Below are 115343 nucleotides of genomic sequence, written 5' to 3' on the forward strand. Positions count from 1 at the left end.
AAAAGGAACAGAGAAATTCGCCGAACGCTTCGTAAGGGCCGTTCACAAATTCTGAACAGAGAGTTCTGATGGGGTGAGGGCCAAGCGGTCCTCACCCATTCTTTTAAAATCGAATAAAAGGCTTTGCGACATTCCCGCTAATTACGCCATATTCGCCAAATCGGGCAGCCTAGTCCCTCAACAGGCCAACAAGGACCGCCCCCATATGCCGCCCAGATACGCCCCCTCAAACAGATCGGCAGGCAGAGCCTTGCCTGTAACAGCGGCTTCGTCCCGCCCCGAAGGGTCAGCGATCGTTTTTCAGAAGCTGACAGCAAAATTACAAGCACAAAAAAAGGTCAGACCTTTCGATCTGACCTTGAAGAGGCGGCTACCTACTCTCCCACGGGAAAACCGCAGTACCATCGGCGTAAGTGAGCTTAACTTCTCTGTTCGGAATGGGAAGAGGTGGGACCTCACTGCTATAACCACCTAAAAGAACGTTTTCGATAAGCGAGTACAAAGAGAATTTATTCACTTTGTCGAGCGAAGAAAACGAAGGACGAAGTCCAACGTTGCTTCAAACTCATCGAAGCCATGCGAGTGATACTTTTAGCTATCACAATCCGTCGCACTCGGTATGAGTTGACATATTAGGGAAATGAGATAAAGAAATCTGTAAGAAAGCCGTTCGGGTAATTAGTACTGCTCGGCTTTGACATTACTGTCTTTACACCTGCAGCCTATCAACGTAGTCGTCTCCTACGCCCCTCAAGGGAAGACTTATCTTGGGGATGGCTTCGCGCTTAGATGCTTTCAGCGCTTATCCAAACCGAACGCGGCTACTCGGCGGTACACTTGGCAGCATAACCGATACACCGGAGGTTCGTCCAACTCGGTCCTCTCGTACTAAAGTCAGGACCCCTCAATCTTCCAACGCCCGCAACAGATAGAGACCGAACTGTCTCACGACGTTCTGAACCCAGCTCGCGTGCCACTTTAATCGGCGAACAGCCGAACCCTTGGGACCTTCTCCAGCCCCAGGATGTGACGAGCCGACATCGAGGTGCCAAACCGCCGCGTCGATATGAGCTCTTGGCGGCGATCAGCCTGTTATCCCCGGAGTACCTTTTATCCTTTGAGCGATGGCCAGTCCACGCAGAACCACCGGATCACTATACCCTGCTTTCGCACCTGATCGACTTGTTGGTCTCACAGTCAAGCACCCTTATGCTATTGCACTCTACGCACGGTTACCATTCGTGCTGAGGGTACCTTGGGAAGCCTCCGTTACTCTTTTGGAGGCGACCACCCCAGTCAAACTACCCACCAAACGGTGTCCCCTCTTGAGGGTTAGAACTCAAATACACAAAGGGCAGTATTTCAACGTTGACTCCACGAATACTGGCGTACCCGCTTCATAGTCTCCTGCCTATCCTACACATTGTGTACCCAAATTCAGCGTTAAGCTATAGTAAAGGTTCACGGGGTCTTTTCGTCCCGTTGCGGGTACCCGGCATCATCACCGGGACTACAATTTCACCGAGCTCACGGTTGAGACAGTGTCCAGATCGTTACACCATTCGTGCAGGTCGGAACTTACCCGACAAGGAATTTCGCTACCTTAGGACCGTTATAGTTACGGCCGCCGTTTACTGGGGCTTCGATTCAATGCTTCTCTTGCGATGACATCCCCTCTTAACCTTCCAGCACCGGGCAGGTGTCAGGCCCTATACGTCTTCTTTCGAATTTGCAGAGCCCTGTGTTTTTGATAAACAGTCGCCTGGACCTCTTCGCTGCGCCCACCTCGCGGTGGGACCCCTTTTCCCGAAGTTACGGGGTTAATTTGCCTAGTTCCTTAACCGTGATTCACTCGAGCACCTTAGGATACTCTCCTCGACCACCTGTGTCGGTTTACGGTACGGGTGACATATACTATAACTTAGAAGATTTTCTCGGAAGTCGACTTGGGTGCACTATCAAATTGCCCGTAGGCTCTCTGTACTGTCGGGGTTCAGCAAGGACTAACTCTTAATCTGTCCCTATACCTACGCCCTTTAACCACCTATTCCGTCAGGCGGCGGCACTTACGTTCCTTCGTCTCTCCATCGAGGTATATGTCAGTATCGGAATATTAACCGATTATCCATCGAGATCACCGTTCGGCTTACCCTTAGGACCCGACTAACCCTGATCCGATTAGCGTTGATCAGGAAACCTTGGTCTTGCGGTGTGCGGGTTACTCTCCCGCATTATCGTTACTCATGCCTACATTTGCTTTTCCATACGCTCCACCAAATCTCACGATTCGGCTTCGACGCTGAATGGAATGCTCCCCTACCGCACTTTCGTGCCCAGAACTTCGGTGGTATACTTGATGCCCGTTTATTATCCACGCTTTGTCGCTCGACTAGTGAGCTGTTACGCACTCTTTGAATGAATAGCTGCTTCCAAGCTAACATCCTAGCTGTCTCTGCAACAAAACATCGTTAGATCAACTTAGTATACTCTTGGGGACCTTAGTTGCTGGTCTGAGTTGTTCCTCTTTTGTGACCGGACATTAGCACCCGGTCGCTCACTGCTGTAAATCATACTACTGGCATTCGGAGTTTGTCAGGATTTGGTAGGCGGTGAAGCCCCCGCATCCAATCAGTAGCTCTACCTCCAGTAGACTCTTTATTACAACGCTGCCCCTAAAGGCATTTCGGGGAGTACGAGCTATTTCCCAGCTTGATTAGCCTTTCACCCCTACCCTCAAGTCATCGAGAAGCTTTTCAACGCTTATTCGTTCGGTCCTCCAGTTGGTTTTACCCAACCTTCAACCTGCTCAAGGGTAGATCGCAAGGTTTCGCGTCTACAACCACTGACTAAACGCCCTATTAAGACTCGCTTTCGCTTCGGCTCCGTGCATCCGTGCACTTAACCTCGCCAGTGATTAGTAACTCGTAGGCTCATTATTCAATAGGCACGCCGTCACAGCACGAAGCTGCTCCGACAGGTTGTAAGCGTATGGTTTCAGGTTCTATTTCACTCCCCTGTTCGGGGTTCTTTTCACCTTTCCCTCACGGTACTGGTTCACTATCGGTCTCTTGGGAGTATTTAGCCTTACCGGGTGGTCCCGGCAGATTCAGACAGGATTCCTCGTGTCCCGCCCTACTCAGGATACTGCTATCGCATAACGTGCTTACCTGTACGAGTCTTTCACTCTCTGCGGATGAACTTTCCAGAACATTCCAGTTGACAGTCACTTGAATATTGCAGTCCTACAACCCCATAATTGCCGTAACAAGTATGGTTTAGGCTTCTTCCCGTTCGCTCGCCGCTACTTAGGAAATCGATGTTTCTTTCTTTTCCTCCTCCTACTAAGATGTTTCAGTTCAGAGGGTTGGCCCACTTTCGTGTGCTAGGCCTTCTGCCTAGCGGGTTGTCCCATTCAGAAATCCTCGGATCAATTCTCGTTTGCAAATCCCCGAGGCTTATCGCAGCTTACCACGTCTTTCGTCGCCTCCAAGAGCCTAGGCATCCCCCATACGCCCTTTATTACTTTCTTACATTCATCATAACCCCTATTGTAATTATGATGACCTTATCTCATCTCCTTAATTATGTCAATGAACGTTGCAAATTTTCATTTGCCGAGAACAGTACTCGGTTCGAACCTACGCCTAAAGCGGTACTGTTATAACGTTTCTTTGAAGTGAGCAGCTAAATTTACCTTTGAAACAAGGCTCCAGAAAGGAGGTGTTCCAGCCGCACCTTCCGGTACGGCTACCTTGTTACGACTTAGCCCCAGTCACCGGTTTTGCCCTAGGTCGCTCCTTGCGGTCACGAACTTCAGGCACCCCCAGCTTCCATGGCTTGACGGGCGGTGTGTACAAGGCCCGGGAACGTATTCACCGCGCCATGGCTGATGCGCGATTACTAGCGAATCCAACTTCACGGAGGCGGGTTTCAGCCTCCGATCCGAACTGAGATAGGCTTTCGAGATTGGCATCCCCTCGCGGGGTAGCGGCCCTCTGTACCTACCATTGTAACACGTGTGTAGCCCCGGACGTAAGGGCCGTGCTGATTTGACGTCATCCCCACCTTCCTCTCGGCTTACACCGGCAGTCCCGCCAGAGTGCCCAGCTTGACCTGATGGCAACTAACGGTAGGGGTTGCGCTCGTTATGGGACTTAACCCGACACCTCACGGCACGAGCTGACGACAACCATGCAGCACCTAGTTTCGTGCCCCGAAGGGAAATCCTGTTTCCAGAATCGTCACTAACTTTCAAGCCCGGGTAAGGTTCCTCGCGTATCATCGAATTAAACCACATGTTCCTCCGCTTGTGCGGGCCCCCGTCAATTCCTTTGAGTTTCATTCTTGCGAACGTACTCCCCAGGTGGATAACTTATCGCTTTCGCTTAGTCACCGACTGTGTATCGCCGACAACGAGTTATCATCGTTTACTGCGTGGACTACCAGGGTATCTAATCCTGTTTGCTCCCCACGCTTTCGTGCCTCAACGTCAGATATAGTTTGGTAAGCTGCCTTCGCAATCGGTGTTCTGTATGATCTCTAAGCATTTCACCGCTACACCATACATTCCGCCTACCGCAACTACTCTCTAGTTCAACAGTATTAGAGGCAGTTCCGGAGTTGAGCCCCGGTATTTCACCTCTAACTTATCAAACCGCCTACGCACCCTTTAAACCCAATAAATCCGGATAACGCTTGGATCCTCCGTATTACCGCGGCTGCTGGCACGGAGTTAGCCGATCCTTATTCGTACTATACTTTCAGGCTCCTACACGTAAGAGCGTTTACCCTAGTACAAAAGCAGTTTACAACTCATAGAGCCGTCTTCCTGCACGCGGCATGGCTGGTTCAGACTTGCGTCCATTGACCAATATTCCTCACTGCTGCCTCCCGTAGGAGTTTGGTCCGTGTCTCAGTACCAATGTGGGGGGTTAACCTCTCAGTCCCCCTATGTATCGTTGCCTTGGTGAGCCGTTACCTCACCAACTAGCTAATACAACGCATGCCCATCTTTAACCACCGGAGTTTTTAACCCAAGAAGATGCCTTCTCGAATGTTATGGGGAATTAGTACCAATTTCTCAGTGTTATGCCCCTGTTAAAGGTAGGTTGCATACGCGTTACGCACCCGTGCGCCGGTCGCCACCAAAGTATTGCTACCTCGTGCTGCCCCTCGACTTGCATGTGTTAAGCCTGCCGCTAGCGTTCATCCTGAGCCAGGATCAAACTCTCCATTGTATAAATAATGTTTTGTTTTAAATCTTTCGCTCTAATCTCAAAGGTATTGTTTGAAATCACTCTCTTGCAAGAGTGGAAAAAACTTTTAGCTGCTCAAATACTTCAAAGAACGCTGTTCGATTATATTGCTATAAAGAACAAATTCTCTCTTTTTGCCGGGTTTTGCCTTTCGGCTTTCCCCGTTGTTCTGACCGCGATTTTTCAGCGGAAAGTGGTGCAAAGATAAGTCATATTTTTTGAACCACCAAATCTTTTTGAAAGAATTTTTTCAGAAATTTTCAGAACCTTTTCTTTTATCGTTTCGAACCGTATTTCTTATTCGAAGCGGGTGCAAAGGTAAGTCATTTTTCTGAATCTCCAAAAGATTTCGGAACTTTTTTCAAAATTTTTCAGAACCTGTTTTTGTGTTTCGGAGTAGTGTTTCTCTCTCGAAGCGGGTGCAAAGATAAGGGCATTTAATCGCTATTTCCAAATATTTCGGAGACTTTTTTTCAACATTTTCGGAGCCATTTTCACACCCTGCTATGCGTCAGCGAGTTAGTTGTGAAAAATTTTTAATATATTTGTCCCCACAAGAGATCGGACAGAATGAAACGAAGCTTATTATATATAGGTATACTTTTTTCGGCTGTTTCATGCGGCCGGAACGACCATGCACTGCAATCGGGCGACCTGCTCTTTCAGGCCGGAGAAAGTTCGGATATGACCGGAGCGATCACCGCGGCGACGGGTGAAAACGGACGGTTGAATTTCTCGCACGTGGGAATCGCCGTGGTGAAAAACGGAGCGGATTCGGTACTCGAAGCCACGACGAACGGCGGGGTCCGGCTTACGGCACTGCCGGAATTCCTCGCCCGGTCGGCAAAAATCGGCGGACGTCCGGCGGTCGTCGCCATGCGATTGAAGGATACTGCGGGAGTTTGCGAAGCGGTCAGGCGGGCGCAAAATTACCTCGGACTCCCCTACGACTACTCCTTCCGGCCCGACAACGGGAAATTCTATTGCAGTGAACTGGTCTGGGAATGTTACCGGACAAGCGACGGTTCGCCGATCTTCACGGCCCGTCCGATGAACTTCCGGGCGGAAGACGGCACGCTGCCGCAATTCTGGACCGAGCTTTTCGCCCGCCGGAGCGAATCCGTCCCGGAAGGCGTTCCGGGCACCAACCCCAACGACATGTCGCAGGAGAGAACGCTCCGCGAAGTATACCGCTGGTTCTAAACGATCCGCTCGACGGTCACATCGGGATTCTCACGCAGCAGATCGACATAGCGTTCTTCGTCGGCATTCCCCTTTGCCCGGATAACCAGCGTCGCACGGTATACGACGCCGTCGGGACTGCGCTGCGCCTCGACCTCATAGGAGATCACGGCGTATTCACTGCTTTGCAGCTCGTTGAACATGGCGTCGATCGCCTTGCGGTCGGCGGCCGAAAAGACGACCATGATCCGGCGGCGCCCCAGCCTGCCGAAAAAGAGCGTCAGCACCTCCAGCGCAAAGAGCGTAAGCAGCGTGGCCGCTCCGGCCACGACATACATATGTCCTCCGGCCGCAAGTCCGATTCCCGCCGTGGCCCACAAACTGGCCGCCGTCGTAAGTCCCCGCACCAGCTGCCGGTGAATGATGATCGTGCCGGCGCCGATGAAGCCGATGCCGCTCACCACCTGCGCCGCGATACGGCTGGGATCAAGCCGCAGTCCGTCGTGCGTGGCCAAAAAGCCCTCGAACCCATACTGCGACACGATCATCATCAGGGCGCTGCCCAGCGCGACCAGAAAATGGGTGCGGAATCCCGCATCCTTGACCCGGTACTCGCGGTCAAGTCCGATCACCGTGCCGCAAAGGCCCGCCACACACAATCTCAATATCAAATCCCACTCCATCTCCATAGTTCCGCGGTTTTATTCCCTATCAAATATAGTACAAATTATCGGGACGGACAAACCGGATGCCTGCGTGCATATGTGCCGGAACAGGCGGACGGAACGACAGGCCGACACGAAGAAGCCCTCCGCACGGAGCGGACACCCCTTGCGCCGGAAAACGTTTTCCGGTGAAAAAGAGGAGAATTTTCCGTCTCAAGGTTGCAGAGTGCCGAAATTTTCGTATCTTTGCAGGCTATGTTTAACTAATTAACTATTTACGACAATGCCGAAAATGAAAACCAATGCCGCTGCGAAGAAGCGTTTTACCTTCACCGGCACAGGAAAGATCAAGCGCAAACACGCTTATCACAGTCACATCCTGACCAAAAAGACGACGAAACAGAAACGCAACCTCTGCTATTCGGGTACCGTTTCTGCGGCTGACGAAGCCAAAATCAAGAACCTGCTCGTCAAGTAATTTCCGGGCGGACATTTTATTAATCGGAGCGAAACAGCCCCAAAGAATGCGGGAGAACCGCATCGCTGACAGCTCTTCAAAAACTTTACAGTATGCCACGTTCAGTCAACGTTGTTGCGTCACGCGCAAGAAGAAAGAAAGTTTTGAAACTTGCCAAAGGTAACTTTGGTTCAAGGGGAAACGTTTGGACCGTTGCGAAAAACACGGTCGAAAAAGGTCTGTGCTATGCTTATGCACACCGTCAACTCAAGAAGCGGACGTTCCGTTCGCTGTGGATCACGCGTATCAACGCCGCAGTCCGCGCGCAGGGAATGACCTATTCGCAATTTATCGGCAAAGTCAACGCCAAGGGCATCGCCCTCAACCGCAAGGTTATGGCCGATCTGGCGATGAACGAGCCGAAAGCATTCGAGGCAATAGTTAAAGCAGTTAAATAACCTCTCTGCGGAAAGGTTTATAGCGGCGGATACCTCGGTATCCGCCTTTTTTAATTCCGATATATAACCGGACGATGCGGTTTTCGATAAAATCGGCAGTAATTTCCGGATTTTATCGTACATTTATACACTTATATCTAAAACAAACCATATGCGACACTTTTTCCTTTCGCTTGCCGCCGCGTCCGCAGCGCTGCTCTGCGGTATCGGAACTGCGCACGCCGTTCCCGCCAAACCGGGTCTCATCCAAGTAACCCAGAGCGACGGCACGCAACTCACCGTCCGTCTCGTCGGAGACGAGCGCCGCCACTACATGCTCTCCTCAGACGGCTACACGCTGACCGGAGGTCCCGACGGCGACCTCTACTACGCCGAGCTTTCGGCTTCGGGAAAACTGATCCCGACAAAAGTCAAGGCCCGACCGGTAAACGCACTCACCGCCGATGAGAAAGCCGTCGTCTCACGACTGGGGAAGGAGCTCAAACCGACCTACGTCAAACCGATGGTCATGCCGGCGCCGCAGCAAACGCAGGCCCCCGTGCTTCCCGCAGCCGGAAAGCCCGCCCCTCCGCGGCGCATCACTTCAGCCCAAACCACAGGCCGGCTCAAATCGCTGATTATCTTGGTGGAGTCCTCCGACAAGAAATTCGCCTCGGCATCGGCGCAGCAGGATTTCCGCAACCTGCTCATGCAGGACGGCTACAGCGTCAACGGCGCGACGGGCAGCGCATGGAATTACTATCAGGACAACTCCAACAGACTGTTCGATCCCGAATTCGTCGTGGTGGGTCCCTACAAAGCCTCGAAAACATCGGCGTACTATGCCGGAAGCGACGGCAGCGAAAATGTAGCGGAACTGATCGTCGAAGCATGCCGGCTGGCCGATAACGACGTCAACTTCACCGATTTCGCCGACAACGGAGTCATACGCGACGTCTTCGTCTTCTACGCCGGGCGCGGACAGGCAGACTCAGGCGATACGCAAAGCATCTGGCCGCACCGGTGGGACGTACGGGTTAATTCGAAGTATCTAGATGTCCGATTCGACGGTGTACAACTGCAGGGATACGCCTGCGGCGCAGAGCTGAACGGCGGTTACCAGATGACCGCCATCGGCACGTTCTGCCACGAATTCGGCCATGTGCTGGGCTGGCCCGACTTCTACGACACCGACTACTCGGCATCGGGCGGCACCGCTCCGGCGCTGGAGAGTTTCTCGCTGATGTGTTCGGGCAGCTATAACAACAACAGCCGCACGCCGCCGTCGGTCAACATACTGGAACGCTGGATGGTCGGCTGGGCCGAACCCGAAGAGGTCACGGAAAACGGGCTTTACACGCTTGCTCCGGTCTCGGAGAACAAAGGCTATCTGGTGCAGACGCCGACGACGAACGACTATTTCCTGCTGGAGAACCGCGACACCCGGAACAACAAGTGGGATCAGCCCCTCAACAGCGCAGCAGCGTGCCGCGGCCTGCTGGTATATCATGTCGATTACACCAGCAGATACGTCCCGCAGTGGTCCTACAATACGCTCAACAACAATCCGGCCCACGAATGTATGAAACTCGTGCGGTCGGTTCCGGGCCGGTCGTCCTACGACGTTCCCCAGAAGACGTTCTTCCCCGGCGCGAACAACATCACATCGCTCTCGCCCGAAACCAACGCGGACTATATTTCATGGAACAGCGGCAAACCTTCCGTTTCGTTCAGCGATATAAAACTCGACGGTTCGCAGGTCCGACTGTCGGTCAAGACCAAGGCCAATCTCAAGGCCGAGGTCAGCGCCAGACAGTACGACGCCCTGCTGACATGGGAGGGCGATCCGGCCGCCGAGTGGGAGATCACATGGAAATCGGCAGGCATACAGCGTTCGGAGACCGTAACGGGATGCAATGCCTTCCACATAACGGGTCTGTCGCCCGCCACCGAATATGCACTCTCCATCGCACAGGTGTCCGACACGGTGGACAGCAGCAAAGACCTGATCTTCAATACGGAGCCGACCTACACCTATAAAAGCGTACGCATCTGCGTCCCGGATGAGGGATACACGCACGACACGCCGGTCATGCTGAGTCTGCTCGACTACCGCGGCAAGATCGGCCGGATCGACTGGTACATCGACAACCGGAAGACCGAAAACACCTACACGACTCTCGCGGCAGGCGAACACACCATCATGGCCGTCGTCACCGACGCCGAAGAGGAGTCGCAGCAGTATATCGTCAAATACATCACCGTCAAATAGCATCCGCCATGAAACACCTCAAATATCTTCTGCTGATCTGTCTCGCGGCCGCAGCCGCCTGCTCGAAAGACAAAACCGAAGACCCGACGCTCAAGGCCCAGCGCACGGCGCTGCAGGAGACCCAAACCGTAGGAATCTACCGCAGCGGAGAAGCGCTGCGGCTCTTCGACAAGGCGAAGCAGCAGCTGTTCGTCGATCCGACGACGCTTACGTTCCGCATTCAGGACGACGCGGGCCTGAAATTTGTCAGTCTCCAGCTGGAGTCGATGCCCTCCGAGGGACAGAAGGTCCGCGGCACCTTCACCGACAACACGGGACTCAACATCGGCGGCATCGAAGATTTCGTGCTGCTCAAATCGGACAAACAGCACTATTGGTTCTGGTCCGATCAAACGCGTGTAGGCTTCGTCTTCCCGCGAATCGGCATGTAACCGCAAAAACGCAGCGTGGAAAACTGGAAAAAGACATTCGCCGTCATCTGGAGCGGACAGCTGGCCTCGATCCTGAGCAGTTCGGTCGTCGCCTTCGCCATCATCTTCTGGGTGAGCCTCGAAACAGGCTCGGCGCAGGTGCTGGCGCTGGCCGCCATTGCCGGCATGCTTCCCCAGTCGCTGCTGGGTCCGCTGGTCGGCGTCTATGTGGACCGCTGGGACCGTAAATGGACGATGATTCTGGCGGACAGTTTCATCGCGTTGTGCACCCTGCTCCTCGCCGTACTTTTCTGGCTCGGCGTCGCCCGCATGTGGCATATCTACGTGCTGCTGGCATGCCGTTCCATCGGGTCGGCTTTCCACACCCCCGCCATGCAGGCTTCGGTGCCGCTGCTCGCGCCCAAGCAGCAGCTGACGCGCATCGCCGGCATCAACCAGATCATCAGTTCGCTGTCGAACATCATCGGGCCCGCGTTCGGCGCCCTGCTGATCAACCTGACGGGCATCGGCAACATCCTGCTGCTGGACGTCGCGGGGGCCTTTATCGCCTGCACCACCCTGCTGCTGGTCCGCATTCCCAATCCCGAACGCAGCACGGCGCAGACGCCCAGTCTCTGGCGCGAGTTCCGCGAAGGGTTCGGCGCCATGCACGCCGTTCCGGGCATGGGCTGGTTTTTCACGCTGGCCGTCCTCGTGTGGTTCTTCATCATGCCCGTCGGCGTGATGTTTCCGCTGATGACGCTGCAGCACTTCGGCGGAGGGGCCTACGAAATGAGCCTGATCGAGATCGTGTGGGGCGGCGGCGCGCTGATCGGCGGCGCCGTCATGGGCGCCCGAACCTACCGCGTCAACCGCATCGTGCTGATAAACCTGATGTACCTGACCATAGGACTGCTGTTCGCCGCTTCGGGCATGCTGCCGCCCACGGCATTCGCGCTATTCGCCGCCCTTTCCCTGATCGAAGGCGTCACGAGCAGCGTCTTCAACTCGTCGTTCGTCTCCGTCATCCAGAGCCGCATCGACGCGGGAGTGCTGGGGCGCGTCATGTCGCTGTACTACAGTTTCGGACTGCTCCCCTCGGCGATCGGACTGCTCGGCACGGGCTTCCTCGCCGAGCATGTCGGCCTGACGACGACCTTCGTCATCGCCGGCACGGTCATCTGCGGCATCGGACTCATCGCATTCTGCATCCCTTCGGTCATGCGGCTCGACCGACAATCTTCCTGACGACGGAAATACATTACGACAAAAAAAGAGCGAGGCCGACAAGCCCCGCTCTTTTTCATTCGGATAGAATTCCCTAAACCGTCACGACGTGACCGGCATAGGTGATCGTCTGACGAAGCCGCGTACCTTCCAAGGTGATCTCCACGATGACATCCTTCGACGGATAGAGACTCGGATTGTAGCCGTCGCCCAGCGACGCTTCGATCTTGCCGCCGTAGAGGGCCGACGAAGAGTAATACTCGCCGTTGGTCATCCTGAGACTCATCGTCGTCGCCGAAATGCCGTCATAGGTGTTGAACGTGCGGCCCGTAGCCGTGCCGTTCAGCATGAACTTCTTGCCGGCGCAGTCCGTATAAGTGAAATTCACGTTCTCAGGCTTCACCGTAAATTTGCCGTTCCAGTTTGAGGTCAGCTCCTCGGTCTTGCCGACATAGGACTGCTGAGCCTCCAGCCCGATTCCGTAAGCGCCCGACGACTCGACGAAATAGAGTTTCGTCAGACCGCCCGTCAGCGTGATGGCCTGCATGTCGCCGCCCGAATAGCCCATCGTCAGTTTATCCTCGAAAGTAACGGTCCACGGCTTGCTTTCCGTAGCATCTTTCAGCAGCGCCGTCTCGTTGGTGTTGATCAGCAGCGTGCCCTTGCGGACATAAGTGTCGAGGTCGGCATAATCGGCATCGAACGTGATCTTGTAACCGTTCGCCGTAGTCTCGACTTTGGCATTGCCCAGCAACTGCCTTTTCAGCAGTGTATTGCTGCTGCCGACCGTCACTTCGTCGATCGTTTTCTGCTGTTTGTCGGCCTCGGCCACCAGCATCGCAAGCCGCAAGCCGAAGTTGGCCTGCTGCATCGACACGATATTCTGGTTCATGGCACCGGTGTAGATGTTAAGCCCCGGTTGTACGGGCTTCAATTTCTTGTAGGTGTCGTCTTCCTTCATACACCCGCTAAAAACCAGCGACATAGCCACGGCCGCTACAAATAAAACTTTTTTCATCATAAGAATTTCAATACTAAATTATGCGATATAAACGTACAAATTCGAAAAATACTGCGCCCCGGCGCAAAAAAATGCACATTTATTCGATTTTTTGCCAATAGACCGAACGGCTGAACCCCAGCAGCGATCCTTTGACGCGCAGCGTCCGGTCGTCCTCGAACGACACCTCGACCTTTTCGAATGCAGGCCAAAGGTACGAATATTTCACTTTTTTTCACTATATTGCCCTTGTTATGTACAATATTTGAGGAATGAACCCAAAACTCTTGTTACTTATGTCCCTCCTTTCACTGCTCGGCTGCGGAAAGAAAGCAGCGCCCGAATACCCCGCCGACACGCTGACCACACGCGACGGCACGCAAATCACGATCACCTTCTTCCGGCACGCCTCGCTTTCGATCGAGGTCGGCGGCAAATACGTCTATGTCGATCCCGTCAGCGGCTACGCCCGATACGCGGCGTTGCCGAAGGCCGACGTGATCCTGATCACCCATTCGCATTACGACCATCTGGACGTTGCGGCCGTCGAAGCGATCCAGACGCCGCAAACCGAAATCCTCTGCGACCGCACCTCGGCCGAAGCGTTCGAAATGAACTGCTACACGATGCGGCCGGGCAGCGTCGCCGCACCGCGCGACTACCTCAAGGTCGAGGCCGTAGCCGCCTACAACACCACCGACGGGCACCTGCAATTCCACCCCAAAGACCGCGAGGACTGCGGCTATATCCTTACCGTCGGCGGCACGCGCATCTACATCGCAGGCGATACGGAGCCTACGCCCGAAATGAAAGCCCTCAAGAATATCGACATCGCGTTCCTTCCGGTCAATCAGCCCTACACGATGACCGTGGATCAGGCCGTCGAAGCGGTCAAGGCGATCCGTCCGGCGGTCTTCTATCCCTACCACTACGGCGAGGTCGAAGAGAAAACCGACACCGCCCGTCTCGCCCGCGAGCTGGAAGGCGTCACCGAAGTCCGTATACGGCCGATGGAATAGGCCGCGCAATCACACGAACGGCTGACAAAAAAGGGAGGACCGCAAGTCCTCCCTTTTCAATAACAAAACCCGGCCGCCGCTATTTCTTCGCGTCGGCTTTCTTCGGCTCGGCCTTCACCTTGAGCGAAGCGAAGCCCTTGACGATATTCTCGTCGTTGTTCTTCGTGCCGTCGTATACCACGGTCACCTCTTTTTTCGGCAGATCGACCTGCACGTCCTTCACGCCCTTGCCCAGCGACGGAACGTTGTTCATGATCTTCTTGACGCAGTGCTCGCAGTCGATGTCGGTCGTAAACACCGTCGTCACCGTTTTCTTGTTGGCAGGCTTCTCGGCCGCGCACATGCCGACACCCATCACAAGGGCGAGGCAAAGCATTAAAATCTTTTTCATCTTCGTGTTATTTTAAGGTTTGAATCTCTTTTTTCCGCAGAGCGCATCAATAGAGGTTGAAGCGCAGACCCGCGTAAAACTTACGTCCCATGAGCGGTCCCCAGACGTTCATCGAGTTGAATCCCGTCGAAAAGGGATTGTCCGCATTCAGAATCGGGTCGTGCTGACGGTAGTCGGCGATATTCTCGCAGCCGACATAAATATCGAACTTGCCGACCTTGCGGCTCACCTGCGCGAAGAACATCGGGTAACGGGGCGAATATTTGTCGTCGGCCAGATCTCCGGTCTGCGTCGGGATGCGCGCGGGACCGTTCAGCTGCGCCGTGGCGTCGAACACCCAGCGGCGGAACTTCGTGGCATACTGGATATTGAGCAGCGTCTTGTACTTGCTCACCAGCGGACGCTCCACGCGGGCCGTCGTTCCGTCGGGACGGTCGATCGTCATTTCACTGTTCGTATAGCGGAACGTCGCGAAAATATCGAGCCGCTCGACCGGCGTCCACGAAAAGTCGATCTGGTAGGTATCCGTATAGGAGCGTTTGTCCGAGTTGTAGAGAAGTATCTGGTCGGCGTTATACTCCTGATCCGCGATCACCGAGTTGTAGAACTGCGTGCGGAAATAGTCGAAGCTCAGCGTCGCGTCGTCGGCGCTCACCAGCCCGAAGGTCTGCGTCAGGCTTCCGCCCACGGTCAGGGCCTTTTCCAGCCGGTTGAACTTCGAGAAGTCGCTGTCTTTGAAAACGATCGCGCGACCCGTCGCCAAAATACCGATATTGTCAGTGATGACATTGGTCGAACGGTACCCCAGTCCGGCCGAGCCGCGCAAGGTCGTCGAAGGGGTGATGTTCCAGCGGATATGGCCGCGGGGCGTTACGAAAAACTTGTCGTAGAAGGCGTTATAATCTCCGCGGATACCGGCCACGATGGAGAACTTATCCTTGACGGCATAGGTGTACTCGGCATAGGCGCCCACCTCCTGCTCACTGCGGTCGAAGTCGTAGAAACGCGACTTCGCGGCCTCGATCCACGGCGTGTTGTTGGCCAGACTCTCGCGGTAATACTGCAGCTGCGCCTGCGCGCCGACGATCAGCGACGAACGGTAGGTGAAGTAGTGATTATACATCAGGTTCATCGCCAGCGCATTCTCGTTGCCCTTGTAGTCGTTCAGACCGAAGTAGGCGTTTTCGTTGAAATGGTCGAAATCGGCCACGAACGCGAGGTTCGAACGCATCTCGTCCTTCTCGTCGGGATCGTATACCGAAGGACCGACGGGCGTACCTATTTTAAAATAGCCGTTCGCGCCGCGGTTGCGGATCTTCGATCCGTAAAGCGTACCCGGCTGGTCCCATTTCTCGCGCATCTGGTCGCGCATCGAATTCTTATAGTCGAGCATGCCGCCCAGCCGGTTCTCCTGCACGAACTTCCAGCCCCAGCGAATCTGCGTGCCGTTGTCGGCGGCATAGAGCCACTTGTTGGCGATGTTGAGCTGGTCGGCCAGCGGCAGGTCGCGGAACCCGTCGTCGTTGTGGTCCATCTTGCGCACGTCGGTGTCCATCGAACCGTGCAGCAGGATCACGCTCGACAGTTTCTTGTTCTTGGAAACGGGAAACGCCGTCGAGATATTGGCTTCGGGACGCAGCTCGTCGTCGAGGTAGAGATTCACGAACAGACGCTCGTCGTCGGTAGGCTTGCGGTGTTCGAGGTTGATCTGGCCCGTGATGGCTTCATGGCCGGCCGTAACCGAGGCCACGCCTTTGGATACCTGAATCGAATTGAGCCACATGCCCGGCGTGTAGCTCAGGCCGTAGGGGGCGCTCAGGCCGCGCATGATCGGACGGTTCTCGTCGAGAATCTGCGTATAGGTGCCCGCAAGGCCCAGCATCTTGATCTGACGCGCGCCCGAAATGGCGTCGCTGTACCCCACGGTCACCGAAGCCGAATTCTCGAAGCTCTCGGCGAGGTTGCAGCAGGCCATCTTGCAGAGACCCGCGAACGAAATCATCTCGTTCTTGACGATGCCGTCGCGCTTGACGAAGTTGCCGCTGAGGTTGCCCTCGACCACGACGTCCTCCAGCTCCACGCCGTCCGCCCTAAGTGCGAATTCGATCCGCTCCGCGCCGTTCGCGACGTGCAGCGTGTCGTTCACGAAGCCCAGATACGAAGCCACCAAATTATCGTAACCTTTCACGCGGTGGAGCAGAAAAGCTCCCTCGGCGTCGGTGCTGGCGCCGATCGTGGTACCCTCCCAGTAGACCGAAGCGCCCACCAGCGGCTGGTTGTCGGCATCGCGGACCACGCCCCGCAAATCCTGCGCGCTGAGGGTGCCGCACACAGCGAGGGCTGAAACAGATAAAACTAAAATTTTGTTGATTTTCATTACGTTCCGTTATTGGTTAAAACTGATTCCGGACGGATGCACGCAGCATCCGCCCCAAAAGGGTTTCAAGCCAATACGGGAGGGGCGCGGAGTCCCGCGCAGCGGACATGGCCCCGTTCGACGAAGGGGGCGCAGCGTCCGACGGTTTTCTCCCCGCCGAGCGAGATGTCGGCAGGCTCCGGAGCCTCGGCCACCAGCGCGGGCGGCAGGTCGGTAACCGTACAGCGGGTCGATTTTTCGCTGTCCTGCGAGAATGTATAGAGATTGATCTCCGTCGAATGGTGATTGCCGCAGCAGGTGGCCTTCAGCGACGCGGTTCCGTCGGAAGTATCCGCACCGTGCTGGCAGTGATGACAGCATACGTGCGCGGCACGGGCCTTCATCGCGACGCACTTGCACGAAAGCGACACATACGCGGGTCCGCCCGTCGCCAGCAGGTAGACGGAAAGCAGCAACAGCGATATGAGTCTTTTCAGTTTCATGCAATAATATTAGGTTCCGGCTACTCCAGCACGCCGCATTCGGCGAGCTTCCCCGCCCACGCCTGCGCGTCGCGCAGGGCGGTAGCCTCGTCCACCTCGTAACGTTCGGTAAGCAGGCCGGCGGCCTCTTCGGTGGTGAAATCGCGGCCGCGGAGCGTCTCCCAAAGATAGAGCGACGAGTCGTTGAGCGCAAGAATCCGGGTCATATCGGCACCGACGCGGCCCGGCATGATAATCACATGCTCCCCCGCCATCTCGCGCACTTTGAACTTTTCGCTTATCTTCATTTGTCGAACGTTTAACCGAATGCAAAAGTATGAAAAATTCCTCAAACCGCCTAATTTTTCCTACCTTTGTGTGCATGGAAGGGTCCGCAGACAAGATTTTCGAGGTGCTGAAGCGCTACTGGGGCTTCACCGAATTCCGTCCCGTACAGGAGCGGATCATCCGCTCGGCGATGGCCGGGCGCGATACGCTGGCCCTCATGCCCACGGGCGGCGGCAAGTCGCTGACCTATCAGGTTCCGGGACTCGCGCAGCCGGGACTGTGCATCGTCGTCACGCCCCTGATCGCCCTGATGAAGGATCAGGTGGACCGCCTGCGGGCGCGGCGCATTCCGGCCGTCGCCATCCATTCGGGACTCTCGCCGCGGCAGATCGACATCGCACTGGACAACTGCGTCTACGGCGACGTCAAATTCCTCTATGTGGCTCCCGAACGGCTCGCCACCGAAGCCTTCCGTCTGCGCGTGGAGCGCATGAAGGTCTCGCTGCTGGCCGTGGACGAAGCCCACTGCATCTCGCAGTGGGGCTACGACTTCCGCCCCTCGTACCTGCGCATCGCCGAACTGCGCGAAAAACTGCCGGGCGTTCCCGTGCTGGCGCTCACGGCCTCGGCGACCAAGCTCGTGGCCGAGGACATCATGCGCCACCTGCGCTTCGCCGAGCCGCATATCCTGCGCAGCAGTTTCGCGCGCCCCAACCTCTCGTACAGCGTCCGCCGCACCGACGACAAAAACGGGCAGCTGCTCCGGCTGGTCCAGAACGTTCCCGGTTCGGGCATCGTCTACGTCCGCACGCGCGAAGGCACCGAGCAGGTCGCCGACATGCTGCGCCGGCAGGGCGTGACGGCTGCGGCCTACCACGGCGGGATGGGACACGCCGAGCGTTCGCTGCGGCAGGAGGAGTGGGTCGCGGGCAGGACGCGCGTCATGGTCGCCACCAACGCCTTCGGCATGGGCATCGACAAACCCGACGTGCGGTTCGTCGCCCACTACGCCATGTGCGATTCGCTCGAAAGCTACTATCAGGAGGCCGGCCGCGCAGGCCGCGACGGCGTGCGCAGCTACGCCCTGCTGCTGACCTCCCCCGACGACGGAGGGCGCATCATAAAGCGTTTCGAGCAGGAATTTCCGCCGCTCGAAAAGATCAAGGACATCTACGAAAAGGTCTGCTCCTACCTGCAGATCGGCATCGGCGACGGCGCCGAAGCTTCGTTTCTGTTCAACATCCACGACTTCTGCGCCCGCGAGCACCTCTACTCCGGCACGGTGCAGAGCGCGCTCAAACTCCTGCAGCAGAACGGCTACATGACGCTGACCGACGCGCAGGAGAATCCGGCGCGAATCATGTTCTGCGTAAGCCGCGACGATCTCTACCGCATCCGCGTCCAGCGTGACGAACTCGACCACTTCATCCGCACGCTGCTGCGCCTTTACAACGGCGTCTTCACCGAATTCCGCCAGATCGACGAGGGCGAGATCGCCACGTGGAGCGGCTACACCGTCGAGCGGGTCAAGGAGCTGCTCAAACGGCTCTGGCAGCTGCGCGTGATCCGCTACGTCCCCTCCAACCGCTCGCCGATCCTCTTCATGAACGAGGAGCGGCTTCCCCGCGCCGACCTCTACATCTCTCCCGACACCTACAAACGGCGTCAGGAGCTGATGCGCGAACGTTTCGAACACATGCTCGACTACGCCGCCAACGAAACCCGCTGCCGGAGCGCCGTGCTGGAAGCCTACTTCGGCGAGGGCGATCCCGCGCCGTGCGGCGTCTGCGACATCTGTCTGGCCCGCCGGCGCGCCGCAAAACAAAAATCCGCGGACGCCGCCGGCAATGCGGCGGAAAGCCTGCGCAAAGAGGTGCTCGAACGGCTGGCCCAAGGCCCCGCCGACCCGCGCGAACTGGCCGACGGATTTCCGGGCGGCGTGCAGCGGACCGGCGAAGTGATCCGGCAACTGCTCGACGAGGGTCTGCTCGCCACCGGCAAGGACGGGAAAATCAGGCTGAAATAACCCGGCGCCCCGACGCCTGATCGCAAAAAGGTCTGCGAACATGTCGTTTTCCGGAAATAATTCCGTAATTTTGTGGGAACGTTCCATCGCATGACTACGACAAATAATTTTACCGATAAAATAAGCAACGAGGAGACCGCCGCGCTTCCCGCCATCGAATTCAAGGGCGAAATCCGCATCATCGAGCATGAGCGCGACATCGTGCCGGCCTGCAAGTTTCTGATGAAACAGGCCGTCGTGGGCTTCGACACCGAGACGCGCCCCTCGTTCCGTCCGGGCATAAGCTACCGGGTTTCGCTGCTTCAGCTCTCGACTCCGCAACTCTGCTTTCTGTTCCGGCTGAACAAGATTCCGCTGGCCAAGCCGATCCTTCAGGTGCTCGAAACCGACTCCATCCTCAAAATCGGCGCCGACGTGGCGGGCGACCTCCGCTCGCTGCGCCAGATCCGCCACTTCCGCGACGGCGGATTCGTGGACCTGCAGTCCATCGCCCCCGAATGGGGCATCGAGGACAAGAGCCTGCGTAAACTCTCGGCCATCGTCCTCCGGCAGCGCGTCTCCAAAGCCCAGCGTCTGAGCAACTGGGAGGCCGCGACGCTCACCGACAAACAGAAACTCTACGCCGCGACCGATGCGTGGGTCTGCACGGCGATCTACGACAAACTGCTGCACACACCCAAAATAAAACGTCCCAAAGCATGACACCTCAAATCTACCTGCGCAAAGGCAAGGAAGAGTCTCTTATGCGCCGCCACCCGTGGATTTTTTCGGGGGCCATCGACTACATCAAGGCCGAAGACGAATCGGAAATCGCCGAAGGCGCTCTGGTCGAAGTATACACCCGTTCGGGCGAATTCATCGCGCAGGGACACTACCAGATCGGTTCGATCGCCGTGCGCGTGCTGTCGTTCTGCCGGGAGACGATCGATCAGGAGTGGTGGAACCGCCGCATCGCCGTGGCGCACGACGTTCGCCGCACGCTGGGACTTACGGACAATCCCGACACGAACTGCTACCGGCTGGTGCACGGCGAGGGCGACGCCCTGCCGGGACTGGTCGTGGACATCTACGGCACGGCGGCCGTGGTCCAGTGCCACTCGGTCGGCATGTACCACGCCCGCATGGAGATCGCCAAGGCGATACGGGCGACTTACGGCGACAAAATCACGGCCATCTACGACAAAAGTTCGCAGACGGTGCCGTTCAACGCCCGGCTGGGCGCCGTGGACGGTTATCTGTGGGGCAGCTCCGACCACGAATCGCACATCGTGACGGAAAACGGCGAGAAATTCCTCGTAAACTGGGAGAAAGGCCAGAAGACGGGCTTTTTCCTCGACCAGCGCGAAAACCGCGAACTGGTGAAACGCTACGCCAAAGGCCGCACGGTGCTCAACACCTTCTGTTACACGGGCGGATTCTCGGTCTACGCCATGGCGGGCGGCGCCCGAAAGGTCTGCTCGGTGGACTCCTCCGAACGCGCCGTGACACTCGCCACCGAAAACATGGTGCTCAACTTCGGCCGGGAGGCCGATTTCTGCGAGATTGCGGCCGACGCCGTGGAGTATCTCAAGGACATCGGCGACAAATACGACCTGATCATCCTCGACCCTCCGGCCTTCGCCAAACACCACAAGGTGCTGGGCAACGCCCTGCAAGGCTACAAGCGGCTCAACGCCCGCGCCATTTCGCAGATCAAACCCGGCGGCATCCTCTTCACGTTCTCCTGCTCGCAGGCCGTATCGAAGGAACTGTTCCGCACGACGGTCTTCTCGGCCGCAGCCATCGCAGGCCGCAACGTACGCATCCTGCACCAGATGACGCAGCCCGCCGACCACCCGATCAGCATTTACCACCCTGAAGGCGAATACCTCAAAGGCCTCGTGCTCTACGTCGAATAAGATGGCGAAAACCGCAACCGATCCGGGGTACGCCGCCTGCCCCATCCGCAATATCGTGGACCGCTTCGGCGACAAATGGTCCCTGCTGGTGCTCTACAACCTGCACACGGGCGGGCGTCTGCGCTTTTCGGAGATACACCGCCGGATGACCGACATCTCGCAGAAGATGCTCGCCTCGACCCTGCGGCGGCTCGAACAGGACGGCCTGCTTTCGCGCACGGTCTACCCCGAAGTGCCGCCGCGCGTCGAATACGCCCTCACGCCCCGCGGCGAATCGCTCATGCCCCATCTCGTCTCGCTCATCGGCTGGGCACTGGAAAATTTCGACGCGATCGTCAGCGACCGCAACTCCCTGCAAGCAACCGGACCGGATCTATAAATCACGCACCCGAAACCGCCAAGCAGCAGGCTTCGGACCATCGCGGTCCCCGCAACCCAGCCCGCCCCATCGTCCGCCCTCTCAGATGCCACGGCAATCGGTTCCTGCAACCGTTCCGGAGAGGGTTCCGTCCCGGCCCCGCCAAACACGCCCGACAAATGCACCCGGCGGCGCCATGTCCGCTCCAAATAGAAAAAGTCCCTTCCGGGACTTTTTCTATTTTACCTTTTCGAAAACATAAACCTCGTGCAGTTCCTTGTCGTAGCCGGGATAAAAGCCCTTGACCATCCCCAACACGATCCGCGAACCGCGGTTGGCCAGCACCAGCAATTCGTCGGTCTGCGGATCTATCGCCAATCCTTCGATTTCGCCCGCACGCAGGAAATCGGTCATCGCGCGAAACGGCAGCGCCGTCGCATAACTCTTCCCGTCGCGCATGTCGGCGATATAGATCGTATCCGGCTCGTCGAGGTCCGCATCGCCGTCATCGGCCGAGATCAGCATCCGGCCGTCCACCATGAAGATCCCCTGCTGCCACTGCGGAACCGGACGCAGATGCACCTTGCGGACATACTTCCCCGTCTTGAGATCATAGCCGTACAGATAGCGGCCGTCCACCCAGTCCGACATCCAGACCATGTCGTTGTCCCGGTCCACGGCCAGTCCGCTCACCTCGACCTGCCCCGATTCGGGGTCCCAGTCGATCGAACGCTTCCATTTCAGGTTGTCCGCATCGTAAACGGCGACCTGAATGTTCTCGCCCTTGCCGTCTTCGAAAGTCTCGATACCGGCATACAGCTCGCCGTTCCACACGTCGATATCGCCCAAGTGATTGGCTTCGAGCGGCAGTCCTTCGAACGGGTGTTCGTTTTCGGCGACCAGCCGCCCCTGCTTGTCATACTTGTAGAGCGCCGTGCTGCCCGAAACGTAATAATAGTTCGAGTCGGCGGCGATTCCCTGCCGTCCTTCGACCGGAACGATCCGTTTGAGCCGATACTCCCCGCCGAGACTCTGCGCCCGGAGCGCCGTGCCGGCCGCCATGAGCGCCAGCACAAAAAAAATTCGTTTCATCATAGTCGTACGATTTTACACATCCGCACCAGAGCAAAAACAAGGCCGGAGACGCACACCCGGTTCAAAGGTTTCGTCTCCGGCCTGTTCTCTGCAGTCCATTCAACAGCCCGAACGCTTCGGGCCGGTTCTGACCGCTCCCGGTCAATTCCAGTCGGGTCCGGTCTCTTCCCGAAGGCTTCCGGTCCGGGAACTACTTGCGTTTGGCCCGCTGCTGGGCCTCCTGCTGACGCATCAGCTCCTCGTAGCGCTGCTGGAATTTCGATTTCTTGCCTTTCGACTTCCTCGCGGCATTGGCCTGCATCACGGCATGAATCTTCTCGTCGTCCACGATGCGGCGGATGACGAGCGTCTGCCCGATCGTGAAGAGGTTTGACAGCAGGTAATAGTAGCATAAGCCGCTCGAATAGCTGTTGAACCACAACAGCATCATGATCGGCATCATGTAGACCATCATAAACTTCATGCCGGCCATCTGGGGCTGCGACGAAGCGGTCTGCTGGTAATTGAAGTAGGAGTAGCCGAACAGCGACACGGCCATCAGCAGCGCGAACAGGCTGACATGGTCGCCGTAGAACGGGATCGAGAACGGCAGGTTCACGATGCTGTCGTACGACGAGAGGTCGTCGGCCCAGAGGAACGGCTGCTCACGCAGCTCGATCGACGCCGGGAAGAAGCGGAACATGGCGATCAGGATCGGCAGCTGGATCAGCATCGGAATACAGCCGCCCATGGGGTTGATGCCGGCCTTTTTGTAAAGTTCCATCGTCGCCTGCTGCTTTTTCATGGCATCCTCCTTCTTGGGATACTTCTTGTTAAGCTCGTCCACCTGCGGTTTTATCAGGCGCATCTTGGCCATCGACACGTAGCTCTTGTAGGTGAGCGGCGAGATGACGAGCTTCACGAGAATCACCAGAATCAGGATGATGATGCCGAAACTGCCGATGTAGTTGCGCAGGAAGTCGAAGACCGGAATCACACACCAGCGGTTCACCCAGCCGAAGATACCCCATCCCAGCGGAATCAGACGCTCCATATGGAGGTCCGCACCGTTGTTGTCGGTGACTTTCTTCAGGATCGCATATTTGTTGGGACCGAAGTAGAATGCGAAATCATATCCTTCGACCTGCGCCGAGTAGGGCACAGCCATCTGCACGGAGAAACTCTTGAGCAGCTCCGAGCCGGGAGCCGCCGTATCGAAGGCCATGTTGGCGCTGGAGACGTTCTGCGGCGCGATGAAGACCGACGAGAAGAACTGCTGCTTGAAAGCCACCCAGTTCACCGCCGTCGATACGCTCTTCGACTTGGCGCCGTCGCTCATACCCAGCTCCTCGATCGAACTTTCGCCCGGAAAACGGTAGGCCAGCGTCGTGTACATGTTTTCGTTCTGGAACCCCTTCTCGTTCTGGTACGAGACATTCGACCAGTCGATGCCGATCGAAGTCTGGTTGGCCATCTGCGGGGCCATGTTCACCAGCCGGACGTTGAAATCCACGAGGTAATCGCGCTCCGGAGCCTGCTTATTATATATAAGGTACTCGTATTCGAGCCATGCGTTCTCCGCCACCGCAAGACGCATCGTCACACGCCGGGCATCGCCTGCCGTCTCCACGGGTTCAGCGCGGAAGACGTAATCCATCGTATTGACCTTGACGTTGTTCAGGCCGTTCTTCACATAGAACGACATGTCGAACCGGGCGCTCGCAGGGTCCATCAGCTCGATCAGTTGGTCGCGCTGACCGCGGGGTGCGTACTTGGTGTAGTCCTTGAGCGTCACGCCCGTGATCTGTCCGCCGCGCGTCGAGAAACGCACCGTCATCACCTCGTTCTCCACCGTAAACTCTTCAGGCTCTGCCTCCTGCGCCGCGGTCAGATACTCGCCCATCGCGGCGATCCGACGCTGACGCACGGTCTGGGCCAAATCCGCCTCCGCTTCGGGCGCCGTCGTCTCACCGGACGCCGCAACCGCACTCTCCGCAGCGCCGCCTGCCACGCTGTCCGCCGCGGGAACCGCGGGACGCGAAGCGGCGGCTACCGAATCCTGATAGGCCTGCCACGCGGCCATTTCCTGCTGATATTTCTCCTGCTGTTTGGTATTGACATAGGCGAATCCCAGAAAAAGGACCGCCACGACGACAATACCCAAAATTGTTTTTTTATCCATCTAAACGTGTTTGCTTCTTACTTTGTGCGGTTATTACTTCTTTTCCCCGGCGTATTTGAGCGCCGCTCCGACGAACGCCACGAACAGCGGCGAAGGCTTCAGCACCGTACTTTTGTATTCGGGATGATACTGCGTGCCGACGAACCACGGATGGTTCGCCACTTCGACCACCTCGACCAGCCCCGTATCGGGGTTGATGCCCACGGCCTGCATGCCGGCGGCTTCGAACTGCTCCAGATAGTCGTTGTTGAACTCGTAGCGGTGACGGTGACGCTCCGAAATATTGAGCTTGCCGTACGCCGCGGCGACTTTCGAACCCTTCTTCAGCGCACACGGATAGGCGCCCAGACGCATCGTGCCGCCCTTGGCCGTCACGCCCTTCTGCTCCTCCATCAGGTCGATGACCGGATGCGGCGTCGATTCCATTTCGCTCGAATTGGCGTCGGCGATGCCCAGCACGTTGCGGGCGAACTCGATCACGGCGCACTGCATGCCCAGACAGATGCCGAGGAACGGAATGTTGTTTTCGCGGGCATAACGCACGGCCACGATCTTGCCCTCGATGCCGCGGTTTCCGAAGCCCGGAGCCACCAGAATGCCCGACATCTTGCCCAGCTTCTCGGCCACGGTTTCGGGCGTGATCTTCTCTGAATTGACATAGCGCAGTTTCACCTTGCAGTCGTTCACGGCGCCCGCATGCACGAACGATTCGCAGATCGACTTGTAGGCGTCGGGCAGTTCGGTGTACTTGCCGACCAGCGCGATCTCGATCTTCTTCGAAGGGTGCTTGATCTTGTCTACCAGCGCGTTCCACGCGGTCATATCGGGTTCCTTGTCGGCGGGCAGGTCGAGTTTCTGGAGCACCACCTCGTCCAGATGCTGGTCGTGCATCTTCTGCGGCACTTCGTAGATCGTCGGTACGTCGATCGACTCCATCACGGCGTTGGCGTCCACGTTGCAGAACAGGGCCACCTTGCGGCGCAGGTTCACCGAAAGCGGATGCTCGGTGCGCAGCACGAGGATGTCGGGCTGCAAGCCGTTTTCGAGCAGCGCCTTCACCGAGTGCTGGGTGGGTTTGGTCTTCAGCTCGCCCGAAGCCGCCATGTAGGGGATCAGCGTCAGGTGCACCAGCGCCGTGTTCTTATAGCCCAGCGAGTAGCGCAGCTGGCGCACCGACTCGATGAACGGCAGCGACTCGATGTCGCCCACCGTACCGCCGATCTCGGTGATGATAACGTCGTAAACCTTCTTCTGCGCCAGCAGCTGGATGCGGCGCTTGATCTCGTCGGTGATATGGGGAATGACCTGCACGGTCTTGCCCAGATACTCGCCCTTGCGCTCCTTCTCGATGACGCTCTTGTAAATCCGGCCCGTCGTGACGTTGTTGGCCTTCGACGTGGGCTGGTTCGTAAAGCGTTCGTAGTGGCCCAGATCGAGGTCGGTCTCCGCGCCGTCCTCCGTCACATAGCATTCGCCGTGTTCGTAGGGATTCAGCGTTCCGGGATCGACGTTGATGTAGGGGTCGAGTTTCTGAATGGTCACCGAATAGCCGCGCGCCTGCAGAAGTCGGGCTATCGAGGCCGAAATAATACCCTTGCCGAGCGACGACGCAACGCCGCCCGTAACAAATATGTACTTGGGTTTGGAAAGTTTCATTACGTTTATTACTATTTATTTTCGTTGTTTTCGTGATTCTCCTCCTGCGCCTGACGGTCGATCAGCTTCACTTTCTCGATCGCGGCGGCCATATCCTCACGGGCGCGCTCGATCTTGGCCTTCACGTCGGCGATCAGCGACTCGGCGTTCTTCGACTTGGCGAAGAAACCGATATTGTTCTCCAGCAGGCCGATCTCCTGCTCCAACTGGCGCACCTTGCCGTAGAGCCGTTCGCGCTCCGAACGCAGGCGGCTGCCGCCCGCCGACTTGAACGACGACACCTTCTCGCGGAAACGGTTCATCGAACGGTCGCGCTCGGTGCCGCGCAGCGTGTTGAACAGCGCATCGACGGCGGCCTTGTACTTCTTCTGCACGGCGTCCTTCTGCTTGATGGGTACGAACCCGATCTCGCCCCAGCGGCGCTGGAAGTCGCGGATCACGTCGTAACCGCCCGTCTTGACATCGGCCGCGGCCATCTCTTCCAGCAGCGCGAGCTTCTTCTTCAGATTCTCCTCGTGCTCGCCGTCCACGCTGGCGAAATGCGCGCCCTTGCGCTCGAAGAATTTGTCGCACGCCGCGCGGAAACGCCGCCAGATCGCATCCGAATGCCGGCGCGACACGGCGCCGATCTCCTTCCAGCGGGCCTGCAGGGCGATCAGCTCGTCGGTCGCCTTCTTCCACTCCTCGCTGTTCATCAGCGACTCGGCGGCCTCGCATATTTCGGTCTTGAGCTGCAGATTATGCTCCATCTCGGCCTTCACGCCCGAATAGAACTGACGCTTGGCCTCGAAGAACCTGTCGCACGCCGTGCGGAAACGTTCATATATGCGGTTGTTGTCCTTCTTGGGCGCGAAGCCGATGGTCTTCCACGTCTTCTGAATCTCCAGCAGACGGTCGCTGGCCCGGTTCCACTCCTTGCGGGTGGTGAGCGGCTGCGCGGCCAGCTCCTCGGTGGCGGCGCAAAGCTCCGTCTTCAGTTCGAGGTTGCGGACCTGCTCGCCCTTCAGCGCCTCGAAGTGCTCCTGATGCTGTTTGTTGATCCGGCTCGACGCCGCCTTGAAACGCTCCCACAGCACCTCCTTGTATTCGTTGGCCACGGGACCCGTCTCGCGCCATTCGTCGTGCAGTTTCTGCAGTTTGTGGAACGCTTCGACCACCGAAGGCTCCAGCACGAGCGCCTCGGCCTGCTCGCACAGGGTCACCTTCTGCTCGTAATTCTTCTTCAGGTCCAGATCGCGCAGCTCCTTGTTGATCTTGATGAAGCTGTAGAAATTCTCGACGTGCAGGTTATAGGTCTCCCACAAATCCTTGACGTTCTGCAGGGGCACGATGCCGGTCTCCTTCCAGCGCTGCTGCAACTCGCGGAATTTGGTAAAGGTATGGTTGAGCGTCTCGTCCGAATTGACCAGCTCCTTCAGTTCTTCGATAATTCCCAGCTTGACCTGCAGGTTCTTCTCCTTCTCGGCTTCGAGATTGGCGATGAACTCGTCGCGGCGACGGCGGTACTCCTTGAACAGCTCCTTGAGCTGCACTTCGACCCCGTCCACTGCCGGCGCGAAATCCTCTTCGGCGCCGCCCTCCTCGATGAATTTGCGGCGTGCGGCTTCGACCTCGGCACGGCGGATGCGGTAGAAGGCGATCTTCAGCGCCTCCACATCCCGGCGGATCGACTGCACGGGCTGCTCTTCGAGCATGCGCGTGAATAAAGCCACCAGCTCCTCCTTGCCCCGGCCCGTGAATTTGTCTTCGGTATCGGCGGCGCTTCCCGCCATCTGCTCGGCCTCGGCCTCCTCGGCGGTCTCGCCCTCTAGTTCGAGTCCGGCGTCCTGCGCCGCCAGCGCGGCCTCCTCGTCCGCGAAATCCACCTGCACGTCGGACGCCGCAGCCTCCTCTTCCGTCTCAGTTACGACCGCTTCGGCCGCAGGCTTGATCCGGGCGCGCTTCGCACGCGCCGTCTCTTCTGCGGGAGCCGCTTCCGCAGCCGTTTCGGCGGCAGGAGCTTCGGCAACGACCTCTGCGGCGGGGACTTCAGCCGCAGGCATCTCCGCAGGCGCTCCCTCCCCGTCTGCAGGCGCATCTGCGGCAACCTCGCCGGCAGCAGGCGCATCTGCGGCAACCTCGCCGGCAGCAGGAGCTTCCGCAGCCGTTTCGGCGACGGTCTCTTCGGCCAGCGCTTCGCTTACGGGCGCCTCGGCGGCGGACGCTGCGGGTTCGCCCTGCGCGACAGCGGGCGTTTCGGGTTCTGCAATCGCAGCCGTTTCGGAATCAGGGACTTCGGGAGTCACTTCGGAAGTTGCCTTCTGCACATCTTCAGCAGCCTTGCTGACTTGCTCCTCAGGAGCAGGAAGAATCGGATTTTCAGTAGCCATCTCAATACACGTTTTTGAGTTCCATATATACGGAAGTATATAAATCTCGCAAATATAACCATTTTTCCCGTGCCGCCGAACGATTTCGCCGGAAATTTGCTAACTTCGCACAAGATATGCGCGGCACACGGCCAACCGGTCGCCGGTGCGCCGCCGAAAACGCATTGACCGAAATTATGAGCCACCGCATCCTGCTCGTCGACGACGAACCCGACATCCTCGAATTCGTGAAATACACCCTCGTCAAGGAGGGTTACGAGGTATTCACGGCCCAGAACGGAGCCGAAGCGCTGAAAGCCGCGGCGCAGCACCGCCCCCACCTGATCCTGCTGGACATGATGATGCCCGTGATGGACGGGGCGCAGACCTGCCGCGCCATCCGCGAGGACCCGCAGCTGCGCGACACGATGGTCGTCTTCCTCTCGGCCTTGGGCGAAGAGGAACAGCAGCTGGCCGGCTTCGGCGTGGGGGCCGACGACTACCTGACCAAGCCGATCAAGATGAAACTGCTGGTCAGCCGCGTGCAGGCCATCCTCAAGCGCATCGACGCCGGAAAGGCCCCCGCTCCGGCGGAGGAGGGCGTCGCCATGGACCGCGAGCGCTACACCGTCACGCGCGACGGCCGCGAAATCAGCCTGCCCCGCAAGGAGTTCGCCCTCTTGGACCTGCTCTACTCGTCACCGGGCAAACTCTTCTCGCGCGAAGAGATATATGCCCGGATCTGGGGTTCGGAGGTGGTCGTGGGCGACCGCACCATCGACGTGCACATCCGCAAACTGCGCCAGAAGATCGGCGACGAAAAGATCGTCACCGTCAAGGGCGTGGGCTACAAATACGAACCGTAACGCCGGGCGACGCCCGGACCGCAAAGACATGGACAGAACCAGCAAATACCGCCGCATCGTCATCAAGGCTGGCAGCAACGTGCTGACCCGCGACGACGGACGCCCCGACACCACGCGCATTTCGTCCCTCGTGGAGCAGATCGCCCGGCTGCACCGCGCCGGCATCGAGGTGATCCTCGTCTCGTCGGGCGCCGTGGCTTCGGGCCGCAGCGTCCTCGAACAGCGCACGGGCCGCATCGACACCGTATCGGCCCGCCAGCTCTTCTCGGCCGTAGGTCAGGTGAAGTTGCTGAACCGCTACTACGACCTCTTCAACGAATACGGCATCGTCTGCGGGCAGGTGCTCACCACCAAGGAGAGCCTCTCCACGCGGCGGCAGTATCTCAACCAGCGCAACTGCATGGAGGTCATGCTCGCCAACGGCGTGATCCCGATCGTCAACGAGAACGACACCATCTCGGTCACCGAGCTGATGTTCACCGACAACGACGAACTTTCGGGACTCGTGGCGGCCATGATGCAGGCCGAAGCGCTGATTATCCTGAGCAACATCGACGGCATCTACGACGGCTCGCCCTCCGACCCCTCGTCGCAGGTGATCCGCCGCGTGAAACCCTCCGAAGACCTCTCGCGGTACATCGACCCGGCGCGCTCGTCGCGGGGCCGGGGCGGCATGGCGACCAAGAGCCGCATCTCGTCACGCGTGGCCGGCGAGGGCATCGAAGTCATCATCGCCAACGGCCGCCGCGACAACATCCTGACCGCTCTGGCGCTGACCGGCGAGGAGGTGCTCTGCACCCGTTTCGAACCCGCCCCGCACACGGCGTCGGGCGTCAAAATGTGGATCGCCAGCAGCGAAGGCTTCGCCAAAGGCGTCCTGCGCATCGACGAAGGCGCCGCAGCGGCCGTCCGGGCCAGCAAGGCCGCCAGCATCCTCGCCGTGGGCGTCACGGCCGTCGAGGGCGATTTCGAACGCGACGATTTGGTGCGCATCCTCTCGCCCGACGGAACGCAGCTGGCCGTGGGCCGCATCTCGTGCGACAGCGAAACCGCACGCCGCAACATCGGGCGCAAAGGGCTGAAACCCCTCGTCCACTGCGATTACCTCTACCTCGAATAAGACGACTATGGAATACGAATCCCTGTTCAAAGCCGCCCGTCAGGCCGGAACGCTTCTGGCCGAGACCGAAACCGAACGACTCGGACGCACGCTGATGCACGCCGCACAACTGCTGCGCACGCATACGCCCCGCCTGCTCGAAGCCAACGCCCGCGACCTCGAAGCCATGACCCCCGACTCGCCGCTGCGCGACCGTCTGCGGCTGACTCCGGAGCGCATCGCCGCCATCGCCGACGACATGGAAGCCGTCGCGCACCTGCCCTCGCCGCAGGGCGAAGAGCTGGAGCGGCGCACCCGGCCCAACGGAATGACCATCGTCAAACGGCGGGTTCCGTTCGGCGTGGTCGGCATGATCTGCGAAGCGCGGCCCAACGTCACGGCCGACATCTTCTCGCTCTGTATCAAAACGGGCAACGCCTGCGTGCTGAAGGGCGGCGGCGACGCCCGTCACTCCAACGAAGCCATCGCCGCCCTGCTGCACGAAGCCCTGCGCAGCGAAGGCATCGACGAACACGCCTTCACCCTGCTTCCTTCGGACCACGCCTCCGTCGGAGCGCTGCTGAACGCCGTGGGTTACGTCGACGTCGTCATTCCGCGTGGCGGCGCGGGCCTGATCCGCTTCGTGCGCGAAAACGCCCGCGTTCCGGTCATCGAAACCGGCGCCGGCATCGTCCACACCTACTTCGACCGCGACGGCGACCTCGCAAAAGGCCGCGCCGTGGTCTGCAACGCCAAAACCCGGCGCGTCAGCGTCTGCAACGCCCTCGACTGCCTCGTCGTCCACCGCGACCGGCTCGCCGACCTGCCGGAGCTTTGTGCCCCGCTGGCCGCCGCCCGCGTCACGGTCTACGCCGACGCCGAGGCTTTCGCGGCCCTCGGCGGACACTACCCCGCCGACCTGCTGGAACACGCGTCCGAAGAGCATTTCGGCACGGAATTCCTCGACTACAAACTCGCCGTCAGGACCGTCGCATCGCCCGAAGAGGCCCTCGCGCACATCGCCCGCTACTCGTCGCGCCACAGCGAAGCCATCGTCACCGAAAACAAGCGGACCGCCGCGCAGTTCACGCGCGCCGTGGACGCCGCCTGCGTCTACGTCAACGTCTCGACGGCCTTCACCGACGGCGGCCAGTTCGGCTTCGGCGCCGAGGTGGGAATCTCGACCCAGAAGCTCCACGCCCGCGGTCCGATGGGCCTTCCCGAACTGACGACCTACAAATACGTCGTCACGGGCGACGGGCAGATCCGGGAATCCTGAAGCCTTCCGCATCGGATTTCACCCGAAAAACAACAAAAAATATAACGATTCGTAATCATTTTTTCCGTAAATTTGCACATCCTTAAAATTAGATGTATATTTAACTTATGATTCGTGAACTTATGGCCGTGGGATTCGGCGGCGCGGCGGGCAGCATCGTCCGTTATCTGCTTTCGGGCGGGATCTTGGCCGGACAGACGCTGCTGGGATTTCCGGCGGGCACGTTCACGGTCAACGCCGCGGGTTCGCTGCTGATCGGCATCCTGCTGGAAGCCAGTGTCTCCGAGACGCTGGGCTGGCTGCTCATCGTGGGATTCTGCGGAGGCTTCACCACCTTTTCGGCCTTTTCGGCCGACACGGTGCGTCTGCTGCGGGCCGGATGCTACAATGCGGCGGCGGTTTATGTGGCGCTGAGCGTCGCGGTATGCATCGTTTTTGCAGCGCTCGGCATGTGGATCGGAACAACATTTAGGAATTAACTACATAGAAAGACAATGGTAATTTTGGTATTGAACTGCGGCAGCTCGTCGATCAAGTATCAGGTGATCGACATGGAAGCCGCATCGAGCACACTGCTCGCAAAAGGCATCGTGGAACGTATCGGCCTGCCGGAAGGCGACCTTATCCATAAACCCGTCGGCAAACAGCCTTTCGAGCTGCACCGTCCGATTCCCGACCACACGACGGGCATCAAACTCGTGCTCGACGCCCTCACCGCCCCGGAGCACGGCGTCATCCGCTCGCTGGACGAGGTGAAAGCCGTCGGCCACCGCGTAGCCCACGGCGGCGAATTCTTCCCCGAAAGCTGCATCGTCACCGAGGAGGTCAAGAGCAAAATCCGCTCGCTGTTCGAGATCGCGCCGCTGCACAATCCCGCCAACCTCGAAGGCGTGCTTTCGATCGAGAAGGTGCTGCCGGGAACGCCGCAGGTCACGGTCTTCGACACGTCGTTCCACCAGACCATTCCGGCCGTCAATTTCATGTACGCGCTGCCCCACGCCTATTACGACAAATACCGCGTGCGCAAATACGGCTTCCACGGCACCAGCCACAAATACGTGGCGCAGACCGGCGCCAAACTCGCGGGACTGGACTTCGAGAATTCGAAGATCATCACCTGCCACATCGGCAACGGCGCTTCGGTGACGGCCGTGCTGAACGGCAAGTCGTTCGACACGTCGATGGGCTTCTCGCCCGTGGACGGACTGGTCATGGGCACCCGCTGCGGCAACGTCGATCCCAGCGCCGTCACCTTCATCGGCGAAAAGGAGGGCATGTCCTACGCCGAGCTGAACGAAATGATGAACAAGAAATCGGGCGTGCTGGGTCTTACCGACCTTTCGAGCGACATGCGCGACATCGACCTCGCCTACGACGAGGGTAATCCCCGCGCCATTCTGGCCCGCGACATGCACTACGGACGCATCCGCAAATTCGTCGGCGAATACGCAGCCGAAATGGGCGGCGTGGACATGATCGTCTTCACGGGCGGCGTCGGCGAGAATTCGTGCGAGATGCGCGAGAGCGTCTGCACGGGTCTCGAATTCATGGGCGTCGAATTCGACCGCGAGGCCAACAAGGGCGCCCGCGGCGTAAACAAAATCCTCTCTACTCCCGGTTCGCGCGTCAAAGTGGCCGTCATCGCCACCGACGAGGAGCTGGTCATCGCTACCGACACATACAATCTCGTAAAATAATTTTCAAAGCACATTTCCACAACTTATGATCCAACATCTTACTGAAATCGTCGAGGAGGCGAGAAAAAGAGGTAAAAAACGGCTGGCCGTGGCATACGGTCAGGATTCACATACGCTGGAGGCGGTGTACGAAGCCTACAAGGAGGGCCTCGTGGAGCCTACGCTTTACGGCGAAAAAAGCGTTATCGAGCAGGTCTGCGCCGAGAACGACATCGACATCAAGGCATTCAACATCGTCGATGAAACCAGCGACGTCAAGTGCGTGCAGCAGGCCGTCGCGGCCGTCGTTGCCGGCAATGCCGACGTGCTGATGAAGGGACTGGTCTCGACCGACAAATACATGCGCGGCATTCTCAACAAGGAAGCAGGACTGTTTCCCCCGAAAGGCGTGCTGAGCCACGTGTCGATCGTCGAGATGCCCTGCTACCACAAACTGCTCGTCATTTCGGACGTGGCGGTGATTCCGCTGCCCGACTTCAAGCAGAAAACCGTGCAGATCGGCTACCTCGCGCGCACAGCCAACCTGCTGGGCATCAAGACTCCGAAAATCGCCTGCATCGCTCCGTCGGAACAGTTGCTTCCCAACGTCATCTCTTCGACTGAGGGCGCGCTGCTGGCCAAAATGGGCGACCGCGGACAGCTGGGCGACGTCGTCGTAGACGGTCCCCTGTCTCTCGACGTGGCGCTCTACAAGGACGTTGCGGAACACAAGAAGGTCAAAGGCTCGTCCGTCGCGGGCGATCCCGACTGCCTGCTCTTCCCCAACCTCGAATCGGCCAACGTCTTCTTCAAGTCGGTGACGCACCTCTGCGGCGGCGAACTGGCCGCCATGGTCATGGGAACGAAAGTCCCCTGCGTGCTGACCTCGCGCGGCGACACCAGCAAGACCAAGCTCTACTCGATCGCGCTGGCCTGTCTGGCCGTGAAGCAGTAAGACAGCCTGAACCAACCCACCAACCTAACCCACCAACCTAATTAACCGGAACCGATTTATGGGCTTCAAAATTCTAGCGATAAATCCCGGCTCTACTTCAACGAAGGTCGCCCTCTACGACGAGGAGCGGCCTTTGTTGGATCTGACCCTGCGTCACTCGGCGGAACAGATCGCACACTACCCCAACATCATCGACCAGCTCGACTGGCGCCGTGACATGATCCTCACGGCATTGAAGGAACACGGCTTCGACATCATGTCCCTCGCTGCCGTAATCGGCCGCGGCGGCCTCATCAAACCCATTCCCGCCGGCGTGTACGAAGTGAACGACGCCATGCGCCGCGACCTGCAGCACGCCACGATGGAGCACGCCTCCAACCTCGGCGGTCTGCTGGCCGACGGAATCGCGGCGACCGCAGGCATCAAAGCCTACATCGCCGACCCCGTGGTCGTGGACGAAATGGACGACATAGCACGCCTGAGCGGGCATCCCGACTGCCCGCGGCGTTCGATCTTCCACGCACTCAACCAGAAAGCCACGGCCCGCCTGCACTGCGACCGCATCGGCATCGTCTACGAGAAGGCGAACCTCGTAGTCGCCCACCTCGGCGGCGGCATCTCGGTCGCGGCCCACAAGCAGGGCCGCGTCGTCGACGTGAACAACGCCCTCGACGGCGACGGACCGTTCGCACCGGAGCGCGCCGGAACCCTTCCCGCCGGCGAACTGGTCGATCTCTGCTTTTCGGGCCGCTACACGCGGCACGACATCCAGCAGATGCTGGCCGGCAAAGGCGGTCTCGTAGCGCATCTGGGGACCAACTCCATGATACAGGTCATGGAGCGCATCGGTGAGGGCGACGAAAAAGCCCGCGTGGTGAAGGACGCCATGTGCTACGGTATCGTGAAGCAGATCGGCGCCATGGCCGCCGCCCTCGGCGGACGGGTTGACGCCGTCATCCTGACAGGCGGCATCGCCCACAACAAATCCGTCGTGGAGTACATTTCGGAATTCTGCTCGTTCATCGCCCCCATCGCGGTCTACCCCGGCGAGAACGAACTCGAATCGCTCGTCACCAACGCGCTGGTCGTCCTGCGGGGCGTCATCACCCCGAAGGTCTACGCCTGACGGCCGGGGAGGGTCTTCCACCCCGACAAAAAACCGCCGGTTACACCCCAAGGTATAACCGGCGGTTATTTTTACCGACGCTCCGTGAATCGGCCCCCGACGCAAGCAGCGCGAATCAACGGTGCAAAAACTGCTTCCGGACAATAGCCGCTACCTCGCGGAAGGCTTCGAGCCGGAACAGGGCCGACAGCAGGACATAAGAGACCGCACCGGCCGTCACTTCGGCCATCAGCCGCAGCAGGGCATGCTCCGGAATCGCGCGGGCCGTCAGCCGCACCGCGCCGTACATCGCGGCGGCCGCCAGCAGCGGAGGCAGCAGCGTCCGCACGAAACGCCCCGGCGACAACGACGTAAACTTGGTCGTGGCGAGGAAATTGACGGACATTTCGCAGAATGCGATCACCACGAGTCCCCATACCACGGCCTGCACGCTGATCGGAATCGTCACGGCGAACACCAGCGTCATAATCACCTTCTTGACGATCTCCAGCTTCACGATCAATGCACCGCCGCTCTTGACTTTCAATACGTTGTAGGCGATTATCGACATCGGATAGAAAAGTCCCACCAGACATACCGTCTCGAAATAGGGCACCGTAGGCATCCACTCCTCGCCCAGCAGGACGGCGAACATATCGTGCGCCACGGCCGACATGCCCAGCATGACCGGGAAAAGAACGTAGGAGACCACCATCACGACCTGCCGGTAGCTCTCGGCAAACTTCGGAGCGTCGTCCTTGATCTTGGCCAGCGCAGGGAAAGTGACGCTCTGCACGGCCTGCATCGCCGAAATCGTCGGCTGATCCTTGAGCTTGATCGCCTGATCGAACGAGCCGAGCGTATCGGCCGGATAGAGTCGTCCGAGGAAAAACTGCGGAATCTTATTGTAGAACGTCGAAATCAGGTCCGTGGCGATCAGGCTGAAACTGAAGGGAGCCATTTCGCGCAGCGGCCCGCGGCTGCACGCCCCGCAGGGCCGCCAGTCGCTCAGCCACCACAGCAGCAGAGTCCGCACCGCCGCCTGCAGCACGCGCTGGGCCACGATACACCAGATCCCGAACCCGGCGAGCGCAAGACCGATCGCCGCCAGTCCGCCCGCGAGCGACGAGGCGAAAGTCACCTTCGACAACAGCGCGAAACGGAACTGCCTGACGCAGATCGTATTCTGAATGGCGCACAGCGCCCCGATGGGCAGCTGCAGGAAAAACACGGGTGCGATCTGCGCGATCTGAGGCATGTCGTAGAACCGCGACGCCGGAAACGCCAGCACCGTGAAAAGCGCGTACATCACCAGCGAAACCCCGATATTGAAGGCGAAAACCGATTTGTAATCGTCCGCCGAAGGGGCCGCCTTGCGGATCAGCGCCTGCGAAAAACCGCTGTCCACGAGCACCAGCGCCACGGCCACCACGGCCGTCGGAATCGCCATGACGCCGAGGATGTCGCGGGTCAGCAGGCGCAGGATAATAAGGCTCACGGCCATCTGGAGGAGCATCGTACCGATCTTCTCGGCCATGCTCCACGCCACGCCGCGGGCGACCTTATCCTTCAGCTCCCCTTTCAACGGCTAACACTTTTGCGCCGCAACGATCTCCTCGTTGCGCCGGCGGATGTTGTCCACATTGGCGATCTCGACATACGACGCACCTCCGTCGGGTCCGAAGCTGCCGCCCACGATGGCCAGCAGATCCTCGCCCTTGAGTTTGCGGTACTGATCGAGGAATTCGAGCGCATCGACCAAGAAATGATACTTGTCGTGCAGCTCCTGATTGCGCAGAATCGGCACCACGCCGTACGACAGCGCCAGAATGCGCTGCGCGTGGAGCTGGTAGCAGACGGCCATCACGGTCTTCCGGCCGCGGAACGCAGCGAGATAACGGCCCGTACGGCCGGTCTTGGTGTCGAGGACCACGTATTTGATCGGCAGGTTTGTCGAAGCGCGCACCGCCGAGCGGGCCAGCTGGGCCGTGATCTCGTGGTTCACCGAGACCATGTCCATGTCGATCATCGGCTTGAAATGCGTTTCGTCGCGCTCGATCTCGCGGGCCACGCGGGCCATCGTCTCAACCGACTCCACGGGATAGTCGCCCATGGCGGTCTCGTCGCTCAGCATCACGGCGTCCACGCGCTCGTAAATGGCGCTCGCCACGTCGCTCACCTCGGCGCGCGTCGGACGCGGACTCTTGACCATCGAATAGAGCATCTGCGTGGCGATAATCACCGGGCGCTTCGCGCAAATGCACTTCTCGACGATGCGCCGCTGGGTGTTGGGAATCGCTTCGGCCGGAAGCTCCACGCCCAAGTCGCCGCGCGCCACCATAATGCCGTACGACGCCTCGATGATCTCGTCGATGTTGTCGAGTCCCTCCTGATTTTCGATCTTCGAAATGATCTTGATTTTGCTGCCGTGGGCATCGAGAATCTCCTGCACGGCCTTTATGTCCTTGGCGCTGCGCACGAACGAGTGTGCGATGAAATCGACGTCGTTCTTCACGGCCCACTCGATGAAGCGGCGGTCCTTCTCCGTCACCGAAGGCAGGTCGATCGACACCGCAGGCACGTTGACGCTCTTGCGCGAACGCATCGCGCCGCCCACGACGAACTCACAGATCAGCTCCTCGTCGGTCTTCTCCACCACACGAATTTCCAGCTCGCCGTCGGCGATCAGCATGCGCGCCCCGACCGGAATGTCGCGCACGATGGTCGGCACGTTCATATAAACCACCTTGCGGGTGGTCATGTCGCTGCCGTCCGAACCCCGTACGGCGACCCGGTCGCCCACCCGGAAATTGATGCTGTTGCCGTATTCGTCGGCGATCGTCGTCACGCGGATTTCAGGCCCTTTGGTATCTATCATGATCGGAATGGCCGGATTCACCCGGTGTACGGTCTCGACGATATGCGTGGCTCCGTCCTCCGTCACGTGTGCCGAATTGACGCGCACGACGTCCATACCGGCGTCGTAAAGGTTCTTCACGAACTCCTCGGTGCAGCGGAAGTCCGACATCGTCGCAACGATCTTGGTTTTTTTCATTCTGTACATAAACGTATGATGCTTATAATTTGAACATTATTGTGTGATCGACATATTTACGCGGCAGCCGCCTTAAGCCGCCTCTACAATTCCAGCCCCCCCCTTCTCCGAGGGAACCCGCTGCCGCCTGCGCGGCAGAAACGCCGGCCGTTCCCGCTCTGACAGGAAACACTCCCGAATCCACGAAAGCGGCAGCCCGCACCTGCTCCTATGCAAACGGCATGCTGCCGAAAGCGGCTTTCTACTTTTCGTTGCCAAGCAGCAGCGCTTCGACTCCCAACCGGTAGGAATCCAGCCCGAATCCCATGATCGAGCCTTTGGCCACGGGGGCCAGCAGCGAGACGTGGCGGAACTCCTCGCGCGCGAGGATCGACGAGATATGCACCTCGACGACGGGAACCGACACCGCCGACACCGCGTCGCGCAGCGCCACCGAGGTATGGGTATATCCCCCGGCGTTGAGCACCACACCGTCGTAAACGCCGTCGGCCTGCTGTACGGCGTCGATCAACTCGCCTTCGATATTGGACTGGAAGTAGCCGAATCCGACGGCGGGATAGAGCGACCGGAGCCGTTCGAAGAAGGTTTCGAAGGTCTGCGTACCGTAAACTCCGGTGTCGCGCCGCCCCTGCAGATTGAGGTTCGGGCCGTTGAGAATCAATATTTTCATAGTTCCGACTGTTAGCCGCACACGGACTCCGCCCGCCGCGATTCGCAGACAAAGATAGTGATTTTAAAGAATTTTTTAATATCTTTGTTTAATATCACCCAATATAAAGCGACCGTAACGGCGCAATATACGTCAAACCGCCCGGAAAACCATGACCGAATTCGGATTCATCGACCGCATAAAAGACCTTTTCGCAACGCTCCCCGACAACGGGTTCGAAGGTATCGGCGACGACTGCGCCGTGCTGCCCGTCGGCGGCGGCGAATCGCTCGTCTTCACTACGGACATGCTCGCCGAAGGGGTGCATTTCCTGCGCACCGCCACCTCCGCACGGGAGCTGGGGCGCAAATCCCTCGCCGTAAACCTGAGCGACGTGGCCTCGATGGGCGCCCGTCCCATCGCCACCCTGCTGTCACTCTCGCTGCCCGACGATGCGACCGGAGCGTGGGCCGAAGAGTTCATGCAGGGTTACCGGGAGCTGTCCCAAGAATTCGGCGTAACGCTCGCCGGGGGCGACACCACCCGTTCGGCGGCAGGCATCACGATCAACGTCACCGCCATCGGCCGCGCCGCCGACACGCATATCAAACGCCGCAGCGGAGCGCGTCCCGGCGACGTGATTTTCACGGCGGGAGCTCTCGGAGCCTCCGGGGCGGGCCTGCGCGACATTCTCGCGGGCCGTTACGACACCCCCGCCGCTGCCATACACCGCAATCCCCGGCCGCAGGTCGCCGAAGGCCTCTGGCTCGGCCGGCGGCATGAAGTACATGCCATGATGGATATTTCGGACGGGCTGGCGTCGGACATCCGCCACATCATGGAGCGTTCAGGCGTCGGCGCCGCCATCGACACCGAGCGGATTCCGGCCGCCGCAGATGCGGACATCCGGACCGCCGCCTGCGCCGGCGAGGACTACGTCCTTCTGCTTACGGCCGAGTGCGCAGACGCGGAACGTCTCGCCGCCGACTTCCTCGCCCGGTTCGGCGCCCCGCTCCACCCCGTCGGCCGGATCACGGACGGCAGAGAGCTGGAGTGGTTCGAAAACGGAACGCTCCGCCCCCTCGACTGGCACGGCTTCACGCATTACTGACATTTCCGCAACCGCCGACGGGAAAATCGCCCCGGAAAACCAGCAAACCCAAAAACCGGCCAACCGCCCCGACAAAAAATACTCCCCGAACGAATCGGCAACCGTACGAACCGGCAGCCCAAAAGCCGGCGGCGGAGAATCGGCGACCGAACAAACCGGCAACCAAGCCGACCGGGAATCGCACCGACCGCCCGGCCAAACAAACCGCCCGGCATATCACCTCTCGGCCGGCATTTCGTCCCGCGGCAAACATTTCGTCCCGCGGCAGGCCATAACAAAAAAACGGCAGCCGAACAAACCGGCCGGCCCTCGCACCGCCCGACATATCTCCTCTCAGCCGGCATTTCGACCCTCGGCAAACATTTCCTCCTTCGGCAGCCATAACAAAAAACAGCGGCCCGAAGGCCGCCGCATTTCACTGACTCCGGGAGCCGTCTCCCGGCATAAGACTTATTCCTTGATAATATAGACGTGTTCGCCCCTCCGCTGCATGTGGTAATTTTCGCGGGCGTACTCCTCCAGATAATCGTCGTACTGCAACCGCTCCAGCAGCGTGCTGTCCTGCTCGATCTTCGTCCGGTAATACTCCTTTTCGCGGGTCATCGCATTGATCTGACGCTTGATTTTCACGGCATGCAGCGAATTGCGCCCCACCACGAACAGCGTGACGACGACAATGACCGCCGTGGCGGCGATCCAGAACTTCCGGCCCACCTCGAAACTCATCAGGGTATGTGCATGTATTTATGCGTCTGGATGGAGATATTCCACTTCGGATGCGCCTTGGCGTACTCGACCATCGCGGGCATCACCCGTTCGGCGACGCTCCATTCGGGCTGCAGGTAGAGCATGCACTCCGGCCGCACCCGTGCGGCGTTCCGCTCGGCCCATTCGAAGTCGCTTTCGCTCTCGACGATCACCTTCAGCTCGTGCGCCCGCTCCAGCGCTTCGTCCAGCGGGGGCTGCTGCCGTTTGGGCGACAGACATACCCAGTCGAAGTAACCGCTGAAAGGGTGCGTCCCCGAAGTCTCCAGAAAGATCTGCAACCCCTTCTCGTGCAGAGTTTCGGTCAACACGCCCAGCGGGTAGAGCAGCGGCTCGCCGCCCGTAATGACGATCGCCTGAGCCGGACACGCCAGCGCGCGGTCGATGACCGTCCGCACGTCGGTCGGCGGATAGAGTTTCGGATTCCACGTATACTTGGCGTCGCACCAGCGGCACCCCACGTCGCATCCGCCCAGACGGATGAAATAGGCGGGTTTCCCCGCGTGGAATCCTTCGCCCTGAATGGTATAGAAATCCTCGACGAGAGGCAGCAGGCGTCCTCCGTCCAGCAGTTCGGTATCTGTGGTGAAAGCCATTATTCGGTGACCACGTAAATATCTTTCAGACTGCGGCCCAGCTGGTCGTAATCCAGTCCGTAGCCGACGATGAATTCATTGCCGATCTCCATCGCGCGGTACTTGATCGGAATCTGCTTGCGGTAGGACCCCGGTTTGAAAAAGAGCGTGCAGACTTCGAGACTCGCGGGTTTCTGCGCCTTGAGGTCGCAAATCATGTACTCGATGCTCTCGCCCGTATCGACGATATCCTCGACCACGATCACGTGGCGGCCTTCGATGCTGCCGTTCAGCCCGATCAGGCTCTTGACGCAGCCCGACGAACAGGTTCCCTCGTACGAGGCCAGCTTCACGAACGACAGCTCGTTGTTAAACTCGATTTTCTTGATCAGATCGCTCATGAACATGAACGAACCGTTCAATACGCCGACGAACAGCGGCGTCTCCTTGTCGCCGTAATCCTCGTTTATGCGCTGGGCAACAGCCGACACAGCCTCGTCGATTTTCTCGGCGGGAATCATGATTTTGAACTTTCTGTCGTGAAGTTTTATGATATCCTTCATTTCGAATCCGGATTTTTATTGTTATTTTTGCAAAATTAATTAATTGCACGCAAGAAACGAACGTTTCAACCGAAAATAATCGCAAAAACATGAAACTTTCCGAATGGTTCAAAGCCCGGTCCGGGCAGGAGCTGATGATGATCGCCGTCGTGGCGATGCTGCTCGTCATGATCGCCACGCGCTGGGCCTACATCTCCCGCACGGCCAAAGAGGCGATCCGCCAGCGGTTCGTGCCGCCCGCCGAACAGGCCGACAGCCTGCAGTCGAAATAAGAAAGGGAAGTTGCTTCGGCAACTTCCCTTTTTCGTGTCCAGAGCGGCGGCGTAACCTTCCCCGCCATGCTCCCGGACGGCTGTTTTCTTCCCGACAGCCGCTACCGGTTTGGCACTTACACCAGTCCCGAAAATCCCATGAAAGCCATGGCGAGGATACCGGCCGTAATCAGCGCGATGGGCACCCCCTTGAAGGCTTTGGGAACGTCCTCGAAATCGAGACGCTCGCGGATACCGGCGAAGAGCACCAGCGCGAGGGCGAAGCCCAGCGCCGTAGCCACCGAATAGGTGACGCTCTGCAGCAGGTTGAACTCCTTCTGGATCATCAGGATCGCCACGCCCAGCACGGCGCAGTTGGTCGTGATGAGGGGCAGGAAGATACCCAGCGCCTGATAGAGCGAGGGCGAAAGTTTCTTCAGCATGATCTCGACCATCTGCACCAACGCCGCGATCACGAGAATGAAGACGATGGTCTGCATGTAGACGATGTCCAGCGGGACGAGTACATAGGTCTGAATCAGCCATGCCACCACGGCGGCGATCGCCATGACGAACGTTACGGCAGCCCCCATGCCCATCGAGGTCTCGACTTTCGACGACACGCCCAAGAAGGGGCAGATGCCGAGGAACTGCGCCAGCACGACGTTGTTTACGAAGATGGCGCCGATGATGATTGCAAAATAGGAAAGCTCCATAACTATTTCTTGGCTAATTTATTAAACAAAACCATGAGGTATCCCAGCACGAGGAACGCGCCCGGTGCGAGTACGAAGATCAGCGGCATGAAATCCGCCGTACCGAGGCTGACGCCGAAAATCGCGCCGCTGCCCAGTATTTCGCGCACGGCGCCCACGGCCGTCAGGGCCAGCGTAAAGCCCAGACCGATGCCCACGCCGTCGAGGATCGAATCCAGCGGCGAGTTCTTCGAAGCGAACGCCTCGGCGCGGCCGAGGATGATGCAGTTCACCACGATCAGCGGGATAAATACGCCCAGCGAAGCGTACAACGCCGGCACGTATGCCTGCATCAGCATCTGGATAACGGTCACGAACGAAGCGATCACGACGATGAACGCCGGGATGCGGACCTTGTCCGGAATGATGTTCTTGATGAGCGAGATCACCAGATTCGACATGATCAGCACGGCCATCGTCGCCAGTCCCATGCCCATGCCGTTTTCGGCCGAGGTCGTCGTACCCAGCGTGGGGCACATGCCCAGCACCAGCACGAACGTCGGGTTGTTTTTGACGATGCCGCTTACGATGATATTCAGCTTATTCATTTTGTCCTCCTTCCTGAGCCTCAGGCCCGCTGGTTTGTTCCTCCGCCGTATCTCCGGCCGCGGAAGTCGCGCCGGACGACACGTCGGTCGGGGTTGCACCCGTCGCAACGCTCTTGTAAGCCATCCATGCACGGTTGATCGCATCCACATAGGCGCGCGACGAAATGGTCGCCGCCGTCAGCGCATCGACGTCGCCGCCGTCCTTGGCGACGGCCAGTTTGCCGTTCACGTGCTTCTTTTCTTCGAGTTTCTGCCCCTTGACGCTGCGCAGCAGCACGTTGTCGGCGTCGGCCATCTTGGTTCCCAGTCCGGGCGTCTCCGCCTGCTTCAGGACATTGACGTTGATCACCTCGCCGTCGGGCGTGAAGCCCACCATCATGTTGATCGCGCCGCCGAAACCGTTCTTGGTCATCGACTCCACGGCATATCCGGCCAGCTGGCCGCCCTTGGTCGCGGTGTAGACCGTGATCGGCATCTCGTCGATGGTCAGCGTCTCAGCCGCCGTCTCATCGAACGCCGGGAGCACGCCGTTCAGCGCGGCGGTTTTGGCCGCCTGCTCGGCCTGAGCGATCGGTTCCGCCGTGATCATGTTCACGGCGCCCACCCCGGCCGAAGCGACGAGGGTGATGCCGAAGAGCACGGCCGTCATATTCAAAAGTGTACTTTTCATATCTGCGTCACTCCTATTTTACGCCGAAGCGCTTGGGTTTGACATATTTGTTGATCAGCGGCACCACGGCGTTCATGATCAGGATCGCGAACGACATGCCTTCGGGATAGGCGCCCCAGAGACGGATGCACATCGTAATCGCGCCGATGCCGACGCCGAAGATCACGCTGCCCCGGACGGTCATCGGCGAGGTCGAATAGTCCGTCGCCATGAAGATCGCACCCAGCAGCGCGCCGCCGGCCAACACATGGAACAACGGGAACTGCCACAGCACCGGACCGGCCGAGAGTCCGCCCTTCGCCGCCGCGACGACAAACGCGAACAGCGCCATCGTGCCGAGGATCGTCACGGGAATCTGCCACGTGATGACGCGCCGCCACAACAGGTAAACGAAGCCGCAGATCAATGCCAGTGCAGCCACCTCGCCCAGCGAACCCGGCATGTTGCCCAAAAGCAGTTCCTGCACGCCGAGCACGTCGGCGGCGGCGCCGTGCTTCACGGCCGCCAGCGGCGTCGCGCCCGACAGCGCGTCGAACGAGCCGTTCACCGGTACGGGGAACGAAGTCATCTGCACCGGATAGGCGATCAGCAGGAACACACGGCCCACCAGCGCGGGGTTAAACGGATTCTTGCCCAGTCCGCCGAAGGTCATCTTGGCGATGGCGATGGCGACGAAAGCGCCGATCAGCACGATCCACCAAGGAATCGACGCGGGCAGGTTGAAGGCCAGCAACACGCCGGTCACCACCGCCGACCAGTTGCCGATGGTCGAAGCGCCGCGGACCAGAAACTTCTGAATCAGATATTCGAACAGTACGCAGGCCGCGACCGAAAGCGCCGTGACACGCAGTACGTCCACTCCGAACACCACGGACGAGACCGCCAGCGCGGGCATCAGCGCGATCACGACGTCGCGCATGATCCGGGCCGTAGACTGCGAGGTCTGTACGTGCGGTGCGGGAGCAACTACAAGTTTGTTTGCCATAAATATTTGGTATTTTTTACGTTCGGAGATTTACTTCTTGGGAGCCGCGGCACGCGCACGGATGATTCCCATAACGGTCTGCTTGCCCAGACGCACCCAGTCCAGCAGCGGCAGGTACGAGGGACACGAAGCCTGACAGCAGCCGCACTCGATACACGAGGTGATCATCTGCTCTTCGAGCGCGTCCCAGCCCTTCTTCTGCGTCATTTTCGAGAGGTAATAGGGTTCAAGCCCCATCGGGCAGGCGGCCACGCACTTGGCGCACTTGATGCACTGCGAAGCCTCGCGGCGCACGGCGTCGCGGCCGCTCATCACCGTAATGCCCGAACACCCCTTGGTCACGGGCGAATCGAGGTTGACCATCGCCCGGCCCATCATCGGACCGCCGTTGATCACCTTGCCCGCATCGGCGGGAAGCCCTCCGGCTGCTTCGAGCAATGCCGAAATCGGCGTGCCCATGCGGGTCAGCAGGTTCTTCGGCTCCTTCACGCCCTTGCCCGTGACGGTCACCACGCGCTCGATGAGCGGCTTGTTCTTCTGCACGGCCTGATAGACGGCATAGGTCGTCGAAGCGTTGCACACCACGGCGCCCACGTCGATCGGAAGCGCGGGCGGAGGCGGCACCTCACGGCCCGTCACGGCGGCGATCAGCTGTTTCTCACCGCCCTGCGGATATTTCACCTTGAGGGGCACCACTTCGATCCCCTTATACCATTCGGCCAGTTTGCGCAGGTGCGCTATGGCGTCGGGTTTGTTGTTTTCGATGCCGATGTAAGCCTTCTCCACGGCGATCGCCTTCATCAGGATCGTCACGCCCACGAGCAGTTCCTCGCCGTGTTCGAGCATCGTACGGTGGTCGGAGGTCAGGTAAGGCTCGCACTCCACGCCGTTGATAATCAAGGCTTCGGCCTTTCTTCCGGGAGGAACCGAGAGTTTCACATGCGTGGGGAACGTCGCACCGCCCATGCCGACGATACCGGCGTCCTTGATCCGGGCGATGATCTCCGCGGACGAAAGCGCGCACTCGCGGACAAGCGTCTCCGAACGGTCGATGCCTTCGGCCCACTCGTCGCCCTCGCGTTTGATCGTAATCATCACCTGGCGCAGCCCCTGACCGTTGGGAACGGCGTCGACAGCCGTCACCGTTCCCGAAATCGGGGAGTGGATATTGGCCGACATAAAGCTTGACGCCTCTGCGATGAGCTGTCCCGTCAGCACCTTGTCGCCCTTGGCGACCTTGGCCGCGGCGGGCGCGCCGATATGCTGTGCGAGGGGAATCGCCACCGCATCGGGCAGCGGAAGCACCTCGATCGGTTTGGCGCCGCTCAGTTTATTTTCCGACGGATGGACTCCGCCTATTGGAAATGTCTTCATATCTTAATTTCTCTGTTTTTTCGGTTGGATTCTTTCCTTCGTCTTCCGCCCACCCCGGCAGGTCCACGCCCGCCCCGGCTCTGCGGAAAAATCCGTTTATTCGGCTTTGGAAGCGGTTTCCGCCGGAGCGGCCTTCTCAGCGTTGGGCGCGGCCTTCTCAGGCGCAGCGGCACTCCCGGCAGGCTTTTCGACTGCGGCCGCCTTAGAAGCGTCGGCCGGAGCGGCCTGCCCGGATGCAAGCGCGGCCTTCTCCGCGGCCGGCTTGGCGGATTCAACAGCCTTCTCTGCGGCCGGTGCCGTTTTCTCAGCGACCGGCGCCGCCTTCGGCGCAGCGGGAGCCGCCGGAGTCTTCGGCGCCTTGGGCAGCGGTTCCATGCCGACCAGCCGGATCGCGCCCGTCGGGCACTCGTTCACGCACTTGCGGCAGAGCTTACACTTCTGCGGGTCGATATAGGCAAGGTTGTTCGCAATCGTAATCGCGTCGAACGCGCACACCTTCTGGCACTTGCCGCAGCCGATACATCCGGCCTTGCAGGCTTTCATCACCACCGCGCCCTTGTCCTTCGACACGCACGACACGTATACCGCACGGTTCTTGGGCCACTTCTTGCGCAGCTCGATAATCATTTTGGGACATGCCTTCACGCAGGCGCCGCAAGCTGTACACTTATCGGGATCGACTTCGGGAAGCCCCGTTTCGGGATTCATGCGGATCGCGTCGAAAGCACAGGAGACGACGCAGTCCCCGAATCCCAGACAGCCGAACGCACAGCCCGTTTCGCCCACATAGAGCGACGAAGCCACGGCACACGACTTGGCGCCGTTGAAATCGTTGGTGCGGGGACGCTTCTCGCAGGTTCCGCCGCAGCGCACGGTAGCGACCTGCGGTTCCTTTTCGGGAGCGGACTTGCCGAGGTAAGCCGCGACGGCCTTCATGCAGTCGCCGCCGCCCACGGGACAGAAGAGCGACGAAATGTCGTCCTGCTTCACGAGCGCATCGGCCATGCCGCGGCAGCCGGCGAAACCGCAGCCGCCGCAGTTCGCGCCCGGCAGCATCTTCTCCACCTCGTCGATTCTGGGGTCCTCCTCGACCCGGAATTTCTGGGCCACGAAATAGAGGATCACCGCGGAAAGCACTCCCAGCGCACACAGCGTCAGGATTGTGTAAAGTAATACTTCCATCAGTAGTTTTTGGTTATTGAGAAATGAATTGTGTGTTCGATTTTATGTCTGAAGAGCCATAACACGCAGTAATAGACGCCTACTGCGGCCAATGCCGCCAAGGCGCTGCGGCCTTCGCTCCATCCCAGCGCGGCGACCGCCGCGGCCAGCACCGCCAACAGCACCGCCAGCGCGCCGACATAGGCCAATATAACGGCGACAGCGCCCGCACTGCGGCGGACGCCGACCGTAACGCTTTCGCCTGCGGTGTAGTGTTGCTGCGCTCCGGGGGTCGTCACCTCGACGATCTTTTCCCGCGCTTCGGCCAAGCCGCACGCCTCGCGCGCCTTGCAGGTGCCGCAGGCGCTCTGTGAGGTAATCTTCACATAGACCCGGTCGCCTTCGACGCGCGACACGATCCCTTCGTGTTCGATGATTCCGGATGCCACGCCTCAGTCGCCGTATTTATTGGTCAGGGGCATCAGCCGTTCGTGCCCGAACGAGCACATCGACAGGCGCAGCACGGGCGGAAACTGGTAACGCTTCTTCTCGTTGCGCATGATCATGCAGTGGATCTTCTCCACGACTTCCGAATCGAACCCCGCATTGACGATCTCCTCGCGGTGCTGGCCCTCCTCGATCATGCGCAGCAGAATGGCGTCCACCACCTCGTAGGGCGGCAGAATATCGCTGTCCTTCTGTCCCGGATGCAACTCCGACGACGGCTCCTTGTCCAGAATGTTTTCGGGAATCACATTGCCGAACGTGCGGTTGATATAACGCGCCACGTCGTACATCTCGCTCTTGTAGAGGTCGCCCGTGGGGCTGAACGCACCCGCCGTATCGCCGTAAAGCGTACAAAGGCCCAGCGCATTCTCGCTCTTGTTCGACGAGTTGAGCAGAATGTAATCCGTCTTGTTCTGCACGGCCATCAGCAGCACCGTGCGGATACGGGTCTGGATATTCTCCTCCGTGGCGTCGAACTCCCGCCCGCCGATGACCGGCTTGAGGGTGTTCACCACACTGGTATATATTTCGGTAATGGGAATTACGTTGTATTCGATACCGAGGTTCTCGGCCAGCTTCTTGGCGTCTTCGACCGAATGGTCCGACGAGAACTGCGAAGGCAGCAGCAGGGCGCGGACATTCCCGGCGCCCAGCGCGTCAGCGGCCAGACAGGCCACCACGGCCGAGTCGATACCGCCCGAAAGGCCGATGCAGGCCTTCTTGTAACCGTTCTTGAGGAAGAAGTCACGGAGTCCGCAGCGGGCCGCCTGATAGACCATCCGCGTGCGGTCGTTGTAGGTCGAAGGAACCCCGACGGGAGGATTCTGGGCCTTGGTGTCGAAAATCTGGAAATCCTCCTCGAACTGCTTCATCATCAGCACCAGCTCGCCGCGGTTGTTGAACGCGCCCGACGTGCCGTCGTAAACGATGTCCGTCGCGCCTCCGACCTGATTGACCAGCACCAGATTCTTGGCTTCGACGAACGACAGATGACGCATCATATCGTAACGGTAGGTCATGGTGCCCTTGCCGTATTTGCGGGCGTTGATCGAGATGACGGTTTCGACCGACTTGTCGAAATCGTGCTCGCGGCTCAGGTCGTCGCCCACGATGATGGCGCACTTGTGACCTTTGATCGTCGCATATTCGAACCCTTTCGAGGGGACGAGAAAGCCCATTTCGCGGCGGGCCGTGATATATTTCTTGCCCACGTAGCGCAGCACCTTGCGGTCCTGAATCAGCGCCGCGGCGCTGATGGTTCCCTCGCGCGTGAGGATCGGCAGTCCCACGATCGCGGCGATGCCGTCGCAGCACGAAGCTATTTCGACCAGCGCGTCCTCGCACAATTCGAGGAAGGTCGTCTTACGCAGCAGATCGAAAGCCGGTGTCCCGCTCACGGCCTGTTCGGCAAAGATGACAAGGTCGGCGCGCTGCGCTTTCGCTTTGTTGATGGAATCGATGATTTTCGAGGCGTTGCCGTCGATATCCCCGATCGTGTAGTTCAACTGGGCAATAGCTATCTTCATTTGTTAGTAATTTTAGTCCGAAAATTACGACTTTGCAAAGTTAAGGAATATTTATAAAAGTCGGAAGGATTTTGGTGTTAATAAATTAACACTCGCCGCACCGCCGCCGGCAGCCGGAGATTCCGCATGACGCGAAAAAAAGTTTCGATTTTTTCTCGCTCCGTTCCGCCTGACGCCCAGCATTAGTTTCCTCAATGTAAGTAACATACGCGCACGTACCGTCTTGCAGCCGGCGAACGTTCTCCTTATCTTTGCCCTGACCGAATACAAACGTATCAGCAAACCAAACGTACAGCAAAGATGAAAAAAGTCGAAAAAACAGCCGGCGGCGCGAATTTCGCTGCCGTGACAGTAGGAAAGATGGACGAGTTGAACCAGCACACGCTGATCTTGGCTCCGGGCGTCGAGATCCCCGGAAAAGTATTTGCGGGCAGCGCCCTCGGCGCCACGGGCGCGGAGTTGTCGTTCCAGCGCATCGAGCCGGGCGCAGGCGTCGGGTTCCTCCACACCCACAAGACGCACGAGGAGCTCTACATCATCATCCGGGGCGACGGAGAGTTTCAGGTGGACGGCAAAATCTTCGCCGTCGGCGAGGGCAGCGTAATCCGGGTCTCCCCCGACGGCCGACGCGCGCTGCGCAACACCGGCGCGGAGCCGATGATTATGATCTGCGTCCAGTACAAAGCCGATTCGTTCGCATCGTCCGACGCCGACGACGGGGTGATTCTCGACGTCGGGGTCGTGTGGTAGCCGCCCGCGAAAACGAAGAGGGCCGGAGTTGAATGACTCCGGCCCTCTTGTTTACTGAATGATCCGCTACTCCTGAACCTCTTCGGGATCGGTCACGAGAATACGTCCGCAGTACTCGCAGATAATGATCTTCTTGCCCTGACGGATTTCCACCTGACGCTGCGGGGGAATGCGGTTGAAGCAGCCGCCGCAGGCGTCGCGCTTGACGGTCACCACGGCCAGTCCGTTGCGGACGTTCTGGCGGATACGGCTGTAGGCCGCCAGCAGGCGCTCGTCGATCTTGGCTTTGGCGCGGTCGGCCTGCACTTCGAACTCGGCGACCAGCGGTGCGGTCTCGGCCTCGATGCCCTCCAGCTCGCTCTTCTTGGCGGCAAGGTCTGCGGCGCGTCCGTCGGCTACGGCTTCGGCCTCCTCCAGCTGGAGCTTCTTGGCCTTCACGCCGGCGCTGTACTCCTTGAGACGCTTCTCGGCCAGCTCGATCTCCAGCTCCTGATACTCGATCTCCTTGGTGATGGCGTCGAACTCGCGGTTGTTGCGCACGTTGTTCTGTTGTTCCTTGTAGTTTCCGATAAGAATCTTGGCCTGATCCACCTCGCGCTTGCGCTGTTTGGTGAGCGTATTCAGCTCCTCGATTTCGGCATTGATGTTGTCGATACGGGTTCTCAGGCCGGTCATCTCATCTTCGAGGTCCTGTACCTCAAGAGGCAGTTCACCTTTTACCTTGTTGATTTCATCGATTTTGCTGTCGATCTTCTGCAGCTCGTAAAGCGCCATGATCTTCTCCTGCATCGAATAATCAACTTCGGCAGTTTTCTTTTGTGTTGCCATATAATGTCTTCTATAGTTTAGACTTAAACCAAATAGTTCACCGGATTGCGCGAGTCCTCACTCTTGCGAACCGCAAAGGTAATCAAATTTTTCGATAAAATATCAAATAAAATCTGAATTGCGCAATATTCGCTTTCAAAATGGCCTATATCTGCTACGGTGAGGGCTTTATCGGGCGTCATGAAGTCGTTGTACTTCATGTCCGCCGTGATGTAGATGTCGGCCCCTGCGCGGCGGGCTTCGCCGATCATCGAAGCCCCGGCCCCCGTGCAGACCGCCACGCGGCGCACCTCCGGCGAAGCGATGTCGCTATGACGCACGACGCGCACGCCGAGCGTTCGCTGGATATGGCGCATGAACTCCACGGTCGCCACGGCTCCCGGCAGTTCGCCCACCACGCCGAACCCGACCTTCGCGTCGGCCGCGGAGGGCTGCAGCACACACAGGTCCGCCACGCCCAGCATCTCGGCCAGCCGCCAGCTCATCCCCTCCGGCGCGCTGTCGAGATTGGTGTGACAGGCATAGAGCGCAATGCCGCTGCGGATGGCCCGCTCGACGCAGCGCTGCACCTGATCGGCCGAATTGAACCGCTTGAGGGCATGGAAAACGATCGGATGGTGCGTGATGATCAGATCGCACCCCTCGCGCTCGGCTTCGGCCATCACCTCGTCGGTGACGTCCACGGCCAACAGCGCCTTGCGCACCTCGTCGTCGGGCCGGCCCACGATCAGCCCGGCGTTGTCGTACGACTCCTGCCACGCCAGCGGCGCAAAACGCTCGATGACGTCGGTTATTTCCCGGATAAGCATAATTTATATCGTTAATATATACATTTTCCCAACCAGAATACATCCCGGCGGGACGTTGTCGCGGCTCTGAGCCGCGTTTACAAGTCTGCCCCCCGAAATCCCCTCCTCGGAGGGGAGTGTTTACGACACAAGGCCGCCGGCATACCGGGCAAACTCCGCCCTGCGCAGCGGCGGAAATCCCCTAAAACAGCGACTGCTCGTAAAAGGCGAACAACTCCTTGTTCTCGACCTCCTCCTTCTTGCGGCGGGGTTTGCGGGTACGCTTCGCCACCGAGTGTCCCGCATCGGCGGCTTCCTCACCTTCCGCAGCGATCTTCACCACGGGTTTGCCCCTGCGGCGGGGTGCGGCGGCTTCGGCGTCCGGCGCATCCGGCACGGCACCGGCGTCAGTATCGGCGTCAGCGTCGGCAAGGATTTCCCCCTCGCCGGCCTTCAGGTCCTCGCGCACCTCGACCAGCAGCGCGCGGATACGCTGCAGACGCTCCATCAGCTCCGCATCGCGTTCCATTCCGCCCTCGGCAGGCTGCTGCCGGAGTGCTTTCTTCGCCCCTTCGAGGGTCATTCCCCGCTCCTTGACCAGATGATAGATCAGTTTGAGATTCTCGACATCCTGCGGCGAGAAGAGACGGTTTCCTTTCTTGTTGCGCTTGGGGCGGATGACGCTGAACTGCGACTCCCAGTGACGGATCAGCGACGCATTGACGTCGAACATCTCGGCCACTTCGCCCATCGAATAAAAAAGTTTCTCGGCCATATCTATTGTTTAATAATTCGCAATGAATTGGGATACATGTTGTTTACCCGGTTTCCTATGCGCTTCGCGAATCCGAGCGCACGGCCCCGCGCGCACACCAGATTGATCCCTTCGGCAAAAGGTCCGGCCCCGATCTCCTGCCTGCGCAGGAAGCGGAGCGTCTGCTCTTCGTCCAGCTCCGCGGCGGGAACCGCATCCCGGTTCAGTCCGCAGAAGAACGCCAGCGCGGGATCGGGACGCAGGCGGCCCTTGAAGAGCTGCCCCATCGCCACGCCCGAATATATCACCGGAAGCGCTTCGGCCAGCGCTTTTACGGCTTCCGCCTGCGCGACGTAATAGCCGTAACAGGTGTCGGCGACCGTCACGAAGCACATCCGTTCGGGGCTGTTCACCCAGCGGCGCAACTCGGCTGCCGCGGCTCTGTCCACCGAAGCGAAGACCGTGCGCCGCGCCTTGGGCGTGCGGCAGCGGCCGCCCGCATCGAAAGCCTTGCGGACCACGGCGGCGAAAAATCCCTCGCCGCGCGCCCGGTGGGGATAAAACCGGAAGGTCCGGAACGCTCCCACGCGCCCGCAGACAATCCCCCACGACGCATCGACGGCGACTTCCCCGGCCTGCGCCGCTTCGTCCTCCGCCCAGCCGAGCATCCGTTCGAGTACGCCTTCGTCCTCGTCGCGGTTGAACGTACAGGTGCTGTATATCAGCACTCCGCCGGGTTTGAGCGCACGCCACGCTTCACGCAACAGCTCGTCCTGCCTTGCGGCACAAAGCTTTACATTGCCTTCGCTCCATTCGCCGCGGGCGTCGCGGTCCTTGCGGAACATCCCCTCGCCGGAGCAGGGAGCGTCCACCGCCACCACGTCGAACCACGCTTCGAAACCGCCCAGCTGCCGGGCTTCGCACGTCGTCACCGCAACGTTGCCCGTGCCCCACTTGCGGACGTTGTCCGCCAGCACCTGAGCGCGGCGGCGGTCGATCTCGTTGGCGACGACCAGTCCGTCAGGCCCCACGAGCGACGCATAGAGCGTCGTCTTGCCGCCCGGAGCAGCGCAAAGGTCGAGAATCCGCCTGCCGGCGACTTCGACACCCTGCAACAAATGTCCCACGAACTGCGACGCGGCCTCCTGCACATAGTAGGCCCCCGCATGAAAATCGCTGTCGAAGGTGAACTGCGGCCGCGCCGCGAGGTAATATCCGTCGCCGCACCACGGCACCCGGCCGTCGGCATCGGCCAGCACGGCAGGCGGCACTCCGTCCGGACGAACGACCACCTTGTCCGCGTCCTCCTCCCGCCCGGCTCCGCCGTTCTCCGTACCGCCGCACTTGGCCGGGTTCAGGCGCACCGACACGGGCGGCTCGGTGTCGAGCGCCGCGCAGAGCGCCGGGCCCTCGCTATCGCCCAGATCGCGCAAAACGCGCTCGGCAAACTTCGCAGGCAGCGTCATGCGTTACTTCCGGGTATTAAGCGCATCCAGCCGCGCGCAGATTTTATCCAGCACGGCAGGATCCGAAATGAAATCCTCATGGTCCTTGTCCACCACGAGCACGTCGCCTTCGTATATGTTGTCTATCCAGTTGTTGTACTTGTCGTTCAGCCGCTTGAGGTACAGCTCGTCGATATTCATCTCGTACTCGCGGCCGCGCTTGCGGATCTGCGAAATCAGCGTCGGGACGCTCGCCTTGAGATAAATCAGCAGGTCGGGCTTGGGAATCAGCTCGGTCACCAGCCTGAAAATCTTCATGTAGGTTTCGATGTCGCGCGTAGGCATCAGCCCCATTTCATGGAGGTTGCCGGCAAAGATATGCGCATCCTCGTAAACCGTGCGGTCCTGAAAAATCACGCCCGAACCGCCGTCGGAGAGCATGTCCATCGTCTGCTGGATGCGGCTTCCCAGAAAGTACATCTGCAGATTGAACGACCAGCGGTTCATATCTTCATAGAAGTCGCCGATATAGGGGTTGTTGCACTCTTCGAGATACGACTTGGCATTGTAGCGCTTGGTCAGAATCTGGGTCAGCGTCGTCTTTCCGCTTCCGATGTTGCCTGCAATTGCTATATACATATTATACGATATTTGTTTTACATTTTTGTCCTGCCGGAGCATTCCGGCGCCCTGTCATCATGGCGTCGCGCCGCAAAAACGTCCGCCGTCACTTCTTCTCCCCGCCGAACGCCAGAATCTCCTCGGCCACATGGCGGTCGTTGACCAGCCGCGGCACCTTGTTCTTGCCGCGGGCGCGCAGCCATGCGAGGAAAAGCCCGCGGTCCACGACCGTCAGCCGCTGCCGTTCGAGCGTGGTCCGGCGCTTGGCGTCGTAATCCGAATTCACGGCCCGCAGCTCCCGGTCGAGCGCTTCGGCGAAATGCTCGCGGCTGTCGGGCTCACGCTCGAACTCCACGATCCACTCGTGGGCGCCCCGCTCCCGGAGCGACATGTAGCACGGCGCCACGGTATACTCCCCGACGACGGCCCCGGTCTCGTTGCTGGCGGCAATCAGGGCACGGTCGGCGTTATCGACGATCAGCTCCTCGCCGAAGACGTTGATATACTGCCGTGTGCGGCCCGCGAACCGGATCCGGTAGGGATTCGTCGAGGTGAACTCCACCGTATCGCCGATTTCGTAACGCCACAAACCGTTGTTCGAGGTGATCAGCATGGCGTACACACGGCCGCACTCCACGCCCTCCAGCGGGACGATCGTCCCGCCGCTGCGGAACTCGAAGAAGTTGCCGTAGTCGAGCATCAGCAGCATGTCGTCGCGCGACGGATCGTCGGCCAGCGCGAAGAAGCCCTCCGAAGCGTTGTAGGTCTCCATGTACTGCATCCGCTCCGAGGGTATCAGCGCCTCGAACGAGCGGCGGTAAGGACCGAATTCCACGCCCCCGTGGGCGAACATGCAGAGGTTGGGCCACACTTCGAGCAGGTTCTGCCGCCCCGTATATTCCAGCACGCGACGCATCATCGCCAAATTCCACGACGGCACACCCGCAAAGGCCGTGATGTTTTCGCCGACGCACTCGCGGCAGATCGCCTCGACCTTGCGGTCGAAGTCGGGAATGAGCGCCGTGGCCATACGCGGCGCACGGAACCAGCCGCTCCAGAACGTCGTCTCGTGTATCAGTATGGCCGACAGGTCGCCCACCAGATTGCGCCCTTCGCGGCTGCACGACCCGCCCAGCGTCAGCGTCTTGCCTTCGAAAACCCCGGTCTTCGGATTGTTGCCCGAAAAGACCGTCGCCACGTCGCGCATGCCCAGCGTATGGTTCCACCAGAGCGACTCCTCCGTGACCGGGATGTATTTGCTCCGGTCCGACGTGGTGCCCGACGAACGGGCGAAGAGCTTCACGCGGCCCGGCGAAGCGACGTTCTTCTCGCCGGCCAGCATCTTCTCGATATAGGGCTTGAACGTCTCGTAATCGAACGTTTCGACCATCGTCTGGAACTGTTCGACCGTGCGGACATGCCCCAAGTCGTAACGCCAGCCGAATTCGGTCCGCCGTCCGCGGCGCAGCAGCTGCCTGAAGACGCGTTCCTGCGTCTCGGCCGGCCGGCGCCGGAAACGGTCGATGGCCCGCTCGCGCTGCGAAAACCATGCTTTGAGTAATATGCTTCTGAATGACACGTGTCTGTTCGGTTTCGTTGCCGGCGGCGTGCGCTGCCCGGCGGCGTGCGCCGGGCAGCGCGGCACGCGCCGTCAGTTAAAAAAGTATCCTACTTTGCCCACGGACGCAGGCATGGCGAAGACCACCACGCGGTCGTAGGGGTTGATTTCCATATTGTCCACGGCGATGAACACCTTGTCGCCGCGCACGATGCCGCCGATGATCGTATCTTCGGGAAGTCCCATGTCCTTGATCCGGGTCTTGACGGCCGGAGCGTTGGGCTTGACGATGAACTCCAGCACCTCGGCGTCGCTGCCCGTCAGGCACTTGATGGCCTGCACGTCGGTGGACATCGTGAAGCGGAATATGTTCGACGCCGTCACCAGTTTCTTGTTGATGATCGTGTCGATGCCGATCGACTCGGCGAGGTTGATGTAATTGAGGTTCTCGACCTCGGCGATCACCTTCTTGACCCCCATGCGCTTGGCGAGCATCGCCGCGAGGATGTTGGTCTCGCTGCGGCCCGTCACGGCCACGAAGGCGTCCATATTGGAAAGCCCCTCCTCCATCATGGCCTCGGTGTTGCGGCCGTCCTCGTTGATTATCAGCGTCTTATCCAGCAACTCCGCCAGCCGATAGGCCTTCTCTGCGTTGTAATCGACCAGCTTGATATTCACCTCCTCCTGCAATTCGGTGGCGATGCGGATGCCGATGCGCGAACCGCCGAGGATCATCATGTTCTTGATCTCGATATTGGACTGCCCGGAGAACTCCATGACCTGCTTCACGGCGTCCTGACGCGCGATGACGTAGATCACGTCGCCCTCGGTGAAGATCTCGCCCTGCCGGGGGATGATCGTCTCGCCGCTCCGCGTGATGGCCACCGTGCGGTAGCTCAGCGGCGTCTCGTCGTCGTCGAAGCCCTCGATCTGCCGTCCCACCAGCGGCGAGGCCGGTTCCAGACGGAACACTACCAGCGAGAGTTTGCCGCTCGAAAAATCGACGTACTCCGTGGTCGAGGTGTGCCCCAGCAGGTTGATGACCTCGCGGGCCGCCACCTTTTCGGGATAGAACAGGTAGTCGATGCCCATGTCGATGAACATCTCCTTGTTGTTGGGTTCGAGGTACTCGTTGTTGTCGATGCGGGCGATGGACTTCCGGGCGCCCAGCTTCTTGGCCAGCATCGCCGCCACGACGTTGTCGTTCTCCTCGTGGTTCACGGCGATGAAAAGGTCGCACTTGCGCACCGAAGCCTTGCGGAGCACGGCGAAGGTCGTCGAATCCCCCTCGACGGTAATCACGTCGGCCAGACTCCCCACGTCGGAAAGCAGTTTCTGGTCGCTGTCGATAATGGTGATGTCGTGGCCGTTGCCGCTCAGCATCTTCGCCAGATGGCTCCCCATCTCTCCCGCTCCCGCTATTACGATTTTCATAGTATTGCGTCGTTGTCTTTTTGCATCCGCCGCCGAAGAGAGGGCAGCGTTTTTGCAATTTATCTTACAAATGTATACATTTGTGACCGAAAGCCAAAATTTCGGGACGTAAAAATACCTTATTGATATGCCGACATGGTTAATCGTTTTTCTGTTCGCGGTGGGGGCCGTGGCCCTTTTCGTCGTGGGCATGTCGCTGACGCTGATGATCAAAGGACATAACATCGACTCCGAGATCTCGACCAACAAGAACATGCAGCGGCTGGGCATCAAGTGCGCCGTACACGAAACGCGCGAAGCGGACGGCAGCGCCGGCTGCTCCGACACGCATACGGCCGCGGGGTGTTCGGGCAACTGCTCGGCCTGCGACATCGAAGAGGCCGGGCACGGAAAATAGCCCCGGATGCGAACGCGCTGAAACCCCTGCAAACCCGCCGCACATGATCCGACAACCCGAATCCCCGAAGACATTCGTCTGGCGCATATGCTCGGCGCATGTGATCGCCTACTTCACCGCCGGCGTTTTCGCCCTCCTCTTCCTCGATTACAGAACCCACTTCTCGTCCGAGTCGCTGGCTCTGCTGATGCGGCCCGTAAGCTCACCGTGGGTCGCGCTCGGCCCCGGACTGCAGATTTTCCGAGGAGTGCTGATCGCGCTGGCGCTGCTGCCCGTACGCGGATTCCTGTACGGCAAAAACGGATTCCTCAAGCTGGCGTGGCTGGTTCTGGGCCTGAGTTTCATCTCGACCATAGGTCCCACGCCCGGCTCGTTCGACGGCTACATCTACACGATCCTGCCCGTGCAGTATCATCTGGGCGGAATCCCCGAAGCCGTTTTATACACCGCGCTCTTCGCGGGCATCCTCGCCTTCTGGCACAAATCCGGAAAAAGATACGTCACGGTGCTCTCCATCGTACTTGTGGCCGTAATCGTACTGCTCAGCGTCATGGGATTCCTCGGCGCGGCGCAGGCGGAGTAACGCGGCGGCCGTCGGGCAAAACCGGAATCTACCGGATGTGATCGAGTGGCGAAAGCTGGCAGTAGTTGCTGGGGCTGAATGAGGTTGGCGGGCTGTAGCAGGCTGAGGTTGGCAAGCTGAGGTTGGCGGGCAGAAGCTGGCCGAAACCGGCTGAGGCCGACTCGCCGGCGAATAAAAAAATGAGGTTGCCCGACGCGCGGACGACCTCTTCTTCGTATATCTCGGCAACGGTTCGGAACCGCTTCCGTCAAATCTTGCAGTGTTTCGACCGGCAGACGAACCACGGATTGCGCAGGTCCTCCTCGTTGTAGAGCAGTTCCCGGTCGTCGGGCAGCGTGCGGGTGCGGCCGCCCGCTTCGGCGAGGATCAGCTCGCCCGCGGCAGTGTCCCACTCGTACGTATGCGTCGTGCGGACATAATAATCGACCTTCCCCTCGGCCAGCAGGCAGAATTTGTAGGAACTCCCCTGCTCGACGATCTCCAGATCGGGATGCGCTTCGCGCAGGCGGGCGATATGCTCCGCCGTTTCGGGCGTCTGGTGCGACCGCGACACGGCCACCCGCAGGCGGGGGTGCTCCGCCCCCTCTTCGAGCGGCAGCTGCCGCCAGCCCGTGACGATCTGGTCGTAAGTGTATTCGGCGGCGGCATCCGGCGCAATATGCTCCTTGACGTAGGAACCCGAATCCCGCCCGGCGACGTACATCTTTTCGAAATAGGGGACATAAATGACCGCCCCCATGCAGACGTTGTTCTCCATCAGGGCGATATTCACGGTAAATTCGTTGTTTCCCTTGATGAACTCGACCGTTCCGTCGAGCGGATCGACCAGCCAGTACAACTCCCAGTTGCGGCGTTCGTCGTAGCGCATCTCGCGGCCCTCCTCACTCAGGATCGGGATGCGCGTGCGGCCCAGATATTCGCGGATGGTTTTGTGTGCTAGGCGGTCGGCGAGGGTGATCGGCGTCTTGTCGTCTTTGAGGCTTATATCGTAATCGTCTAAATTCTTGTAAATATTCATTATCGAGGCTCCGGCCCTGACTGCCGCATTGAACAGCGGCGGCAGCAGATACATCCTCACCTTGTCGTTTATCATCGTAGCTCGTTTTTTGAGTTCGGTAATTTCGATTGCCATGGTAAAGGTAACAAGAATTTATGATATGGTAAAATTTTTCACTCCTATTTTACAGCGGCGCAGCAGCCCCTTCTCGTCGCCGCCCGTACGCCCGCAGGCAATATCGCTAAGGGCCAGCGAAACACATCCGGCGACGCACCACACGAGGGCTGCGGTGAGCAGCACGGCAGCCGCCGGCCACCGGCCCGTCCATACGGCGGCGACGATCGCAGCGGCCAGCGCCGCAGCCGGCACGACACGCAGAACTGCCTGCAAACCAATACGCTGCCTGCGCGCAGACTGGGGCGTATAGAAAACCGGCTCCCAAAGGCTCCGCCGACGGCGCCACGGAACGGCTTTGCCCGGACGGCGCGCAAAACCGCCGGCCGCAACGACGGCTTCGCGGCTCAGCAGCGCGGCAGGCTCTCCGATCCGCGAACGCACGCAATCGCACCCTCCGACGCCCCGCTCCCCCACTTCGGCCACCAGCCGCGCGACAGCGTCCGGCAGCAGAAACTGTCCCTCCCGCACCGGCAGCACGTAATCGTAAGCGGCCACTTCGGCCGCCGCATCGAAATCGCCGGCGGGAGTATCCTGCGCACGGTCCACCAGCACCAGCCTGCGGAAACGGCGTTTGCGCGAACGCCCCAGCGCACGCACGCCCGTCACGGGCAGCTCCTCCGACAGCGCGTATTCGACGCGGATCATGCGGTAGCGGGCCGTAAAGGCCGCAAACTCGACGGGATAACGCAGGGAATCGAGCACCACGATCACCTCATAGTGTGCATATTCGGCCGAAAGCAGGTTTTCGACCTGCTCCTGCGCATGGACGCCGCTGCACAACACCGATATCCCGATGCCGCCGGGCGTGTCGCTCGCCACGGCGTGCGAACCTGCCAGCAGCAGCCGTTTGTTATGTCCCCGCACGACCAGCCAGAGCAGCGCGAGGGCCGCAGCGGCGACAGCGGCAAGCAGCAGTAACAGCACGATCAGCATACCAGACTCCGTTTATAGGAATGTATAAGCGATTCGTAGTAGGGACGCTCCCGGTCGCCGAACAACCGCCGCAGCACGGCAGGCGCATAGCCCTCCCGCGCCATGTAGCGCATCAGCGCCTTGCGTTCGGCGCGGCTCATCGAGGCGATGCGGCCCGCCACCTCGCGCCGCCTGAGCGAACAGCGCATCGAGCAGAGCGTGTAGAGCGCTTCGCGGCCCAGTTCCGGCTCCCTTTCGCGGGCCACCATCGCCAGCAGAAGCCTCTCCGCCTCCTCGATGCCGAACTGCCGCACGATGCCCAGCCCCACCATCCGCAGGTTGCGGTTCGGGGAGCCGACGAGCGGTTCGTAGGCGATCGGCAGCAGACCGCGGCGCAGCATGGCCATGATCTCCGACACTTCGCAGGCCGAAAAGGGATAGTCGTACTCCGCCATCCGGCGCAGCGAGGTCGCAGGTTCGGCCGCCAGCTGCGTCATCAGGGCGTAGAAGCGCACGTAACGGTTGCGGCTGCGCGTATAGCGGGCGGCTTCGGCGCCGACTCCGTCCCCGGCGGGCAGCCGGGAGAGCAGCATCAGGTAGCGCGCACGGCGGTACCCCTGCGCGAAGCGTATCCGGCGCAGCAGCCATCCGTCCAGCCCGTATTGCACGACGATGCGGCGCAGCGGCGCCGGGTCGAGCCCGTAGGTCGCCGCCACCAGCCTGCCGACGGTTTCGATCAGCAGACGGCGGGCGCCCGCACGGCGCAGGAGCGGAAAGCGCGGTGCCTCTTCGCCGCCCGAAAATAGGGCGAGCATGACGATATGCAGGTATTTGCGCTGCAGCACGGCATCACGGCCGCGCCTGCGTCTGCGGCGCATCCGCCCGACCGCCATCCCGCCGAGCAGCCAGAGCGTCACGGCGGCGGCCGCCGCGGAATATATCATGAAAAGCGTTTCGGTCATAAAAGCCGGTTCAAATCGTTGGACACCTTGCCCCGCAGCCGCTGCAGGCTCAGCGGGAAAGCCATATACTGGTCCACGCCGCACTCCAGCAGGCTCAGGACGGCCTGTTCGGACTGAAGCCACGAAACCACGTAAAACAGCGGCCGCCTCAGTCCCGCGGGACGCACGCCGCGCACGACGTCGCGGCCGCACAAGAAAGGGGCCACATGCAGCACGATCACCAGATCGAACAATACGCGGCGGCAAAGCCCTTCCATCTCGTCGGCATCGGCCGCACAACGCACCTCGGTGCGCATGTCGATCAGCGACAGACGCACCATATCGCGCATAAAGACATCGTCCGAAACAATCAGTATCCTGTTCATAAAAACCCCGTCCGGCGTGTGCCGGTGCCCTGCCCCGGCCCAAAACCATGCCAGAGCCGCACGGGGCCAAAAAAATTTGCCGGATATGTTGTTTATAAGATAAATATGCGTATATTTGCACTCCGAATTATGTTCAAATACATAACCATCGAATAAATGTACGTTATAGTAGAGATTGCAGGTCAGCAATTTAAAGCTGAAAAAGGTCGGAAACTTTATGTTCACCGTCTTCAGGGCGAAGAAAATTCGTCCGTAAGTTTCGACAAAGTCCTGCTCACAGACAACGACGGTCAGGTCAAAGTAGGTGCACCTGTAGTAAAAGGCGCCTCGGTGAAGTGCAAGATCCTGAAACACCTCAAGGACGACAAGGTTCTGGTGTTCAAGAAAAAGCGCCGCACAGGATATCAGAAATGCAACGGCCACCGTCAGTATCTGACACAGGTCCTTGTAGAGGAAATTGTTGCATAACCCTTTAAAACGGAAGAGAAATGGCACACAAGAAAGGTGTAGGTAGTTCGAAGAACGGACGTGAGTCGGAAAGCAAGCGACTCGGCGTCAAACTGTTCGGTGGCCAGTTCGCAAAGGCGGGCAACATTATCGTTCGTCAGCGCGGCACGGTTCACAACCCCGGTGAAAACGTGGGTATCGGTAAAGATCACACGCTCTTCGCCCTTGTAGACGGCACCGTCGAATTCTGCAAGAAAGGCGCAGGCAAATCGTACGTGAGCGTAACTCCCCTGAGCGAGTAGGCGTTCCATAAGCAACACAAGACAGGCGGCTTCCCCGACGGGAGGCCGCTTGTTTTGTGAACCCCGGAAGCGCAAGACACACGGTCCGAAGATCATAGGGCACACACACCAAAGATCATACGGCGACCACACGCCCCAAAGCCGTTTTTCGGCAATCGACTCCGCGGCCCGGCCCCAATACAGACAGGTAGTTGCAGATTGCGAAAAATTGATTACCTTTGTTATGCGGTACACCGTATTGCATGCGTTCTTAACATATCGAGTATATAAACGATTGTATTAACATCCTGAAATCTGGTAAATTTTTTGTAAGTCCAAATACAGTCCGCTCCCGGAAGGGTGCGCGCTGTTTTGTTGGATTTACGGGTTTACCAGAACCTCAGGAGTTACAGATTCAGCGGCACTCTTCTTCTTTGGCACAAATGAGTCCATTTGTCCGCACTCCTGCCGATGCAATCGAATCATATGCGGCGGCAGGATGCTTTCCGATAATCGGATTCTTCATACAAAAGAGAGTTGCGTCACTTTTTTCCTGCCGCCGTTCTTTTTTACTTTCTCCGTCCGCAACATATTCCGCACATCCGGCCGACCGAGCAGTTCCGCCGCATAACACAAAAAAAACGGCAGCCCCTCAGAGAAGGAGTGCCGCAAATTATCCGCGCCGGCGAAACTACTTCTTCGCAGGCTCTTTTTCGACGGCCTTGAATACGGCCAGCGACTTGTCGTCGTCGAAGAAGGTCAGCTCCGAACCCTTGATTTCGAAACGGTCCACGTCGTCGAGCATCTTGACGAACGCATCTTCGTACTGCATGTCGGGGCAGGCCATCCGGGTCATGCCCATATTCTCGAATTCGAGTTTCTTGCCCTTCAGCTCATAGCGGCCGAAGAAACGGTTGCAGTTGGTGCGTCCGGCGACCATCGTGTCGGCGGCATTGAACTCCAGCGTGAAGAAATCCGCCTCCTGATTGATCGCCGTCGCCGGAATCGCCCCCATTTGGGCGAGTTTCCAAGTCGTACCTTCGAGCGTCTTGTCCTGCGCGGCGCTTCCGCACGCAGCCATCGTAACGAGCAGCGCTGCGGCTGCAAAATACTTTTTCATCATAAATACATATAAGTTAATAACAGAACGCCGCGTGCAAAAACCGCACAAAACCTGACGGCGTCGACTCTTACGCGCCCCAAAGTTAGCAATTCCCGGCCGGATACGCAACCCCGGCGACAAAAAACACAGGCAGGTTCTCACATAGGCAGTTTTTGGGCGGCTCCCGAAAAAAAGCCATCCGGAACAAATCGCTCCGGATGGCCGCAAATCGGGCAAAGCCCCGAATTACATTTTTTTCAGGAATTACATTTTTTTCAGATAAACCGCGATCTGCAGTTCCGTCGTTGCGTTGAACAGATCGTCGAGAATGACAGCGGGATCGAGTCCCATCATCTGCGACGGATCGAGTCCCAGCCCGCCGAGCACGTCCTTGAGCAGCTTGACATAGGGCAGCATCATGGCGCGGTCCACATACAGGCGGAACACACCGCCCTCAAAGGTGTACTTGAACGGAATGGCGTAATGGCTGTCGGTCGAAACGACACTCAGCCCCTTATAAGCGCCGAGCATCTTGTCGATCTCGGAAAGAATCTCCATCCCCTCCTGCTTCTCGATCGCCCGGATGAAATCCTTGCTGACGGCAGCGAAGAACAGGTTCGACTCCGTATAGAAACTCAGCGCGCCTTCGGGCAGGACAGCGGCGGTCTCGGCACTCGGAAATACCGATACGGCCTCGGCGAACGTCGGCGAGAAGATCGTCGTCATGATGTCGGCCCCCTCCTCGACCACCACTTCATGGTACTTGGCTGCAAACAAGCCGTCGCTATGCAGATCGAGCTGAACCAGACCGCTCGACACGAATTGCGAACCGATGGCCGACACCAAATCCAAGATGGTATTGAACGGCATTATGAACGAACCGGCAGGCATATCCATGCTCGCAGAGAGATCGATACCGGGAATATTATCCGGATCCGTCCATGCAGCGGCTACTTCCAGATAAAACCTCGAAGGCTCACCGCCCCCCTCGTCGGGCACTTCTTTAAAATAGTGCGGCATATAGCTGCCCACCAATTCGGACGATACCTGCGGTTTCTTCACCTTTCCGTCGTCATCGTTACAAGCCGTAAAGGCGGCCAAAGCAGCGCACACGACAAACACGGACGCAATTTTGTGCAAGAGATTTTTCATAAGCGAGATTAGATAGTGTTAATTCAAATGTGCGGCAAAGTTATCTCCGGGGCCGATTATGAACAAATAAATTCATTCGGGGGGGGGATTTTTCAAACGGACAGCAAATTTTTCATCACGAACCGAATCGCCGGAACACAAAAAAGGCCGCGGCACTGATGCCGCGGCCGAAGCCGTTTCGCCGCCCGGACGGATTTCGAACGACTCCCCGAACGGTTTTCGAACGAACCTCCTGACAGCCCGCCGACCGAACGGTTTTCGAACCATCCGCTCGGACAGATTCCGGACTGTCGTCCGAACCTATTTCGGGCGCCTTCCCGAAGGAGTTTCAGACTGCCATTCGGAGGGGATTCCGCCCCACCGTCCGGACAAATCCCGGACCGCTTCCCGGAGGAATTTCAGGTCGTCATCCCGGACAGATTTCAGGTCGCCGGACGGATTCCGAACCGCCATCCGTACGAACCACAACTCGGACGCACCGCCGCCCCGGAAATCGCACCGAAAAGCGGGCGGCATTCCCGGCGGCGCAACGTGCGGCCGCAACCGCCTTATCCGAACAAGCGGTTCAGCAGCGCCGCCAACCTGTATCCGGCTTTCAGCACCTGCGCCTCGGCGAACTCGTACGAGAAAATGATGAAGTCGCGCGACTCCTCGTACGAAAGCGTCTGACCGGCCTTGGTCCAGTCGTAGATCACGCGGCACTCGCGGGCGCTGTCGGCCAGCCAGTCGCGGGGCGTGCCTTCGGCGATATCGCGTTTTTCCCGCTTCGAACAGCGGTCGAGCTGGTGCCCGTATTCCAGATAATGCCACTTGTTGCTCAGCGTAAGCGCCCACTCGTCCCAATAATTATGCAGGCCGTACTCCTTGCCGCTGAGCGTGAATTTGAAACTCTTGTACCACGGATATTTCACGTGCCCCGGACAGTGCATGTCGCCGACGAGATGTACGATAAAGCGGATCAAGACCGTCACCGTCGAATCGTTTTGATTGCGGTAATCCTCCACTTTCGCAATGCAGTCGTCCAGAAAAGTCATCGCGTCGCCTTCGGGATCGGGCACGTAGTTTCCCCCGGCATCGACCTTGTTGGTGTGCCACGTGTTGGTGTGCCTGTAGGCCGGCGTGTGGCGGACCTGATCCATCCACGAGGCATAATACGGCCGCCGAGATACTTTTCGATGTTTTTCTTGGCTTTGGGCGTCAGGTTGCATTCGGCGATGTAGGCGATCGCATCGTGGCCGATTTTCCCCCAGCCGAACGCCGTCGCGCACCAACAGCTGAGCACGGCCGTCAGCAGACATACGGATAGTTTTTTCATTTCGAATTAGTTTTAAGGTGATTTCGAAACAAATATAAAGAATAGATATTAAATAAGCAATAAAAAGCAATTACAATCATTTCTTTTTATGCTTTATCCTATCCATGCAAGCGATACGACGCCGGACGCGATACGGCCCGCCAACAAAAAAAAAGCCGCGGCACAATGCCGCGGCCTTTCACATAGCTGTCATACAGATCAGTACTCCATCTTGGCAAGACGCTGGTAGCTGTTGTAACGCCACTTGGCGTTCTCCTCAGCGGCAGCGAACAGCTCCTCGGCCTCGGCCGGGAACGACTTCTTGAGCGAAGTGTAACGCACCTCCTTCATCAGGAAGTCGCGGAACTTCGACCAGTCGGGTTCCTTCGAGTCCATCACGAAAGGATTCTTGCCCTGCTCTTCGAGCTGCGGATTATAGTGCCACAGGTGCCAGTAGCCGCAGGCTACGGCCTCCTTGCCCACGGTCTGCGTGCGCGTCATGCCGCCCTTGATGCCGTGGTTGATACACGGCGCGTAAGCGATCACGAGCGACGGTCCGGGATAAGCCTCGGCCTCCTTCAGCACGTTGAAGAGCTGCATCTGCGACGCGCCGATCGAAACCTGCGCCACGTATACGTAACCGTAGGTCATGGCAATAGCGCCGAGATCCTTCTTGCGGATACGCTTACCGGCCGACGCGAACTTGGCGACGGCGCCCACGGGCGTCGATTTCGACGACTGACCGCCGGTATTCGAGTAAACCTCGGTATCCACGACCAGAATATTCACATCCAGACCCGAAGCCAGCACGTGGTCCACGCCGCCGAAGCCGATGTCGTAACCCCAGCCGTCGCCGCCGATGATCCACTGCGACTTCTTCACCAGCCAGTCCTTCATTTCGAGAATGCCCTTGCAGTAGTCGCAACCGCAGGCCTCCATCATCGGGATCAGGCGGGCCGAAACCTCGGCCGACTTGGCCGACGAACCGCGCGCGGCGATCCACTCCTGCATGACGCCCTTCAGCTCGTCCGAGCACTTCGTGCAGCCTGCGATCGCCTGCTCCATCGACTCCTGAATACGGTCGCGGAGTTTCTCGACGCCCACGTGCATACCCAGACCGAACTCGGCGTTGTCCTCGAAGAGGGAGTTGGCCCATGCGGGACCCTGTCCCTTGTCATTGGTGCAGTACGGCGTCGAAGGAGCCGAACCCGAATAAATCGAGGTACAGCCCGTGGCGTTGGCCACCATCATCTTCTCGCCGAACAGCTGCGAAATAGCCTTGATATAGGGAGTCTCGCCGCAGCCTGCGCAGGCGCCTGAGAACTCGAAGAGCGGTTGCGCGAACTGCAGGTTCTTGACGCTCTTGGTCTTGTCCACGACCTGCTTGTAGCCGATGTTCTTTACGATATAATCCCAATTCCTCTGCTGGGGCAGCTGCGATTCGAGCGGTTTCATCACCAGCGCCTTCTCCTTGGCGGGGCAAACGTCCACGCAGTTGCTGCAGCCCGTACAGTCGAGCGGCGAAATCTGGATGCGGAACTTGTAGTCCTTCGTCTCGCCCAGACCCTGCTTCCACTCTACGCCCGAAGCGGCAGCTTCGGCCTCCGTTGCGAGGAACGGACGGATCACGGCGTGCGGGCAGACATAGGCGCACTGGTTGCACTGGATACAGTTCTCGATCTTCCATTCGGGCACGTTCACGGCGATGCCGCGCTTCTCGTAGGCGGCCGTACCGTTCTCCCACGTACCGTCCTCACGGCCCGTAAAGGCCGATACGGGCAGGTCGTCGCCCTTCAGGCCGTTGATCGGCTCGACGATCTTGCGCACGAATTCGGGACACGAAGCATCCGAAACATGCACGAAGCCCTTGTCCTCGATCGAAGCCCACTCGGCAGGAATCTCGACCTTAACGACGGCATCGCCGCCGGCGTCCACGGCCGCATAGTTCATGTTGACGATATCCTCGCCCTTCTTGCCGTAGGACTTCTGGATCGCCTTCTTCATCTGCTCGACGGCCTTGTCGAACGGAATGACGTTGGCGATCTTGAAGAACGCCGACTGCATGATCGTGTTGGTGCGCGAACCCAGCCCCAGCTCGGCGGCGATCTTCGTGGCGTTGATGATATAGAAGTTGATCTTGTTCTTGGCGAGGTAAGCCTTCATGTGCGCGGGCAGCGTCTCGCAGGTCGTAGCGGCGTCGTGCACCGAGTTGAGCAGGAACGAGCCCCCGGCCTTCAGGCCCTTGAGCACGTCGTACTTGTCCACGTACGAAGGCACGTGGCAGGCCACGAAGTCGGGCGTGGTGACCAGATAGGGCGAAGTGATGGGCAGGTCGCCGAAACGCAGGTGCGACGAGGTGTAGCCGCCCGATTTCTTCGAGTCGTAGGAGAAGTATGCCTGACAGTATTTGTTCGTCGTGCCGCCGATGATCTTGATCGAGTTCTTGTTGGCGCCCACCGTACCGTCGGCGCCCAGACCGAAGAAGAGCGCTTCGAACGTGCCGGGCTTGGCCAGCGAGATCTCCTCGCCCACGGGCAGCGAACGGAACGTCACGTCGTCCACGATACCCACCGTGAACTGGTTCTTGGGTTCGTTGGCCGCGAGGTTCGTGAACACGGCCAGCATCTGCGCCGGCGTGGTGTCCTTCGACGAAAGACCGTAACGGCCGCCGATGATGAGCGGCTTGTTCTTGCACGGGCAGGTGGCGAAAGCCTCCACCACGTCGAGGTAGAGCGGATCGCCGTTGGCTCCCGGCTCCTTGGTGCGGTCCAGCACGCAGATGCGCTTCACGCTTTCGGGCAGCACCTCCATCATGTATTTCACCGAGAAGGGACGGTAGAGGTGAACGGTCACGACACCCACCTTCCCGCCTTTGGCGTTCAGGTAATCGACCGTCTCCTTGAGGGTCTCGGTCACCGAACCCATCGCGATCACGATGTTCTCGGCGTCTGCGGCTCCGTAGTATACGAAGGGCTTGTACTCGCGGCCGGTGATCTTCGAAATCTCGCGCATCGCGTCTGCGACCATGTCGGGCACGGCGTCGTAGAAGGTGTTGGCGGCTTCGCGGGTCTGGAAATAGATGTCGGGGTTCTGGGCCGTACCGCGCGTCACGGGGTGTTCGGGGTTGAGCGCACGCTGGCGGAAGGCCTTCAGCGCGTCGCGGTCGAGCATCGCCGTCAGGGCGGCTTCGTCGATCAGCTCGATCTTCTGGATCTCATGCGAGGTACGGAAACCGTCGAAGAAGTGCAGGAACGGCACGCGCGACTTGAGCGCCACGATGTGCGCCACGCCCGCGAGGTCCATCACCTCCTGTACGGACGAGGTGGCGATCATCGCGAATCCGGTCTGGCGGGTCGCCATGACGTCCTGATGGTCGCCGAAAATAGACAGCGACTGCGCGGCCAGCGCGCGGGCCGACACGTGGAACACGCCGGGAAGCAGCTCGCCGGAGATCTTGTACATATTCGGAATCATCAGCAGCAGGCCCTGCGACGCGGTAAACGTCGAAGTGAGGGCGCCGCTCTGGAGCGAACCGTGCACGGCGCCTGCGGCGCCCGCCTCGGACTGCATCTCCACGACTTTCACCGTTTCGCCGAAAATATTTTTACGACCTTGTGCGGCCCACTCGTCCACGAGCTCGGCCATGGTCGAGGAGGGCGTGATGGGGTAAATCGCCGCAACTTCCGAGAACATGTATGCAACATGCGCCGCAGCGTAATTACCGTCACACGTGATAAATTTCTTTTCTGCCATTTTGTTAAAATTTTAGATGATATTGTGTGTGTTTTCTGAATTCAGGACAGAATGCGTTGCAAAGATAGCAAATCCGGCGGAAATAACAGTCCGATTTCAGAACAAAAAATCAGGAATTTTTACCATTCGGGGTGTTAGCGGAATAACACTCAAGGTTGTTAATTTTTTAACACAAACCTGCGTAAATCACGGAGTTGCAAAACCGGTTTACCCATAGCGCGTTACCACGGCGGCACACTTTCCGGCGCTCCGCCGCGCCTCCTCCGGGGAGCGTCTCCCGGCTCCAGAACAGACGCACATTCCATTCCGTGCCAAAATAACGCAAAACAGCTTGCATTGAGCAAATTCGGGTTTAACGGATGGGTTGTTCGGGCAGTGCAATTGCAGATCGGGAAAATTTTTCTACTTTTGTTCCCCGAATTCGTTCTTTACATATCGTCATATGTCAACGATGTATTGGGACCCTAAAATCTGGTAAATTTTTTGCAATCCCGCAATATCCGTCGTACCCCGAAGGGTGCGTGCTGTAATTTGTGGGATTGAAGGCTTACCAGAGCCGTAGGGTCCGCAGATTCGGCAGCACTCTTCCCGTTTTCCTGCCGCAGCACACCGTACCATATGCGGCGGCAGGATTTATGGATTCACAATCCCCAAACTTCATAGTCACAGAATCCATCAAACAAATGAGGCGTCACTACTATTCCTGCCGCCGCTTTTTTACTATCTTTGCAGCCATATGATCGAATACAAAAAGAAAATACTGGCGAACGGACTCACGGTCGTCGTCAACCGCGACCCGGTCTCGAAGCTCGCCGCGGTAAACATCCTCTATAAAGCAGGCGCACGCAACGAAAATCCCGAACGCACGGGGTTCGCGCATCTGTTCGAACACCTCATGTTCCGCGGTACGCGCCGCATACCCAACTTCGACCTGCCGGTGCAGATGGCCTGCGGCGACAACAACGCCTTCACCAACAACGACTATACCGATTTCTACATCACCCTGCCGAAAGACAACGTCGAGACGGCCCTGTGGCTCGAAAGCGACCGCATGGAGGGGCTCGACATCACGCCCGAAAAACTCGAAACCGAGAAGCGCGTGGTGATCGAGGAGTTCCGCCAGCGCTACCTCAACCAGCCCTACGGCGACCAACCGATGCTGCTGCGGGCGCTGGCCTACAAGGTCCACCCCTACCGCTGGGCCACCATCGGGCTGACGCCCGAACATATCGCCCAAGCGACGCCCGACGAGGTGCAGGCCTTCTACCGCGCCCACTACCGCCCTTCGAACGCCATTCTTTCGATCTCGGCCGACATTGACGAAGAGAAGATGCTCGATCTGGCCGAAAAGTGGTTCGAGCCGCTCGCCAACCGGCCTGCGGCCCCGGACCACATCCGTCAGGAACCGGTCCAGACCGCACCACGCCGCGAGGTCGCCGAGCGCGACGTCCCCGCCACGACGGTTTCGCTGGCCTTCCACATGGGCGGACGCACCTCGCCCGACTTCTACATCGCCGACCTCGTGTCGGACCTGCTGGCCGGCGGCGACTCGGCGCGGCTCTACACCCATCTGGTCAAGGAGCAGCGGCTGCTCTCGTCGGTGAACGCCTACATTTCGGGCGACGTCGATCCCGGACTCTTCGTCTTCACGGGCCAGCTCCTGCCGGAGACGACACCCGAACAGGCCGAAGCGGCCTTCCGCGCCGAAATCGAAGCGCTCCGGACCCGGCCTGCGACGGATTACGAGGTCGAGAAGGTCAAAAACAAGTTCGAAGCCAACACGCTCTTCGGCGAACTGAACGTAATGAACAAGGCGATGAACCTCGGCTTCTACGAGATGCTGGGCGACCTGCCGCTCGTCAACCGCGAGGTTGCGGCCTACCGGGCCGTCACTACCGACGACATCATCGACTTCAGCCGCCGCACGTTCCGGCCCGAAAACTGTTCCACCCTCATTTACAAAGCAAGCAAATGACACAACCGCCTCTCGTAATACCCGCGACCGTCGAGGTCCCGCAGGCCGAAAAGACGACGCTCGCCAACGGCGCCACGCTCTACACGCTCGCCTCGGACGACTTCGAAGTGCTGCGCATCACCTTCGTGTTCCGCGCCGGATCGGCCGTGCAGCGGGTTCCCTTCTCGGCATCGGCCGCGGCGAACATGCTCGCAGAAGGCACGCGCGACATGACGGCGCAGCAGATCGCCGAACAGCTCGACTATTACGGCTCCTATTTCGACGTCAACATCGACCGGGACTACGCCTATATCAGCTTCTGCACGCTCTCCAAATTCTTCGGACAGACGCTGGCCGTGGCCGAGCAGGTGCTCCTGCATCCGACATTTCCGGAGGAGGAGCTGCGCACCTACTGCGCCAAGCGCAAACAGCGGCTGGCCATCGAGCGTACGAAAGTGGACGTCGAAGCCCGCGAAGCGTTCGCCCGGACGATGTTCGGTCCCGAACACCCCTACGGCATTTCGGCCGACGAAAACGATTACGACCGCCTGACGCGGGCCGACGTCGCGGAATTCTACGCCCGCCATTACACGGCCGCCAACGGCTTCGTGGTGTGCAGCGGACGCATCGGCGAGCAGGAACGGGAAGCCGTGGCCGCCCTCGCGGAGCGGCTGCCGCGGTCGGAGTCCGAAACCGGGACGCCGTTTCCGGCGCCCGTAACCCGGCACGAAGCCTTCGTCGAACACCCCGGCGCCGTGCAGTCTTCGATCCGCATCGGACGCATGCTCTTCCCGCGCCAGCATCCCGACTTCTTGGGCATGCAGGTCGTGGCGTCGGTGCTGGGCGGCTACTTCGGATCGCGCCTGATGCAGAACCTGCGCGAAGAGCGCGGCTACACCTACGGCGTGGTGGCCGCCATGGTCAATTTCGAACAGGCGGGCTACTTCGCCGTCGCAACGCAGGTCGGCACCGACGTCACGCGCGACGCCCTGCGGGAGATCTACGCCGAAATCGAACGGCTGCGCACGGAGCCGATGCCCGACGAGGAACTTTCGCTGGTCAAGAACATCATGATCGGCGAAATGATGCGCATTCTCGACGGTCCGTTCGGCATCGCCGACGTCACGATCGAAAACATCCTCTGCGGCTGGGACCACACCGTCATCGGCGAGAACATCCGCCGCATACAGGCCATGACGCCCGCCGACATACAGCGTCTGGCGCAGAAATACCTCGCGCGCGAGGATCTGGTGACCGTCATCGCAGGCGACCCCATCCCGGAGGAGCGGCAGGCCCCGGAAGAAAAGGCGGATCGCCAGTGACGCGCAGCCGAATTTCACCCCGGCGGCCGCAGCAGCGCACAGACAGAACAGTAAGCGGAAGCCCCGACCATACGGAACCGGCAACAAAAAAGCATCCCTCAACGGGATGCTTTTTATTTCAATGCAGGCATATGACGCATGGCCGCAGGCTTATGATCGCACAACGTATGACCGCAGACGCATAATGCACGGCGCATGATGCACGGCGCATGATGCACGGCGCACGGACTCCGAACGGCTACGTTCTGTTCGCCGCAACCCAGTCGGTCAGCTCCACGAAGTCGGCGACCGAAAGCTGCTCGGCGCGCTGCGTGAAGAAAGGATGCTCCGCGCCGCCGAAATTGCCGAATACCGACCGCAGCGAGTTGCGGATCATCTTGCGCCGCTGTCCGAAGGAGGCTTTCACGACTTTCACGAACAACGTTTCGTCGCAGGCGAGCCGCTCGACGCCGTTGCGGCGCAGGCGGATCACCGCGCTCTTGACCTTGGGCGGCGGATTGAAAACCGTCTCATTGACCGTAAAAAGATACTCGATGTCGTACCACGCCTGCAAAAGCACCGAAAGAATGCCGTACTCCTTCGAGCCGGGAGGTTCGGCCAGCCGCACGGCGACCTCCTTCTGGATCATGCCGACGCATTCAGGCACCAGATCGCGGTTCTCCAGCACCTTGAAGAATATCTGCGAAGAGATATTGTAGGGAAAATTGCCGATGATTTTCAGCCCTCCGGGAAACAGTTCGCGCAGGTTCATCTTCAGGAAGTCGCCTTCCATCAGACGCGGCGTGAATTCGGGGTAATGCGCATGCAGGTATTCGACGCTTTCCGGGTCGATCTCGGCCCCGTAGGTGACGATGTCGTCGCGCCTGAGCAGAAACTGCGTCAGCACGCCCATGCCGCACCCGACCTCCAGCACGTCGCAGCGCCCGGCAGCTTTCGCCCCCTGCCCGGCATCCGGCGTAACATCCGGCTCTATACCCGACACACCCTCCGGCCCTGTCTCCTGCGCAACATCCCGCCCGGCACCCGCCACGACACCCGATTCCGTACTCTGCACGACATCTGGTCCGGCACCCGCAGCGACATCCGGCCCGGCAGCAATTTCCGCCGTCCGGCCATCGACTGCGACTGCGGCATCCCCGGTTGCGGCCGCTGCACCCGTCTCGGCAGCGTTTCCGGTCCCTCTTTTCGCTGCAATGATTACGGCCGTCTCCGGCTCCTCCGGTCCTCTCCCAGCCGCAGCCTGCCCGTCCGCTCCGGGAAGAGCGGCAACAGCAGGAGCTGTCCGCAGCCGGATCTCTCCGCCCGAAAGTGAGTCGCAGATTTTGCGCGCAATATTCAGATCGACCAGAAAATGCTGGCCCAGCGCCTTTTTAGCCCTTACTTCACTCATTCTATTTCAGCAATTCATAATAACAGCCGTCCACGAACGCTCCGTTCCCGACAAAAGCGCGGTGCATCGTCCCCACGAAACGGAATCCGGCTTTGTCCAGCACCCGCTGCGAAGCGGGATTCGAGACGTATGCGGCGGCAAAGATACGAATTATCGGGGTATTTGCGAAAACCCACTCCGCGGCCCGCGCCACGGCGGCGGTCATAACGCCCCGTCCCCGGTACGAGACCCCGGTACGAAGCCCCGATCCGACAGCCGATTCCGGCGTTGAACCGCCCGACATCCGTCCCCGGCGCCAACCCGATGCCGCCCACGGCTTTGCCGCCGATCACTACGGCGAAATCCTCCGGCGGGGGGGGGCTGCGTAATGAAGGCGTGCGCATCGCCCGGCGAATAGGGACCCTGCAGCTTCCGAAAATTCCCGGCCAAGACAACCGCATCGATCTTCCGGAAAATTTTCCGAAGTTCCCGGCCCTCCGCCTCAGCCCTCTCCAAAAAAATCCGCCGGGCGCAATGTCCGGCGGATAACTCTCAGCGCTTCTGTCTGCGCGATTTCTTCTTCTCCTGCCGCTCCTTGGCCCGGCGTTCGAGCCGCACGCGGCGCTGCGTCAGGCGGAACGTGTAGAGCAGGCCCACGAAACCCACACCCAGCAGCGTAATCCAGAACCAGACGGCAATGCCCCGTTCCATATACTCCAGCGCGTAAATCACGCCCGCGACCGCCGCGATCATCATCACGAGACGGACGATCTGCATAACATTCGTTTTCCTCATATCACTCCTTATTTTACACGTTTCCGACTCCGGGCGCCGGCCGCCGCAACCGCAGCGCCGCACGGACCGGCACACAAAACCGCACGCAAAACCGCTGCACGGACCCGCGCGCACCGATCGTCCTCTTCCCCGCGCGCCATACGCCACAAAACAACTGCGTCGCCCTGCCGGAAAACACGGTCTCCACGCTCCGAAACAACTGTAAAGCGCCCCGTCAAGGAATCTGGTGCCGGTTCACCTCGTCGAGGTGCCTGCACTTGCGCTTATGGCATTCGTTGTACACCATACCCGCGCCGGCCAGTGCGAACAGCACCGCCACGATCAGGTCGAAAATACAGTTTTTGTTCGACAAAGCCCAGAATATATTGACACCGAGCCACACGAGCGTCACAATCAGGAAAATCACGGCAACAGTAAAAGTCTTTTTGTTCATAGGCGTATTTGTTAAGTTAGTCCATTCCTCGGAACAGTGACGCAACAGCCGCGGGACAGCAGGTCGGTACAGGGCGTCAGTTACCCTGCTCGCACATGAATTTGATACGCACCAGACGTATCTCCTCCTCGGTATAGTCGGCCCCCAGTTCGTCGATGGCCGCATCGAGCGAGTCGCTCTCGGCGTCCTCCTTGAAATAGAGGTATATGTCCTCGATCTTGTCCTCGTCCATAAACTCCCGGAGGTAATAGGAGATGTCGAGCTTCGTGCCCGAATTGACGATTCCCTCGATCTCGGTCAGCAGCTCGTCGAAATCGAGATCCTTGGCACGGGCGATGTCCTCGAAATCCATCTTCCGGTCGATCGACTGGATGATGAAGATCTTGTTGCCCGACTTGTTGCCGACCGACTTGACGATCATGTCCTGCGGACGGATGATCTCCTTCTCCTCGACGTAGGCCTTGATCAGCTTGATGAACTCCTCGCCGAACTTGCGGGCCTTGCCCACGCCGACACCGGTAATGTTCTGCATCTCTTCGAGGGTGATGGGGTACTGCACGGCCATATCTTCGAGCGACGGGTCCTGAAAGATGACGAACGGCGGCAGCCCGTGCTGCTTGGCGACCTTCTTGCGCAGGTCCTTGAGCATCGAGAACAGCTCCTCGTCCGCCGCGCCGCCCTTGCCCATCGGGGCCACGGCCTCGGCCTCCCGCTCCTCCTCGTCGTAATTGTGGTCGAGCGTCACGGTCACGGGGAACGGCATGGCGATGAAATTCTCGCCCTTGCGGTTCACCGAGATCAGTCCGTAATTCTCGATATTCTTGTCCACCAGTCCGAGGATGAGCGCCTGACGCAGTACGGCGCCCCAGAAACTGGCGTCGTGTTCGGCGCCTGCGCCGAACCACTTGCTCTTGTTGTGTCCGTAGCTCTTTATCAGCGCCGTGGTCTTGCCCGTCAGCACATTCACCAGATAGTCGCCCTTGAACTTGTCGCCGATGTCGCGCAGAGCCTCCAGCAGCATCTTCAGCGCGGCCTTGGCGTCGATCTTGGGCCGCGGATTGCGGCAGTTGTCGCAGTTGCCGCAGTTCTCCTCCGTATACTCCTCGCCGAAGTAGTGCAGCAGCGTCTTGCGGCGGCACATCGAACTCTCGGCGTACGACACCGTCTCCAGCAGCAGCAGTTTGCCGATCTCCTGTTCGGCGATAGGCTTGCCCTGCATGAACTTTTCGAGTTTCTGAATATCCTTGTAACTGTAGAAGGTCAGGCAGTAGCCTTCGCCGCCGTCACGGCCGGCGCGGCCCGTCTCCTGATAATAGCCTTCGAGCGACTTGGGTATGTCGTAATGGATCACATAACGCACGTCGGGCTTGTCGATGCCCATGCCGAATGCGATCGTGGCGACGATCACGTCGGCGCGCTCCATCAGGAAATGGTCCTGATTGGCGGCGCGCGTCGCGGCGTCCATGCCGGCGTGGTAGGCCAGCGCCTTGATGCCGTTGGCCACGAGCAGTTCGGTCAGCTCCTCGACCTTCTTGCGGCTCAGGCAGTAGATGATGCCGCTCTTGCCCTCGTTCTGCTTGATGAAGCGGATGATGTCGCGGTCCACGTTGTGCTTGGGCCGGATTTCGTAATAGAGGTTCGGGCGGTTGAACGACGACTTGAAGACCGAAGCGTCGGACATGCCCAGATTCTTCTGAATGTCCAGCTGGACCTTGGGCGTGGCGGTCGCCGTCAGGGCGATCAGCGGCGCAGGACCGATTTCGTTGATGATCGGACGGATGCGGCGGTACTCCGGCCGGAAGTCGTGCCCCCACTCCGAGATGCAGTGCGCCTCGTCGATGGCGTAGAACGACACCTTTATCTTATGCAGGAAAGCCACGTTGTCCTCCTTGGTCAGCGACTCAGGGGCGAAATAGAGCAGCTTGGTCTTTCCCGACAGCACGTCGGCGCGCACCTGCGCCACGGCGGTCTTGTTGAGCGACGAGTTGAGGAAATGGGCGATCCCCGAATCGGCCGAGAAGGTGCGCATGGCGTCCACCTGATTCTTCATCAGCGCGATAAGCGGTGAAATGACGATCGCCACGCCGTCCATGATCAGGGCGGGCAGTTGGTAGCACAGGGACTTTCCGCCGCCCGTCGGCATAAGCACGAACGTATCGTTTCCCTCCAGCACATTGCGGATCACAGCCTCCTGATTCCCTTTGAACGACGAAAAGCCGAAGTACTCCTTCAGTTTGTCGTGCAGCAGGGACAATTCATTTTGTTTCATTTCGCCGATTCTACTCTTTATTCACAAATTCTTAGGTAAAGTTAGCAAAAAATTCGGAATTCCGCACCATCTACCGATAAAAATTCAGCGTCCCGGCGATTGGAGCAAGCCCGGCCGCGCCCGGCTCAACGAAATGGTTTCGTTTCTTTCCGGTACGGACACAAGAACGGGCGCCCCGGAAAAATGGCATATTCTATGCAAAAGAGTTCCCCGATCCCCTGCAAACAGTTTGCTGTCCGACGCTTATTAACCGACATAACCAGTCAGCCATGAAAAAACGCTTACTATCCGCACTGCTGTTCACCGCCGCACTGAGTCTCCCGGCGGCCGCGCAGACGCTCCCCGCACAACCCGCCCCGGAAGGCTCCGGCACACGACCGGCACCCCGAACAAGCGCCGCCGAGATCGACGACGCCAACGACGCCGCTTCGCCGGAAGAAGTCTCGAAGAAGATCACCCGGTTCGAGAAGATTCTCGCCGCGCTGCCCAAATTTTCGGGCTATGCACAGATCGGCTACACCTACCAGACCAACGTCGGGGGAACGGACGGCAAAAATTCGTCGTCGTTCAACGTCAAGCGCATGCGTCTGATCCTCACGGGCGACATCTCCCGTACGTTCGACTACAAGATGCAGTTCGAGGGCTTCTCCAGCTCGGCCGACCAGCAGGGCAAGGCGCTCATCACCGTGCAGGACATGTACCTGCGGGCCAAAATCCGCCCCCAGATACACATCTGGGCCGGCCAGTTCCCCGTTCCGCTGACCATCGAGAATTACGACATCTCGCCCGGCACGCTCGAAGTCCCCAACTTCTCGCACGCCATTCTCAAAATGGTCTGCCGCAACGCCGTGTCGGGCTACAACACCTACGGACGCGACTGCGGCCTGCAAGCCACGGGCGCGTTCCTGCACCGCGACGGCTGGGACATGCTCACCTACAACCTCGCCCTCTTCAACGGCTCGCAGATGAACCGTTCGGACGACAACAAGTCGAAAGACATCGTGGCGCGCCTCACGTTCTTCCCTCTCAGGGAGCTGCGCATTTCAGGCTCGGTGAACTGGGGCGAATACACCAACAACACGGTTTCGAAGGACTATATCCCCATGACGCGCTACGCCGCCGGCTTCTGGTACGACAGCGAACACATCCTCGTCCGGGCCGAATACGCGCACACCGGCTCCTCCGCGGCCTACACAGACAAGACGACGGGGGAAAAGACACGCGGCAAGGTCGACGAACAGATGTACTACCTCATCGCAGGCTACAAATTCAAGGGCAAATACATGCCCGTAATCCGCTACGACGTCTTCAACGGCAAACGCAACACCTACCTGCCCGGCTCGGTCGGCAAGCAGCAGGACTTTCTGGTGGGCTTCCTCTACATGCCCATTCCGCGGCTGAAGGCGCAGGCCGCATGGACGCTTTCGAAATACTCGGCGGCGGGAGCCAAGAACGGCAACGGCTTCGAAGTGGCGCTGATCGGATTCTTCTGACGCCCGGCCCGATTGTCCCCGCAGTTGCCGGGACAACATCGCCGCACGCTCCGGCCCGCACGCCCGGCCGCCGGGGAACATTTCCGCGGCCGTTCGGAACCTTTTTGCCGCCGCTGCGGACAATTTCCGGACTTCGCCCCCTTTCCGGAGAGAATTATGGCCCCGCGGTTTGGAGTTTTTACCTACTTTATATACCTTTGTTGCGACGGCCCCGGCCCGCAGCCTTCCCGTTCCGGCTCATCCGCCCGAATACGAAACCGCTTCGGGATGAAGGGGCTGCAAACTTAACCATGCAGCAACATGCGCCTATACACAAGCGAACTTGTCAAGAAATATAAAGCCCGTACGGTCGTCGATCACGTCTCGATCGACGTCAATCAGGGCGAGATCGTCGGACTGCTCGGCCCCAACGGAGCGGGCAAGACCACGACCTTCTATATGATCGTGGGACTCATCAAGCCCAACGAAGGACGCATTTTTCTGGAAAACGACGAGGGACAGGTCGCCGAGCTGACCAACGAACCGGTCTACAAGCGCGCGCAGATGGGCGTGGGCTATCTGGCGCAGGAAGCGTCGGTTTTCCGCCGCCTGTCGGTCGAGGACAACCTCCGCGCCGTGCTCGAAATGACCGAATATTCGAAGGAGTATCAGGCCGAGCGCGTCGAATCGCTGATCGAGGAGTTCCGCCTGCAGAAGGTCCGCAAGAGCCTCGGCATCCAGCTTTCGGGCGGTGAACGCCGCCGCACGGAGATCGCGCGCGCCGTGGCCATCAACCCGGCGTTCATCCTGCTCGACGAACCCTTCGCGGGCGTGGACCCGATCGCCGTGGAGGACATCCAGTCGATCGTGGCGACGCTCAAGCACAAGAACATCGGCGTGATCATCACCGACCACAACGTCGACGAGACGCTGGCCATCACCGACCGCACCTACCTGCTCTACGAAGGCAAGATACTCAAAACCGGCACCGCCGAGGAGCTGGCTGCCGACCCGATGGTCCGCAAGGTCTATCTGGGCCAGCACTTCGAGCTGAAAAAGAGCCACCAGCTGACGCAGGAGATGAAAAACCGCAAAACTCCGCAGGAATAACGGCCGAAACACGAAATCAGGGATGCGGCGCTTTTGCACCGGCATCCCCGCTCAATCATATATCACCCATAATGGATAAGACGGTTCCATCGGGCCGCGTCAAAGGCACGCTGACGCCGCCCTGCTCGAAAAGCTACGCACAGCGCGCCTTGGCGGCATCGCTTCTCTGCGAAGAGACCTCCGTGCTGCGCAACATCGAGTTCTGCAGCGACACGCGCTCGGCGTTGCAGTGCATCGAGACGCTCGGCGCCCGCGTGACCCGGATCGGCGAAGAGACGCTTTCGATCGAAGGCGGGCTGCGCCCGCAGGGGCACACGCTCCGCGTCGGCGAGTCGGGTCTTTCGACACGCCTATTCACCCCCATCGCTTCGCTCTGCGGCACGCCGATCACCATCGAAGGCGAGGGCACGCTGCTCCGCCGCCCGATGGAGATGATGACAGGACCGCTGCGCACGCTGGGCGTCCGGGTGCGCGACAACGGCGGATTCCTGCCCTTCGAAGTCCGCGGACCGATCCGCGGCGGCGAGGTCGACGTGGACGGCTCGGTTTCGTCGCAGTTCATCACGGGACTCATGCTGGCGCTGCCGCTGGCCCGACACGACACCACGATCCATGTGCGGAGCGCGGTTTCGACCCCTTATCTGGACATGACCATAGACACCGCGGCCCGTTTCGGCGTGGAAATCTGCCATAACGATTACGAAGAGTTCTACATCGAAGGCGGCCAGCGTTACAGCCCGGCCTGCCTGAGCATCGAGGGCGACTGGAGCGCGGCGGCCATGCTGCTGGTGGCCGGCGCCGTCGCCGGAGAGGTTACAGTACGGAATATCTCGATGCTCTCGAAGCAGGCCGACACGGCCGTCTGCACGGCGCTGGTCCGGGCCGGCGCCGCCGTCATCAACGAAGCCGATTCGGTGACGGCGATCAGCCGCCCGCTGCACGGCTTCGAATTCGACGCCACCAACTGCCCCGACCTCTTCCCCGCCCTTGCGGCCCTCGCCGCGGCGGCCGACGGCGTCAGCACGATCCGCGGCACTTCGCGGCTGCTGCACAAGGAGAGCAACCGCGCCGAGGCGATCCGCGAAGAATACGCCAAAGTAGGTATCGAAGTGGACATCTCGGAAGAGGCGGTCATGCGCATCCGCGGCGGCAAAATCCGCCCGGCGCGCGTTTCGAGCCACGACGACCACCGCATGGCCATGTCGATGGCGGTCTCGGCGCTGCGCTGCGACGGGCAGATAACGATCGAAAACGCCGAGTGCGTAGCCAAGAGCTACCCCGGCTTCTTCGAAGACCTTGAAAAAATCAGAGTTTAAAGCCATGAACATTTTCGGTCATAACTTCAGGCTCGCCATCTGGGGCGAGTCGCACGGCCAGCAGATCGGCATCTCGATCGACGGCATTCCGGCAGGCGTTCCGCTTTCGGCGGAGGATTTCGAAACCGACCTCGCACGCCGGCGCAGCGGCGCGCGCGGCACCACGCCGCGCCGCGAACCCGACATCCCGCAGATCGTGTCGGGACTCTACAACGGCATGACCACGGGCGCCCCGCTGACCATCGAGTTCGCCAACCGCGACACCCACTCGCAGGACTACGCCAACGTGATGCGCCACTACCGGCCCTCGCACGCCGACATGGTGGCCTACCACAAATTCAACGGCTTCAACGACCCGCGCGGCGGCGGCCACTTCTCGGCCCGCCTGACCGTGGCGCTCACGGCCGCAGGCGTGGTCGCCAAGAAGATACTGCCGCCGGGCGTGACCTTCGACACCCGCGTCGCGGAGATCGGAGGCTGCACCGACCCGGAGGGTTTCGACGAGGTGCTGCGCGCCGCGGCCGCCGAGCAGGACTCCGTAGGCGGCATCATCGAATGCCGCGTGCAGGGCGTTCCGCTGGGGCTGGGACAGCCCTTCTTCGACTCGGCCGAAAGCATGATCGCCCACCTGCTCTTCTCGGTTCCCGCCGTCAAGGGCGTGGAATTCGGCAGCGGCTTCGCCGGGGCGCGCATGCGCGGCTCCGAGAACAACGACCCGTTCCTCGACGTCGAAGGCACGACAGCGACCAACAACGCGGGCGGCATCAACGGCGGACTGACCAACGGCAACGAACTCGTCGTCCGCGCCGCCGTCAAGCCCACGCCGAGCATCGGCCGCGAACAGATGACCTACAATCTGGCCACGAACAAGGTCGAGCCGCTGATGATCCGCGGCCGCCACGACGTCTGCGTCGCCCTGCGGGGCGCGGTGGTCGTCGAAGCCGCCGTAGCCATCGCGCTGGCCAACTTCATCCGCTAATGACCACGCGCCGCGACATACTCGGCCGTATTTCGGCACGCCTCGCGCCCCTCTACGGGGCGCGTGAAGCACGGAGCATCGCCCTCGTCGCCGTCTCGGAGCTGTCGGGGCTGAGCGCGTCGGCCCTGCTGACCGATCCCGGCGCGCCGCTCGAAATCGCGGAGCTGGACGACATCCTCAGCCAGCTGGCCGCAGGCCGTCCGGTGCAGTATGTCGTGGGGCGCACGGAGTTCTGCGGCCGCACGTTCGCCGTGCACGAAGGGGTGCTGATTCCCCGGCCCGAAACCGAAGAGCTGGCGGCATGGATCGCGCAGGCCGAAACCGAAGCCGCCACTCTGCTCGACGTGGGCACCGGAAGCGGCTGCATCGCGGCCACCCTCGCGCTGGCGCTGCCCGGCGCGCAGGTATATGCGGCGGACATCTCCGACACGGCGCTGGAAACCGCCGCCCGCAACTGCCGGGCGCTCGGCGCCGGGGTCATCCTGCGCAAGGCCGACGCCCTGAGCGATCTGGCCGAAGTCTTTCCGGGACCGTTCGACGTCATCGTCTCCAACCCGCCCTACGTGCCGCAGAGCGACCTGCCCGCGATGCACGTCAATGTGCGGGAATACGAGCCGCACGAAGCGTTATTCGTCCCCGACGACGACCCGCTGCGCTTCTACCGCGCCATCGCCCGCGCCGGACGGCGGACGCTCCGCCCCGGCGGCAGGCTCTACTTCGAAATTTACGAACGCTTCGCCGACGCCATGCGCCGCATGCTCGGCGAAGAGGGATATACGGACACCGAGGTCCGCGAAGACCTCAACGGCAAACCCCGCATGATATGCAGCCGCCTGAAGTAAAAACGACCGGGAAACGCGCCAAAACGCCCGAACAGGCCCTCGCCGCACTCATGCGGCTCTGTGCGCGCGCAGAAAAGTCGCAGGACGACGCCCGGCGGCTGATGCGCGGCTGGGGGCTTGCTGAGCGCGAGGGCGAGCAGGTGCTGGCGCGGCTCGTCCGCGACCGCTTCATCGACGACGGCCGTTACGCCGAAGCTTTCGTGCGCGACAAACTGCGGCTGAGCGGCTGGGGCGAATACAAGATCCGCACGGCCCTGCAGCGCAAGCGTATCGACAGGGAGCTGATCGACGCGGCGCTGGCGCAGGCCGACCGTCAGGATATGGCCGGCCGGCTGCGGCAGCAGCTGGAACGCAAGATGCGGACGACCAGACATACGACACAATACGAACTCAAAACCAAACTGATACGTTACGGGCTTTCGCTGGGATACGACTACGAGACGGTGCTCGACAGCGCCGCCGCGCTCGTGACGGACACGGAGACATGCGACGAATTCTGACATTACTGCTTTTCACGACGATCTGCTCCGGGGCGCAGGGCCAGCGGCTCAACCCCGGAGATTACATATATCCGATCCGCGGCGTCGCGGGGCTTTACTCGGCCAACTTCGGCGAAATGCGTCCCGGACACTTCCACGGCGGCATAGACATCAAGACCGACGGCGGCGAGGGCAAACCCCTCGTGGCCGTGGCCGACGGTTACGTCTCGCGCGTGAGCGTCAGCCCGTCGGGCTACGGACGGGCGATATACCTCACGCTCGGCAACGGCACGACGGCCGTATACGGCCACCTGCAACGGTTCCGCGGCGACATCGAAAAACAGGTCCGCGAAGAACGCTGCCGCCGCCGCGCGAACAGCGTCGATCTCTGGTTCGGCCCCGGCGCATGGCCCGTCGCACAGGGCGACACGATCGGATTTTCGGGCAACAGCGGTTCGTCGATGGGGCCCCATCTGCATTTCGAACTGCGCGACACCCCGACCCAGCGGCTTTACAACGTCGTGCGCGAAGGCGTCGTCCGCCCCGACGACGACCTGCCGCCCCGCATCATGCGCATCCACTACATCGAGGTGGACAGCGTGCAGGGCGTTCCCGTCCACGGCAGTCCGGAGAGCTATGCCGTCGTCCGCGAAGCGGAAGGCCGCTACCGGCTGACGCGCGAAGAGCCCGTCGGCACGGGACGCAAAGGCTATTTCGTCCTCGAAGCCAGCGACCGCCGCAACGGGGTGCACAACACCTTCGGACTATGGAGGGCGAGCATGTCCGTGGACGGCGATCCCCGGTTCGAATACCGCATGGACGGCTTCACGCACGACCTTTCGCGCTGCTGCGACGCCGTGAGCCACTACCCCATGCAGCTCACCTCGCGCAACGAGGTGATCCGGCTGGCGCAGCTGGCCGAATCGCCCGACTGCTTCTATCCCGTCATGCGGGAGCGCGGCCTCGTCCGCACCGCCGAGGGCGAGAAACGGCGCATCCGCATCGAAGCCGAAGACGACTGCGGCAACCGCTCGCAGCTCGAATTCGACATTCTCGGCCGCACGGAAACGCTCCGCGCCGAAGCTGACAGCACGGCCGTCGTCCTGCGGCCCGAAAAGGCGGCTTTGGTCCGTGCGGGCCGCGATCTGACGGCCCGCATCCCCGCAGGAGCGGTCTACGAACCCATTTTCTGCCGCCCGGAACAGCGTCAAGCCCCCGCATCCGACTCCACGGCGGCGATCCTCTCGCCCGCCTACCGCATCCTCGGCGCCGAAACGCCCCTGTGCCGCCCGATGACAGTCTCCGTACACGCCTTCGTGCCCGACGACATGCAATCCCGTACGGTTCTTGCGACCCGTACGGCCAAAGGACGCATCGCCTGCATCGGCGGCAGATACGCCGACGGCGCCGTGACGGCGACGACCCGCACCACGGGCGACATCTTCGTCGCCGCCGACACCATACCGCCGCGCATCCGGCCGCTCTTCAGCGAAGGGGCCGACCTCGGCGGCGCCCGCAGCATCCGCTTCCGCGTGAGCGACAATTTCTCAGGCATCGCCTCCTGCACGCTGCTCATCGACGGCCGCTGGGCGCCCTGCGACCGTTTCCCGATGCAGGGTACGCTCGTACATGCGTTCGACCGCCCCGCCGCAAAAAAACGCCGCAGCGTACAACTCTCGGTAACCGACGGATGCGGCAATACAGCCCGCTGGGAGGGAACATTTTGGCGGTAAACTCTTAAATTCAGGAATTATTTTCTATATTTGCACACATCCCAACAACAAACACAATGACAGACAACAATCCCGACGTACGGAAACCCTTGATTCTGATAGCGGAAGATGTCGAGAGCAACTACAAGTTTCTGGAAATAATACTCAAAAAAGAGTACGATCTGCTATGGGCCAAGAATGGCAGGGAGGCTGTCGATTTTGCCATGGAGCACAAGCCCGACGCAATACTGATGGACATCAAAATGCCCGTCATGGACGGCATCGAGGCGCTGAAGGAGATTCGCCGCTACACGGCCGAACTGCCCGTGATCATGCAAACGGCCTATGCCTTCGACACCGACCGCCGCACTGCCGAGGAAGCCGGATGCAACGGATTCATCACCAAACCCGTCATGCCGCGCGAACTGAAAATGTATCTGGACAAATACCTGAACAAATAACAGAGAAAGTCCGGGAACAGCCGTCGCAAATCCGCTTCACACCCACACCGTCTCCAGCGGCCGGCCCCGAAAACAGGCGCCCCGCACTAGACTCAAAACAAGCCGGACAGACCGTCCGGCTTGTTTTTACAAGGCTCAGCGGCGCTTCCGCAGACGCCCGGTCCGGAATAAAACGCCGGCCGTCCGATGCAGATAAAACAAGAAAACACGAAATAAATTTGTAGATACTTCGGAATTTCGTACTTTTGCACCCGAAAATCGACATGGTCTCGTAGCTCAGTTGGATAGAGCAACAGCCTTCTAAACTATGGGCTCCGGCCTTCATAGATTTACACCCGGGCAAGGGTTTATATCTCTATATTTACTTCACATTTAGCGTATTATAAGATTCACAAAGTGTGCTTTTTGTATATAGCGCAGTCTTCTGATCTGGTGCGATTTCTTAAAAAGGGTCGAAAAATAGGCTATTATTTGCCCAAATGTTGTCCAAAAATGACTCAAAATTTTTAAGAGATGGCTACTTTTAAGACTTGTGTATTCAAAAATCATCTGCGTAAAGACGGCACGTATAATGTGAAATTACGTGTTACCCATAATCGAATATCGCGCAAAATCAGTACACCCTACTATGTCGAGGCGAAGTATGTTACCCCGAACCTCGAAATTACCGACAAAGAACTTCTCGGATTGTGCGAGGACCTGTGTGCTGATTGTCGAAAAATATGCCGAGAATTGGGATTTACGATTAATCGGATGTCGGTCGATGACCTGGTGCATGTTCTCGATGTGAAATTAGCCGGTTCCGAAGATTTCCATTTGGACTTTTGCAAATTTTGGAGGGAGCAGGCTGATACCCTGTCACCAGGAACTCGGCGAAATTATATTGCCGCCTTGAATGCCTTCCAACGGTTTATCGGGACCGATTCATTCGATATAATGCACATCACATCTCGCTTGATCAGCGAATTTATGGCTTTCATCGAGCATGAGCCTTCACAACGGGGATCTAATCGGAAAACCCCGAGTAAGCTGAAAGATGCACAAAAGTCACGGGCAATCTCATTATATATTGCGAATATGAAGGCCATGTATAACCGTGCAAAATTGAAATACAATGATGAAGATTATGGGTTTATTCCAATCACGCGAGCTCCGTTCTCGAAAATAAAGTTACCGGAGCATGTACCAGCCAAACGCGCTATTTCATTGGAAACATTACAGCGAATAATCGATCTGCCTTATAGACCGGATACGGTAACAGGAGCAAAACGATATAATTTGGCGAAAGATTGTTTCATCATGTCTTTTGGACTGATAGGTATGAATTCCGTTGATTTGTACACTTGCCAAGACATTGAAGACGGTGTACTAATCTATCACCGCAAAAAAACATGCACCAGGCGAGCGGATCGGGCCGAAATGCGAGTGAAAATTGAGCCGATGATTGCACCGTTGATGGCCAAGTACAAAGACCCCTTCAAAAAACGAATATTCAGATTCTATCTCGAGTATTCTAATCCGGATGCTCTGAATAAGGCGATAAATAAGGGGTTGCAGATGATCGCTGTCGAATTGGGGTTGCCGGCGCTGCAATATTATGCAGCACGCCATGCCTGGGCCACGATTGCCCGATCACGATTGCTGAAGATTGAGAAGGCAACTGTCCATGAAGCACTTAACCACGTTGATCTGAAGATGCGAGTAACCGATATGTATATTGAGAAGGATTGGTCTGTAATATGGGAAGCCCATACAAAAGTACTTGCACTCTTAAAATGGCCCGATAAATAGTTACTTTTTTGTCCAAAAATGAGAAAATGGCGGTCTTGAAGTTACTTTTTTGTCCAAAACAAGTTACTTTTTTGTCCAAAAGTAGGGTTTGGAAGTTACTTTTTTGTCCACGGATACCTTATATCTATTTATCAAAGAATTTATCTTTGATAAATTCACTATACAACCTGATAAATTATATAACAACTGATGAATAGGCCAACAAAAGTTACTCGCGCGCGCGAGGAGAAAGGTTTTGTTGCTCATTGTAACCTCAATATTGGGCGAAATTTGGCTAATATTACGGGAAATTGTTGAAAAGTGAAGGGAAGAGCTCAAAATTGACTCCAACACGAGTTACTTTTTTGTCCAAAAAAATTGAGACACAAATTTTCGATCCCCAAAAATGGTTGCGGAAGTTACTTTTTTGTCCAAAAAATTATTGGCAAAAAAAGAAAACCCAGACCGAAGTCCGGGTTACAATGAAGAGTTATTCTCAACTGAAGATAATCTCTTCCCTTCAAAGCAAATGTACGGAAAGGAAATGGTTTCTGCAAATCCTATTTCCTTGTGATTAATCACAAAGAAATAAAAAACTGCCGAAAACACCCCTCTACCCCATATTTGTACGTTGTCAGAAAAAAGAGAGCGATCTTCATATAGCATGAAAATCGCCCGTCGTGAAGTGATCTCGGCGCGGCTCGAACGCGCGGCCGGCAGATTAGAAATCTGCTGCTCTATCCAACTGAGCTACGAGACCATCGTTTAATAAACGCTGCAAAATTAAGAAATTTCAATGCAACTGCAAACTTATTCTTTGTGATTAATCACAAAAAATAGCAGCAGATCGACTTATACTGTTAATTTCTTCCCTTCACAATTCAACATCAGGCCCGGAGCAAACCTCCGGGGCTTTTTCAATAATATTGATATTACGGAATCAATCGGTTCCATCCATAGCCGGCTGCCGGCGGATCATCGGCCATATCGCCGTGCGGATCTACGATCCCGATGCACGGCATTCGAGCCCCCTGAACTCGCGCAGCTCGGCGACCATGCCGCCGGGCCCAGCTCGCGGACGCCTTCACTCGACAGGCTCGCTCATCGTCCGGGGGAGAGCGGTAGAGCTCACTCACAACAGGACGCAAAGATAGCCGAAGTCGCGGTGACAACGGTACGGACGACAGGCCGCAGGAGCCTGCCGCACAAGCGTCCGGTGCAAATAATTTGTCCGCTTCGCCCGTCGGCGAGCCGTCGGCAAATTTTTCTTCCGGCTCCTACCTGATGTCTCCGCGACCGGCTGCGCTCGCATCGCTGTCCCGAGCGTTTCGGCAGCATTAGAACTCCGGCGCAGGAGGATAAAGTCTGCAAACAAGTTATGGATAACGAGCGTTTAATTCGGATTCTCACGAAGAAATTGCGTGACAAGTACAATTTAACGTATTGGCCCTTGCGGTTGGATGTCGAAAACGCCGTCAATGAAGCCTTACAGCAAACGGACGAACTGGATAATCTCCTGATCCAGTTGCGTACCCGGGCCGTGAGGTTCAGTTACCGCAAACAGGACGGGACATTCCGGGAGGCTTTCGGGACACTGAAGCCCTGTCTGCCGGAAGAGTACCGGGCCGGAAGTAAATCTCGCAGCCGTTCGACAAACGACTGTGTGCATTACTTCGACCTTGAGCGGAATGCCTGGCGTTGCTTCTGTCCAGAGAATTTCATCACGGTTCACGAGCTTCCGTAACTCGTCGCCCCGGAGTTTTCACTCCGGGGCTTTTTTCTGTTCCGTTCACCAGCAAGGGAAAAATTTACGATTCATCACAAAGAATACTGCGTCGATACGGCCGCCGGCTGCCCGGCAGCCTTCGCCTGCCATCGGGGCGATCCGACTCCCCTTCCTGAACTGGCGCCGCCCGGCGAGGATGCCGCCGGGGCCCGCTTGCGTCCGGCTTCGTCCGGCAAGCTCCCTTGCCGTCCGGGAGAGAGCGGTCGCCTCACTCACAACAGGACGCAAAGTTAGCCGAATTCGCGCCGACAGCGGCAAGGATCGACCGCAACTGGAGCGCTTCGTCCGCCCGTGGGCATGGTGCGGAAATATTCCATTTCAGATACTCCCTCTTTTTGCTCGTATGTCATACCATGCCCCGCGTGCGGGGCATTGGTCGCTCCTAAAACGTGCGACTTGCAGGTCGTTGCAAGTCCCCCGTTTCTCCACGTCGCGGCAGGGCACCCCTCGCTACGCTCGGGAGAGCGGTATTTTCTCTCTGGGTCCGACCATGCTGCGGGTTTAGGGACTCCTGCTGTTTTCAGGATTTCGCCACTTGCGGTCTCACCCCTTACACGTTGCCTTCAGGCCATATCTGATACAAAGGTCGATCGGCGGATTTTGCCGGCCAATGAACCTGCCAATTATTTTCCTGCGGCCCTTCGGGTGAAAAAATTAACCCCGGCTTTGCCGGGGCACCCTGAAGTAATTTTTTCAAAAATAATTGTCAGAACCCTTGTTGTGCCGGTTTATAGGTATTGATCTGCCGCCTATGCCCATTCCAAAGGAACGGGCGGCAGATCGTGTTTATTACAAAATCGCACCGATCGGAACCAGTATCAGAAAGGCTATGAAGGCAACGTGTAAGGGGATGATCCCTCGTTCTTTGAAATCTTGAAAACATCCATCGTCCGGCAACCCGCAGCCTGGCGAACCTTCGAGAAAATGAAGTTGTTCGATAGAAAGGATAAAGGGCGTGACGAGGATGTTAGCAAAACGGCAACAAACAATTTAATACTAAAACAATACAACTATGAAAGCAATCAGAATTTTTTTTGAGCGCATTGCGAAAATGATCTTTACCCCGGATGGATATGTAGTAGATATCTGTCTTTTTAAGCAAAGAGACACTTGGGAATCGAGGTGGTTCTCGGTGAAATTTTCGAATCGGAAAGCCGCGAAACAATGGATGCAAAAAGTTATCGATCGATTTGAAAATCATCCCGCATATCCGTTGAATATGGTCCTTTTGGTCGCAGTTTATACCAAATGTCAACTTAATGAGGTGCTCGACGATCATTATTGCGTAGTGCCTGACTGTTAATTTCAATCAATTATAATCCGCCAATTATGATTAAACGACACACTACCAACGAATTTTACATTAAACCTCTTTATAACGGCTATTACGCTGTCATAGACGGATATGACAAATCTATGGCATCGCTCGAATGTAGTAAGGAAGCCGCTGAAAAATGCGCCAAGGAACTCAATGAGATGCGCAACAAACGTTTGAAACTTAAATAATTTCGCCTCTATGTCAAATTTCAACCAACAACACGCCGCGGATTTTGCAAAATGGCGAATCCGCCACCCGCACGAGGTGGTCAATACCCCCGAGGAAGCCGGGATTACCTCGACTCTCAAAGTCGGTGACAAGGTGACTTTCACGAACCAATACGGCGTGAAATTTCCGGGCCATCGGGTTCTCGGCTTCTGCAAACCTACTCTTGGCAATCGGTGTGTGTATCTCGATATTGATTGCTATTGGTTCCCGGTGGGCCTTGATGAACTCAAACTTGAAAAGTAATTGAAATTATCGTAAATTAGAGGCGCAGTGCCTCGCAGAACCTCACGATGTACAGGCCAATCGTAATTTTTCAGATGAAACAAACTACTATTGTCGGCAACATCGGCCGGGATGCCGTATGCCGCGAGGGCGACGGCGGTCACAAATTCGTATCATTCAGTGTCGCGTATGCCGAACGCAAGACGGGTGAAACGGACGAGCAGGGGAATCCGGCAACGGTTGCTCTGTGGGCGGAGTGCGAAATCTACGTCGGCCCGGAAAGTTCTGCCGAGGGGCTTCTGAAACTGCTGACCAAAGGGCGATTCATTTATATCGAAGCCGAAGGCAAGGTAGAAGCGTGGATTGATAAGAATAACCAACTGCGATCGAGGATTCTCTACCGGGTGACGAGTTTTCAGGTCTGACCTTACGAACATCGACGGCCATTGCGCCGTCGATGTTTTCACAGTCTATCTATTTCGGTGAAAAATTTGCTATATTTGCACCTATGAGAAAGGAATTGGGTAAATGGTTCATGGATATTGCCAAATATCTTCTAACGGCAGTTGTCGTTGGGGCCTTAATTAATGATATAGAGAATTCGCGATGGCTTGTTTATGTCGGAGGGATCGGGGCGACATTGAGTTGCTTGTTTATTGGCTTGGGGTTACTTCGGCAGAAAGAAGCAAATAAAACACAGGAGGAATAAGTATGGCGGCATTTTGGATTTTTATTTTTATTATTGCTTTTGCAGTGGCAATATTAATTTGGAGTAAGACAGATAAGGGAAAGAAATGGCTCTTGTAATTTCTTCCCTTCACCTATCAACATCGCGTCCCGGCTGGTTCTAACCAGCCGGGACGCTTGTTTTTCGCGCCGCGCCTTGGGGGCGCGGTTGCTGGGAGCCTGATAGAATATTATTTCGGTTAGAAATTTGCATATGACACAATAAGTACGTATATTTGTACGTATTTAGGTACAAAATATAAAGTTGAGCAATGAGAACAGCAAACTATTCCGATTTAAGGCAGAATCTCAAAACCTATATAGATTCTGTTATCGAGGATTCGGATACGGTTATCATTAACCGCGGCGGGGGAGCCGGGGTCGTGTTGATGTCTTTGGATGAATATAACTCCATCAAGGAAACCGAGTATCTTATGAAATCCCCCGAGAATGTGAAGCGTATCAAAGCTGCCGAGCAGGAGATCCGCGACGGCAAAGGAAAGGTTATCGCTCCTGAAGATATATGGAAATAGTCTTTTCGGAACAAGCGCAGGCGGACATCGCTTTTTGGAAGAAAAGCGGCAACAAGGCGATTATGAATCGTATATCCGCATTACTGGCGGATATAGCGGAACATCCGTTCACCGGTATCGGTAAGCCAGAACCCCTGAAGTATGATCTGGCCGGGAAGTGGTCTCGGCGTATCAATACTGAACATCGCATCGTTTACTCGGTGCACGATGAAATGATCGAGGTCTATATCCTCTCGATGCGTTATCATTACAGTAAGTAATATTTTCTTCCCTTCACTCATCAACATCGCGTCCCGGCTGGTTCTAACCAGCCGGGACGCTTGTTTTCGCGCCGCGCCTTGGGGGCGCGGTTCTCACGGAGTTTGCGGATGCTGATATTATTTATTATTATACGGGGAATAATATTCGGGTGGAAGCGGAACCGGCCATAGCCGGCTGCCGGATCCCCGGCTATGTCGCCGCGCGGATCTGTGATCCCCATGCGCGGCCATGCGCCCCCTGAACTCGCGCCTCCGGGCGACGATGCCGCCCGGCCCGCTCGCGTCCGCCGTCGCTCGACAAGCGAACTCGGCGGCCGGGGGAGAGCGGTCGCCTCACTCACAACACGACGCAAAGTTAGCCGAAGTCGCGGAGACAGCGGCAAGGATCGGCCTCGGCATCATGCCGAGGCCGCCCGCGTGCACGCTGCGGAAATATTGATCCGCGCGCAGCGCCCTCCGGCTGCGCCGTCGGTAAATATTTCCTTGCGTGTCCTTGCCTATGGTGCAGTCTCCGCGACCGGCTGGTAGCCGCATCGCTGTTCCGAGTGTTTCGGCAGTGTAAAGCTCCGGCGCAGGAGTATAAAGTCTGCAACAAATCAATGGGACATTCACAGGTTCTCGAAAAGGTCTCGGCGCACATCGCCGAGCTGCTGGTCTTGAAAATCGAATCCATGACTCAAACGTGGCAAAAGCCGTGGTTCTACGGCCAGGGCCTCCTTCCCTGCAACATCACGGGTAAGAGGTATGCCGGCACGAACCTTTTGACGCTGCTCATGCTTACGGAAGTCAAGGGTTACCGGACTCCGGTATTCCTGACCTTTCGTCAGGCCAAAGAACGCGGCCTGACGGTCAGGAAGGGCTCCAAACAGTTCCCGGTGGTATTCTGGAAACCTTTTTACCAGGCGAATAATCCGACCGACGGTCAGCGCCGGTATCTTACGGTCGAGGAATACAACGCCTTGCCCGAAAGCGCCCGCGCCGAGTATGTACTGCGCTTCAGTTTACGCTATTATCCGGTTCTGAACCTCGATCAGACGGATTTCGAGGAGCGCTTCCCGGAACAGTGGCAGAAGCTCCTGGAGCGTCAGTCGATGACGCCACGTCCGTCGGGGAGCGTGCACCCCGTACTTGAGCGGCTGCTTGCCGCGCAGTCGTGGGTCTGCCCGATCCTCCAGAAGTCGGGAGATGCAGCCTTCTACTCTCCCTGTGACGATAGGATCGTCCTGCCGCGCCAGGAGCAGTTTCACGACCTGGAAGCCTTCTACTCGACCATGCTGCACGAAATGGCCCACTCGACCGGCTCGGCGGGCCGTCTCGACCGCCATTTGGGCGAGCCGTCGACGGCGGCTTACGGCCGCGAGGAGTTGGTCGCAGAGTTCTCGGCGGCCCTGGTTGGCCTCGGCCTGGGCGTGTCGAGCGGCATTCGGGCCGAGAACGTAGCTTACCTGAAGGCTTGGCTGAGGGAGCTGCGCGAGAAACCGGCCTTTATCTTCTCGGTATTGAGCGACGTGCAGCAGGTCGTTCGCTTCTTCGAAGAAGAGCTGTGCATGAGGCTTTTCGATACGGCTCCGGCCGAGAATGGGGCATAGGGGCTTCGGCCCCTTTTGTCGCGGGCTTTCTTTCGGCGCCGGCGTTCGCCGGCGCCTTGATCGCTCCTAAAAAGCACGACTTGCAGGGCGTTGCAAGTCGCGCTTTTCTCCACGTCGCGGCAGTGCACCCCTCGCGTTGCGAGGGAGAGCGGTATTTTCTCTCTGGGTCTGACCGGGCTGTGGTTTTACCCGGCCTCTGTCAGAATTCAAGCTTTCTGCGACCTGAAGGGTCACCCCTTACACGTTGCCTTCAGGCCATTCTGATACAAAGTAGTGACCCTGCATTTTGCCGGGCAATGAACCCGTGAAATATTTTCTTAGGCGTCCCTTCGGGAGCTGTGTTTATGATGAAAAAATTTACCCCGGCAGGCCGGGGCACTCTGAAGAAATTTTTTCAAAAATATTTCCCGGAACCCTTGCGCCGGTTCAGCGGTAGAGAGCGGCCGCCTATGCCCATTCCAGAGGAGCGGGCGGCCGCTCCATGTTCATTACAAAATGTCAGCGTCCCATACGAGTATCAGAAAGGCTCTGAAGGCAACGTGTAAGGGGATGACCCTCGTTCTTTGAAATCTTGAAAACATCCGTCGGCAGGGAAATCACAGCCCGGCAAACCTTCGAGAAAATGATAGTTCGATAGAAAGGATAAAGGGCGTGACGAGGATGTTAGCGAGTTTTCGACAACAAGTTCTTTGACGTATTAACCAGCTCCGCTCGATGTGGTCGGCGGATGGCGGGGAGCGAAGCCCCAGCGGAGCGCAAATACAAACATTTAAAATTTTAATGCTATGGAAATATCACTGGATGATTATTTAGGGCAACGAGGGCTGAGGTCTCCGATAAGTGGGTACATGGATGACAAATGGCGAAACATGCGCTTAACGGCTCGGGGGCAAAAAAGATTCGAGAAAGAGGCGGAGGCTGCAATTATTGAATACAGCAAGCTACGCAAAGCCGCCATAGACGAATATAACAATTTGGTGAAATCGGGCGAGATAATCCCGCCGCATGAAACGAAATTGGAAGCCCTCTTGAGTGTGGCCAGAGGACACCCGGATAACGAAGGAACACAAGCAGCCCGTAGGTTGCTGAAAAAAAGATATGGTATAATATCCTGGTAATATGCCGCATAATTCAAATTCTTAAAAAATTACAGCTATGAAAAACGATTCTAACAATGCAGCAAAACAAATGATTGCCCGGTATCCTGACCTGAAACCGTACCCGAAGAGTGCCGCGGAGAATCTGCGCCGCGAATTGCGGGCCGTATTTCCGCAAATTACATTCTCGGTTCGTTATAAATCTTTTTCCGGAGGTGATGAGATAACAGTATCATATGAAGACGGGCCAAAGGTTGAAGAGGTCGAGGCGATCGCTAATAAATACGCCTATGATTCGAGTCAATGCGATGCTATGACCGATTATTACGATTACCGTCCAACGGAATTCACCCGAATTTTTGGCGGTGCAAAGTTTGTGCTGATTCGCCGAGATATGAGCGATCGTGTACGTGCCGATCTGTGTTGCAAAGCGGTAGAGATCGCTCCGGATCTGGCCGACGGTAGAAACGTACGGCGCGAAGAGCTTTTTAGTCCTGGCGAAATGTGTGCCAGTGTCGAATTATTTGAGGCTACTCGCGGGTTGTGCTGGGTTTCAGCCGATTCGATAGCCCGTAATTTATTCAACAAAATGAGTTTTGCGTAGGTAAGGCAGAGATTATTTTACGATTCGAAAACCGGAGCGGGCGACGTCCCGCTCCCTAAATCAAACGATTATGGCACAGGTAGCATTATTAACGAAAGGCATCGTTTACGACACGTCCAGACAGGTCGTGACATTGCACCAGGTGGTCGAACGCTTCATGCTTGGGGACTCTCTTTGTGAGAAGTGCATCGTCACCGAAATCATGTTCGACGAGCATGCCGGCTATACCTACACGCTGATCGGGCTCAAGTCGCTCCGGAACTTCCGCACGCATTTCATCTTCGATGAACACGAGTCGGCCAGCGGATTCTTCGCGGATCTCGCTTACCCGACCTTCTTGGCGGCCGAACAGGTCGAAGAGGTCATTGCCCGTGCGGCGGCCGCCGAGAAGCAGCGCCGCGAGGAAGCAGCTATCGCCCAGCGGCGTTTGCATCGCGGGGCTCTTGTCGTAGACTATTCAGCGAAGGCCCTGGCCATCTTTACCGACGAACCTTCCGATGTGTTGGTTCTGGAGCGTATCAAGGCCAAGCGCAACTCCAGTCTGACTTATCAGGGCCGCAAGGTCGCCGGCTGGATCTTCCCGAAATACCGTCAGGCCCAACTGGCGGCCGTCATGTCGTTGTAATTAAATTCTGCAAATTATGAAAGTAGGTACGAAAAGCCTCCTGTTCGGAGCACATAACATCTTTATCCATCCTTTTCTGGTCTTCATCGCTTGGTGGCGGTTGTACGGATTCCCGGCTGATCCCCGGCTCTGGGTTGCGTTTATCGTCCATGACTGGGGCTATCTGGGCAAGCCGAACATGGACGGCCCGGAAGGCGAAACGCATGTCGAGCTGGGGGCTCGGATCATGCGGATCTTCGGCCGACGCTGGGAAGAGTTCACGCGGCATCATTCCCGGTTCCACTCCCGACGGGACGATGCTCGGCCCTCGCGGTTGTGCTATGCCGACAAGCTCGCCCTGTGTTGCGAATGGGAGTGGTTCTACCTGTTTCGGACGCGGATCACGGGTGAGCTCAAGGAGTACATGGCGCTTTCGGCCAACGGCAAGTATAGCTGTAAGGAGTATATGAACCGCTCGATCGAGACGCCGCAGTCGTGGTATAGGGCGGTCAAGAGTTTCACCTTGCGCTACGTCGCACAAAACTACCGGTATGGACATCGTTAAGACCATCACGACGAAGATCCGGCGGCATAACTTCACGTTCCGCGAAGGCCGCCGGATCTACTACGGCCTGCAAATGGATACGACCCGTCTGGTCTGGTCTCGGAACCTCTGCGAAGGCTGGCAGATCGACATCGACGGGCGGCGGATCACCGTCGATTGCGTCCTTCGGGAAATCACGATCGGCAATGGCGAAATCATCAACTACTGACACCTTGCGGCGTACAGGTCAGCCGCTATTTTTTACTATGCGAACGATTGTTATAACACACGACGGATTTTGGTATACGATCGAAGATTGGAATTTTGCCCGATGGAAATTGTATGAGAGTACGCAAGGCCGTTATTATTGCGACATGCATGGAATTAAAGTCACCTTTGAAAGTGTGGAGCATTTTCTGGAACTCATGTATGGCCATAGCCGGGTCGGGGAGTTTGTCAACTATGAAATCAAAATCAAGGAGTCCGGACGGTAACGATTTTTGTTTTTCTTCCCTTCACTATTCAACACGGCAGCCCGGCCATCACGGCCGGGCTGCCGATTTCTCCTGTTTAAAAAAAGCTATCCCAATGAATTCAAACGATAAAATCCGACTTTTGTACATCGACCTTTTCTGCGGTGCGGGCGGCACCTCGACCGGGGTACACCTTGCGCGGCACGGCGGAGATCCTTGCGCCAAGGTGATCGCCTGCGTGAACCACGACGCCAACGCCATCGCTTCGCACGCTGCCAACCACCCCGATGCGCTGCACTACACGGAGGACATCCGTACGCTGGAGTTGGGGCCACTCGCGGCCCATGCGGCCCGGATGCGCCGCCAGTATCCGGATGCCTTCGTCGTCCTCTGGGCCTCGCTGGAGTGTACGAACTTCTCGCGGGCCAAAGGCGGCCTTCCGCGCGACGCTGATAGCCGCACGCTGGCCGAACACCTGTTCCGCTACATCGAGGCGCTGAACCCCGATTACATCCAGATCGAGAACGTGGAGGAGTTTATGTCGTGGGGTGATCTGGACGAGCGGGGCAAGCCCGTCAGCAGGGATGCCGGGCGACTGTACCGGAAATGGATCGACAACGTGCGGGGCTACGGGTACGACTTCGGCCACCGCATCCTGAACGCCGCCGACTTCGGGGCGTACACTTCCCGCCGGCGGTTCTTCGGGATCTTCGCCCGCCGCGGCCTTCCGATCGTCTTTCCGAAACCGACTCACACCAAGAACCCGGCACAGGGCGACCTGTTCGGTCAGCAGCTTCGCAAGTGGCGGCCAGTCCGGGAAGTCCTCGACCTTGAGGACGAGGGCGAGTCGATCTTCGACCGGAAGCGGCCGCTGGTCGAGGCATCGCTTGCCCGCATCCACGCGGGGCTGGTGAAGTTCCTCGCCGGCGGGCGCGAAGCGTTCCTCGTCAAATACAACTCGATGAACCACTCCGGGAAGTATGTTGCACCCGGCATCGACGAACCGTGCCCGACCGTGGCGACGCAGAACCGCCTCGGCGTAGCCAAGGTGTACTACCTCTGCAAGCACTTCGGCGGGTCTCCGGAGGGGAAATGCACAGCCGTCGATGCGCCCGCGGGCGCGATCACCTGCCGCGATCACCACGCCTTCGTCTCGGCCTACTACGGCAACGGGTTCAACTCGTCGATCGAGCGGCCGTCACCGACGGTTACGACGAAAGACCGTTTTCAACTGGTGCGTCCGTTCTTCGCCAACTACTATTCCGGCGGCGGCCAGACGTCAGGAACGGACGGCCCGGCTCCGGCCGTCATGACGAACCCGAAGCAGCGGCTCGTCACGCCGTGGATCATGAACACCAACTTCAGCAACGTCGGCAGTTCGCTCGATGCTCCGGCCCAGACCGCGACTGCCAACCGCAAATGGCAATACCTGATGAACCCGCAGTTCGCCTCGGCGGGTGCCGCTACCGATCGGCCGTGTTTCACGCTGATTGCCCGGATGGACAAGCGGCCTCCGCGGCTGGTGACGGCCGTAGCGGACGGCGAGGCGCTGCCCTCGTTCATCAGGCTGGAGGACGAAACGTTGGTTTACGAGATTTACCCGGAAGATACGCCGATGCTGGTGCAGATAAAGGAGTTCATGGCGCTGTACGGACTGGTGGACATCCGGATGCGGATGCTTCGTATCCCGGAACTGAAGCGGATCATGGGCTTCCCGGAGAACTACGTACTGATCGGCACGCAGGAAGAGCAGAAAAAATTTATCGGCAACGCCGTCGAAGTGAACATGGCGCGGGTTCTCTGCGAGGCGCTGGTGGCGAAACTTTACGAGTTGAACATCGTGCCGCAGCGCTTTGCGGCGTAAAATTTGTTTTCTTCCCTTCACATATCAACATCCCGGCCGGAGCCTCATGGCCCGGCCGGAATTTATTATGGGGGATGTTGTTTTTGTCGGTATATCTGAGCCGACAGGTGACCGGGTTGGATCGTTATAGACTGCGCGGCCATCGCGTCGGGTCAGGTATGCCCGACGACTCGCTACGCTCGCATGCGCGATGGTCGCTTAGAGCGGTTTTGCTCGACATTATGCCCCGGCATGCGCAAGCTGCCGGGGCATTTTTGTGTTGTCCGCATGCGTCTCCTTTTGGAACCGGGCCAAAAGGAGCAAAAGTGTACTGCACCCCAAAAGTTGGACACTTTTGGGGTGTTTTTTATGAAATATAATTATGAGATTCGTTTAAAGGCCGTAAAACTGGTACTCGAAGGCGGACTTTCGGTTAGGGAAGCCGGATGTCACTTGGGCTGTGGCCGCTCGCAAGTTCACTTGTGGGTAACATTATTCGAGCGCCATGGCCTTGCCGGCCTTAAGCTGCGCCACGGTAGCTACAGTGCAGAATTTAAGTTGTCAGTTTTGAAGCATATGCACCAAAATCATCTATCTTTGCTGGAGACAGCAGTGCATTTCGGCATTCCGGGCCCTTTTGTTATTCGTCAATGGGAGCGGCTCTATCAAAACCAAGGTGCTGAAGGCCTGCGGCGTAAACCGCAAAGAAGGAGGCCGGCCATGAGTAAATCGAAGACTAAAAAAGTCAAACTCAAAACGACTCCGCACGAAGAGTTGCTTAAGGAACTGGAGTATCTTCGTGCCGAGAATGCTTACTTAAAAAAATTGCAGGCCTTAGTCGAGGAGCGCATTGTCCGCGAGAGCGGGAAAGAGCCCAAGCCATCGAAGGACTAAGGCCGCAGTGCCGGCTTTCAGTATTGCTCAAAGCCGCAGGGATGGCGCGAAGCACATTTTATTATCACTTCAGAAAATCAAAACAACCCGATAAATATGCTCGCGAAAAAGAGAGTATTATAAGGTTATATCACGAACATAAGGGGCGTTATGGTTATCGGCGCATTACCGTTGAAATGAATAAGATCGGATATGCGATAAATCACAAAACCGTACTTAAGCTGATGAATATTTGCGGGATAAAAAGTCAGGTCAGGCTCCGTAAATACTGTTCATACAAAGGACAGATCGGACGGATAGCGCCCAATCTTCTGCAACGCGACTTTGCAGCCGAAAAACCGAATCAGAAGTGGGTTACTGACCTTACGGAATTTTCGGTTTGCGGCGTAAAGTTATATCTATCGCCGATTATGGACTTATATAACCGGGAGATTATTAGCTATAAAATAGCTGAACGCCCTAACTTTATGCAGATCATGAAGATGCTGGACGATGCGTTTGCCAGAATACCGGATTCTCCGGGTATTGTCTTGCATTCCGACCAGGGCTGGCAGTATCAGATGAAGCAGTATCAGCTCCGTTTAAGACAGAAAGGTATTACACAGAGCATGTCGCGCAAGGGTAACTGTCTGGATAACGCTGCTATGGAAAGTTTCTTTGGATTATTGAAGTCCGAATTATTATATTTGCAAAAATTCTCATCCATAGACCATTTCCGAAAAGAATTGGAAGAATATATCGACTACTACAATAACAAGCGGATAAAGAAATACTTAAACAACATGAGCCCGGTACAATACCGAACTCATGCCATCTAAACAAATACTAATCCGTCCAATATTTGGGGTGCACTTCAAACCGCGTCCGCTTTCTTTGTCTTGAAGACACAAAGAAACCGGAACCCAAGAAAAGTCACTCACCCCGTTTCTTGGGCAGGTAGCGGCAATGCCCGCTACGTGCCCAAGTCCTCGGCGCAAAGCCGGCGCGGCCTTCCGGCCCAAGGCTTCGCCGCGTGTCTGCGGACGCAGCCGAGGCGTGTTTCGCAACCCGGATTCGGTGAATAGCTTCGGTTTTATCTTTCTTCCCTTCACTATTCAACACCCCGCCTCGGCGGGGCGGGCACCGGAAAACTCCGCTTTGCGGAGATTTTCGGTGCCGCGATTTGCGCCTTCGACAAGCTCGGCGCAAATTATAGGTATTTGTCTGTACGCCGCCATGCGCTCCGCCGGAGCCTCGCTTTGGCGGCTGACAAAGCCCCCCTTTCTCCCCCGAATGGGGGATTCCTTCTTTCGTGAAGAAAGAAGCAAAGGGCGGACAAAATCGACGGGGGCCGATTTTGTCCGCGGGCGGCTATTTGCCGCCCACCCGGCTACGCCGGAGATCGGTAAAAAAATGTTACCGGCATCTAAAATTCCGGGCGGTTATTCCCGCCCGATGCCTTACGGACATCCGGATTTCAACGGACGAAGGCGCGATTACGCAAGCGCAATCTGACCCGAAGAGGGGCATTACGCCTTGCCCCTCTTCGGGTCGCCTTTACGTCCGCCGAATTCCGGCTGATCCTGTAACATTTTTCTGTGAACAAGCGGGAATCACGCTGAAGCGTGATTCTGTTTTATTGAGCGAATGTGTAATTTATTGATAATCTGTTGTATATGTAATTCTGTTTTGTGGCTTATCATGCAATTTTGGTTACATTTACGTGACTTCAATGATGTATATGCCAGATTATTAGTGTTATATATGTAACATGCTGCGTAACTTTGGCAGGATTAGGCAAGTTTATCTTGCGGTGTAAAAAATTCTTGAAAAAATTATTTCTCACTCCCAAATAAACGTAGCCCCGATATTCAATTTCTTGTGATTAATCACATGAAAATCAGTTCTTGCTACCTCTTTCTATAATCCTTTTCTTTGCTCATGCTACAAAGAAAATAATAGGAATAATGAAAGCGAAAGTTGATAAACCAACCTCATGCACTGTTCGCATTTCTAAGGCGGCCAAAGGCAAATTAGAGATAATCGCAGAACGTAAAGGTGTATCATTGGGGAATGCGGTATCGCTTATCATCTTGCATTATGCGGCCAATAACCTGGACTATGAAGTTTCGGTTAATGATGCATACAAAACCATTCTCAATAAACTTACAGGAGTTGATATAAAATTTTCCAAGATTATTGGTCCTGTTGAACGTACCGAAGATTTTATCAAAAGTTTGGTGCGCGAAGATCGCCGCAGTGCTTCCGGATCATTCTCCGGCGCTTCTCAGGATATGGATGCTCCCGATGTTCCCGCTCCCTCTTCCGACGATCGTTTGCCTCGCTCGTTCGGACTCTTGGAGCGTCTCTTTTCCGCTGCCACCAGTACGACGGATTTTGAAGGTCATGCCGCCATGCAGATCCGTTTGTCGCAATCTGATTTCAACCAGCTCAAACGCGAATACGAGGAATTATGTACGTCACGCAGTATGTAGACAACACCCGCTACGGTCAGAGTTCCGTTGCCGAATACGCGGGTTATCTTGAGAAAGAGAGCCTTATCCAATCACAGTTGGATGAGACCTCCTCCCGCCAGTTGTCTGCATACTTGGACAAGCAGAACGATGTGGTCCGGGTCGAAGGCCGAGAGTATTTCTTCAACGGCACGGGCAATACCTACGATACGGAGGATGTCGTGAAGAACATCGATGCGAATGTCCGCGGGCTGAAGAAGAAGGAAGCCCGCTATTATACATTCTCGATCTCTCCCTCGAAGGACGAAATCGCCCATTTGCGCCGTACGATCGCCGACACGAAGCAGACGCTCCTCGAAGCTGGTGAGGCGATCCCTGCGAGGCTGGAGGATGATATGATGCGAAATTATCTGAAGGATTATGCCATACAGTGCATGGATGCCTATGCTCGTAACTTCGGACACCCTGAGATCCACGACAACCGGGACCTGATGTGGTTCGGGATGGTTGAGAAGGACCGTTACTGGAAGAGCCATGATCCCCATGTGCGTAACAATTCCCGGATCGACAAGGAGATCGCCCGTCTGGAAAAGCAACTCGGCGGTGGAAAGGATGATTCCGTGCAACGCCGGATTGCAGATCTCGAAGCGCAATATGTTCGGGAAAGCCATGTCCGCCTTGGCGGGCGTGACGAGATTCTGCGGGCTATGATGCCGAAAGCCGGTGACAACTGGCATATTCACGTCACGGTGAGCCGTCGTGACATCACCAATTCGATCAACCTGAGCCCCAATGCGAACGGTCGTGGGAGCAAGAAACACGTTCTGAACGGCAAGGCCGTTCGCATCGGCTTTGACCGCGAAGCGTACAAGATCGAATGCGAGCGTCTTTTCGACCGGTTCTTCGCACACCATCGGTTGCAGACCGAGAGCTATGAGGTATCCAAGCGCCTTCGGCATATGTCCGGATTCGCCTTTGAAAAGCAGTTGGCTCAAGACCGTGCGACTCGCCGGGCGGAGGCCGCGGAGTTCCGGCAGCTGGTGAGCGGCGGCTATGGGGAGTACTACGAATCCTTGCTTCAGGCCGAGCGGCTGGATGCACGGCAGTTGATGCGTCTGAAGGGGCAGTTGGTCCGTCAGCTTCGTCTGCTGAATCCAGTGTTGGATGCAACCGCTCTGATGGATTCGAGTGTCGAGGAGTTGCAGGAGGAATTGAATCGTGTTACTATGGATCAAGACCTTTCGCTTCCGCACTGGGGCCAAAGTCTGGGTGTCGGCCTCGGAGACAAGGCTGTCGAGGTTTCGGGTCTACGGGGATACCATCCGGTCCGGACTGCGCATAAGGTCCTGCGCAAAGGATTGGCCATGCGCCAGGCTGTCGATCGCCGTCGGGACGTCTTTGATCAGTGGTCGGAGATTTACCGGAATGCTTGGCATCGGGAAAACTATGTATTTGACAGTATTGCTACCCGTCGCAATACTGACTGCCTGTTCGCGCAGACGGAGTATCTGGAAGAGGTATTTGAGGGCGATTCGGTACTTCTGGAAAATGCCGTCCGTTACCTGACGGATACCGAGCGGCAGTTGGTTGGGGAATATGTACAGTGTTTTTGGCCTGAGCGCCAGCGTGAGATTCTGACATCCTTTGCCCGTGAGACCTTTGGGGCCGACGGCGCGTATGTCAAAGACATGAAGGATTTCGAGAGCATGGTCCGGGAGCGGTTGCTTCCGGAAGATGCCCGGCGCTGCGTTGCGGAAGCCGTAAGCCGTTGTGAGCAACCTGCGACCTTCGATGCGCTGCGCCTTGAGATCGCAGCCTGTCCTGCGGACCGTGCGGCGGAGTTGACCGTGCAGCTGGAGAATTTCCAGACCGAGCGGATGCAACTCATGGAGCAGCTACGCAGCGTGCTGGCGGAGCAAACGCTGGGCGTTCACGCCAAAGAGGAGTCGTTGCTGCGCTTGGCGCTTCAGGACCGTAATGTGGACAAGGCTTTGCGGGACCTTCGGGCGGGAGTAGTGAAGATCTACGAAAAGAAGCACCCGGAACTGAAGCCCCGGCAGCTCCAGAAGCAGTTGAAGGAGTTGTTCGCGGAACTCTCCAAGATCCGCGTGAAGCATCAGGCGGATTTTGCCAAAACCATCGACACGTTTATTCGTGAAGAACTACCGGGTTATCACCTTCTCATCGAGAAGCAAACCCAACTTGAACAACTGATCCGGGAGACGACTCTCGATCCCAATAAATGTGCTGAGCGAATTCTTGAGATGAATAATGAACTGGCCCGCGAGGTATCGCCCCATGCGGAGCGTCTCTTCGAGCAGCATAGCCGGCTGTTGTTCGGGCCGGAAGTCCGGTTGCGTAACGAGCATGACTTTTCGGTGTATGTGGATCAGAATTATTCTCCGGAGCAGGCCCGTCACTACAAGGACTCCCTGAAGGGTGTATATGCCCGGATCGAGGAAAAGCGCCGGGAGGTTATTCAGCGTCTTGTCCAGGCAATCCCCCAAGAGGACTTGGAGAAGATACAGCGGCAGCAGAACTATCTTAACCGCTACATCAACAAATATTTCTCGGCTGCGGAATCCAAGACGAAGAAAGAGGCTTTGCAGCGGCGTGTATCCTCTTCGTGCCGTCGTGCTGTGGGTCCGGTTCCGGAATATAAGGTTTACGGAGCCGTTGCTCAGCGCGATGTGTCGGTGCAGGCTATGGCGAAGGCCGATCAGGTGAAGATGGTGCAGCCGGTCACTCCGCAGCAGTTGGCGATAAAGGCGGCGTTCAAACTCGTTGGAATTTTAACCAAAGGATATTGATATGAATGAACTTCATTTTACGATGAAATTGGCCCTGAAACTTTTTGCCGGATTGATCCTGCTGGGCGTCTGGCTTATGGCACGTCAGCAGGCGAAACTGGATAAACGGAACAGTGAAGCCCGTGCCGAAGCGAGAGAGCAAGGTTTGCCGGAACCTCCGCGAGAGATTATTCCGCGCTCCACCCTGATTATTGCCGGCGTGGCGATCCTGTTCCTGATTATAGTCTTGTTCTGGGGAAACGAGTCTACGTTATGACAAAGTTCAGTAACAGAGATTCCGACCTTTGGCCGCGGATTGAAATGGTAGTCCGATGGTCATGTATGTCGGTTAACGCCTTTGCTCGGCATATCGGGCTTCCGCGTGGTGAGAACCTCTATCAGATAAAGAGAGGGAATAACGGGCTTTCCATCCATGTCGCCGACATGATTTGTGAAAAGTTTCCTGAGATCGATGAATTGTGGCTTCTGACGGGCAGAAACAATATGTTTCTCTCAATGGATAAGTGCCGTTGCCGCGAAGTCGCGCCGGGCCCCATGTATTCTGCGACGTCAGGACCGGTTGATCCTTGCCGACTATGTATCGCCGGGAGAATTCTGCCCGTGTTGCTCCAGAAGGAAGTGTGCAACCCCGTCGGCATGGCCTTCCGATATACGGAGGATTTGATTTCAAAATACCAAAACATCGAATGATTATGACTCTGTTGGGATGGTTCCTGTTGACGGCGGTGTTGATCCCGCTGCTTTATCTCTGGCGACGCCCTGCCGGAATCATGGCCGGCCTTGCGGGGCTTCTGGTTCCGGGAGGACTCTACCTTTGGGCGGGTCTTTCACTGCGGACCTACACATGGTCATGGGCGTTGCCGTTGCTGGCGGGGCAATGCCTGCTCATTCCCCTTGTGCGGTTTCTGTATGTCCGGATTTGCCGGCTTCTGAACGGCTGGTCCAAGTTCAACTTGGAGATCGAAGATAGCAATGGCCACCTGCACTATGTGAAAGGTATCAATCAGGGAACCTATATCAACGGCGGTTCGGGCAGCGGTAAGACAGCGAGTTGCAATACGGCCTATGCCCGACATGCAGCACAATTCGGTATGTCAGTCTTGGTTCACGACCTAAAAAAATATGAACTTTCGGAGGTTCTTTATCCGATCTTCCGGGCTGCTGGGCTTCCATACCATGTTTTTGCGCTGTTCGATCCCGAACGTTCTGTGCGTATCAATCCGATCTCCCCGGAGTATATTCCCGACGAGGCATCGCTGCGCTCGCGCGTGAAGTCCTTTATCGTTGCCGTGCAGGGCCGGGAGTCCGACGACTCGACTTCTGATTTCTTCAACAATTCGGCCTCGTCGCTTTTGGAGGCGCTGATCTGGTATCTGAAACGTTATGCTCCTGAGCACTGCAACCTCCCGTTCGTGATGTCGATACTTAACAACCCGGAGCACCTGCGGTTGGAGGAAGGTCGGAAGGTTCTTCCTTTCGGGAAGCTGGAGCGCCTTCTCAAAGCCGATGCGCAGGTCTATTCGATGGCTGCCGCGTTCTTCCAAGGCACAGGCAATGCCGACACTACGAGCAACATCCTCCAGACGCTTATTCTTGCGTTGAACACGATCAATACGGATGCGGGTTTCTATTTGTTGAGTGATAACGAGATCAATCTGCGTATCAATACTCCGGGATCGAAGATCGGCCTTGGACTGGTGAATGATCCACGAAACACGACGGCCTATGCTCCGATCCTTGCGATGATCGCCGATGCCACGCTTACGATGATGAGCGAACGGGGCGGAGTTCCCGCCGTAGCCTTGCTGGATGAGGCTCCGGAGCTCCCGCTGCTGCGTGTGCAGAACTATATGGCTACGCTGCGTAGCTTGGGAATCTGTATTGTCTATACGACGCAGGATCTTAGCCAGATACAGCGGACTCAGGGCGGCAAGGAGTATAACCAGCGTACTGTTCTTTCGAACTTGGCGCATCAGTTCCTTGGGCGCACGAGCCTCGAACATACTGCCAAGTATTACGAAGGCATGATGCCGCAGGTTGATCGCATCGAGCGCAGTTACAGCACCTCTTCGAACGGTTCGAGTACCACACGGCGTAAGGTGAAACGTCCCCTGTACGAACGCTCGGAGTTCTATTCGCTCAAACAAGGTGAATTCATCTACTTCCACGGCCGGGTCGAGCGTTTCCGGTTCAAGTACTATCCGGGTTCCAAACTCCTACCTCCGCAAGTCCGGGATTTGGACCCGGTGCAAATGCGGCTCGTTGCCGAGCAGATCCGGTGTGATGCTGCAGAATTTATGAACAGATTTTCCAATATATGATTTCAACTATGAAAAAACGACTTTTTACGGCTGCCGCAACCTTGCTTGCCGCACCTCTTTTCGCCCAGACGATCAGCTGGGACCTGTCGCCTGTTACGGCATCGCTTCGCACGTTGGTTCCCAATCTGTTGGGTCTGCTATGCTTTGTGGCCTTATTCGGCTGGACGATCTGGAACCTTGTTCAGAACTGGAAAGATCGTGCTGAGATCCTTTCCAATGCCGGCTGGGCTCTGGTGATTATTGCCGTCGGCTATGGTATGGTGTACGGTGCGATGAATGTTTTGCTGCGATGAAGTTGTATGTCAATCGCCGTATCCGGGACAAGGCGATGGTGTTGGGGCTTCCTGCCGAGAACTTCCTTATCTGTCTGGGCCTGACATGTGCCCCTGTGCTTATCGTGGTGTTTCTTCCGGTGTTTATCATCGTATGGATTCCGTGGGCATGCGGGGTCTATTGGCTTTTCCGCAATATGGAGCGTCTGAAACGTAACCTGCATTACGGAAAACAATATCCCCTTCATCTTAAAAACCGCTGATGATGTTTCATGCTATCTTGATTCTGCTGGTATCGATCGTCGGACTTGTCGTCTGGCTGTTGTTCCAGTCGTATCCCCGCCCGAAGTCCCGTAGCTTCAATGCTTCGGAGCTTCTGGAGGACGTTTCCAATAATCGGCTGTTGACCATTCAGGGCGATGTCGCCTTCTGTTATCGGTTGCAGCTTCCAGAGGTTCGATCGTTGTCCGAGGATCAATACGACCGCTTGAATGAGATATGGCGTGTCGCCCTAAAGGATCTTCCGCAGGGGACGATCATCTTGCGTAGTGATCGGTACGACCGGCAGTTGTTCGACGCCTCGGCGATGCCGGAAAACTCGTACATACAGCGTGAGGAGAAGGCATTTGCCGCGGGACGTATGCAGACGTGCGACATGTCCTGCCTGTTCGTCGTGTTTACGGGCTTCCGTGCGACGCGCGATCCGCGGTCTCAGAATCCCTTTGTACCGCTGACTCACGCCGCGTTCTGTTCCGAGGATCAAGAGTACGGGCGCTTTACCCGTGCAGTTGATTCGATGTACCTTCAGTTTCAAGGCTCTGGGATTATCGGCATTGAGCCGTTCGGGGAGGAGGAGGTTCGTGAATATACCCGTTATTTCTTCAATGGATTTCAGACCGACTACCTGACGGATGTGGATGCTGCGGGGTGCGATTTCCGTGTCGGCGACCGTTATGTCGGCGCCGTGAGCCTCGAACACGAGCGTCAGTTCCCGGAGGTTCTGACTACACCAGCGCCGGGTCAGAGTTCGCAACTCCCGATGGGGATCATGGAAGAGCTGGGCATCCTGTTGCCTGTTCCGCATCTGTATAATCAGATTATACGGATATCGGGGCATGAGCAGGAGTATGCGCTCGTCAAACAGACGTTGGATACTTTCCGCAAGAACCGGGGATTCTCGGAAGAGAATGATGACCAGGTGCGGCGTCTGGACCGCACGCGCGAAGAAATCAGCGACGATTTGGACGCCATGTTGGTCCGGGGGCATACGAATATCATCTTCTGGGGTGAGAGTGCTGAAGAGGTAAAAGAGTACCGGACGCGAATAACGAATTATTTGAGGCAGGTCCGTGATTTCGAGCCTTCGGTGCCGATGGGTGCGGAGCTTCGCAATATCGTCTTCTGCTCACATCCTGCAACGGTAACCTGCATGGACCGGGATTCGTTCTACTTGGTTGATCTTCGGCAGGCGTTGGCTCTGTTTCAGCATACGGGAAGTTACAGGTCGGATGCGGAAGGCGTTTTTTTCAGTGATCCTATCAACCATCTGCCGTTGCGCTACGATCTCTACGATCCACATCGGAAATATGTCGATTCCCGCAATATTGCGGTGATAGGCCGTACAGGTGGCGGCAAGACAGTCGATCTGGAGAAGATTGTCGGAGACTACCACAATGACCCCGAGGCGGAATATGTGAACATCATCATCGACTGCGGCGGCTCGTATGACAAGGCCGCCCGGCTGTATGATTCTGAGGAGGTTTTCATCTTCCGTTATAACAGCAGCGATCCCCTGGGGCTCGATCCGTTTGCCGTTGCCGACGTCGATAATGGTGAGAGTGTGGACGACATTTGTGAGACGCTGTGGCTTATCATTAAGCCGGGAGGTATTCCCACGGCCGAGGAAGAGGTGTCGCTGCGCAAGATCGTCATGTCGTACCTGCATATTGTCGCGGCCCCCTCTTGGCCGGGATTCTACGTATGGCTGCGCGATAACTACCACCAGATTCTCGAAAAGAACGAGATACGCAGTGCTTATTTCGACGTGAGCCAGTTTGTTCACAACGGCAGCGAGTGGTGCGAGGGCGGCAGCTATGGGAATGTTTTTGCACGCAGCGAAGACCCTACGACACGTTTGAAGGGGAAACGGCTGCTGATCTTCGAATTGGAGAATATCCGCTCGAAACCCCAGTTGTTGAGTATCGTCGTACACCTGATCGGCATCACCATCCGGACGCTTGTCTGGGAGCAGATGGGTAAGCGAGGCTTCATTATTTACGAGGAGTTTGCCGAGTTGATGCAGAAGCCGGTGATCTTCGGTGCCGTGCTGTACCAGATGCAGGCGATCCGTAAGAAAGGCGGTTCGGCGTGTATCGTTTTGCAGAACCTCGACCAGCTGGCGTTGAACGCCGAGGACAGGTATAAGAAAGACGGAGGAGCTGCCGGCGCCTTGATGAAGAACATCGAGACGGTAATCTTTCTGGCCGGAGCAGATCCCACGGGCTTTGAGAAATACTCGACGGGCTTCACCGAGCATGACCGGCAATGCGTTCTGTCATTGAGGAACAACTTCAATACGCCGCCCATGTATTCCTCTTTCTACATTTACCGGAGTAAAAAATCGACCCTGATGAGTCTTTGCATAAGCCCTCGGACCTATCTGGCATTCCAGACCGAGGGTGAAGTCTGTGACGAGCTCGGTCGGCTGTATGCCCAAACCAAGTCGATGGAACGAGCCATCGAGCAATACGAACGGATTCACAGTGCAAATTAATACTTCTATACTTATGAAACGATTATTCTTAATTTTTGCAGTTATTTGCGGAATTGCTCAGGTGCAGGCCCAAATGGTTGTGACGGCTCCGTCCCTTGAAGTTCAGGAGGCCCTGAACCACGTCGAGCAGATGCAGCAGGCGGTTCAGACCTACCAGACGATGATGGGCGTGAAGCAGGGCATCGATAAAACCGTCGATGCCGTTGAGAAGGTCAACAGCAAGCTGGCTACGATCCGCGAGGTGCAGGAGATTGCCACCCGCTCGGCGGCCTGCGTCAAAAGGATTCGGCAGGTATATGACAAGATCTCGGCCATGAAGGTAGATCGGCGCTATACGACCAACCTGTTGTCGTTGTGCAGCCAGACGACGCGCGAGTGCGTCAACGTCACAGCCTATGGCGCGAAGATCTTTACGAGCAATTTCCTCCGTCTGAGTGACGCGGAACGCCTGAACGAAACCCGACAGGTCCTCGACAACATCGATAAGCTCTTGGCCCGTGTAAACTATATCAATCTTCAGGCGGATGCCGTGAAGTTCAACAACCAGTTATTGAACGCATATTTCAAGTGATATGAATCTGGATTTTTTGGACCAACTGGTCATTTCCCAAGCGACGATCCCTCCGGTAGTGAGTCGTATCGCGGGCTTTTTTCTCTTGGTGCAAGCCTTGCTTATCGTCCTTCAGAAGAAGAACGATCCGCATAAGGCCATCTGGGAGGATATTCAGGGTGTGCTGCTGGCCGGCCTCGTGGTGTTCCTGTTCCCGGAATTTATCCAATTCGCCGAACTGCTGGTGAACTCTACGGCACAGATAACGGCCAATCCGCAAAGCATGATTGCGGATCTTATGCAAACGACGCTTCTTGGCGAAGAGGCCGTAGAGGAAGAGTCCGGCGGAGGCTTTTTTTCGTCGATAACTGGCATGTTCACGTCGTTTATGAATGGTGGAAGCGCCAATGTCGGCTCCTTTATGATTGCCGACTATATTCTCAAGCCGTTGGCCGATATTGTCAACGTACTGTGCTTTCCGACCTATATGTTCATTCGCGCGGCATCGCTGAAGATCGCCTACTTTGTAGCGCCTCTGATCCTTGTTCTGGGGGCTTTCGAGCCTTTCAGGGCTTTGTGGAAGCATTGGTTTATGATCTATTTCGCGTTGCTGTTCGCCGGCCCCGCCCTTGTTCTGGCCAACAACTTTTGTGAAGATTGTTTCGCTGTCTACATCAACCTGACGAATTCCCCGATTCTCGGTTTTATCATGGTTGCTCTGGCGCGGTTCAAGATATTTCAGGCCGTATTGGATCTATGTTACAGAATATTTCGAGTATAGCCATGATTCCTGAAAAGATACAATCCATGCGCCGTAATCTGGTACGTAATAACCTTATCACGATTCTTTGCCTTATGCTGGTTCTGGTATGTTTTGTCCTGAACTACCTCGAACGGCGTGAGGAACGAGAGGAGCGTATGAAGTACGCCTATTATGTAGCGACCGACGGCGAAGTCATTCCGGCCCGCTACGCCCAGCGGCGGGACAATATCGAGATCGAAATCCGCCACCATCTGTCCATGTTTGTCGAGGACTGGTACAGTCTGACACAATACGATTGGGAACGTAAGGCGGAGGCCGCCGGGTGGCTCGGAGGCAACAGCCTCCGGGATGCTTTCCTGACACGCCGGAAGTCGGGTTTTTTCAACCGTTTCATCCAGAGAAATGTGGTTCAGGAGGCGACGATCAAAGATTTGATGATCCACTCCGCAGTAGATGGGAGTTTCACCTTTGAGTTGGTTGTGGATATTCAGGAGCGGATGGATGCCTACTCGCGGCTGTGGAGAGTCCTGGCCAGCGGGTCGATCCACGTTATCGAACGCAGCTGGCCGCATAATCCCCACGGTCTTTTGATCGAACCCTATCTGGAGAATAAAATTTTTGAAGTCCATGAATAAACGCATGAAAATCCTGCTGATTGCAGGTGCGGTCATGGTGCTGCTGCTCGCCGCCGGCTACCTGAAACAGCAGGACCGGAACAGCGACGGTTCGCAGAACAGCGTGACATCAATCGAGGCCGCAATCGATGATAAGACTTACACGTCCAAGAAGGCGGCTTATGAGGCATATGCCAATGAAAAGGAGAGTTTCTACAACCGTCCTCCGAGCGGATTTGAACCTGTGGCCGAACACCCTGAGCCGTCGGCCTCCAAATCGGAGAATGCGCAGTCCGCACCGGTCACGACGCTCCGGGTTGATCGAAAAGCCTCGGAGGAGCAGTTCGATGCCGCCTATGAGGAGATTGCGCAGAACATGGATCAGATCTATGAGGGTGAAACGCCTGTTGGCCGGTCCCGGCAGGCCGCGTCGAGTGCTCCGGATGGGCCGGCGACGAATGAGCAGGTGGTGGATGAGGTCACCCGTCGTAGGCAGGCCATGATGCGCGATTGGGGAGTTGGCCAGTCCTCACAACCGGGACAAGGCAATTCTCCGGGAGCCTCCATGTTCCGGGCCGTGATTCACGGTACGCAGCTCGTAAAGTCCGGGCAGACGGCATTGTTCCGGACCAAAGAACCGATTCGCTACGGCAGCTTGGTAGTCCCGGCCAATACGCTGCTGTCCGGAGTCGCGGCGATCTCGGAAAACAGACTTTCCGTGAAGA

General features: G+C 57.8%; 110 protein-coding genes, 1 tRNA gene and 3 rRNA genes (2 of these 114 running past the window's edge). 65 read left to right on the forward strand and 49 right to left on the reverse strand.

Going from position 1 to position 115343, the window contains the following annotated elements; genetic code table 11:
• Positions 1–55, forward strand: the 3' portion of a protein-coding gene (locus ALFI_RS00495; protein ID WP_014774342.1) for a hypothetical protein. The gene continues 800 nt to the left of window position 1, outside the view; only the last 55 of its 855 coding nucleotides appear in the window; its start codon lies beyond the left edge, outside the window; its stop codon occupies positions 53–55.
• 306 nt (positions 56–361) lie between these two features.
• On the opposite strand, the gene rrf is transcribed toward ALFI_RS00495, so the two are convergent.
• From rrf to ALFI_RS00510, 3 genes are all read right to left on the reverse strand, one after another.
• Positions 362–475: ribosomal RNA gene (rrf, locus tag ALFI_RS00500) — 5S ribosomal RNA — on the reverse strand.
• 182 nt (positions 476–657) lie between these two features.
• Positions 658–3529 (reverse strand): 23S ribosomal RNA (locus ALFI_RS00505).
• A gap of 184 nt (positions 3530–3713) precedes the next feature.
• Positions 3714–5237, reverse strand: a 16S ribosomal RNA gene (locus ALFI_RS00510).
• The 16S, 23S and 5S rRNA genes sit together here, the layout of an rRNA operon.
• Before the next feature lie 588 nt (positions 5238–5825).
• Here ALFI_RS00510 and ALFI_RS00520 point away from each other — a divergent pair.
• Complete coding sequence (locus ALFI_RS00520) at positions 5826–6458, forward strand: YiiX/YebB-like N1pC/P60 family cysteine hydrolase (RefSeq protein WP_009598774.1); 633 nt, start codon at positions 5826–5828, stop codon at positions 6456–6458.
• Here ALFI_RS00520 and ALFI_RS00525 read toward each other — a convergent pair.
• Positions 6455–7126 (reverse strand): MgtC/SapB family protein, encoded by a 672-nt coding sequence (locus ALFI_RS00525; protein ID WP_009598799.1) that lies wholly within the window; start codon positions 7124–7126, stop codon positions 6455–6457. The genes ALFI_RS00520 and ALFI_RS00525 overlap by 4 nt on opposite strands.
• A gap of 259 nt (positions 7127–7385) precedes the next feature.
• Here ALFI_RS00525 and rpmI point away from each other — a divergent pair, with 259 nt between their 5' ends.
• The 5 genes from rpmI (at position 7386) to ALFI_RS00550 (ending at position 11926) form a co-directional block, all read left to right on the forward strand.
• Positions 7386–7580, forward strand: a complete 195-nt coding sequence (gene rpmI, locus ALFI_RS00530) for a 50S ribosomal protein L35 (RefSeq protein ID WP_009598828.1) — start codon at positions 7386–7388, stop codon at positions 7578–7580.
• A 92-nt stretch (positions 7581–7672) separates the two neighbouring features.
• On the forward strand, positions 7673–8017 hold the full coding sequence (gene rplT, locus ALFI_RS00535; protein ID WP_009598791.1) for a 50S ribosomal protein L20: 345 nt from the start codon (positions 7673–7675) through the stop codon (positions 8015–8017).
• A gap of 151 nt (positions 8018–8168) precedes the next feature.
• Positions 8169–10268, forward strand: a complete 2100-nt coding sequence (locus ALFI_RS00540; RefSeq protein ID WP_014774343.1) for a M6 family metalloprotease domain-containing protein — start codon at positions 8169–8171, stop codon at positions 10266–10268.
• An 8-nt stretch (positions 10269–10276) separates the two neighbouring features.
• The gene (locus tag ALFI_RS00545; protein ID WP_014774344.1) at positions 10277–10699 is read left to right on the forward strand and encodes a hypothetical protein; all 423 of its coding nucleotides are present in this window, start codon (positions 10277–10279) and stop codon (positions 10697–10699) included.
• A gap of 15 nt (positions 10700–10714) precedes the next feature.
• Positions 10715–11926, forward strand: coding sequence for an MFS transporter (locus tag ALFI_RS00550; RefSeq protein WP_014774345.1), 1212 nt, complete (start codon positions 10715–10717; stop codon positions 11924–11926).
• A 73-nt stretch (positions 11927–11999) separates the two neighbouring features.
• Here the strand turns inward: ALFI_RS00550 and ALFI_RS00555 are convergent, their stop codons facing one another.
• Together ALFI_RS00555 and ALFI_RS17595 are read right to left on the reverse strand one after the other, a co-directional pair.
• Complete coding sequence (locus ALFI_RS00555) at positions 12000–12923, reverse strand: hypothetical protein (protein WP_227042512.1); 924 nt, start codon at positions 12921–12923, stop codon at positions 12000–12002.
• A gap of 82 nt (positions 12924–13005) precedes the next feature.
• The gene (locus ALFI_RS17595; RefSeq protein ID WP_262708628.1) at positions 13006–13134 is read right to left on the reverse strand and encodes a hypothetical protein; all 129 of its coding nucleotides are present in this window, start codon (positions 13132–13134) and stop codon (positions 13006–13008) included.
• Between the two features lie 67 nt (positions 13135–13201).
• Between ALFI_RS17595 and ALFI_RS00560 the strand changes: the two genes are divergently transcribed.
• On the forward strand, positions 13202–13924 hold the full coding sequence (locus ALFI_RS00560; RefSeq protein ID WP_014774347.1) for an MBL fold metallo-hydrolase: 723 nt from the start codon (positions 13202–13204) through the stop codon (positions 13922–13924).
• A gap of 79 nt (positions 13925–14003) precedes the next feature.
• Here ALFI_RS00560 and ALFI_RS00565 read toward each other — a convergent pair whose 3' ends face one another.
• The 4 genes from ALFI_RS00565 to ALFI_RS00580 all read right to left on the reverse strand — a co-directional run bounded on the left by ALFI_RS00565 (position 14004) and on the right by ALFI_RS00580 (position 17461).
• Positions 14004–14315, reverse strand: a complete 312-nt coding sequence (locus tag ALFI_RS00565; RefSeq protein ID WP_009598804.1) for a heavy-metal-associated domain-containing protein — start codon at positions 14313–14315, stop codon at positions 14004–14006.
• Between the two features lie 46 nt (positions 14316–14361).
• Positions 14362–16692 (reverse strand): TonB-dependent receptor, encoded by a 2331-nt coding sequence (locus ALFI_RS00570; RefSeq protein WP_014774349.1) that lies wholly within the window; start codon positions 16690–16692, stop codon positions 14362–14364.
• 65 nt (positions 16693–16757) lie between these two features.
• Positions 16758–17174 (reverse strand): hypothetical protein, encoded by a 417-nt coding sequence (locus ALFI_RS00575; protein WP_014774350.1) that lies wholly within the window; start codon positions 17172–17174, stop codon positions 16758–16760.
• A 20-nt stretch (positions 17175–17194) separates the two neighbouring features.
• A complete protein-coding gene (locus ALFI_RS00580) occupies positions 17195–17461 on the reverse strand; it encodes a PqqD family protein (protein WP_009598854.1) in 267 nt (88 codons plus the stop codon).
• A gap of 74 nt (positions 17462–17535) precedes the next feature.
• Here ALFI_RS00580 and ALFI_RS00585 point away from each other — a divergent pair, with 74 nt between their 5' ends.
• The 4 genes from ALFI_RS00585 (at position 17536) to ALFI_RS00600 (ending at position 21744) form a co-directional block, all read left to right on the forward strand.
• Entirely contained in the window at positions 17536–19467 is a 1932-nt protein-coding gene (locus ALFI_RS00585; RefSeq protein ID WP_042493872.1) for a RecQ family ATP-dependent DNA helicase, read from the forward strand.
• 90 nt (positions 19468–19557) lie between these two features.
• On the forward strand, positions 19558–20169 hold the full coding sequence (locus ALFI_RS00590) for a 3'-5' exonuclease (protein WP_009598866.1): 612 nt from the start codon (positions 19558–19560) through the stop codon (positions 20167–20169).
• Positions 20166–21365 carry a class I SAM-dependent rRNA methyltransferase gene (locus ALFI_RS00595; RefSeq protein WP_014774353.1) on the forward strand — a complete coding sequence of 400 codons (1200 nt, stop codon included), beginning with the start codon at positions 20166–20168 and terminating at the stop codon, positions 21363–21365. Before ALFI_RS00590 ends, ALFI_RS00595 begins: the two co-directional genes overlap by 4 nt.
• Before the next feature lies 1 nt (position 21366).
• Positions 21367–21744, forward strand: a complete 378-nt coding sequence (locus ALFI_RS00600) for a winged helix-turn-helix transcriptional regulator (protein ID WP_009598844.1) — start codon at positions 21367–21369, stop codon at positions 21742–21744.
• A gap of 216 nt (positions 21745–21960) precedes the next feature.
• Here the strand turns inward: ALFI_RS00600 and ALFI_RS00605 are convergent, their stop codons facing one another.
• From ALFI_RS00605 to ALFI_RS00620, 4 genes are all read right to left on the reverse strand, one after another.
• Positions 21961–22815, reverse strand: coding sequence for a hypothetical protein (locus tag ALFI_RS00605; RefSeq protein WP_205124016.1), 855 nt, complete (start codon positions 22813–22815; stop codon positions 21961–21963).
• 193 nt (positions 22816–23008) lie between these two features.
• Complete coding sequence (yidC, locus tag ALFI_RS00610) at positions 23009–24979, reverse strand: membrane protein insertase YidC (protein ID WP_009598870.1); 1971 nt, start codon at positions 24977–24979, stop codon at positions 23009–23011.
• A gap of 33 nt (positions 24980–25012) precedes the next feature.
• Complete coding sequence (locus tag ALFI_RS00615; RefSeq protein WP_009598820.1) at positions 25013–26635, reverse strand: CTP synthase; 1623 nt, start codon at positions 26633–26635, stop codon at positions 25013–25015.
• 11 nt (positions 26636–26646) lie between these two features.
• Positions 26647–29004, reverse strand: a complete 2358-nt coding sequence (locus tag ALFI_RS00620; RefSeq protein ID WP_009598825.1) for a DUF349 domain-containing protein — start codon at positions 29002–29004, stop codon at positions 26647–26649.
• Positions 29005–29180: 176 nt separating this feature from the next.
• Here ALFI_RS00620 and ALFI_RS00625 point away from each other — a divergent pair, with 176 nt between their 5' ends.
• The 7 genes from ALFI_RS00625 to buk all read left to right on the forward strand — a co-directional run bounded on the left by ALFI_RS00625 (position 29181) and on the right by buk (position 35984).
• Positions 29181–29849 carry a response regulator transcription factor gene (locus ALFI_RS00625; protein ID WP_022043753.1) on the forward strand — a complete coding sequence of 223 codons (669 nt, stop codon included), beginning with the start codon at positions 29181–29183 and terminating at the stop codon, positions 29847–29849.
• Positions 29850–29877: 28 nt separating this feature from the next.
• Positions 29878–30969: a glutamate 5-kinase gene (proB, locus tag ALFI_RS00630; RefSeq protein ID WP_014774355.1), complete on the forward strand. Its 1092-nt coding sequence runs from the start codon at positions 29878–29880 to the stop codon at positions 30967–30969.
• Between the two features lie 7 nt (positions 30970–30976).
• On the forward strand, positions 30977–32227 hold the full coding sequence (locus ALFI_RS00635) for a glutamate-5-semialdehyde dehydrogenase (RefSeq protein ID WP_014774356.1): 1251 nt from the start codon (positions 30977–30979) through the stop codon (positions 32225–32227).
• A 107-nt stretch (positions 32228–32334) separates the two neighbouring features.
• Entirely contained in the window at positions 32335–32706 is a 372-nt protein-coding gene (crcB, locus tag ALFI_RS00640; protein WP_042493043.1) for a fluoride efflux transporter CrcB, read from the forward strand.
• Positions 32707–32721: 15 nt separating this feature from the next.
• On the forward strand, positions 32722–33924 hold the full coding sequence (locus ALFI_RS00645; protein WP_014774358.1) for an acetate/propionate family kinase: 1203 nt from the start codon (positions 32722–32724) through the stop codon (positions 33922–33924).
• Between the two features lie 25 nt (positions 33925–33949).
• Entirely contained in the window at positions 33950–34858 is a 909-nt protein-coding gene (locus ALFI_RS00650) for a phosphate acyltransferase (RefSeq protein ID WP_009598838.1), read from the forward strand.
• Between the two features lie 58 nt (positions 34859–34916).
• Complete coding sequence (gene buk / locus ALFI_RS00655) at positions 34917–35984, forward strand: butyrate kinase (protein ID WP_014774359.1); 1068 nt, start codon at positions 34917–34919, stop codon at positions 35982–35984.
• A 115-nt stretch (positions 35985–36099) separates the two neighbouring features.
• Here buk and ALFI_RS00660 read toward each other — a convergent pair whose 3' ends face one another.
• From ALFI_RS00660 to aroQ, 3 genes are all read right to left on the reverse strand, one after another.
• Positions 36100–37548, reverse strand: a complete 1449-nt coding sequence (locus tag ALFI_RS00660) for a lipopolysaccharide biosynthesis protein (RefSeq protein WP_014774360.1) — start codon at positions 37546–37548, stop codon at positions 36100–36102.
• 3 nt (positions 37549–37551) lie between these two features.
• The gene (gene pyk / locus ALFI_RS00665) at positions 37552–39027 is read right to left on the reverse strand and encodes a pyruvate kinase (protein ID WP_009598842.1); all 1476 of its coding nucleotides are present in this window, start codon (positions 39025–39027) and stop codon (positions 37552–37554) included.
• A 232-nt stretch (positions 39028–39259) separates the two neighbouring features.
• Positions 39260–39688, reverse strand: coding sequence for a type II 3-dehydroquinate dehydratase (gene aroQ, locus ALFI_RS00670; RefSeq protein WP_014774361.1), 429 nt, complete (start codon positions 39686–39688; stop codon positions 39260–39262).
• 151 nt (positions 39689–39839) lie between these two features.
• On the opposite strand from aroQ, the gene thiL reads away from it, so the two are divergent.
• Positions 39840–40778, forward strand: a complete 939-nt coding sequence (gene thiL / locus ALFI_RS00675; RefSeq protein ID WP_014774362.1) for a thiamine-phosphate kinase — start codon at positions 39840–39842, stop codon at positions 40776–40778.
• Positions 40779–41228: 450 nt separating this feature from the next.
• On the opposite strand, the gene ALFI_RS00680 is transcribed toward thiL, so the two are convergent.
• Genes ALFI_RS00680 through hpt form a run of 3 tightly spaced genes read right to left on the reverse strand, consistent with a single transcriptional unit; the run spans position 41229 to position 42681 of the window.
• On the reverse strand, positions 41229–41504 hold the full coding sequence (locus tag ALFI_RS00680; RefSeq protein WP_009598852.1) for an FtsB family cell division protein: 276 nt from the start codon (positions 41502–41504) through the stop codon (positions 41229–41231).
• The gene (locus ALFI_RS00685; RefSeq protein ID WP_009598834.1) at positions 41504–42139 is read right to left on the reverse strand and encodes a 7-carboxy-7-deazaguanine synthase QueE; all 636 of its coding nucleotides are present in this window, start codon (positions 42137–42139) and stop codon (positions 41504–41506) included. Before ALFI_RS00685 ends, ALFI_RS00680 begins: the two co-directional genes overlap by 1 nt.
• Entirely contained in the window at positions 42139–42681 is a 543-nt protein-coding gene (gene hpt, locus ALFI_RS00690; RefSeq protein ID WP_009598865.1) for a hypoxanthine phosphoribosyltransferase, read from the reverse strand. The genes ALFI_RS00685 and hpt overlap by 1 nt, the downstream gene beginning before the upstream one ends.
• An 89-nt stretch (positions 42682–42770) precedes the next feature.
• On the opposite strand from hpt, the gene ALFI_RS00695 reads away from it, so the two are divergent.
• The gene (locus ALFI_RS00695) at positions 42771–42953 is read left to right on the forward strand and encodes a hypothetical protein (RefSeq protein WP_014774363.1); all 183 of its coding nucleotides are present in this window, start codon (positions 42771–42773) and stop codon (positions 42951–42953) included.
• 116 nt (positions 42954–43069) lie between these two features.
• On the opposite strand, the gene rsxA is transcribed toward ALFI_RS00695, so the two are convergent.
• The 8 genes from rsxA to ALFI_RS00735 form a co-directional block, all read right to left on the reverse strand.
• Positions 43070–43648, reverse strand: a complete 579-nt coding sequence (gene rsxA, locus ALFI_RS00700; protein ID WP_009598921.1) for an electron transport complex subunit RsxA — start codon at positions 43646–43648, stop codon at positions 43070–43072.
• A 2-nt stretch (positions 43649–43650) separates the two neighbouring features.
• Positions 43651–44235, reverse strand: coding sequence for an RnfABCDGE type electron transport complex subunit E (locus tag ALFI_RS00705; protein WP_009598807.1), 585 nt, complete (start codon positions 44233–44235; stop codon positions 43651–43653).
• Positions 44228–44905, reverse strand: a complete 678-nt coding sequence (locus ALFI_RS00710) for an RnfABCDGE type electron transport complex subunit G (RefSeq protein ID WP_237959040.1) — start codon at positions 44903–44905, stop codon at positions 44228–44230. Before ALFI_RS00710 ends, ALFI_RS00705 begins: the two co-directional genes overlap by 8 nt.
• Before the next feature lie 13 nt (positions 44906–44918).
• Positions 44919–45890, reverse strand: coding sequence for an RnfABCDGE type electron transport complex subunit D (locus tag ALFI_RS00715; protein ID WP_014774365.1), 972 nt, complete (start codon positions 45888–45890; stop codon positions 44919–44921).
• 30 nt (positions 45891–45920) lie between these two features.
• Positions 45921–47264: an electron transport complex subunit RsxC gene (rsxC, locus tag ALFI_RS00720; protein ID WP_014774366.1), complete on the reverse strand. Its 1344-nt coding sequence runs from the start codon at positions 47262–47264 to the stop codon at positions 45921–45923.
• Between the two features lie 96 nt (positions 47265–47360).
• Positions 47361–48446 (reverse strand): RnfABCDGE type electron transport complex subunit B, encoded by a 1086-nt coding sequence (locus ALFI_RS00725; protein ID WP_009598803.1) that lies wholly within the window; start codon positions 48444–48446, stop codon positions 47361–47363.
• Entirely contained in the window at positions 48446–48874 is a 429-nt protein-coding gene (locus ALFI_RS00730) for a SoxR reducing system RseC family protein (protein ID WP_009598875.1), read from the reverse strand. Before ALFI_RS00730 ends, ALFI_RS00725 begins: the two co-directional genes overlap by 1 nt.
• A gap of 3 nt (positions 48875–48877) precedes the next feature.
• A complete protein-coding gene (locus tag ALFI_RS00735; protein ID WP_014774367.1) occupies positions 48878–50458 on the reverse strand; it encodes an NAD+ synthase in 1581 nt (526 codons plus the stop codon).
• 300 nt (positions 50459–50758) lie between these two features.
• Here ALFI_RS00735 and ALFI_RS00740 point away from each other — a divergent pair, with 300 nt between their 5' ends.
• On the forward strand, positions 50759–51208 hold the full coding sequence (locus ALFI_RS00740; protein ID WP_014774368.1) for a cupin domain-containing protein: 450 nt from the start codon (positions 50759–50761) through the stop codon (positions 51206–51208).
• 66 nt (positions 51209–51274) lie between these two features.
• On the opposite strand, the gene ALFI_RS00745 is transcribed toward ALFI_RS00740, so the two are convergent.
• The 7 genes from ALFI_RS00745 to trkA all read right to left on the reverse strand — a co-directional run bounded on the left by ALFI_RS00745 (position 51275) and on the right by trkA (position 58636).
• The gene (locus ALFI_RS00745; RefSeq protein ID WP_009598809.1) at positions 51275–52036 is read right to left on the reverse strand and encodes a zinc ribbon domain-containing protein; all 762 of its coding nucleotides are present in this window, start codon (positions 52034–52036) and stop codon (positions 51275–51277) included.
• 23 nt (positions 52037–52059) lie between these two features.
• Positions 52060–52845, reverse strand: a complete 786-nt coding sequence (locus ALFI_RS00750; RefSeq protein ID WP_014774369.1) for a Nif3-like dinuclear metal center hexameric protein — start codon at positions 52843–52845, stop codon at positions 52060–52062.
• 181 nt (positions 52846–53026) lie between these two features.
• Positions 53027–53599 (reverse strand): MerR family transcriptional regulator, encoded by a 573-nt coding sequence (locus ALFI_RS00755; protein ID WP_014774370.1) that lies wholly within the window; start codon positions 53597–53599, stop codon positions 53027–53029.
• 2 nt (positions 53600–53601) lie between these two features.
• Positions 53602–55044 (reverse strand): methyltransferase RsmF C-terminal domain-like protein, encoded by a 1443-nt coding sequence (locus tag ALFI_RS00760; protein ID WP_014774371.1) that lies wholly within the window; start codon positions 55042–55044, stop codon positions 53602–53604.
• Positions 55045–55047: 3 nt separating this feature from the next.
• Positions 55048–55662: a deoxynucleoside kinase gene (locus tag ALFI_RS00765; RefSeq protein ID WP_014774372.1), complete on the reverse strand. Its 615-nt coding sequence runs from the start codon at positions 55660–55662 to the stop codon at positions 55048–55050.
• Between the two features lie 88 nt (positions 55663–55750).
• Entirely contained in the window at positions 55751–57223 is a 1473-nt protein-coding gene (locus ALFI_RS00770) for a GH3 auxin-responsive promoter family protein (RefSeq protein WP_014774373.1), read from the reverse strand.
• 72 nt (positions 57224–57295) lie between these two features.
• The gene (gene trkA, locus ALFI_RS00775; RefSeq protein WP_014774374.1) at positions 57296–58636 is read right to left on the reverse strand and encodes a Trk system potassium transporter TrkA; all 1341 of its coding nucleotides are present in this window, start codon (positions 58634–58636) and stop codon (positions 57296–57298) included.
• A gap of 127 nt (positions 58637–58763) precedes the next feature.
• Here trkA and ALFI_RS00780 point away from each other — a divergent pair, with 127 nt between their 5' ends.
• Both ALFI_RS00780 and ALFI_RS00785 read left to right on the forward strand, forming a co-directional pair.
• Complete coding sequence (locus ALFI_RS00780) at positions 58764–59033, forward strand: hypothetical protein (protein ID WP_014774375.1); 270 nt, start codon at positions 58764–58766, stop codon at positions 59031–59033.
• 43 nt (positions 59034–59076) lie between these two features.
• Complete coding sequence (locus ALFI_RS00785) at positions 59077–59616, forward strand: hypothetical protein (RefSeq protein WP_014774376.1); 540 nt, start codon at positions 59077–59079, stop codon at positions 59614–59616.
• A gap of 247 nt (positions 59617–59863) precedes the next feature.
• On the opposite strand, the gene ALFI_RS00790 is transcribed toward ALFI_RS00785, so the two are convergent.
• From ALFI_RS00790 to ALFI_RS00805, 4 genes are read right to left on the reverse strand one after another with little or no spacing between them, the layout of a single operon-like run.
• Complete coding sequence (locus tag ALFI_RS00790) at positions 59864–60709, reverse strand: 3'(2'),5'-bisphosphate nucleotidase CysQ family protein (RefSeq protein WP_014774377.1); 846 nt, start codon at positions 60707–60709, stop codon at positions 59864–59866.
• A 57-nt stretch (positions 60710–60766) separates the two neighbouring features.
• Positions 60767–61723, reverse strand: coding sequence for a hypothetical protein (locus ALFI_RS00795; RefSeq protein ID WP_014774378.1), 957 nt, complete (start codon positions 61721–61723; stop codon positions 60767–60769).
• Positions 61717–62664, reverse strand: a complete 948-nt coding sequence (locus tag ALFI_RS00800; protein ID WP_014774379.1) for a hypothetical protein — start codon at positions 62662–62664, stop codon at positions 61717–61719. The genes ALFI_RS00795 and ALFI_RS00800 overlap by 7 nt, the downstream gene beginning before the upstream one ends.
• On the reverse strand, positions 62661–63029 hold the full coding sequence (locus ALFI_RS00805) for a response regulator (protein ID WP_014774380.1): 369 nt from the start codon (positions 63027–63029) through the stop codon (positions 62661–62663). Before ALFI_RS00805 ends, ALFI_RS00800 begins: the two co-directional genes overlap by 4 nt.
• 156 nt (positions 63030–63185) lie before the next feature.
• On the opposite strand from ALFI_RS00805, the gene rplU reads away from it, so the two are divergent.
• Both rplU and rpmA read left to right on the forward strand, forming a co-directional pair.
• Positions 63186–63497 (forward strand): 50S ribosomal protein L21, encoded by a 312-nt coding sequence (gene rplU, locus ALFI_RS00810; RefSeq protein WP_009598864.1) that lies wholly within the window; start codon positions 63186–63188, stop codon positions 63495–63497.
• Positions 63498–63517: 20 nt separating this feature from the next.
• On the forward strand, positions 63518–63778 hold the full coding sequence (gene rpmA / locus ALFI_RS00815; protein ID WP_009598768.1) for a 50S ribosomal protein L27: 261 nt from the start codon (positions 63518–63520) through the stop codon (positions 63776–63778).
• A gap of 670 nt (positions 63779–64448) precedes the next feature.
• Here rpmA and ALFI_RS00820 read toward each other — a convergent pair.
• The 4 genes from ALFI_RS00820 to nifJ form a co-directional block, all read right to left on the reverse strand.
• Complete coding sequence (locus ALFI_RS00820) at positions 64449–64880, reverse strand: META domain-containing protein (RefSeq protein ID WP_014774381.1); 432 nt, start codon at positions 64878–64880, stop codon at positions 64449–64451.
• Positions 64881–65123: 243 nt separating this feature from the next.
• The gene (locus ALFI_RS00825) at positions 65124–66011 is read right to left on the reverse strand and encodes a hypothetical protein (RefSeq protein ID WP_014774382.1); all 888 of its coding nucleotides are present in this window, start codon (positions 66009–66011) and stop codon (positions 65124–65126) included.
• 548 nt (positions 66012–66559) lie between these two features.
• Positions 66560–67150: a S1/P1 nuclease gene (locus tag ALFI_RS00830; RefSeq protein WP_244264988.1), complete on the reverse strand. Its 591-nt coding sequence runs from the start codon at positions 67148–67150 to the stop codon at positions 66560–66562.
• 374 nt (positions 67151–67524) lie between these two features.
• A complete protein-coding gene (gene nifJ / locus ALFI_RS00835) occupies positions 67525–71058 on the reverse strand; it encodes a pyruvate:ferredoxin (flavodoxin) oxidoreductase (RefSeq protein WP_014774383.1) in 3534 nt (1177 codons plus the stop codon).
• A gap of 736 nt (positions 71059–71794) precedes the next feature.
• Here nifJ and ALFI_RS00840 point away from each other — a divergent pair.
• Positions 71795–73033, forward strand: a complete 1239-nt coding sequence (locus ALFI_RS00840; protein WP_009598824.1) for a M16 family metallopeptidase — start codon at positions 71795–71797, stop codon at positions 73031–73033.
• Entirely contained in the window at positions 73030–74334 is a 1305-nt protein-coding gene (locus ALFI_RS00845) for a M16 family metallopeptidase (protein ID WP_014774385.1), read from the forward strand. Before ALFI_RS00840 ends, ALFI_RS00845 begins: the two co-directional genes overlap by 4 nt.
• Positions 74335–74572: 238 nt before the next feature.
• On the opposite strand, the gene rsmA is transcribed toward ALFI_RS00845, so the two are convergent.
• The 5 genes from rsmA to recQ all read right to left on the reverse strand — a co-directional run bounded on the left by rsmA (position 74573) and on the right by recQ (position 79200).
• Entirely contained in the window at positions 74573–75307 is a 735-nt protein-coding gene (gene rsmA / locus ALFI_RS17300) for a 16S rRNA (adenine(1518)-N(6)/adenine(1519)-N(6))-dimethyltransferase RsmA (protein ID WP_240049048.1), read from the reverse strand.
• 418 nt (positions 75308–75725) lie between these two features.
• A complete protein-coding gene (locus ALFI_RS00855) occupies positions 75726–76007 on the reverse strand; it encodes a GNAT family N-acetyltransferase (RefSeq protein WP_042493050.1) in 282 nt (93 codons plus the stop codon).
• A 248-nt stretch (positions 76008–76255) separates the two neighbouring features.
• Positions 76256–76498 (reverse strand): hypothetical protein, encoded by a 243-nt coding sequence (locus ALFI_RS00860; RefSeq protein WP_042493052.1) that lies wholly within the window; start codon positions 76496–76498, stop codon positions 76256–76258.
• A gap of 214 nt (positions 76499–76712) precedes the next feature.
• Positions 76713–76931, reverse strand: a complete 219-nt coding sequence (locus ALFI_RS00865; RefSeq protein WP_009598909.1) for a hypothetical protein — start codon at positions 76929–76931, stop codon at positions 76713–76715.
• 76 nt (positions 76932–77007) lie between these two features.
• The gene (gene recQ / locus ALFI_RS00870; protein ID WP_014774388.1) at positions 77008–79200 is read right to left on the reverse strand and encodes a DNA helicase RecQ; all 2193 of its coding nucleotides are present in this window, start codon (positions 79198–79200) and stop codon (positions 77008–77010) included.
• Positions 79201–79469: 269 nt separating this feature from the next.
• Here recQ and ALFI_RS00875 point away from each other — a divergent pair, with 269 nt between their 5' ends.
• The 9 genes from ALFI_RS00875 (at position 79470) to ALFI_RS00915 (ending at position 89362) form a co-directional block, all read left to right on the forward strand.
• Entirely contained in the window at positions 79470–80693 is a 1224-nt protein-coding gene (locus tag ALFI_RS00875; RefSeq protein ID WP_009598883.1) for a porin, read from the forward strand.
• 300 nt (positions 80694–80993) lie between these two features.
• The gene (gene lptB, locus ALFI_RS00880) at positions 80994–81782 is read left to right on the forward strand and encodes an LPS export ABC transporter ATP-binding protein (RefSeq protein ID WP_009598841.1); all 789 of its coding nucleotides are present in this window, start codon (positions 80994–80996) and stop codon (positions 81780–81782) included.
• A 71-nt stretch (positions 81783–81853) separates the two neighbouring features.
• The gene (aroA, locus tag ALFI_RS00885) at positions 81854–83098 is read left to right on the forward strand and encodes a 3-phosphoshikimate 1-carboxyvinyltransferase (protein ID WP_014774389.1); all 1245 of its coding nucleotides are present in this window, start codon (positions 81854–81856) and stop codon (positions 83096–83098) included.
• A gap of 4 nt (positions 83099–83102) precedes the next feature.
• Complete coding sequence (locus ALFI_RS00890) at positions 83103–84077, forward strand: chorismate synthase (protein WP_014774390.1); 975 nt, start codon at positions 83103–83105, stop codon at positions 84075–84077.
• Positions 84077–84919 (forward strand): peptide chain release factor N(5)-glutamine methyltransferase, encoded by an 843-nt coding sequence (gene prmC, locus ALFI_RS00895; protein WP_014774391.1) that lies wholly within the window; start codon positions 84077–84079, stop codon positions 84917–84919. The genes ALFI_RS00890 and prmC overlap by 1 nt, the downstream gene beginning before the upstream one ends.
• Positions 84901–85419 carry a regulatory protein RecX gene (locus ALFI_RS00900; protein WP_014774392.1) on the forward strand — a complete coding sequence of 173 codons (519 nt, stop codon included), beginning with the start codon at positions 84901–84903 and terminating at the stop codon, positions 85417–85419. The genes prmC and ALFI_RS00900 overlap by 19 nt, the downstream gene beginning before the upstream one ends.
• Positions 85404–87131 (forward strand): M23 family metallopeptidase, encoded by a 1728-nt coding sequence (locus ALFI_RS00905; RefSeq protein ID WP_014774393.1) that lies wholly within the window; start codon positions 85404–85406, stop codon positions 87129–87131. Before ALFI_RS00900 ends, ALFI_RS00905 begins: the two co-directional genes overlap by 16 nt.
• Positions 87132–87187: 56 nt before the next feature.
• Positions 87188–87571 carry a response regulator gene (locus ALFI_RS00910; RefSeq protein WP_014774394.1) on the forward strand — a complete coding sequence of 128 codons (384 nt, stop codon included), beginning with the start codon at positions 87188–87190 and terminating at the stop codon, positions 87569–87571.
• Positions 87572–88084: 513 nt separating this feature from the next.
• Positions 88085–89362, forward strand: a complete 1278-nt coding sequence (locus tag ALFI_RS00915; RefSeq protein WP_014774395.1) for a phage integrase SAM-like domain-containing protein — start codon at positions 88085–88087, stop codon at positions 89360–89362.
• Positions 89363–90027: 665 nt separating this feature from the next.
• Here the strand turns inward: ALFI_RS00915 and ALFI_RS00920 are convergent.
• Positions 90028–90101 (reverse strand) — tRNA-Arg (locus ALFI_RS00920).
• A 618-nt stretch (positions 90102–90719) separates the two neighbouring features.
• Between ALFI_RS00920 and ALFI_RS00925 the strand changes: the two genes are divergently transcribed.
• The 28 genes from ALFI_RS00925 to traM all read left to right on the forward strand — a co-directional run.
• Positions 90720–91085, forward strand: a complete 366-nt coding sequence (locus ALFI_RS00925; protein WP_014774396.1) for an SH3 beta-barrel fold-containing protein — start codon at positions 90720–90722, stop codon at positions 91083–91085.
• 1054 nt (positions 91086–92139) lie between these two features.
• The gene (locus ALFI_RS00930) at positions 92140–92430 is read left to right on the forward strand and encodes a hypothetical protein (RefSeq protein ID WP_014774398.1); all 291 of its coding nucleotides are present in this window, start codon (positions 92140–92142) and stop codon (positions 92428–92430) included.
• Positions 92431–92643: 213 nt separating this feature from the next.
• Positions 92644–92916, forward strand: coding sequence for a hypothetical protein (locus ALFI_RS00940; protein ID WP_014774400.1), 273 nt, complete (start codon positions 92644–92646; stop codon positions 92914–92916).
• 74 nt (positions 92917–92990) lie between these two features.
• Positions 92991–93320: a single-stranded DNA-binding protein gene (locus ALFI_RS00945; RefSeq protein WP_155835617.1), complete on the forward strand. Its 330-nt coding sequence runs from the start codon at positions 92991–92993 to the stop codon at positions 93318–93320.
• 83 nt (positions 93321–93403) lie between these two features.
• Entirely contained in the window at positions 93404–93604 is a 201-nt protein-coding gene (locus tag ALFI_RS00950; RefSeq protein ID WP_014774402.1) for a DUF6722 family protein, read from the forward strand.
• Positions 93605–93893: 289 nt separating this feature from the next.
• Entirely contained in the window at positions 93894–94154 is a 261-nt protein-coding gene (locus ALFI_RS00955) for a type II toxin-antitoxin system Phd/YefM family antitoxin (RefSeq protein WP_014774403.1), read from the forward strand.
• Entirely contained in the window at positions 94145–94414 is a 270-nt protein-coding gene (locus ALFI_RS00960; protein WP_014774404.1) for a Txe/YoeB family addiction module toxin, read from the forward strand. The genes ALFI_RS00955 and ALFI_RS00960 overlap by 10 nt, the downstream gene beginning before the upstream one ends.
• Before the next feature lie 545 nt (positions 94415–94959).
• The gene (locus ALFI_RS00965; protein ID WP_155835618.1) at positions 94960–96003 is read left to right on the forward strand and encodes an ArdC family protein; all 1044 of its coding nucleotides are present in this window, start codon (positions 94960–94962) and stop codon (positions 96001–96003) included.
• Positions 96004–96788: 785 nt separating this feature from the next.
• Positions 96789–97121 carry a hypothetical protein gene (locus ALFI_RS00970; RefSeq protein ID WP_014774406.1) on the forward strand — a complete coding sequence of 111 codons (333 nt, stop codon included), beginning with the start codon at positions 96789–96791 and terminating at the stop codon, positions 97119–97121.
• Between the two features lie 37 nt (positions 97122–97158).
• On the forward strand, positions 97159–97704 hold the full coding sequence (locus ALFI_RS00975) for an LPD29 domain-containing protein (RefSeq protein WP_014774407.1): 546 nt from the start codon (positions 97159–97161) through the stop codon (positions 97702–97704).
• Positions 97705–97831: 127 nt separating this feature from the next.
• A complete protein-coding gene (locus ALFI_RS00980; protein WP_237959213.1) occupies positions 97832–98329 on the forward strand; it encodes a hypothetical protein in 498 nt (165 codons plus the stop codon).
• Between the two features lie 16 nt (positions 98330–98345).
• Complete coding sequence (locus tag ALFI_RS00985) at positions 98346–98873, forward strand: hypothetical protein (protein ID WP_014774408.1); 528 nt, start codon at positions 98346–98348, stop codon at positions 98871–98873.
• Complete coding sequence (locus ALFI_RS00990; RefSeq protein ID WP_014774409.1) at positions 98860–99081, forward strand: hypothetical protein; 222 nt, start codon at positions 98860–98862, stop codon at positions 99079–99081. The genes ALFI_RS00985 and ALFI_RS00990 overlap by 14 nt, the downstream gene beginning before the upstream one ends.
• On the forward strand, positions 99059–99346 hold the full coding sequence (locus ALFI_RS00995; protein WP_229100573.1) for a hypothetical protein: 288 nt from the start codon (positions 99059–99061) through the stop codon (positions 99344–99346). The genes ALFI_RS00990 and ALFI_RS00995 overlap by 23 nt, the downstream gene beginning before the upstream one ends.
• A gap of 94 nt (positions 99347–99440) precedes the next feature.
• A complete protein-coding gene (locus tag ALFI_RS01000; protein WP_014774411.1) occupies positions 99441–101189 on the forward strand; it encodes a DNA cytosine methyltransferase in 1749 nt (582 codons plus the stop codon).
• A 231-nt stretch (positions 101190–101420) separates the two neighbouring features.
• Entirely contained in the window at positions 101421–102062 is a 642-nt protein-coding gene (locus ALFI_RS01005; RefSeq protein WP_244264989.1) for a helix-turn-helix domain-containing protein, read from the forward strand.
• On the forward strand, positions 101993–102880 hold the full coding sequence (locus ALFI_RS01010) for an IS3 family transposase (protein WP_117615371.1): 888 nt from the start codon (positions 101993–101995) through the stop codon (positions 102878–102880). Before ALFI_RS01005 ends, ALFI_RS01010 begins: the two co-directional genes overlap by 70 nt.
• Before the next feature lie 1128 nt (positions 102881–104008).
• Complete coding sequence (locus tag ALFI_RS01015) at positions 104009–104536, forward strand: hypothetical protein (RefSeq protein ID WP_014774413.1); 528 nt, start codon at positions 104009–104011, stop codon at positions 104534–104536.
• Complete coding sequence (gene mobB, locus ALFI_RS01020; RefSeq protein WP_014774414.1) at positions 104515–107325, forward strand: MobB family relaxase; 2811 nt, start codon at positions 104515–104517, stop codon at positions 107323–107325. Before ALFI_RS01015 ends, mobB begins: the two co-directional genes overlap by 22 nt.
• Before the next feature lies 1 nt (position 107326).
• Complete coding sequence (locus ALFI_RS01025) at positions 107327–107581, forward strand: hypothetical protein (protein ID WP_014774415.1); 255 nt, start codon at positions 107327–107329, stop codon at positions 107579–107581.
• Positions 107578–108015 carry a hypothetical protein gene (locus ALFI_RS01030; RefSeq protein WP_014774416.1) on the forward strand — a complete coding sequence of 146 codons (438 nt, stop codon included), beginning with the start codon at positions 107578–107580 and terminating at the stop codon, positions 108013–108015. The genes ALFI_RS01025 and ALFI_RS01030 overlap by 4 nt, the downstream gene beginning before the upstream one ends.
• A 2-nt stretch (positions 108016–108017) precedes the next feature.
• Positions 108018–109646: a type IV secretory system conjugative DNA transfer family protein gene (locus ALFI_RS01035; protein WP_014774417.1), complete on the forward strand. Its 1629-nt coding sequence runs from the start codon at positions 108018–108020 to the stop codon at positions 109644–109646.
• 8 nt (positions 109647–109654) lie between these two features.
• Positions 109655–109939 (forward strand): hypothetical protein, encoded by a 285-nt coding sequence (locus ALFI_RS01040; RefSeq protein ID WP_014774418.1) that lies wholly within the window; start codon positions 109655–109657, stop codon positions 109937–109939.
• Between the two features lie 244 nt (positions 109940–110183).
• Positions 110184–112691 carry a TraG/VirB4 family ATPase gene (locus ALFI_RS01050; RefSeq protein WP_155835619.1) on the forward strand — a complete coding sequence of 836 codons (2508 nt, stop codon included), beginning with the start codon at positions 110184–110186 and terminating at the stop codon, positions 112689–112691.
• 13 nt (positions 112692–112704) lie between these two features.
• Positions 112705–113262, forward strand: coding sequence for a hypothetical protein (locus tag ALFI_RS01055; RefSeq protein ID WP_014774421.1), 558 nt, complete (start codon positions 112705–112707; stop codon positions 113260–113262).
• Between the two features lies 1 nt (position 113263).
• Entirely contained in the window at positions 113264–114022 is a 759-nt protein-coding gene (locus tag ALFI_RS01060) for a hypothetical protein (protein ID WP_014774422.1), read from the forward strand.
• Positions 114023–114096: 74 nt separating this feature from the next.
• A complete protein-coding gene (locus ALFI_RS01065) occupies positions 114097–114639 on the forward strand; it encodes a hypothetical protein (protein ID WP_244264990.1) in 543 nt (180 codons plus the stop codon).
• A protein-coding gene (gene traM, locus ALFI_RS01070; protein ID WP_014774424.1) for a conjugative transposon protein TraM crosses the window boundary here: on the forward strand, positions 114632–115343 show its 5' portion. It continues 296 nt past the right edge of the window; the window shows 712 of its 1008 coding nt (coding positions 1–712); it begins with the start codon at positions 114632–114634; the stop codon falls past the right edge of the window. The genes ALFI_RS01065 and traM overlap by 8 nt, the downstream gene beginning before the upstream one ends.

The organism is Alistipes finegoldii DSM 17242 (assembly GCF_000265365.1).
Classification (GTDB): domain Bacteria; phylum Bacteroidota; class Bacteroidia; order Bacteroidales; family Rikenellaceae; genus Alistipes; species Alistipes finegoldii.

Bases quoted from the DNA above. Each gene is read 5' to 3' on its own strand.
- ALFI_RS00520 (WP_009598774.1), top strand. From the start codon at position 5,826: ATGAAACGAAGCTTATTATATATAGGTATACTTTTTTCGGCTGTTTCA.
- ALFI_RS00525 (WP_009598799.1), bottom strand. From the start codon at position 7,126: ATGGAGATGGAGTGGGATTTGATATTGAGATTGTGTGTGGCGGGCCTT.
- rpmI (WP_009598828.1), top strand. From the start codon at position 7,386: ATGCCGAAAATGAAAACCAATGCCGCTGCGAAGAAGCGTTTTACCTTC.
- rplT (WP_009598791.1), top strand. From the start codon at position 7,673: ATGCCACGTTCAGTCAACGTTGTTGCGTCACGCGCAAGAAGAAAGAAA.
- ALFI_RS00540 (WP_014774343.1), top strand. From the start codon at position 8,169: ATGCGACACTTTTTCCTTTCGCTTGCCGCCGCGTCCGCAGCGCTGCTC.
- ALFI_RS00545 (WP_014774344.1), top strand. From the start codon at position 10,277: ATGAAACACCTCAAATATCTTCTGCTGATCTGTCTCGCGGCCGCAGCC.
- ALFI_RS00555 (WP_227042512.1), bottom strand. From the start codon at position 12,923: ATGAAAAAAGTTTTATTTGTAGCGGCCGTGGCTATGTCGCTGGTTTTT.
- ALFI_RS00560 (WP_014774347.1), top strand. From the start codon at position 13,202: ATGTCCCTCCTTTCACTGCTCGGCTGCGGAAAGAAAGCAGCGCCCGAA.
- ALFI_RS00565 (WP_009598804.1), bottom strand. From the start codon at position 14,315: ATGAAAAAGATTTTAATGCTTTGCCTCGCCCTTGTGATGGGTGTCGGC.
- ALFI_RS00570 (WP_014774349.1), bottom strand. From the start codon at position 16,692: ATGAAAATCAACAAAATTTTAGTTTTATCTGTTTCAGCCCTCGCTGTG.
- ALFI_RS00575 (WP_014774350.1), bottom strand. From the start codon at position 17,174: ATGAAACTGAAAAGACTCATATCGCTGTTGCTGCTTTCCGTCTACCTG.
- ALFI_RS00580 (WP_009598854.1), bottom strand. From the start codon at position 17,461: ATGAAGATAAGCGAAAAGTTCAAAGTGCGCGAGATGGCGGGGGAGCAT.
- ALFI_RS00585 (WP_042493872.1), top strand. From the start codon at position 17,536: ATGGAAGGGTCCGCAGACAAGATTTTCGAGGTGCTGAAGCGCTACTGG.
- ALFI_RS00590 (WP_009598866.1), top strand. From the start codon at position 19,558: ATGACTACGACAAATAATTTTACCGATAAAATAAGCAACGAGGAGACC.
- ALFI_RS00595 (WP_014774353.1), top strand. From the start codon at position 20,166: ATGACACCTCAAATCTACCTGCGCAAAGGCAAGGAAGAGTCTCTTATG.
- ALFI_RS00600 (WP_009598844.1), top strand. From the start codon at position 21,367: ATGGCGAAAACCGCAACCGATCCGGGGTACGCCGCCTGCCCCATCCGC.
- ALFI_RS00605 (WP_205124016.1), bottom strand. From the start codon at position 22,815: ATGAAACGAATTTTTTTTGTGCTGGCGCTCATGGCGGCCGGCACGGCG.
- yidC (WP_009598870.1), bottom strand. From the start codon at position 24,979: ATGGATAAAAAAACAATTTTGGGTATTGTCGTCGTGGCGGTCCTTTTT.
- ALFI_RS00615 (WP_009598820.1), bottom strand. From the start codon at position 26,635: ATGAAACTTTCCAAACCCAAGTACATATTTGTTACGGGCGGCGTTGCG.
- ALFI_RS00620 (WP_009598825.1), bottom strand. From the start codon at position 29,004: ATGGCTACTGAAAATCCGATTCTTCCTGCTCCTGAGGAGCAAGTCAGC.
- ALFI_RS00625 (WP_022043753.1), top strand. From the start codon at position 29,181: ATGAGCCACCGCATCCTGCTCGTCGACGACGAACCCGACATCCTCGAA.
- proB (WP_014774355.1), top strand. From the start codon at position 29,878: ATGGACAGAACCAGCAAATACCGCCGCATCGTCATCAAGGCTGGCAGC.
- ALFI_RS00635 (WP_014774356.1), top strand. From the start codon at position 30,977: ATGGAATACGAATCCCTGTTCAAAGCCGCCCGTCAGGCCGGAACGCTT.
- crcB (WP_042493043.1), top strand. From the start codon at position 32,335: ATGATTCGTGAACTTATGGCCGTGGGATTCGGCGGCGCGGCGGGCAGC.
- ALFI_RS00645 (WP_014774358.1), top strand. From the start codon at position 32,722: ATGGTAATTTTGGTATTGAACTGCGGCAGCTCGTCGATCAAGTATCAG.
- ALFI_RS00650 (WP_009598838.1), top strand. From the start codon at position 33,950: ATGATCCAACATCTTACTGAAATCGTCGAGGAGGCGAGAAAAAGAGGT.
- buk (WP_014774359.1), top strand. From the start codon at position 34,917: ATGGGCTTCAAAATTCTAGCGATAAATCCCGGCTCTACTTCAACGAAG.
- pyk (WP_009598842.1), bottom strand. From the start codon at position 39,027: ATGTACAGAATGAAAAAAACCAAGATCGTTGCGACGATGTCGGACTTC.
- aroQ (WP_014774361.1), bottom strand. From the start codon at position 39,688: ATGAAAATATTGATTCTCAACGGCCCGAACCTCAATCTGCAGGGGCGG.
- thiL (WP_014774362.1), top strand. From the start codon at position 39,840: ATGACCGAATTCGGATTCATCGACCGCATAAAAGACCTTTTCGCAACG.
- ALFI_RS00680 (WP_009598852.1), bottom strand. From the start codon at position 41,504: ATGAGTTTCGAGGTGGGCCGGAAGTTCTGGATCGCCGCCACGGCGGTC.
- ALFI_RS00685 (WP_009598834.1), bottom strand. From the start codon at position 42,139: ATGGCTTTCACCACAGATACCGAACTGCTGGACGGAGGACGCCTGCTG.
- hpt (WP_009598865.1), bottom strand. From the start codon at position 42,681: ATGAAGGATATCATAAAACTTCACGACAGAAAGTTCAAAATCATGATT.
- ALFI_RS00695 (WP_014774363.1), top strand. From the start codon at position 42,771: ATGAAACTTTCCGAATGGTTCAAAGCCCGGTCCGGGCAGGAGCTGATG.
- rsxA (WP_009598921.1), bottom strand. From the start codon at position 43,648: ATGGAGCTTTCCTATTTTGCAATCATCATCGGCGCCATCTTCGTAAAC.
- ALFI_RS00705 (WP_009598807.1), bottom strand. From the start codon at position 44,235: ATGAATAAGCTGAATATCATCGTAAGCGGCATCGTCAAAAACAACCCG.
- ALFI_RS00710 (WP_237959040.1), bottom strand. From the start codon at position 44,905: ATGAAAAGTACACTTTTGAATATGACGGCCGTGCTCTTCGGCATCACC.
- ALFI_RS00715 (WP_014774365.1), bottom strand. From the start codon at position 45,890: ATGGCAAACAAACTTGTAGTTGCTCCCGCACCGCACGTACAGACCTCG.
- rsxC (WP_014774366.1), bottom strand. From the start codon at position 47,264: ATGAAGACATTTCCAATAGGCGGAGTCCATCCGTCGGAAAATAAACTG.
- ALFI_RS00725 (WP_009598803.1), bottom strand. From the start codon at position 48,446: ATGGAAGTATTACTTTACACAATCCTGACGCTGTGTGCGCTGGGAGTG.
- ALFI_RS00735 (WP_014774367.1), bottom strand. From the start codon at position 50,458: ATGAAGATAGCTATTGCCCAGTTGAACTACACGATCGGGGATATCGAC.
- ALFI_RS00740 (WP_014774368.1), top strand. From the start codon at position 50,759: ATGAAAAAAGTCGAAAAAACAGCCGGCGGCGCGAATTTCGCTGCCGTG.
- ALFI_RS00745 (WP_009598809.1), bottom strand. From the start codon at position 52,036: ATGGCAACACAAAAGAAAACTGCCGAAGTTGATTATTCGATGCAGGAG.
- ALFI_RS00750 (WP_014774369.1), bottom strand. From the start codon at position 52,845: ATGCTTATCCGGGAAATAACCGACGTCATCGAGCGTTTTGCGCCGCTG.
- ALFI_RS00755 (WP_014774370.1), bottom strand. From the start codon at position 53,599: ATGGCCGAGAAACTTTTTTATTCGATGGGCGAAGTGGCCGAGATGTTC.
- ALFI_RS00760 (WP_014774371.1), bottom strand. From the start codon at position 55,044: ATGACGCTGCCTGCGAAGTTTGCCGAGCGCGTTTTGCGCGATCTGGGC.
- ALFI_RS00765 (WP_014774372.1), bottom strand. From the start codon at position 55,662: ATGTATATAGCAATTGCAGGCAACATCGGAAGCGGAAAGACGACGCTG.
- trkA (WP_014774374.1), bottom strand. From the start codon at position 58,636: ATGAAAATCGTAATAGCGGGAGCGGGAGAGATGGGGAGCCATCTGGCG.
- ALFI_RS00780 (WP_014774375.1), top strand. From the start codon at position 58,764: ATGCCGACATGGTTAATCGTTTTTCTGTTCGCGGTGGGGGCCGTGGCC.
- ALFI_RS00785 (WP_014774376.1), top strand. From the start codon at position 59,077: ATGATCCGACAACCCGAATCCCCGAAGACATTCGTCTGGCGCATATGC.
- ALFI_RS00790 (WP_014774377.1), bottom strand. From the start codon at position 60,709: ATGATAAACGACAAGGTGAGGATGTATCTGCTGCCGCCGCTGTTCAAT.
- ALFI_RS00795 (WP_014774378.1), bottom strand. From the start codon at position 61,723: ATGCTGATCGTGCTGTTACTGCTGCTTGCCGCTGTCGCCGCTGCGGCC.
- ALFI_RS00800 (WP_014774379.1), bottom strand. From the start codon at position 62,664: ATGACCGAAACGCTTTTCATGATATATTCCGCGGCGGCCGCCGCCGTG.
- ALFI_RS00805 (WP_014774380.1), bottom strand. From the start codon at position 63,029: ATGAACAGGATACTGATTGTTTCGGACGATGTCTTTATGCGCGATATG.
- rplU (WP_009598864.1), top strand. From the start codon at position 63,186: ATGTACGTTATAGTAGAGATTGCAGGTCAGCAATTTAAAGCTGAAAAA.
- rpmA (WP_009598768.1), top strand. From the start codon at position 63,518: ATGGCACACAAGAAAGGTGTAGGTAGTTCGAAGAACGGACGTGAGTCG.
- ALFI_RS00820 (WP_014774381.1), bottom strand. From the start codon at position 64,880: ATGATGAAAAAGTATTTTGCAGCCGCAGCGCTGCTCGTTACGATGGCT.
- ALFI_RS00825 (WP_014774382.1), bottom strand. From the start codon at position 66,011: ATGAAAAATCTCTTGCACAAAATTGCGTCCGTGTTTGTCGTGTGCGCT.
- ALFI_RS00830 (WP_244264988.1), bottom strand. From the start codon at position 67,150: ATGGATCAGGTCCGCCACACGCCGGCCTACAGGCACACCAACACGTGG.
- nifJ (WP_014774383.1), bottom strand. From the start codon at position 71,058: ATGGCAGAAAAGAAATTTATCACGTGTGACGGTAATTACGCTGCGGCG.
- ALFI_RS00840 (WP_009598824.1), top strand. From the start codon at position 71,795: ATGATCGAATACAAAAAGAAAATACTGGCGAACGGACTCACGGTCGTC.
- ALFI_RS00845 (WP_014774385.1), top strand. From the start codon at position 73,030: ATGACACAACCGCCTCTCGTAATACCCGCGACCGTCGAGGTCCCGCAG.
- ALFI_RS00855 (WP_042493050.1), bottom strand. From the start codon at position 76,007: ATGTCGGGCGGTTCAACGCCGGAATCGGCTGTCGGATCGGGGCTTCGT.
- ALFI_RS00860 (WP_042493052.1), bottom strand. From the start codon at position 76,498: ATGAGGAAAACGAATGTTATGCAGATCGTCCGTCTCGTGATGATGATC.
- ALFI_RS00865 (WP_009598909.1), bottom strand. From the start codon at position 76,931: ATGAACAAAAAGACTTTTACTGTTGCCGTGATTTTCCTGATTGTGACG.
- recQ (WP_014774388.1), bottom strand. From the start codon at position 79,200: ATGAAACAAAATGAATTGTCCCTGCTGCACGACAAACTGAAGGAGTAC.
- ALFI_RS00875 (WP_009598883.1), top strand. From the start codon at position 79,470: ATGAAAAAACGCTTACTATCCGCACTGCTGTTCACCGCCGCACTGAGT.
- lptB (WP_009598841.1), top strand. From the start codon at position 80,994: ATGCGCCTATACACAAGCGAACTTGTCAAGAAATATAAAGCCCGTACG.
- aroA (WP_014774389.1), top strand. From the start codon at position 81,854: ATGGATAAGACGGTTCCATCGGGCCGCGTCAAAGGCACGCTGACGCCG.
- ALFI_RS00890 (WP_014774390.1), top strand. From the start codon at position 83,103: ATGAACATTTTCGGTCATAACTTCAGGCTCGCCATCTGGGGCGAGTCG.
- prmC (WP_014774391.1), top strand. From the start codon at position 84,077: ATGACCACGCGCCGCGACATACTCGGCCGTATTTCGGCACGCCTCGCG.
- ALFI_RS00900 (WP_014774392.1), top strand. From the start codon at position 84,901: ATGCAGCCGCCTGAAGTAAAAACGACCGGGAAACGCGCCAAAACGCCC.
- ALFI_RS00905 (WP_014774393.1), top strand. From the start codon at position 85,404: ATGCGACGAATTCTGACATTACTGCTTTTCACGACGATCTGCTCCGGG.
- ALFI_RS00910 (WP_014774394.1), top strand. From the start codon at position 87,188: ATGACAGACAACAATCCCGACGTACGGAAACCCTTGATTCTGATAGCG.
- ALFI_RS00915 (WP_014774395.1), top strand. From the start codon at position 88,085: ATGGCTACTTTTAAGACTTGTGTATTCAAAAATCATCTGCGTAAAGAC.
- ALFI_RS00925 (WP_014774396.1), top strand. From the start codon at position 90,720: ATGGATAACGAGCGTTTAATTCGGATTCTCACGAAGAAATTGCGTGAC.
- ALFI_RS00930 (WP_014774398.1), top strand. From the start codon at position 92,140: ATGAAAGCAATCAGAATTTTTTTTGAGCGCATTGCGAAAATGATCTTT.
- ALFI_RS00940 (WP_014774400.1), top strand. From the start codon at position 92,644: ATGTCAAATTTCAACCAACAACACGCCGCGGATTTTGCAAAATGGCGA.
- ALFI_RS00945 (WP_155835617.1), top strand. From the start codon at position 92,991: ATGAAACAAACTACTATTGTCGGCAACATCGGCCGGGATGCCGTATGC.
- ALFI_RS00950 (WP_014774402.1), top strand. From the start codon at position 93,404: ATGAGAAAGGAATTGGGTAAATGGTTCATGGATATTGCCAAATATCTT.
- ALFI_RS00955 (WP_014774403.1), top strand. From the start codon at position 93,894: ATGAGAACAGCAAACTATTCCGATTTAAGGCAGAATCTCAAAACCTAT.
- ALFI_RS00960 (WP_014774404.1), top strand. From the start codon at position 94,145: ATGGAAATAGTCTTTTCGGAACAAGCGCAGGCGGACATCGCTTTTTGG.
- ALFI_RS00970 (WP_014774406.1), top strand. From the start codon at position 96,789: ATGGAAATATCACTGGATGATTATTTAGGGCAACGAGGGCTGAGGTCT.
- ALFI_RS00975 (WP_014774407.1), top strand. From the start codon at position 97,159: ATGAAAAACGATTCTAACAATGCAGCAAAACAAATGATTGCCCGGTAT.
- ALFI_RS00985 (WP_014774408.1), top strand. From the start codon at position 98,346: ATGAAAGTAGGTACGAAAAGCCTCCTGTTCGGAGCACATAACATCTTT.
- ALFI_RS00990 (WP_014774409.1), top strand. From the start codon at position 98,860: ATGGACATCGTTAAGACCATCACGACGAAGATCCGGCGGCATAACTTC.
- ALFI_RS00995 (WP_229100573.1), top strand. From the start codon at position 99,059: ATGGCGAAATCATCAACTACTGACACCTTGCGGCGTACAGGTCAGCCG.
- ALFI_RS01000 (WP_014774411.1), top strand. From the start codon at position 99,441: ATGAATTCAAACGATAAAATCCGACTTTTGTACATCGACCTTTTCTGC.
- ALFI_RS01005 (WP_244264989.1), top strand. From the start codon at position 101,421: ATGCGCAAGCTGCCGGGGCATTTTTGTGTTGTCCGCATGCGTCTCCTT.
- ALFI_RS01015 (WP_014774413.1), top strand. From the start codon at position 104,009: ATGAAAGCGAAAGTTGATAAACCAACCTCATGCACTGTTCGCATTTCT.
- mobB (WP_014774414.1), top strand. From the start codon at position 104,515: ATGTACGTCACGCAGTATGTAGACAACACCCGCTACGGTCAGAGTTCC.
- ALFI_RS01025 (WP_014774415.1), top strand. From the start codon at position 107,327: ATGAATGAACTTCATTTTACGATGAAATTGGCCCTGAAACTTTTTGCC.
- ALFI_RS01030 (WP_014774416.1), top strand. From the start codon at position 107,578: ATGACAAAGTTCAGTAACAGAGATTCCGACCTTTGGCCGCGGATTGAA.
- ALFI_RS01035 (WP_014774417.1), top strand. From the start codon at position 108,018: ATGACTCTGTTGGGATGGTTCCTGTTGACGGCGGTGTTGATCCCGCTG.
- ALFI_RS01040 (WP_014774418.1), top strand. From the start codon at position 109,655: ATGAAAAAACGACTTTTTACGGCTGCCGCAACCTTGCTTGCCGCACCT.
- ALFI_RS01050 (WP_155835619.1), top strand. From the start codon at position 110,184: ATGTTTCATGCTATCTTGATTCTGCTGGTATCGATCGTCGGACTTGTC.
- ALFI_RS01055 (WP_014774421.1), top strand. From the start codon at position 112,705: ATGAAACGATTATTCTTAATTTTTGCAGTTATTTGCGGAATTGCTCAG.
- ALFI_RS01060 (WP_014774422.1), top strand. From the start codon at position 113,264: ATGAATCTGGATTTTTTGGACCAACTGGTCATTTCCCAAGCGACGATC.
- ALFI_RS01065 (WP_244264990.1), top strand. From the start codon at position 114,097: ATGCTGGTTCTGGTATGTTTTGTCCTGAACTACCTCGAACGGCGTGAG.